Origin of the sequence: Leptospirillum ferrooxidans C2-3 (assembly GCF_000284315.1) — a bacterium.
GTDB lineage: Bacteria > Nitrospirota > Leptospirillia > Leptospirillales > Leptospirillaceae > Leptospirillum > Leptospirillum ferrooxidans.
This window is the reverse complement of the sequence record NC_017094.1, coordinates 1,612,631-1,727,973: the sequence shown is the minus strand read 5'-3', so window position 1 is coordinate 1,727,973 and position 115,343 is coordinate 1,612,631. Positions and strand designations below refer to the sequence as shown.

General features: G+C 47.1%; 101 protein-coding genes, 2 tRNA genes and 1 pseudogene (1 of these 104 cut by a window edge). 65 read left to right on the top strand and 39 right to left on the bottom strand.

The window, feature by feature from the left end; translation table 11 throughout:
* The 19 genes from secA to LFE_RS08685 form a co-directional block, all read left to right on the top strand.
* Positions 1-1,632, top strand: partial view of a preprotein translocase subunit SecA gene (gene secA / locus LFE_RS08775; RefSeq protein ID WP_014449866.1) — the 3' portion only. 1,104 nt of this gene lie to the left of the window's left edge; the window shows 1,632 of its 2,736 coding nt (coding positions 1,105-2,736); its start codon lies beyond the left edge, outside the window; it ends in the stop codon at positions 1,630-1,632.
* 278 nt (positions 1,633-1,910) lie between these two features.
* The gene (locus tag LFE_RS08770) at positions 1,911-2,282 is read left to right on the top strand and encodes an NADH-quinone oxidoreductase subunit A (protein ID WP_014449865.1); all 372 of its coding nucleotides are present in this window, start codon (positions 1,911-1,913) and stop codon (positions 2,280-2,282) included.
* Entirely contained in the window at positions 2,273-2,806 is a 534-nt protein-coding gene (locus tag LFE_RS08765) for an NADH-quinone oxidoreductase subunit B (protein WP_014449864.1), read from the top strand. The genes LFE_RS08770 and LFE_RS08765 overlap by 10 nt, the downstream gene beginning before the upstream one ends.
* A 3-nt stretch (positions 2,807-2,809) precedes the next feature.
* On the top strand, positions 2,810-3,343 hold the full coding sequence (locus LFE_RS08760; RefSeq protein WP_014449863.1) for an NADH-quinone oxidoreductase subunit C: 534 nt from the start codon (positions 2,810-2,812) through the stop codon (positions 3,341-3,343).
* A 204-nt stretch (positions 3,344-3,547) separates the two neighbouring features.
* On the top strand, positions 3,548-4,717 hold the full coding sequence (gene nuoD / locus LFE_RS08755) for an NADH dehydrogenase (quinone) subunit D (protein ID WP_407081009.1): 1,170 nt from the start codon (positions 3,548-3,550) through the stop codon (positions 4,715-4,717).
* A gap of 142 nt (positions 4,718-4,859) precedes the next feature.
* Positions 4,860-5,366 (top strand): NADH-quinone oxidoreductase subunit NuoE, encoded by a 507-nt coding sequence (nuoE, locus tag LFE_RS08750; protein WP_014449861.1) that lies wholly within the window; start codon positions 4,860-4,862, stop codon positions 5,364-5,366.
* Positions 5,367-5,497: 131 nt separating this feature from the next.
* Positions 5,498-7,351, top strand: coding sequence for an NADH-quinone oxidoreductase subunit NuoF (locus LFE_RS08745; protein WP_014449860.1), 1,854 nt, complete (start codon positions 5,498-5,500; stop codon positions 7,349-7,351).
* A gap of 31 nt (positions 7,352-7,382) precedes the next feature.
* Complete coding sequence (locus LFE_RS08740; protein ID WP_158310264.1) at positions 7,383-10,028, top strand: molybdopterin-dependent oxidoreductase; 2,646 nt, start codon at positions 7,383-7,385, stop codon at positions 10,026-10,028.
* A 73-nt stretch (positions 10,029-10,101) separates the two neighbouring features.
* Positions 10,102-11,115: an NADH-quinone oxidoreductase subunit NuoH gene (gene nuoH / locus LFE_RS08735; protein WP_014449858.1), complete on the top strand. Its 1,014-nt coding sequence runs from the start codon at positions 10,102-10,104 to the stop codon at positions 11,113-11,115.
* Between the two features lie 29 nt (positions 11,116-11,144).
* The gene (gene nuoI, locus LFE_RS08730; RefSeq protein WP_014449857.1) at positions 11,145-11,705 is read left to right on the top strand and encodes an NADH-quinone oxidoreductase subunit NuoI; all 561 of its coding nucleotides are present in this window, start codon (positions 11,145-11,147) and stop codon (positions 11,703-11,705) included.
* A gap of 8 nt (positions 11,706-11,713) precedes the next feature.
* The gene (locus LFE_RS08725; RefSeq protein WP_014449856.1) at positions 11,714-12,223 is read left to right on the top strand and encodes an NADH-quinone oxidoreductase subunit J family protein; all 510 of its coding nucleotides are present in this window, start codon (positions 11,714-11,716) and stop codon (positions 12,221-12,223) included.
* 82 nt (positions 12,224-12,305) lie between these two features.
* Positions 12,306-12,608: an NADH-quinone oxidoreductase subunit NuoK gene (gene nuoK / locus LFE_RS08720; RefSeq protein WP_014449855.1), complete on the top strand. Its 303-nt coding sequence runs from the start codon at positions 12,306-12,308 to the stop codon at positions 12,606-12,608.
* A gap of 16 nt (positions 12,609-12,624) precedes the next feature.
* A complete protein-coding gene (gene nuoL / locus LFE_RS08715) occupies positions 12,625-14,556 on the top strand; it encodes an NADH-quinone oxidoreductase subunit L (protein ID WP_014449854.1) in 1,932 nt (643 codons plus the stop codon).
* A 29-nt stretch (positions 14,557-14,585) separates the two neighbouring features.
* The gene (locus LFE_RS08710; protein ID WP_014449853.1) at positions 14,586-16,100 is read left to right on the top strand and encodes an NADH-quinone oxidoreductase subunit M; all 1,515 of its coding nucleotides are present in this window, start codon (positions 14,586-14,588) and stop codon (positions 16,098-16,100) included.
* A gap of 57 nt (positions 16,101-16,157) precedes the next feature.
* Positions 16,158-17,603: an NADH-quinone oxidoreductase subunit N gene (locus LFE_RS08705; RefSeq protein WP_014449852.1), complete on the top strand. Its 1,446-nt coding sequence runs from the start codon at positions 16,158-16,160 to the stop codon at positions 17,601-17,603.
* A gap of 9 nt (positions 17,604-17,612) precedes the next feature.
* Positions 17,613-18,296: a transcriptional repressor LexA gene (gene lexA / locus LFE_RS08700; protein WP_014449851.1), complete on the top strand. Its 684-nt coding sequence runs from the start codon at positions 17,613-17,615 to the stop codon at positions 18,294-18,296.
* Entirely contained in the window at positions 18,296-18,757 is a 462-nt protein-coding gene (locus LFE_RS08695) for a hypothetical protein (protein ID WP_014449850.1), read from the top strand. The genes lexA and LFE_RS08695 overlap by 1 nt, the downstream gene beginning before the upstream one ends.
* 1,677 nt (positions 18,758-20,434) lie before the next feature.
* Entirely contained in the window at positions 20,435-22,156 is a 1,722-nt protein-coding gene (locus LFE_RS14150; protein ID WP_158310263.1) for a DEAD/DEAH box helicase, read from the top strand.
* 49 nt (positions 22,157-22,205) lie between these two features.
* A complete protein-coding gene (locus LFE_RS08685) occupies positions 22,206-23,015 on the top strand; it encodes a proline dehydrogenase family protein (RefSeq protein ID WP_014449848.1) in 810 nt (269 codons plus the stop codon).
* 62 nt (positions 23,016-23,077) lie between these two features.
* Here LFE_RS08685 and LFE_RS08680 read toward each other — a convergent pair whose 3' ends face one another.
* The 3 genes from LFE_RS08680 to LFE_RS08670 form a co-directional block, all read right to left on the bottom strand.
* Positions 23,078-23,317: a Fe(2+)-trafficking protein gene (locus LFE_RS08680; RefSeq protein WP_014449847.1), complete on the bottom strand. Its 240-nt coding sequence runs from the start codon at positions 23,315-23,317 to the stop codon at positions 23,078-23,080.
* Positions 23,318-23,759: 442 nt separating this feature from the next.
* On the bottom strand, positions 23,760-24,824 hold the full coding sequence (locus LFE_RS08675; protein WP_014449846.1) for a protein phosphatase CheZ: 1,065 nt from the start codon (positions 24,822-24,824) through the stop codon (positions 23,760-23,762).
* A gap of 219 nt (positions 24,825-25,043) precedes the next feature.
* Complete coding sequence (locus LFE_RS08670) at positions 25,044-26,459, bottom strand: multinuclear nonheme iron-dependent oxidase (protein ID WP_014449845.1); 1,416 nt, start codon at positions 26,457-26,459, stop codon at positions 25,044-25,046.
* Positions 26,460-26,672: 213 nt separating this feature from the next.
* Here LFE_RS08670 and LFE_RS13965 point away from each other — a divergent pair, with 213 nt between their 5' ends.
* Positions 26,673-27,023: a hypothetical protein gene (locus LFE_RS13965; RefSeq protein WP_148272604.1), complete on the top strand. Its 351-nt coding sequence runs from the start codon at positions 26,673-26,675 to the stop codon at positions 27,021-27,023.
* A 156-nt stretch (positions 27,024-27,179) separates the two neighbouring features.
* On the opposite strand, the gene LFE_RS08660 is transcribed toward LFE_RS13965, so the two are convergent.
* The 10 genes from LFE_RS08660 to gspC form a co-directional block, all read right to left on the bottom strand.
* Complete coding sequence (locus LFE_RS08660; protein ID WP_014449843.1) at positions 27,180-27,785, bottom strand: tetratricopeptide repeat protein; 606 nt, start codon at positions 27,783-27,785, stop codon at positions 27,180-27,182.
* 76 nt (positions 27,786-27,861) lie between these two features.
* Positions 27,862-28,878 (bottom strand): type II secretion system minor pseudopilin GspK, encoded by a 1,017-nt coding sequence (gene gspK / locus LFE_RS08655; protein ID WP_148272603.1) that lies wholly within the window; start codon positions 28,876-28,878, stop codon positions 27,862-27,864.
* The gene (gene gspM, locus LFE_RS08650; RefSeq protein ID WP_014449841.1) at positions 28,853-29,455 is read right to left on the bottom strand and encodes a type II secretion system protein GspM; all 603 of its coding nucleotides are present in this window, start codon (positions 29,453-29,455) and stop codon (positions 28,853-28,855) included. Before gspM ends, gspK begins: the two co-directional genes overlap by 26 nt.
* The gene (locus tag LFE_RS08645) at positions 29,448-30,782 is read right to left on the bottom strand and encodes a hypothetical protein (RefSeq protein WP_014449840.1); all 1,335 of its coding nucleotides are present in this window, start codon (positions 30,780-30,782) and stop codon (positions 29,448-29,450) included. Before LFE_RS08645 ends, gspM begins: the two co-directional genes overlap by 8 nt.
* Before the next feature lie 11 nt (positions 30,783-30,793).
* A complete protein-coding gene (gspN, locus tag LFE_RS08640) occupies positions 30,794-31,792 on the bottom strand; it encodes a type II secretion system protein GspN (RefSeq protein ID WP_014449839.1) in 999 nt (332 codons plus the stop codon).
* Complete coding sequence (gspG, locus tag LFE_RS08635) at positions 31,792-32,250, bottom strand: type II secretion system major pseudopilin GspG (RefSeq protein ID WP_014449838.1); 459 nt, start codon at positions 32,248-32,250, stop codon at positions 31,792-31,794. Before gspG ends, gspN begins: the two co-directional genes overlap by 1 nt.
* A gap of 41 nt (positions 32,251-32,291) precedes the next feature.
* Entirely contained in the window at positions 32,292-33,497 is a 1,206-nt protein-coding gene (locus LFE_RS08630; RefSeq protein ID WP_014449837.1) for a type II secretion system F family protein, read from the bottom strand.
* Between the two features lie 27 nt (positions 33,498-33,524).
* Positions 33,525-35,243 (bottom strand): type II secretion system ATPase GspE, encoded by a 1,719-nt coding sequence (gene gspE / locus LFE_RS08625; protein ID WP_014449836.1) that lies wholly within the window; start codon positions 35,241-35,243, stop codon positions 33,525-33,527.
* A gap of 6 nt (positions 35,244-35,249) precedes the next feature.
* Complete coding sequence (locus tag LFE_RS08620) at positions 35,250-36,923, bottom strand: type II secretion system protein GspD (protein WP_014449835.1); 1,674 nt, start codon at positions 36,921-36,923, stop codon at positions 35,250-35,252.
* Between the two features lie 33 nt (positions 36,924-36,956).
* A complete protein-coding gene (gene gspC, locus LFE_RS08615) occupies positions 36,957-37,943 on the bottom strand; it encodes a type II secretion system protein GspC (protein ID WP_014449834.1) in 987 nt (328 codons plus the stop codon).
* 128 nt (positions 37,944-38,071) lie between these two features.
* Here gspC and thiS point away from each other — a divergent pair, with 128 nt between their 5' ends.
* The 6 genes from thiS (at position 38,072) to LFE_RS08580 (ending at position 44,724) form a co-directional block, all read left to right on the top strand.
* Entirely contained in the window at positions 38,072-38,308 is a 237-nt protein-coding gene (gene thiS, locus LFE_RS08610) for a sulfur carrier protein ThiS (RefSeq protein ID WP_014449833.1), read from the top strand.
* A 75-nt stretch (positions 38,309-38,383) separates the two neighbouring features.
* A tRNA-Gly gene (locus LFE_RS08605) sits at positions 38,384-38,458 on the top strand.
* Positions 38,459-38,959: 501 nt separating this feature from the next.
* A complete protein-coding gene (locus tag LFE_RS08600) occupies positions 38,960-39,598 on the top strand; it encodes a hypothetical protein (protein ID WP_014449832.1) in 639 nt (212 codons plus the stop codon).
* A gap of 948 nt (positions 39,599-40,546) precedes the next feature.
* The gene (locus tag LFE_RS08595; RefSeq protein ID WP_014449831.1) at positions 40,547-40,852 is read left to right on the top strand and encodes an antibiotic biosynthesis monooxygenase family protein; all 306 of its coding nucleotides are present in this window, start codon (positions 40,547-40,549) and stop codon (positions 40,850-40,852) included.
* Between the two features lie 487 nt (positions 40,853-41,339).
* Positions 41,340-41,738, top strand: coding sequence for a nuclear transport factor 2 family protein (locus tag LFE_RS08590; protein WP_014449830.1), 399 nt, complete (start codon positions 41,340-41,342; stop codon positions 41,736-41,738).
* 784 nt (positions 41,739-42,522) lie between these two features.
* Complete coding sequence (locus tag LFE_RS08580) at positions 42,523-44,724, top strand: sensor domain-containing diguanylate cyclase (protein ID WP_041774277.1); 2,202 nt, start codon at positions 42,523-42,525, stop codon at positions 44,722-44,724.
* 37 nt (positions 44,725-44,761) lie between these two features.
* On the opposite strand, the gene argA is transcribed toward LFE_RS08580, so the two are convergent.
* Entirely contained in the window at positions 44,762-46,069 is a 1,308-nt protein-coding gene (gene argA / locus LFE_RS08575; protein WP_014449828.1) for an amino-acid N-acetyltransferase, read from the bottom strand.
* 356 nt (positions 46,070-46,425) lie between these two features.
* On the opposite strand from argA, the gene LFE_RS08570 reads away from it, so the two are divergent.
* Positions 46,426-46,971 carry a hypothetical protein gene (locus LFE_RS08570; protein ID WP_014449827.1) on the top strand — a complete coding sequence of 182 codons (546 nt, stop codon included), beginning with the start codon at positions 46,426-46,428 and terminating at the stop codon, positions 46,969-46,971.
* An 18-nt stretch (positions 46,972-46,989) separates the two neighbouring features.
* Here LFE_RS08570 and LFE_RS08565 read toward each other — a convergent pair whose 3' ends face one another.
* Positions 46,990-47,355 (bottom strand): cupredoxin domain-containing protein, encoded by a 366-nt coding sequence (locus LFE_RS08565; RefSeq protein WP_014449826.1) that lies wholly within the window; start codon positions 47,353-47,355, stop codon positions 46,990-46,992.
* Positions 47,356-47,367: 12 nt separating this feature from the next.
* Positions 47,368-48,198 (bottom strand): FTR1 family iron permease, encoded by an 831-nt coding sequence (locus LFE_RS08560; protein WP_014449825.1) that lies wholly within the window; start codon positions 48,196-48,198, stop codon positions 47,368-47,370.
* Positions 48,199-48,561: 363 nt separating this feature from the next.
* Here LFE_RS08560 and LFE_RS14735 point away from each other — a divergent pair.
* From LFE_RS14735 to LFE_RS08530, 6 genes and pseudogenes are all read left to right on the top strand, one after another.
* Positions 48,562-49,206 (top strand): annotated as a pseudogene (locus LFE_RS14735) (methyl-accepting chemotaxis protein); the annotation flags it as partial.
* A 12-nt stretch (positions 49,207-49,218) separates the two neighbouring features.
* The gene (locus LFE_RS14730; RefSeq protein WP_407081008.1) at positions 49,219-49,650 is read left to right on the top strand and encodes a CZB domain-containing protein; all 432 of its coding nucleotides are present in this window, start codon (positions 49,219-49,221) and stop codon (positions 49,648-49,650) included.
* A gap of 410 nt (positions 49,651-50,060) precedes the next feature.
* Positions 50,061-53,366 (top strand): exodeoxyribonuclease V subunit gamma, encoded by a 3,306-nt coding sequence (locus LFE_RS08545; protein WP_014449823.1) that lies wholly within the window; start codon positions 50,061-50,063, stop codon positions 53,364-53,366.
* Positions 53,332-57,045, top strand: coding sequence for a UvrD-helicase domain-containing protein (locus tag LFE_RS08540; RefSeq protein WP_081495400.1), 3,714 nt, complete (start codon positions 53,332-53,334; stop codon positions 57,043-57,045). The genes LFE_RS08545 and LFE_RS08540 overlap by 35 nt, the downstream gene beginning before the upstream one ends.
* A gap of 96 nt (positions 57,046-57,141) precedes the next feature.
* Positions 57,142-58,557, top strand: coding sequence for an MBL fold metallo-hydrolase RNA specificity domain-containing protein (locus tag LFE_RS08535; RefSeq protein WP_014449821.1), 1,416 nt, complete (start codon positions 57,142-57,144; stop codon positions 58,555-58,557).
* Positions 58,558-58,559: 2 nt separating this feature from the next.
* Complete coding sequence (locus LFE_RS08530; protein WP_158310262.1) at positions 58,560-61,247, top strand: AMP-binding protein; 2,688 nt, start codon at positions 58,560-58,562, stop codon at positions 61,245-61,247.
* A 13-nt stretch (positions 61,248-61,260) separates the two neighbouring features.
* Here LFE_RS08530 and LFE_RS08525 read toward each other — a convergent pair whose 3' ends face one another.
* Positions 61,261-61,833, bottom strand: coding sequence for a hypothetical protein (locus LFE_RS08525; RefSeq protein WP_014449819.1), 573 nt, complete (start codon positions 61,831-61,833; stop codon positions 61,261-61,263).
* A gap of 123 nt (positions 61,834-61,956) precedes the next feature.
* Between LFE_RS08525 and LFE_RS08520 the strand changes: the two genes are divergently transcribed.
* Positions 61,957-62,634: a Crp/Fnr family transcriptional regulator gene (locus LFE_RS08520; protein ID WP_014449818.1), complete on the top strand. Its 678-nt coding sequence runs from the start codon at positions 61,957-61,959 to the stop codon at positions 62,632-62,634.
* A 67-nt stretch (positions 62,635-62,701) separates the two neighbouring features.
* Entirely contained in the window at positions 62,702-63,187 is a 486-nt protein-coding gene (locus LFE_RS08515; RefSeq protein ID WP_014449817.1) for an RrF2 family transcriptional regulator, read from the top strand.
* Positions 63,188-63,210: 23 nt separating this feature from the next.
* Here the strand turns inward: LFE_RS08515 and LFE_RS08510 are convergent, their stop codons facing one another.
* The 4 genes from LFE_RS08510 to LFE_RS08495 form a co-directional block, all read right to left on the bottom strand.
* Complete coding sequence (locus tag LFE_RS08510) at positions 63,211-63,681, bottom strand: hypothetical protein (protein ID WP_014449816.1); 471 nt, start codon at positions 63,679-63,681, stop codon at positions 63,211-63,213.
* Between the two features lie 71 nt (positions 63,682-63,752).
* The gene (locus LFE_RS08505) at positions 63,753-65,174 is read right to left on the bottom strand and encodes a phosphomannomutase/phosphoglucomutase (protein ID WP_014449815.1); all 1,422 of its coding nucleotides are present in this window, start codon (positions 65,172-65,174) and stop codon (positions 63,753-63,755) included.
* Positions 65,168-66,640, bottom strand: coding sequence for a mannose-1-phosphate guanylyltransferase/mannose-6-phosphate isomerase (locus LFE_RS08500; protein WP_014449814.1), 1,473 nt, complete (start codon positions 66,638-66,640; stop codon positions 65,168-65,170). The genes LFE_RS08505 and LFE_RS08500 overlap by 7 nt, the downstream gene beginning before the upstream one ends.
* A gap of 97 nt (positions 66,641-66,737) precedes the next feature.
* A complete protein-coding gene (locus LFE_RS08495; protein ID WP_014449813.1) occupies positions 66,738-67,514 on the bottom strand; it encodes an SDR family NAD(P)-dependent oxidoreductase in 777 nt (258 codons plus the stop codon).
* Positions 67,515-67,776: 262 nt separating this feature from the next.
* Between LFE_RS08495 and era the strand changes: the two genes are divergently transcribed.
* Together era and recO are read left to right on the top strand one after the other, a co-directional pair.
* Entirely contained in the window at positions 67,777-68,730 is a 954-nt protein-coding gene (era, locus tag LFE_RS08490; protein ID WP_014449812.1) for a GTPase Era, read from the top strand.
* A 40-nt stretch (positions 68,731-68,770) separates the two neighbouring features.
* Entirely contained in the window at positions 68,771-69,577 is an 807-nt protein-coding gene (gene recO, locus LFE_RS13180) for a DNA repair protein RecO (protein WP_014449811.1), read from the top strand.
* Here the strand turns inward: recO and LFE_RS08480 are convergent.
* The gene (locus LFE_RS08480; protein ID WP_014449810.1) at positions 69,540-70,133 is read right to left on the bottom strand and encodes a hypothetical protein; all 594 of its coding nucleotides are present in this window, start codon (positions 70,131-70,133) and stop codon (positions 69,540-69,542) included. The genes recO and LFE_RS08480 overlap by 38 nt on opposite strands.
* 159 nt (positions 70,134-70,292) lie before the next feature.
* Between LFE_RS08480 and LFE_RS08475 the strand changes: the two genes are divergently transcribed.
* From LFE_RS08475 to LFE_RS08460, 4 genes are all read left to right on the top strand, one after another.
* Complete coding sequence (locus LFE_RS08475; protein WP_158310261.1) at positions 70,293-71,567, top strand: class I SAM-dependent rRNA methyltransferase; 1,275 nt, start codon at positions 70,293-70,295, stop codon at positions 71,565-71,567.
* Positions 71,568-71,764: 197 nt separating this feature from the next.
* On the top strand, positions 71,765-73,567 hold the full coding sequence (typA, locus tag LFE_RS08470; protein WP_014449808.1) for a translational GTPase TypA: 1,803 nt from the start codon (positions 71,765-71,767) through the stop codon (positions 73,565-73,567).
* Between the two features lie 125 nt (positions 73,568-73,692).
* Positions 73,693-74,247: a peptidylprolyl isomerase gene (locus LFE_RS08465; RefSeq protein WP_014449807.1), complete on the top strand. Its 555-nt coding sequence runs from the start codon at positions 73,693-73,695 to the stop codon at positions 74,245-74,247.
* Between the two features lie 34 nt (positions 74,248-74,281).
* Entirely contained in the window at positions 74,282-75,082 is an 801-nt protein-coding gene (locus tag LFE_RS08460; protein ID WP_014449806.1) for an MBL fold metallo-hydrolase, read from the top strand.
* On the opposite strand, the gene LFE_RS08455 is transcribed toward LFE_RS08460, so the two are convergent.
* The 5 genes from LFE_RS08455 to uvrC all read right to left on the bottom strand — a co-directional run bounded on the left by LFE_RS08455 (position 75,035) and on the right by uvrC (position 84,875).
* On the bottom strand, positions 75,035-77,521 hold the full coding sequence (locus LFE_RS08455) for a homocysteine S-methyltransferase family protein (RefSeq protein ID WP_014449805.1): 2,487 nt from the start codon (positions 77,519-77,521) through the stop codon (positions 75,035-75,037). The genes LFE_RS08460 and LFE_RS08455 overlap by 48 nt on opposite strands.
* The gene (locus LFE_RS08450) at positions 77,518-78,213 is read right to left on the bottom strand and encodes a vitamin B12 dependent-methionine synthase activation domain-containing protein (protein WP_014449804.1); all 696 of its coding nucleotides are present in this window, start codon (positions 78,211-78,213) and stop codon (positions 77,518-77,520) included. Before LFE_RS08450 ends, LFE_RS08455 begins: the two co-directional genes overlap by 4 nt.
* Before the next feature lie 126 nt (positions 78,214-78,339).
* Positions 78,340-79,734, bottom strand: a complete 1,395-nt coding sequence (gene thiC / locus LFE_RS08445) for a phosphomethylpyrimidine synthase ThiC (protein ID WP_014449803.1) — start codon at positions 79,732-79,734, stop codon at positions 78,340-78,342.
* A gap of 195 nt (positions 79,735-79,929) precedes the next feature.
* Positions 79,930-83,022: an AAA family ATPase gene (locus LFE_RS08440; protein WP_014449802.1), complete on the bottom strand. Its 3,093-nt coding sequence runs from the start codon at positions 83,020-83,022 to the stop codon at positions 79,930-79,932.
* A 2-nt stretch (positions 83,023-83,024) separates the two neighbouring features.
* Entirely contained in the window at positions 83,025-84,875 is a 1,851-nt protein-coding gene (gene uvrC / locus LFE_RS08435; RefSeq protein ID WP_014449801.1) for an excinuclease ABC subunit UvrC, read from the bottom strand.
* 112 nt (positions 84,876-84,987) lie between these two features.
* On the opposite strand from uvrC, the gene LFE_RS08430 reads away from it, so the two are divergent.
* Together LFE_RS08430 and aroE are read left to right on the top strand one after the other, a co-directional pair.
* On the top strand, positions 84,988-85,242 hold the full coding sequence (locus LFE_RS08430) for a hypothetical protein (protein WP_014449800.1): 255 nt from the start codon (positions 84,988-84,990) through the stop codon (positions 85,240-85,242).
* The gene (gene aroE / locus LFE_RS08425; protein ID WP_014449799.1) at positions 85,239-86,114 is read left to right on the top strand and encodes a shikimate dehydrogenase; all 876 of its coding nucleotides are present in this window, start codon (positions 85,239-85,241) and stop codon (positions 86,112-86,114) included. Before LFE_RS08430 ends, aroE begins: the two co-directional genes overlap by 4 nt.
* Here the strand turns inward: aroE and ftsY are convergent.
* The 8 genes from ftsY to LFE_RS08385 form a co-directional block, all read right to left on the bottom strand.
* Positions 86,099-87,016 carry a signal recognition particle-docking protein FtsY gene (gene ftsY, locus LFE_RS08420; RefSeq protein WP_041774944.1) on the bottom strand — a complete coding sequence of 306 codons (918 nt, stop codon included), beginning with the start codon at positions 87,014-87,016 and terminating at the stop codon, positions 86,099-86,101. The two genes, aroE and ftsY, sit on opposite strands and share 16 nt — an antisense overlap.
* Positions 87,017-87,068: 52 nt before the next feature.
* Positions 87,069-87,659 carry an rRNA maturation RNase YbeY gene (gene ybeY, locus LFE_RS08415; RefSeq protein ID WP_050989512.1) on the bottom strand — a complete coding sequence of 197 codons (591 nt, stop codon included), beginning with the start codon at positions 87,657-87,659 and terminating at the stop codon, positions 87,069-87,071.
* Positions 87,649-89,157 carry an HDIG domain-containing metalloprotein gene (locus LFE_RS13175; protein ID WP_158310260.1) on the bottom strand — a complete coding sequence of 503 codons (1,509 nt, stop codon included), beginning with the start codon at positions 89,155-89,157 and terminating at the stop codon, positions 87,649-87,651. Before LFE_RS13175 ends, ybeY begins: the two co-directional genes overlap by 11 nt.
* A gap of 52 nt (positions 89,158-89,209) precedes the next feature.
* Positions 89,210-90,199: a PhoH family protein gene (locus LFE_RS08405; RefSeq protein ID WP_014449795.1), complete on the bottom strand. Its 990-nt coding sequence runs from the start codon at positions 90,197-90,199 to the stop codon at positions 89,210-89,212.
* A complete protein-coding gene (locus tag LFE_RS08400; protein ID WP_014449794.1) occupies positions 90,199-90,738 on the bottom strand; it encodes a universal stress protein in 540 nt (179 codons plus the stop codon). The genes LFE_RS08405 and LFE_RS08400 overlap by 1 nt, the downstream gene beginning before the upstream one ends.
* 98 nt (positions 90,739-90,836) lie before the next feature.
* Positions 90,837-91,601: a prepilin peptidase gene (locus tag LFE_RS08395; RefSeq protein WP_014449793.1), complete on the bottom strand. Its 765-nt coding sequence runs from the start codon at positions 91,599-91,601 to the stop codon at positions 90,837-90,839.
* Positions 91,602-91,645: 44 nt separating this feature from the next.
* Positions 91,646-91,957, bottom strand: coding sequence for a hypothetical protein (locus LFE_RS08390; protein WP_014449792.1), 312 nt, complete (start codon positions 91,955-91,957; stop codon positions 91,646-91,648).
* 153 nt (positions 91,958-92,110) lie between these two features.
* Positions 92,111-92,974 carry a thioredoxin domain-containing protein gene (locus LFE_RS08385; protein ID WP_158310259.1) on the bottom strand — a complete coding sequence of 288 codons (864 nt, stop codon included), beginning with the start codon at positions 92,972-92,974 and terminating at the stop codon, positions 92,111-92,113.
* A 468-nt stretch (positions 92,975-93,442) separates the two neighbouring features.
* On the opposite strand from LFE_RS08385, the gene LFE_RS08380 reads away from it, so the two are divergent.
* Positions 93,443-93,518: transfer RNA gene (locus tag LFE_RS08380), tRNA-Thr, on the top strand.
* 617 nt (positions 93,519-94,135) lie between these two features.
* Here LFE_RS08380 and LFE_RS08375 read toward each other — a convergent pair.
* Positions 94,136-95,341, bottom strand: a complete 1,206-nt coding sequence (locus tag LFE_RS08375; RefSeq protein ID WP_014449790.1) for a YbfB/YjiJ family MFS transporter — start codon at positions 95,339-95,341, stop codon at positions 94,136-94,138.
* Positions 95,338-95,946: a TetR/AcrR family transcriptional regulator gene (locus LFE_RS08370; RefSeq protein ID WP_041774941.1), complete on the bottom strand. Its 609-nt coding sequence runs from the start codon at positions 95,944-95,946 to the stop codon at positions 95,338-95,340. The genes LFE_RS08375 and LFE_RS08370 overlap by 4 nt, the downstream gene beginning before the upstream one ends.
* Before the next feature lie 181 nt (positions 95,947-96,127).
* Here LFE_RS08370 and LFE_RS08365 point away from each other — a divergent pair, with 181 nt between their 5' ends.
* The 7 genes from LFE_RS08365 (at position 96,128) to LFE_RS08325 (ending at position 100,683) form a co-directional block, all read left to right on the top strand.
* Positions 96,128-96,562 carry an SRPBCC family protein gene (locus LFE_RS08365; protein WP_014449788.1) on the top strand — a complete coding sequence of 145 codons (435 nt, stop codon included), beginning with the start codon at positions 96,128-96,130 and terminating at the stop codon, positions 96,560-96,562.
* A complete protein-coding gene (locus LFE_RS08360) occupies positions 96,559-96,990 on the top strand; it encodes an EVE domain-containing protein (protein WP_041774264.1) in 432 nt (143 codons plus the stop codon). The genes LFE_RS08365 and LFE_RS08360 overlap by 4 nt, the downstream gene beginning before the upstream one ends.
* Complete coding sequence (locus LFE_RS08355; RefSeq protein WP_014449786.1) at positions 96,983-97,444, top strand: MarR family winged helix-turn-helix transcriptional regulator; 462 nt, start codon at positions 96,983-96,985, stop codon at positions 97,442-97,444. The genes LFE_RS08360 and LFE_RS08355 overlap by 8 nt, the downstream gene beginning before the upstream one ends.
* Before the next feature lie 85 nt (positions 97,445-97,529).
* On the top strand, positions 97,530-98,153 hold the full coding sequence (locus LFE_RS13735) for a TetR/AcrR family transcriptional regulator (RefSeq protein WP_081495394.1): 624 nt from the start codon (positions 97,530-97,532) through the stop codon (positions 98,151-98,153).
* Positions 98,153-99,139, top strand: a complete 987-nt coding sequence (locus tag LFE_RS13170; protein WP_014449784.1) for an alpha/beta fold hydrolase — start codon at positions 98,153-98,155, stop codon at positions 99,137-99,139. Before LFE_RS13735 ends, LFE_RS13170 begins: the two co-directional genes overlap by 1 nt.
* A 57-nt stretch (positions 99,140-99,196) precedes the next feature.
* Positions 99,197-99,640: an SRPBCC domain-containing protein gene (locus LFE_RS08335; RefSeq protein ID WP_014449783.1), complete on the top strand. Its 444-nt coding sequence runs from the start codon at positions 99,197-99,199 to the stop codon at positions 99,638-99,640.
* A gap of 332 nt (positions 99,641-99,972) precedes the next feature.
* Positions 99,973-100,683, top strand: a complete 711-nt coding sequence (locus LFE_RS08325) for an O-methyltransferase (protein WP_014449782.1) — start codon at positions 99,973-99,975, stop codon at positions 100,681-100,683.
* 118 nt (positions 100,684-100,801) lie between these two features.
* On the opposite strand, the gene LFE_RS08320 is transcribed toward LFE_RS08325, so the two are convergent.
* Positions 100,802-101,218, bottom strand: coding sequence for a cupin domain-containing protein (locus tag LFE_RS08320; RefSeq protein WP_014449781.1), 417 nt, complete (start codon positions 101,216-101,218; stop codon positions 100,802-100,804).
* Positions 101,219-101,318: 100 nt separating this feature from the next.
* Here LFE_RS08320 and LFE_RS08315 point away from each other — a divergent pair, with 100 nt between their 5' ends.
* From LFE_RS08315 to LFE_RS08290, 6 genes are all read left to right on the top strand, one after another.
* The gene (locus LFE_RS08315; RefSeq protein ID WP_014449780.1) at positions 101,319-102,005 is read left to right on the top strand and encodes a helix-turn-helix domain-containing protein; all 687 of its coding nucleotides are present in this window, start codon (positions 101,319-101,321) and stop codon (positions 102,003-102,005) included.
* A 181-nt stretch (positions 102,006-102,186) separates the two neighbouring features.
* Positions 102,187-102,804, top strand: coding sequence for an Rrf2 family transcriptional regulator (locus tag LFE_RS08310; protein ID WP_148272599.1), 618 nt, complete (start codon positions 102,187-102,189; stop codon positions 102,802-102,804).
* Positions 102,805-102,881: 77 nt separating this feature from the next.
* On the top strand, positions 102,882-104,087 hold the full coding sequence (locus tag LFE_RS08305) for an NAD(P)/FAD-dependent oxidoreductase (RefSeq protein WP_014449778.1): 1,206 nt from the start codon (positions 102,882-102,884) through the stop codon (positions 104,085-104,087).
* A 270-nt stretch (positions 104,088-104,357) separates the two neighbouring features.
* A complete protein-coding gene (locus LFE_RS08300; RefSeq protein ID WP_041774939.1) occupies positions 104,358-105,500 on the top strand; it encodes an acetylornithine transaminase in 1,143 nt (380 codons plus the stop codon).
* Between the two features lie 254 nt (positions 105,501-105,754).
* Positions 105,755-106,417 carry a flavin reductase family protein gene (locus LFE_RS08295; protein ID WP_041774257.1) on the top strand — a complete coding sequence of 221 codons (663 nt, stop codon included), beginning with the start codon at positions 105,755-105,757 and terminating at the stop codon, positions 106,415-106,417.
* A 33-nt stretch (positions 106,418-106,450) separates the two neighbouring features.
* Entirely contained in the window at positions 106,451-107,278 is an 828-nt protein-coding gene (locus LFE_RS08290) for a methylated-DNA--[protein]-cysteine S-methyltransferase (RefSeq protein ID WP_014449776.1), read from the top strand.
* A 67-nt stretch (positions 107,279-107,345) separates the two neighbouring features.
* On the opposite strand, the gene LFE_RS08285 is transcribed toward LFE_RS08290, so the two are convergent.
* Complete coding sequence (locus LFE_RS08285; protein WP_014449775.1) at positions 107,346-108,365, bottom strand: SDR family oxidoreductase; 1,020 nt, start codon at positions 108,363-108,365, stop codon at positions 107,346-107,348.
* A gap of 113 nt (positions 108,366-108,478) precedes the next feature.
* On the opposite strand from LFE_RS08285, the gene LFE_RS08280 reads away from it, so the two are divergent.
* The 8 genes from LFE_RS08280 to LFE_RS13730 all read left to right on the top strand — a co-directional run bounded on the left by LFE_RS08280 (position 108,479) and on the right by LFE_RS13730 (position 115,232).
* On the top strand, positions 108,479-109,099 hold the full coding sequence (locus LFE_RS08280; RefSeq protein ID WP_014449774.1) for a TetR/AcrR family transcriptional regulator: 621 nt from the start codon (positions 108,479-108,481) through the stop codon (positions 109,097-109,099).
* Between the two features lie 69 nt (positions 109,100-109,168).
* On the top strand, positions 109,169-109,924 hold the full coding sequence (locus LFE_RS13165; RefSeq protein WP_232502596.1) for a LuxR family transcriptional regulator: 756 nt from the start codon (positions 109,169-109,171) through the stop codon (positions 109,922-109,924).
* Between the two features lie 168 nt (positions 109,925-110,092).
* Entirely contained in the window at positions 110,093-110,473 is a 381-nt protein-coding gene (locus tag LFE_RS08270) for a cupin domain-containing protein (RefSeq protein WP_014449772.1), read from the top strand.
* 60 nt (positions 110,474-110,533) lie between these two features.
* Positions 110,534-110,959, top strand: coding sequence for a DUF3995 domain-containing protein (locus tag LFE_RS08265; protein WP_014449771.1), 426 nt, complete (start codon positions 110,534-110,536; stop codon positions 110,957-110,959).
* A gap of 370 nt (positions 110,960-111,329) precedes the next feature.
* Positions 111,330-111,710, top strand: a complete 381-nt coding sequence (locus LFE_RS08260) for an EthD domain-containing protein (protein ID WP_041774936.1) — start codon at positions 111,330-111,332, stop codon at positions 111,708-111,710.
* A 290-nt stretch (positions 111,711-112,000) separates the two neighbouring features.
* Positions 112,001-112,561: a YbhB/YbcL family Raf kinase inhibitor-like protein gene (locus LFE_RS08255; RefSeq protein ID WP_014449769.1), complete on the top strand. Its 561-nt coding sequence runs from the start codon at positions 112,001-112,003 to the stop codon at positions 112,559-112,561.
* 1,224 nt (positions 112,562-113,785) lie between these two features.
* Positions 113,786-114,175: a tautomerase family protein gene (locus tag LFE_RS08235; RefSeq protein WP_014449765.1), complete on the top strand. Its 390-nt coding sequence runs from the start codon at positions 113,786-113,788 to the stop codon at positions 114,173-114,175.
* A gap of 172 nt (positions 114,176-114,347) precedes the next feature.
* A complete protein-coding gene (locus LFE_RS13730) occupies positions 114,348-115,232 on the top strand; it encodes an SgcJ/EcaC family oxidoreductase (RefSeq protein ID WP_014449764.1) in 885 nt (294 codons plus the stop codon).
* Positions 115,233-115,343: the final 111 nt, after the last annotated feature.

Sequence of the window (115,343 nt, the reverse complement as noted above, 5' to 3'; positions counted from 1 at the left end):
CTTTCCGGTATGACAGGGACTGCGGATACCGAAGCAACTGAGTTTCATAAGATCTATGGACTTGATGTCGTTGTTGTTCCAACCAACAGAAAGATGATCCGACACGATCTTCCCGACCAGATTTATCGCACTAACCGTGAAAAAAATAATGCGATTGTTGAAGATATCTTAGCCAGACATAAAACAGGACAACCTATTCTTGTAGGAACGGTATCCATTGAGAAATCCGAGCATCTCGCTTCACTTCTAAGGGAAGCCAATATTCCCCATAATGTTCTGAATGCTAAATTTCACGAGCTGGAAGCTGAGATTGTTGCTCAGGCAGGCCGTCTTGGGATGGTAACGATTGCAACCAACATGGCGGGTCGAGGGACTGATATTTTATTGGGAGGGAATTCGGAGTTTTTGCTCAAAGCCCGTGTTTCAGATCTTGAAAAAGCTGGTAAGTCATTGTCGGAAGACGAGATGAATGCACTTCATGAAGCGCTTGATAAAGATCTTCACTCTGAAAAAGAAGCTGTGATGGCTGCTGGTGGGCTTCATATTATTGGGACTGAGCGCCACGAGAGTCGACGTATTGACAATCAGTTGAGAGGACGGTCCGGGAGGCAAGGAGATCCAGGCTCTTCTCGATTCTATTTGTCTCTTGAGGATGACCTTCTCAGAATTTTTGGAGCAGAGCGCATCAAAGGCCTTATGGAGCGGATGGGCGTCGAAGATGGTGTTCCTATTGAGCATGGTTTTGTGAGCAAAGCCATTGAGAATGCACAGAAAAAGGTAGAGAACTACCATTTCGATATACGCAAACAGCTTATTGAATATGATGATGTTATGAATCAGCAAAGACTGATTTTTTATGAGATGCGCAAAAAAACCTTGAAAGGAGAAGATCTTTCAGAGAGGTTATACGAGTGGGCTGAAACCATTATCGATAAACTGCTTATGATCTTTGCCCCGGAGGACCAATACCCGGAAACATGGGATTTGCCAGGGTTATGTGAAGGGGTTCAGGAAAAAACAGGGATGACTATCAATCCGGAATCTATTAGGGATTTGGGGATTGATGCTCTCAGGAATGAACTTCTGGAGAAGCACCAAGACTTTTTAAAAGAAAAGGAATCCCTGTTTGGAAGTGAAGCCTTTTGGTCGATTGTTCGCTACTTTGTCCTCCAAAACCTCGACTCGCTTTGGAAAGAGCATCTTTTGAACATGGATCATCTCAAAGAAGGTATCGGATTGAGAGGATATGGGCAGAAAGACCCTCTTGTGGAATATAGGCGGGAAGGTTTTGATCTCTTTGAGAGCTTTATCGCAAATGTGGAAGAGTCGGTGATTCTACTTGTTGGTAGTGCCAGCCGGATGGAAGAGGATGCAAGTCTTCCGGAATATCCTGAACTTGATAACTTGCAATACATCCACCCATTGGATGAGTCTCAAGCAGGTTACCCAGTTGCATCATCTTCCGATACCGTTTCATTCGGTATGCCTCCGCAAATGGAGGAGGGATTTCTCCCTTGGGGAGCTCCAATGGCTTCTCCGTCAGATGCAGAATTAAGAGATCCCAAAATAGGACGAAACGATTTATGTCCGTGTGGGAGTGGAAAAAAGTACAAGAAATGCCATGGACAGTGATCGGAGATCTTTTTTCGATCAGGTATGAATAATGAATAAACGAAAAAATTTATTCTGCAAAAGTTGGGATGGGGTATCTCTCGGATCCAATGTGTGGTACAAATCAACCTATACCTGATTTGTACCATCCCATCGTTCAATCGTAATGTTCGCCGAATCGGTCCGTCTAATATTGACAAGACTCGGTCTTGGTCAATACAATGAAGAACCTTTTCCCTAAAACCGGTGCCTTGTTCGTGGCACTACTCACTCCTTAAAGAAGCTATTGGAGAATTCGGATGTTTTCTGTTTCAAATCCGGAGCACTATATCCCTATCTTGCTCTTCCTACTAGTTGCTATCGGTTTTGGAGCTGTCTCCATCACTGTAGGGCGATTAATCAGACCCAAAAATCCTTATAAGGAAAAAGATTCTCCTTATGAGTGTGGTGTCCCCCCAATCAATGATGCTCGGGAGCGAATTTCCGTAAGGTATTATGTGATTGCTATGTTGTTTCTCGTCTTTGATGTGGAAGTCGTTTTCCTATATCCGTGGGCAGTAGACTTTAATCGACTCGGATTGTTCGGGTTGGTCGAAATGATGATCTTTATTTTTGTATTGTTGGTCGGATATGTCTATGCATGGCGCAAAGGAGCTTTGGAATGGGAATGAATCATGAGAAGGATGGAGAGCTATCAGTCGTTACGATGCGTTTGCAGGATGCAGTCAATGAGGTCATTAACTGGTCAAGAAAGTCAGCAATTTGGCCAATGACCTTTGGCTTGGCATGCTGCGCTATCGAGATGATCGGCGTTGTGGCTTCCCGATTTGATATAGACCGTTTTGGTGCAGGGGTTTTCAGAGCCTCCCCGAGACAATCGGATCTGATGATCGTAGCAGGTACATTAACCAGAAAAATGGCGCCTGTTGTTCGAAGAATCTATGATCAGATGCCGGAGCCCAGGTATGTGATCGCCATGGGGTCTTGCGCTACTTCCGGAAATATCTATGACAGCTATAGTGTTGTACAGGGCGTTGATAGGTTAATTCCTGTTGATGTGTATGTTCCGGGTTGTCCGCCCAGGCCTGAAGCGCTCCTTGATGGACTTTTCAAACTTCAGGAAAAGATCATGAAAGATCGTCCTGTATTTCCTGGAAACTTTCCTGTTGGTGCCACCAGGTCGGAAAGGGTTTAAGAGATGCATCTAGTCGCTGAAAGCATTTCTAGGGAGTGGCCTGATGTTTTTCTGGGCTCCCGTGAGGCCTTGGGAGATCTGACTGTATATCTGAAACCGGATGGTGCGCTTTCGGTATTTCAATCTCTCCATGATGATCCCCGATACGATTATGACTATATAGTGGATGTGGTTTCTGTCGACTACCCCAAGGAATCGGAGAGATTCGAGGTTGTTGTCATTCTGTATTCTATGTCGAGAAAACATCGGATCATGGTAAAACAAAGGGTATCTGAAACTTCTCCCGTTGTTGACTCGATTGTGGGAATATGGAAAGGTGCCGAATTTATGGAGCGGGAAGTCTACGACATGATGGGCATTCAGTTCCGAGGTCATCCCGATCTTAGGCGGATCTTGATGCCGGATGACTATGATGAAGGATATCCGCTCAGGAAAGATTTTCCCTTGATCGGCAAAGGTTGGCGAGAAGATATGTCTTTTGTTCCTAAAATGCAGCGTATCACAGTGGATCATAAAAAAATTACCGCTAAGGAATAAGTTGAATTGATGATATGGATCGGATCCAGGGGGTTTTCTGGAGATTTCCGTGTCTGGTTTTAACAAATATGGATAGGGGAGTATCGGCCCTTGGAGCAGGAAAAGGTAGTAGATAAGGTAGCTGATCGTATCGAAGAAACCAGGCGGAGAGAAGTGGTTTTGTCGTCTCTGCGCCAGACGGTTTTGAATGATCTGGACTCATCCATTCAGACAGATCAATTTCTTTTGAATATGGGTCCCCAGCATCCAAGTACGCACGGTGTTCTTCGTGTTCTCCTGGATCTTGACGGAGAAAGAATCAAACGTTCCATTCCCGATCTAGGATATTTGCACCGGGGAACCGAGAAGATCGCAGAGTATCGCACTTATAACCAAATTATTCCGATGACTGATCGCCTCGACTATGTTTCTGCTATGGCGAATAATTATGCGTTCGTCCGAGCAGTGGAGAAATTGCTCGAAATCAAGGTCCCGGAAAGAGCTGAATATATCCGGACTATAGTGGCAGAAGTCCAGAGAATTGTGAACCATCTCTTTTGGCTTGGTACTCAGGCATTGGATATTGGTGCGATGAGCGTTTTCTTTTATACGTTCAGGGAGAGAGAAGAGCTTCTTGACTTGTTTGAAATGATTTGTGGCGCAAGGCTTACATCCAACTACTATAGGGTCGGAGGAGTCGATGCAGATCTTCCCAAAGAATTTATTACACGACTTTATAAGTTTTTGGATGCTTTTGAGGGGAATATTAAAGAATATAATATTCTTCTTGAAACGAACAGGATTTGGCTTGCCCGCACTAAAAACATTGCTGTTATTACAGGTGAGGATGCAATCAATTTTGGTGTATCCGGTCCGAGCCTACGTGGCTCTGGGGTGGATTATGACTTGAGAAAATACGAGCCCTATGGGGTGTATGATCAAGTGGAGTGGAATGTCCCTGTTGGAACAAATGGGGATGTTTACGATCGTTACTGGATCAGAATTGAAGAAATGCGGGAAAGTTCGAAAATCATCCGGCAATGTCTGGATAAGTTACCGCCCGGCAGGATTCTGACAGATGATCATAAAATCACTTTCCCGGACAAAGGGAAGGTGATGCATAACATGGAAACCTTGATCCATCATTTTCTCTTGGTTGTACAAGGTTTCAAGGTTCCTCCGGGGGATACCTATTGCGGTACTGAAACACCTAAAGGCGAATTAGGATTTTATATTGTCAGTGATGGTTCTGGTAAGCCCTATCGGATGAAAATCCGAGCGCCTTCCTTTATCCATATTGGCGCACTGGATCATATGGCCAAGGGGTATATGGTGGCGGATATTGTTACGATATTTGGTACTCTTGATATTGTGATGGGTGAATGTGACCGTTAGATTTTGCCGAAATCGGATCGTCAGGGTCCGAGGTTATCAGGTTCTCTGATAATAATGTTGTTATATTCCTGACAAGCCCGGAAAGGTTTTGTTCCGGAAAATGAATTCGGGAGAGAGCATTCCCATAGTTGAGGGTTCGAACATGAGCCAGACAAAACATATAGAAGTTGATCAGGATTTTATTGAGAATTTGTGCGACGAATTCGGAAACAGGGAAGGGACCGTCGTTCAAATCTTACAAAGAATCCAGGAAAAATATGGATATGTTCCAGCTGATGCGCTGGATATGATAGGTGAGTATCTTGAGATTCCCAAAAGCAAGATGTATGGCGTATTGACTTTTTACTCCCAGTTTTATCGGGAGCCAAGAGGCAAATACGTTCTCAAGATATGTGTAGGGACGGCCTGTCATGTAAGAGGTGCAGGGCTTCTGGTTGATAAAGTCAAGGAAGAGTTAAAGATTGAGCCAGGAGAGAACACCGAAGATATGCTTTTTACCTTGGAACCAGTTTCCTGTTTGGGGTCTTGTGCTTTGGCGCCTATGGCCATGGTAACGGATACCGCGTATGGAAAACTTTCTCCAGATAAAATGCTTGGCTTGATTAAGGATCTTGAGTCAGAGCATTTGTCTGCGTCAGAATCGGCTTAACAAGGAGATTCTTTTTTTCCTTGAGTCGATAATATGGAATTTGTGCTCAAAGAGAGAATGTCAACCGAAGATTCAAAAAATATATTTTAAATCTGGACCCTGAATGTTTCAGGGAGAGAGGGTAGGATGTCATGTTAACCGAGGTGCTTGAAGATTCTTCTCTACATTTAGAAGAGCAGTCTTCCCTGCCAGTCATTCATATAGGAATGGCTACATGTGGCTTGGCATCAGGGGCGAAGGCTTTACATGAATTAATTCTCAAAGAGGTAGCTTCCAGAAATTTGGCAGTGAAGGTTGTGCCCACCGGGTGTATTGGTATGTGCCACAATGAGCCGCTGGTTGACATTACAATGCCAGGTAAAAACAGGGTCTCTTATCGTAATGTCAAGCCAAATACCCTGACTCAAATTCTTGATGCACATTTCAACAAAAATGAGTTTGCAAAAAAATATGCTGTTTGCCAGATTTCCATACCTGGGGCAGAAGCTTTTGCTGGTCTTCCCATGATGCAGGAAATTCCTTTTTTCAAGGGGCAGGTCAAGATCGTTTCGAAACGATGCGGAATGATCGATCCGTTGAGCATTGACGATTATATCGCAATGGATGGGTACAAGGCCTTGAAGAAAGTCCTTTCATCAATGACCCCGGAACAGGTTATTGATGAGGTTACGAAGTCAGGATTGCGTGGGCGGGGCGGCGGCGGTTTCCCTACAGGAATGAAGTGGAACCTGACGCGTAAATCTCCCGGTCCAGAAAAATACGTAGTTTGTAATGCTGATGAAGGTGATCCTGGTGCTTTTATGGATCGCTCCGTTCTGGAGGGTGACCCTCATTCCGTGATAGAAGGTATGATCCTTGCTTCCTTTGCCGTTGGACATGCCAAAAAAGGATATATATATTGTCGCGCTGAATATCCGCTTGCGATCAAGCGTTTGCAGAAAGCGATCAATGATGCCAGAGAAAGAAACTTTCTTGGGGAAAATATTCTGGGATCAGATTTGTCTTTTGACCTCGAAATCAAGGAGGGAGCGGGCGCTTATGTTTGTGGTGAGGAAACGGCTCTCTTAGCCTCTTTAATGGGAGAGCGTGGAATGCCTTGGCCAAAACCTCCATTTCCAGCCCAAAAAGGAGTTTGGGGGAAGCCTTCCGTTATCAATAATGTTGAGACATTGGCAAATATTGGCCATATTATTCTTGGCGGTGGCGATTGGTATGCCTCATACGGTAGTGAGAAGACCAAGGGGACGAAGACTTTTGCTCTGACCGGTTCAATTAAAAACACCGGTTTGATCGAAGTTCCTGCAGGAACCCCGCTGAGAGAAATTGTTTTCTCCATTGGTGGCGGAATGGTTGAAAAGAAAATTCCGTTCAAGGCGGCCCAGTTAGGAGGGCCTTCAGGTGGTTGTATTCCCACAAGTGGCCTTGACACTCCTGTTGATTTTGAAAATGTTGTTTCTGCTGGTGCCATTATGGGATCGGGCGGAATTGTGATTATGGACGAAGCGGCCTGTATCGTGGATACAGCCAAATTCTTCCTAAAGTTCACTCAGGATGAATCATGTGGTGAATGTACTCCCTGCAGGGTTGGTTCAAAGATCATGCTCGACATCCTGACCAGAATTACTGAGGGAAAAGGCCAGGAAGGGGATCTTGATGAACTTGTTCGCCTTTCCATGTATATCAAGTCCAATTCCCTATGTGGACTTGGAGGAGCTGCGCCTAATCCGGTTCTTTCGACCATCAGATATTTCCGTGACGAGTACGAGGCGCATATTCGAGATAAGCGTTGCCCCGGAACAGTATGCAATGATCTCATCAAATATGTGGTCATTGAAGAAGATTGTACGACCTGTGGACTTTGTGAACCAGTGTGTCCATCCGGATCGGTGACATGGGAAAAAGGTGAGGTTGCTCATATCGATCTCACTACATGCATTCGCTGCAAGGCTTGTGTTGATGCCTGCAAATTCAGGGCTATTATTTAGGGCGAAAAGCCTTCCGGGGGAGTTCTCAGTGATGGTTAAAGTATTTGTAAATGGGGTTGAGGTTGAGGTTGATGCAACCTCAACAATATTGAAGGCTGCGGAAAAAGCGGGTATTTCCATTCCCACTTTTTGTTACCATCCGAGGATGGATCCTGCCGGTTCGTGCCGAATTTGCGCAGTGGAACTAGAGGATTCCAAGCGGGTTGTCATGTCCTGTGTGACGCCCGTTTCTGATGGGATGCGCATTCTGACCGAGTCAGCGAAGGTTGCTGATGCCAGAAAAACAAATCTTGAGCTACTGTTGCTCCATCATCCGCTGGATTGCCCTGTTTGTGACTGCGGAGGAGAATGCCCGCTTCAAAATATGTCATTTTCTTACGGAGCGAGTGATTCTCGTTTCGAATCGCATCGAAATGATGAAGTGGAAGATATTAAAAGTGATGTGCTTGTTTTTAACTCGAATCGCTGTATCCTCTGTGGAAAATGCGTAAGGATTTGTGATGAGGTTCAGGATGTACATGCCATTGGATTCATCAATCGTGGATTTGACACAGTTATAGGTCCTCCTCTCGGCAAAAAGCTGGATTGCGAATTTTGCGGGGATTGCTTGGAAGTGTGTCCAACAGGAGCCATTACCGATAAGTTTGTCCGGTATCAATATCGTCCATGGCAGCTCGAGAAAACAAAGACAACCTGTACTTATTGCGCATCAGGTTGCCAGATGAATGTAGAAACCGAGAAAGAAGCCATCATCAGAGTCACTTCTTCCGAAGGAGAGGGGCCGAATGAGGGCTCTCTCTGTGCAATTGGACGATTCGGTTTTTCTCATGTGCAGTCTACCGAACGACTAGACAAACCTTATGCAAGGTCTTTCTCTCGTTTGGTACCCACTGAATGGGATTCAGTCATTCCAGAACTGGCTGAAAAACTAAGCTCTATTGTTAGGGTAGGACCAGATCGAATCGCCACCCTGGTTTCCCCAAGAATCCCCATGGAAGATGCCTACTTGATCCAAGGGTTCTCCCGCCGAGTTTTGCGATCCAATTATATTGATTCGGGTGCTCGCTATGGATTCATGAATGCTGCTTATCCCATCGGAAAAGCAACTGGTACATTGAGGCCAATGGTTGATCATCAGGATCTATTGAAAGCAAAAGTCATTCTCGTGATCGGAGCTGACCCGACTTCAGAGTCAAATATTACTGGACTGTTTCTAAAGAGAGCTGTTAGGAAAGAAAAATCTCGAATGTATTATGTGGGCTCCGAGTCTGTTTCGATAACATCTAGAGCCAAAGACCACATTCGAGTGTTGCCTGGTGGCGAAGGCTTATTTGCTTGGATTTTGTCTGAGGAGATTTCTTCTCAAGAGGCACATAGGCATCCTGATTTTCTTTCCAGAAAAGAAGAGCTCTTCAAGTCATTTAATGTTGATCCTCAGGCTTATACCCGCTTAGTTCAGGATCTGAGAGAAGCTCAGACAGGAATCATTATCACTGGGAGAGTATTCCATCGAATTCAGTCTGCCTATGCAGCGATGGAGAATTTGCTCCGGATGGTTCAATCTTTGGGTTGGGTCGAGAAAGAAGGTTGTGGAATTCTTCCTCTGCCAGAAGTTGGGAACGATCTAGGTGTTCTTATGATGGGAGCGACATATGAATGGCTTCCGGGCTTGTTGGATTCACAAGACTCCGAATGTAAGAAGAAATGGGAATCAACCTGGGGCGATCACCTGTCTTATGGGAAAGGTGGCGGCTTAAAGGAGATTCTCGAGGGAATCAATGCAGGAAATATCAAGGGACTCATTTCTTTCGGGGAAAATCCCTTAACCCATTTTTCACCTCATTCTGGTGTTCATGAAATTCTGGCGAAACTGGAGTTAATTGTTTCAATAGATTTATTTCAGACAAGTCTCTCTGATCAAGCTCATTATCTTTTGCCGGCTGCTTCTTCATACGAACGAGCTGGACATGTTGTTAGTGTTGAAGGGTTCGTCCAATCTCTTAGCCCTGCCATGACTTATTGGGGCGAATCTCTGTCTGATGGTGAAATCGTTTCTCGACTTTCCGAGAGTATGGGCCATCCATTATCGAATGGATCAACCAGCGAAATTTCAAAAGAAATTTTCACATTGATGCCTGATCTTTCTCCTTCGACACGCAATGGGGAACATTTTATGGGCCCAACGGGAAATCTGATCCTACCCACACAGACCCCTCAGCCTCCTCATAAGGCAGACAGAAATACTGTTTCCCAAAAAATGCATTCCAATCACAAAGAAGCTTCGTCAGCCCATTCACCAATTCTTCCTGAGAATATTTCAGGAGAGGGAGAATTTGTATTGGCACTTAACAAGTCTCTTTTTCATTCCGGAAAGATGACTCTTCTTGATCCAAGCCTCATGAAAATGAAGTCTGCAGCTTCTCTCCGAATCAATCGTCAGACTGCCAAAAAACTGAAGATCAAAAAGAATGAGTTAGTGCTTATTGAAAACAAATATGGCACTTGTACCATTCCGGTCGAACTGACTTCAGGTGTGACTGAAAATGAGTTGCAGGTACCATACCATTTTGTTTCTCCTGATTTGTTATCACTGTTCCCTGGTGAAATGAACTACTCAGGCCCTTGTCATACGGTAACAATGTTGCGGACCAGGGTAACCTTGAAAAAAATTGAGTAATCTGGCCTCTTCTTAATGTAGTTGAAATGTTTTTTCATACTCTCCGTTTCGTTTTTCTTGGAAAGGAAGTCCTTTGCTGAATGATATTTTAGCTGCTGTTGTCGTTATTGCCGGGTTATTGTTTGTGGTTTTGACGATGGTTGCATATTTGACCTATCTGGAAAGAAAGGTTTTAAGTTTTATGCAGGACAGGCTTGGACCGATGGAAGTGGGTCCATGGGGCTTACTCCAGCCTTTGGCTGATGGAATCAAATTGGTTTCGAAAGAAGACATTATTCCTCAGGAAGCCAATAAGGCCATTTTTAAAATTGCACCAATTATATCCCTTGTCCCGGCTATTTTATCATTCGCAGTGATTCCTTTTGGTAGAGACTCATTTCACTTTGGCGGAATTACAACTCATCCTTACCTTACGGATATCAATATCGGAATGATTTATATCCTTGCTCTTTCATCTATTGGTGCTTACGGGATCCTTCTTGGTGGTTGGGCTTCCAATAGCAAGTATTCCATCATGGGAGCACTGAGGTCAGCGGCGCAGGTCATCAGTTATGAGTTGAATGCGGGAATGAGCATTATTGGTGTATTGATCTTGGGAGGATCCCTTTCACTTGTTCAGATTGAAAAAGCACAACAAGGAGGTTTTTGGCATTGGTACATTTTTCCTCAGATTATAGCCTTTGTCATTTACCTGATCTCAGGTATTGCAGAAACAAACCGAACTCCTTTTGATCTGCCTGAAGCAGAATCAGAACTTGTTGCCGGCTTTTTTACGGAATATTCTGGAATGCGTTTTTCCTTATATTATTTAGCTGAATATGCCAATATGATTGTGGTGTCGTGTGTTGCCACAGTTTTATTCCTGGGCGGATGGGGATCTCCATTACCAATGCTTGATTTTGTCCCACCTGTTATCTGGTTCATGTTAAAAATCTACTTTTTTCTCTTCTTCTTCTTTTGGATCCGGGCAACATTGCCTCGATTGCGATATGATCAGCTTATGAAGTTTGGGTGGAAAATCATGCTTCCGCTCTCGTTTGCGAATGTTATCGTCACTGCTTTTGTCGTTTACGCGATCCGTCATTGATATCTGGTCGAGAGACCGTAGGAGTTCATATGGGAATTAAAAATTTTCTGAATACGATCATGTTTGGGGAAATTATGTCTGGCCTCAAACTGACATTTCGGCATATGTTCAAAAAAGCGGTTACATTACAATATCCGCATGAAAAATTAACTCTCCCCGATGGGTATAGGGGATTCATTGTCCAGCGACGCTATGAAAATGAACAAGAAAGATGCGTGGGATGTGATTTATGTGAAGCTATCTGTCCAGCCAAAGCGATCTCAGTAGTCGGTGATATTCACCCAGAATTTCCAGACAGACGTTACGCAAAAGAATATACGTTGGACTTTACGCGATGTATATTTTGTGGTTTTTGTGTGGTGGCCTGTCCAGTGAACGCATTGGCAATGACTAAGGAGTATGCTCATTCTTCTTTCACAAGGGAAGGATTAATCTACTCCAAAGAACAGTTATTGACCCTTGGTGATAAATGCGAGCAAGATTCTGTTGAATATTTAAAGTTTAAAAACATGTGGGAAGCCGAAAATTCCGGAAAAGAAGAGGGAAGATATCACTTCCCACCGATTCCATCAGTCAAATCAGGAGGTTGATTCAAAGCATGGAAATATTGTCTTTTGTTTATTTTGGAGGAGCCATCCTGCTTTCAGCCCTGATGGTAGTTATTTTTAAAAACCCTTTGTACTCTGCAATGTCTTTGTTATCCATGTTTGCCCACGTAGCAGGGCTTTATATCATCCTTGAGGCTGAGTTTCTTGCCGGGGTACAGTTGTTGGTCTACGCAGGCGCCATTCTGGTTCTCTACATTTTTGTTGTCATGTTATTAAACGTCCAGACTCAGGGACGTGTTTTGCAAAAGCAGTCGCCTATTGTTTTTGGCGCTGCTGTTGTCGCCGCAATAGAAGTCGCTTTCCTCATTTCCCGGACCCATTTCTATCCCGAACTTCCTCCTGTTCCACAGCCAGGTGTTCAGCCTCTTGGTAATACGGAGATGATTGGTATGGTTCTATACACTAAATACCTGTTTCCGTTTGAGATTGCCTCCCTTGTCCTTCTTATTGCCCTTGTGGGAGCAATCGTCATGGCTAAGGGGAAGCTGAAGTTCCGGTGATATTCATGTATAGTAGCTGCCGAAAGAATCCTTAATGAATCAAGGGTAGTGCTTTATTCCTGTAATAGGGGGAGTTTGTCAAATGGTTCCTTTGTCATGGTATGTAGGATTGAGTTCTGCTCTTTTTCTAATAGGTCTTATTGGTGTACTTGTCAGACGGAATACTTTGGTCGTACTTCTTTGTATTGAAATCATGCTCAATGCTGTCAACGTGAACTTTGTAGCATTTAGTAAATATCAACATGTTATTGATGCCCAAATCCTTGTCTTTTTTGTGATCACAGTCGCGGCTGCAGAAGTGGCTATTGGATTAGGAATTATTATCTCCTTATTCCGTCTTAAAGGCAGCGTTAACATCGATGACTTCAATATATTGAAGTTGTAGTCCGAAGGGAGAGTTGATGAGTTTTTATGTTTTGATCCCCCTGCTTCCTTTGGTCGGTTTCTTGATCACAGGAATCTTTTGGCCTTACTTCAAAGGCAAGGGGCATATTGTCACAGTTCCCCTCATGGTTGTCTCCTGGGTTCTATCACTGAAGGCTTTTTCAGAAACCATGTCTGCTCCGCCAGTACATATTAAGTTATTTGACTGGATTGACTCCGGCAGCCTGCATGTCGCCATATCTTTGATGGTTGACCATCTCACAGCCATTATGCTTGTTATGGTGACCACCGTTTCCACATTGGTTCATATATACACAGTGGGATACATGAAGGATGATTCAGGCTATGACCGTTTTTTTGCATATATCTCTTTATTCACCTTTTCTATGATCATGTTGCTGATGTCAGACAATCTTCTCGAACTGTTCGTATTCTGGGAAGCTGTCGGATTCTGTTCATATATTCTTATTGTTCATTGGTATGAAAGAAAGCCATCTTGGGTTGCAGCCAACAAAGCTTTCATAATGAATCGAATTGGTGACTTTGGATTCATGCTTGGAATTTTATTGGTATATGTCATTTTTGGTACGTTGAATTACTCCGAAATTTTTCAAAAACTTCCTGCTCATTTACATGACACAATCAATCTTTGGAGTGCTTTTAACGGGACAACTCAATATTCAGTGATTACCGTCATTGCTTTGTTGTTATTCGTGGGAGCTGTCGGTAAGTCAGCCCAGTTACCTCTTCACCCCTGGTTACCGGACGCGATGGAAGGTCCAACACCGATTTCTGCTTTAATCCACGCTGCAACAATGGTTACAGCCGGTATTTTTATGATTGTGCGTCTTAATCCCATTTACAATGCTTCTCCTGTTGCCATGTCCGTTGTCGCATGGACTGGAGCTTTAACTGCGATTGTGGCTGCCACAATCGCTTTAACTCAGCGCGACATCAAAAAAATTGTCGCTTATTCAACTATGAGTCAACTCGGATACATGGTTATGGCATGTGGCATCGGGGCATATGGTGCTGGAATCTTTCATTTGTTAACCCACGGCTTTTTCAAAGCATTGCTCTTTTTAGGAGCCGGCTCCGTTATCCATTCAATGTCCGGAGAACAGGACATCTTCCGGATGGGGGGCTTATCCCGAGCAATGAAAATTACATTTGCGACTATGCTCATTGGTTCTCTTGCATTATCCGGATTGCCCCCGTTTGCTGGGTTCTACTCCAAAGACCTCATATTGTCGGATGCATTTCAGTCGGGACCGTCCGGTCATGTGTTTTGGATGATAGGCGTATTTACGGCCATGCTAACAGCATTTTATACTTTTCGATTGGTTTTTGTGGTGTTTTTGGGCAAGGAGAAGTTTTCGGAAGGAGAACATCATCATGGGCATGAAGGACATGCGCCCCATGAAAGTCCCTTTGTCATGACCTTCCCTCTGCTTTTTCTTGCTGTAATGGCTCTTGTCGCAGGATGGGGAGGTATTCATTACGATATTATCGGATTCCTCTCCCAATCGATGCCGATCCCTCATCCCTTTGGGCGACCGGAATTGTCGGATGATACGTTGAAATCAATCTCGGTTATTGTTGCGCTCTTGGGTATTTTATTGGCTTATCTCCTGTATGGAAAACCTTCGACCATACCACAAAAAATAGCACAACAATTCAAGTGGTTATATTCTATATCACTCAATAAATGGTTTTTTGATGAGTTCTATGACCTCGTCTTTGTGAAGCCAACAATATTTCTGTCATTCCTTTTGTGGAAAGAAGTCGACAAGGGAGTTATTGACGGAATTGTTAATGGTGTCGCGGAGTTCTGCCAAACTAGTGCTGCAACGATTCGCAGGGTCCAGACAGGTCAGTTGCAGAACTATGCTTTGGTAATGGCTATTGGTCTTTTTGGCATGGTGAGTTTGTTTCTTTTTGTCCGATAATTGATTGGCTTAACCCTGAACCGAGGAACATGATGACTTTTCTCTCGATCCCGATTCTAACCTTCTTGATTTTTTTCCCTATTATTGGCGGAATTTTTCTTCTTCCTTTCATGAAAATGAAAGATTCCGATACGACAGTAAAATGGGTAGCGGTTGGCATCACTGTAGTTGAGTTTATTGCTTCATTGTCTCTTTTGATTGGTGGCAATCCCGGAACCTTTCAAATGCAATTTGGCGAGGACCACCTTTGGATTCCATTTGCCAATATTCATTATACCCTCGGTATCGATGGAATTAGTCTGGTCCTGATCATCATGACAACTCTTCTCATGCCAATGTGCATCTTTACCAGTTGGGTTGGAATCAAAAAACGCGTCACTGAGTTCATGATTGCAATCTTGATTCTTGAAGGCGCTATGATAGGTGTTTTTGCTGCACTAGATTTCATTCTTTTTTATGTTTTCTGGGAAGCAATGCTGATTCCGATGTTCCTGATCATTGGTGTATGGGGAGGACCAAATCGAATCTATGCCACTATAAAATTCTTTTTGTATACCCTTGCAGGATCTCTCTTTTTGCTCCTGGCGATCATTTCTCTCTATTTTGAGGGTGGGCATACTTTTAATATTGTGGCTTTGATGGGCCAACATTACTCTCCCATCTTCCAAGACTTTGCCTTTGTCGCCCTGTTTCTTGCATTTGCGGTTAAGGTCCCAATGTTTCCATTTCATACTTGGTTACCTGATGCACATGTGGAAGCACCTACAGCAGGATCCGTTATCCTTGCTTCTGTCATGTTGAAAATGGGGGCATATGGTTTTATACGCTTCTCTCTTCCCATGTTTCCTAAAGCATCCATGTTTTTTACAGGGTTGATTTTTGCACTGTCTCTCATTGGAATTATTTGGGGAGCCCTGATGGCTCTTGCCCAAGAAGACATGAAAAAATTGATCGCATACTCTTCCGTAAGCCATATGGGTTTTGTCACCTTGGGAATATTCGTTTTCAATGTACAGGGTGTGGAGGGAGCAATCCTTCAAATGATTAACCATGGCGTAACAACTGGTGCTCTCTTCCTTTGTGTTGGTGTCCTCTACGATAGAACCCATTCCAGGCTTCTTTCGGATTACGGAGGCATTGCAAAGGTAATGCCTGTGTTTTCAACCATGCTGGTTATTTTTTCCCTTTCTTCGCTTGGCCTTCCAGGATTGAACTCTTTTGTTGGAGAGTTCCTTGTTCTTCTTGGAACCTTCAGAGCCAATGCTGCAGTCGGCGTCATCGCAGCAATCGGTATTATTCTGGCTGCATTGTATATGCTTTATCTGCTTTCCAAAGTTGTTTGGGGGAAATATGAACCCCGATCCTGGTCATTGCCTGACATGAATCGTTATGAGTGGGCTTCCTTGCTTCCACTATTGGTGATTGTCGTATGGCTCGGAGTACAGCCAAATGCTCTGTTATCAATGTTACATGTTAGCGTTAATCATCTCATTGGACAGGTCAACACGACTTCCCCGCTTGCAAGTCTAAAGAGCGGATTCTAGACACGTTGATTGCTATTATTCTGGGGTTGATGCAAAGAAATTGATTGAGGGGGTCTAATGTCTTTTTCTCTGGTAAATATACTTGGGACGATGCCAGAAATTTATCTGACGTTTTTTGGGTGCGTGATCTTAATTCTTGATACAATGATCCCCAACGAAAAACGCTCATGGCTCGCCTACTTTACAATCGCATCCCTTATATTTGCCATGATTGCCTCTTATGGTCTTAATGGCAAAGGCCTTCCTCTGTACCAAGGCCTTTATATAATCGACCCTTTTTCTAATTTTTTTAAAATGATTATTTATGTTGCAGCAATTATCACCATCCTTTTTTCATTGCCCTATCTTGACCGTGAAGACATTCACATAGGGGAATACTACGCATTTATTCTGTTTTCGACTGTTGGAATGATGGTGATGGTCTCCGCTGGCGATCTGATCACACTATTCCTCGGGATCGAACTCATGAGCCTCTGTTTTTATGTCATGGTAGGACTTAAAAGGGGATCGCACCGGTCCGTTGAGGCATCGTTCAAATATTTCCTTCTTGGTGCCTTTTCTGCGGCAATTTTCCTTTTCGGTATTTCTTTTCTTTACGGAGCCACCGGCACTGAAACAATCTCAGGTATCGCAGCCTTTGTCGCGAATCCTGGATCCTTAAAACCTATGGTTCTTCTAGGAATCGTTTTGACTCTTGTAGGATTTGCATTCAAGATTTCTGCAGCTCCTTTTCATATGTGGACACCAGATGTTTATGAAGGTGCACCAACAGTTGTGACTGGATTTATGGCTACAGCATCCAAAATAGCAGCTTTTGGCGTTTTTCTGAGAGTATTTTGGGTATCATTTTCCGCAGATAAAATGGACTGGAATTTATTAATTATCATCCTTTCCATTTTGTCCATGCTTGTTGGAAATTTGGTTGCTCTACGACAAACCAATATCAAGCGCATGTTGGCATATTCTTCTATCGGACATGCTGGATATGCTTCCATGGCACTTCTACAACCCAATAGAGAGTCTTTATTCGCATTAATGTTTTATGTGTTTGTCTACATGTTCATGACTCTCGGCGCTTTCGGAATTGTTTTGATGCTCAGAAAGTCCGGGGAAGAAGGGGAAGAGATATCCGATTTTGTCGGTCTCTATAAAAGACATCCAATCGCAGCGTTTACAATGCTGGTATTTATGTTCTCTTTGGCAGGGATTCCCCCTTTTGGAGGATTCTTGGCAAAGTTCTATATATTCTTTGCTGTCATTCATGCAGGGTATGCTTGGTTAGCTGTTGTTGGTATTATTTTTGCCGCGATAGGAGCTTTTTACTATCTCAGATTAGTGATGTTAATGTATATGAAAGATCCAGAGGCTTCAGTTGAATTCACGTCATCTTCAATGGGAAGAATCGGGCTTTTATTGACTGCTGGAATGACAGTATTCCTCGGAGTATATCCAACTCCATTTGTTGAATATATAAAGTCTTCTCTTGCTATCTTTATCCCCTAAGGGGAAACAATGTCATTGGATGGCGGTACCACCAGAAAAGTGAAACCTTTAACCGAACGCCAAGAAGAAGTGCTTCGTTTTATCCTTTCTTGGATGCAGGCAAATTCATCACCTCCCACAATTACAGAAATTGCTAATCATCTGGGCATCCCGTACCCTAAAAGTGCGGGAACCCATCTTGAAGCCCTCGAAAAAAAAGGTTATATCCAAAGAATTCCCGGAAAAGCGAGAGGGATCCGTCTAACTGCAAAATCTTCTAGTTTCCAGGATGAAACCATTTCTTCCGAATGGCTTACCGTTCCTCGAGTTGGCAGAGTCAGAGCTGGCGTTGCGACAGGTTCTGATCATCTATCCGATGGTCAAATTACCATTCCATCGTCTTTTCTTTCCGAAAGACCTGATTTTGTATTAACTGTTATAGGCGATAGCATGATTGGTGCAGGAATTTACGACGGAGACCTTGCATTTATTAAAAAAGGTGGCAACGTTTCTAATGGAGATATCATTGTTGCCCAAATTCAAGGCGAGATGACTTTAAAAACCTATCTTCACCATAATGGAAGACTACTTTTACGGGCGGCCAACCCCTCTTATCCTGATAGGATTATATTACCGGACGATGAGGCTGATCTTGTCCAAGGACGCTTGATTGGAATTTTCCGATCATTGAGTCGAAACGGAGGACGAAATTGATGGAACCAGATAAAAATCACCCATCCGATCCAGAGAATTCGGAAATACCAACTTCTTTGGATGATTTGGGTCCCGACTCGAAACGTTACTGTCCCGGCATTAGGAATCTGAATGCAAAAGGCCGAGCGCTGCGAGGTTTTGTGGCGTTCTTTGGGTTTGTTGCTGTGATTGTCTATAATGAGCGTTGGCCTTCTGTTCTTGACCACCCGCTTTTGTTCACCATAGGGCTGATGATTTTATCTTTTATCACGGCAATTACTTTTCTTCAGAGTTTTCTTTCCTTTTGTGTTGTCGATGCTTTTTTAGGAAGGACCAATATTTCGGGGCGCTTTGAAAAAGTTTCTCAACATGCGCACGAGCTTGATAAAAAAAGAGCTTTTCTGATCATAGGAGGGGCATTGGTTCTAGGGATCCTTTTTTCGGCACTCCTTCTAATAAAAGAAATCGGCAGTACCGTTTAGACTTGCCCCTCTTAAGATATCCGCTGTAGCCACCATTGAGTATCAATATCCCTTATTTTATTGCTGCGTTTTCTAACAGAAAATCAAAATGAACTCTATTTTTCTTGGGTGGCAATGAAGTCGACTTGGCCTAAAACGCTTGCTGAATTGCGGAACCAAGTGGGAGCACTTCTTTTTTCAAGTGCGGTCTCATTTCAAAAAACGGCAATTCTCGATGAGGTAAAAACTTCAAGTTACCCTTTATCTGTCAAGTTCTTATACCATACACAAGACGCCTCTCCTGTTTTGGTACACCTTGGTGATAAAAACTCCTACCAGGAAATATCCTGCTCCGTCTGTTCTCCAGAATACTATTCCGGTTTTTCTGGTGCCTGTTCCCATGTCATATCGGCGATTGCATATTGTTTGGAGAATGATCAATGTCCGTTTCCACCAGGAAAAACCCCGATAACGGACAGTATCAAACAAACTGAAATAGCGTTTCGGAAAAAAAAGGATTTTCCATCAAGTCCTTCAGTCGTAGAACCTGCGAGTCCAAAGCCTGACAGACTGTTATGGCATGAGCAGCAAGGTGAGAAGGGGTTTATTGTTGCTGATCGCTACCGAGTTCCAATTGATTCGGAAACGATAAAGGGAGTTCGTCTTCGAAGTCATTTGCCAGGATATTCCCATCGTCCGGAAAACCGATTTTTTTTGGAGATGGAGTCTTATTTTCAAATTTCAAAGCTTATCAGTCTTGGAGGTCGGCAGGTTAACCTTTTTATACCAAAGTCCATCAACGTCTTAAAAAGGCTGATCAATGAAAGTCCGTTCATTATAGAGAAGTGTGTTGATGGCAATTGGTTCACACTACCGTTCGCTATTGCCTCTTTTCATTGGATAGGAATTTGGGTTCCGAACATTCAAAACCGAACCATTCACCTTGATTCTTCATGGGTGATTATGGGGAAAAAACATCCATCATCGTTTGTTCAGTTTTTCTGCTTGGGTGAAGTTACTTGTATTTTATTGTCTGAAAAAAGTTTATTTTTTATTGACGGGAAACTTTCTGAGAGGGTGATTTCTTTTCTTCAAGCGACTTTTTTTCTTCAACCTGCAGATCTATTGTATCAATCCAGTTTTTTAACATCAGAAGATTCCCTGAGTTTTCATTTGAAAGATTTCCCGTACCCTCCAAAACTTTTACAAGGAGAAAAATGGAATCCCGTTGTCGATATTCGAGATTTCCATCGAAAAGGGGTCAGTCTTTTTATCTACCTATTCTCAGTGGGAATAAAGTTTCCTTTGTTCGGACCTCAAAGACTCAATATCGGGGACGTATTATGGTGTGACGATCGACGCTATCCAGATCATCTATGCTTGATTCATCGGGATCGGCAGAAAGAACTTTTTTACAGAAATATCGTTGAAAAAAATCTTGGACGCGGTTCAACGGATCAATGGATCTCCTTTTCCAATGAAAATCGAAGTGTTGTCTACCAAAAAGTTTTGCCCTCTCTTGAAAAAGCTGGCTTTGCGAGAGGGGAGCTTGAGTCTTCAGAAAATCTATTATATTCAGGGGAGGTAGACCTTTTCGTCAAGCTTTCATCCAAATCCTTGTCTTCTGAAAGGAATGATTTATTCAATCACAAGATTTTGAGTCATTGTATTTTAAAGTGGAAAGACCATGTTTGGAGTATGCCTGTCTCAAGAGAGGATGCGGGTGATCCTGTCTTGCACCTGTCCGAAGGTTTTGCTGTTTTGATGGATCAGGAGTTTCAGCAAAAAATGCATGATCTGGTTCTTTTGCTCGAGCCTGATAAAGATGGACGATCCATCATCAGTCAGTATTACGCTTCTATTCTCCTCCGAAGTCGACCCGATCTGCCGTTTTTACCGGATGAAGAACTCGTTGACCGCTTATTTCCATTTAAAGTGTCCTCCTTGTCCGCAAAGCAATCTTCCTTCCTTGAAGGAGCTGTTAAGATTCCCCTAAGGGAGTACCAGATCGATGGTGTTGCCTGGATACACTCTCTCAGGTTATCAGGCTTGGGAGGTATTCTTGCGGATGAAATGGGACTTGGAAAAACCTTGACAGTCCTTTCAGAACTTGTACTTGAAGCGGAGCGTGCAAAAACTCATTCCGAAACTCTCCCTCCAACCTTGATCGTTCTTCCAGCAACATTGCTGTTTAATTGGGAAAAAGAAATTTCAAAATATGCGGCAACCCTTACGGTAGCGATTCACCATGGAGCTGGAAGATGGGAGCGATGGAACCAGGCACTTCTTCAAAACGTTATCCTTTCAACCTATGGTACAGTCCGAAATGATCTTGAGGAGATGGTAAAGGTCCGATTCCATGGCATTATTCTGGACGAGGCCCAAGTCATAAAAAATCCTGCTTCGGGAATTGCCTCTGCCCTCTTTTCCCTGAAGTCTTCCTTCAAACTCGCCTTGTCCGGAACGCCTATCGAGAACCATCTTATGGATCTTTGGTCGATATTTGCATTTGTCATGCCTGGTCTTTTGGGAAGCAGACGTCGATTTGAGAGGATATTCGTCGAAGAGGGAGGATTTGGAAAATGGGATTCCGATCGGATCGCCCTTCTTCGATCTTTGATCGCTCCTTTGATTCTCAGAAGAACAAAGGAGAATGTCTTAAAAGACCTTCCTCCAAAGATTATGATCGACTATTGGATAGATCCGACCCCTGAAGAGAGACAAGAGTACAAGAAGCTTAAGGAGAATGGACGCCATAGTCTGAAAGGGATCAGCGGAGGAGCTTATCGTCTGGGTGTTTTTTCTCTTTTGATGACTCTCCGGAGGTTCTGTTGCCATCCTGATCTGGTGAAGCGTGATCCACCTCTTGATTTTGAAAATCCCGCTAAGTTTCAAATAGTTAAAGAAAAAATCTCAGAAGCACTGGAGGATGGCCATGGAGTGATTCTTTTTTCTCAGTTTGTTGGAGTTCTTGATCGTTTTGAGGAGTACTTCAGGGCAGAACGGATTCCCGTTTTGCGTCTTGACGGGGGGACATCACTTGTTGATCGTCAAAGGATGGTGGAGATTTTCCAAAATAATGACGAACTGTCTCCAAGGTTGTTTTTGTCAAGTCTGAAGGCTGGTGGTGTTGGTTTAACATTGACGAATGCCGACTATGTTTTTCATTATGATCCATGGTGGAATCCTCAAGTTGAAAATCAGGCAACAGACCGTGCTCATCGTATGGGGCAGGATAAAACAGTCTTCGTTTACCGTTTTCTGACAAGAGGAACTGTTGAGGAGCATGTTGCGAGGTTAAAAGAAAAAAAGGTGGCCCTGTTTGCCAAAGTGATGGCAGATGAGACATTTGAGCTGTCGGAGGGACTTGATCTGACAGAAATCGAATCACTTCTTTCAAGTGATGGTGAATTCCTTTAGTATCGTAATAGTCTGAAATCAATAGGGTGATTCAATATGGAGAAAAAATATGTCCGACAGTTTGTTTTCGAAAAATATAGAAATGCTTTACTTGGCAGGGGAGACAAGACAAGAGGCACTTGACCGAGCAAAACTTTTGAACAAAGAAGGAATTGGTACAATCCTTTGGCCAATCCTTTCGGAAGAGAACGATTCTGATGGGGAACTTTTTCTGAAGGAGATTCGGGAGCTTTCCCATCAAATGGGTTTGACGATGATTCGGGGAGGAATTTCTTTTTCCTTGTCACAGTCGGGATACCCTTCGTCCAATGGCTCGATGGATCACCTTCGTTCTGCTATAGCAGCTGCGGAAGACTATTCGATCGGATGCTGGATCGATATGGAAGAAGGTGAGAGAGTTTCTGAGACCATGGAAACTTTTCTGGAACTGAGAAAAAAGTTTGCTCACCTGTCGATCACTCTTCAAGCCAGACTTGATCGAACAGAGAAGGATCTTGAGACCATCCTCAACAAAAGAGCGAGAGTCCGACTCGTCAAGGGACAATATCCCGTATCTCTTGAGTCAGGATCAAATGATCCGGATCAGATTCGAAGGAAATATTTAAGCTATATGGAGTGGCTATTTTCCGAAGGGGCGATGTTTGCTGTCGCAACTCATGATGAGGAGATTCTTCAAGGGGCATCGAGACTCCAGAATGCCCATCCCAGAATGATGGAGTTCCAGATGTGGCTGGGAATGCGGGAGGATAGAATCCGGTCCCTTCTTTTTGAAGGAGGCTTTCCTGTTACACTTGTCCTCCCATATGGGCCAGGAGCCAGGAAGCATCTAAAAGCCTTGCAGGAGATAGGAAAAATCTGAAATCAAAAAGCCGGTCTTCTGAACCGGCTTTTTGTTATGCGTTCTTCAGGATCTTTCTGAAATCATTCCGGTTTTTTGAGTCCCAGGAAGTCCCTTGTAATATTGACGAGCATGGTTCTGTGCTCTGGTGTCCCCAGATTCAGTCGATATTCGTTGATCACTTTTACGCGCATATCTTCCCATGCAGTCCAGCACGTTTTACAGACTGAATCCTGTACCTCTTTTCCAAAGCCTGAAGGGAAAGGAGGTTGTTCGAGACCCTCAGCATCAGCCCCACACCTTGTACAATGAACGATTGCCATTCTAACTCCTCATCATATTCTTAAACATTGACTTACTTAATTTTAATGACCATCTCCCATCGCGTAAGCTTACCACAAGCGAAGAATTTTTCTTCCCAAAGCGCATTGCTGTTTCCGAAGGGGGATTACGGTTTTCCGAGCGTACGTTCCCGTTTCTAAGGCACATACGAGAAAAAGATTGTTTTTCCCATCTTATCTGCCTATTCCCGGGCATTTTCCCTAGGCCACTACGGTCCCTGAGTCCTCCATCGGAGATTTTGGCGTCGCAGACGCCACAGAGACCACGTTGTATTCTCTGTCATAGTATGGAAACGATAACAGAAAAATCGGTCGTTCGCTAACCCCATCATGCCCTGCCGGGCCAAGAAGGGATTAGGTGGTCACTTATTGTTCAAATGGCTCCCCATGGGATCCTAATGACGATCCTGTGATGTTTCGGAGGCTAAAACCCAAATTCGGAAAGCAGTTTATCAACATCTGTCTGATTGACATCGGTCGGATGACCCGTTCCCTTGAGATCAAGAGCTTCTATCGGAGCAGAGGATCCTTTATCTTCAGGTGCTTCATGTTTGGATTGTGGAGAAAGTTCGACAAGGATCGTAAGGAGTTTGTTTTGGAGGTCATTTAATGTCCCGGTCATTTTCCGGATATTTTGTCCAACCAGATCCTGAAAGACCATCGCTTCAAATCCATGAAGGATTCGTTCTTCTTCTTCGGAAAGGAGTGTTTCAACGGATTGCAGCTCTGCCTGAAGTGTCTTGGGGCTTTCTTTCATTCTTTGTACAGCTTCTCGAAGCTCCCTGTTGGTCTCCAGTGATTTTTCGAACCCCTCAAGGAGCTTGTGTGCTGCCTCTTCCGTCATTTTGGATACGGCCTCAAGCCCTGTGGATGTTTGGGGAAGATGAGTCTCCATCATTTTCATCGTATCCATCATCGAGTCTGACATGGAGAGGATCTTCTGGATTTCTCTTGCAGTCTTTCCAACCTGATTCAATAAATCGGCACTGGCATCATCTTGTTTGGGCAGACCCCGAGATTCATCGTTTGTCATTTGAGTTTTTTCTTTCTCTGATTGTACGAATGAGGATAACACTGGAAGTCCCATATGCTGTTCAAAGGAATGGACATCAAAAACGTAAACAGGTATGGAGTCAATGGTGTCAGAATAGCTTAAGAATGGGAGACCCAATTTTTCCAGTGTTTTTCGTTCGTTGGGAGTCTTTTCCCTGATCACTTTTCCGATTTTGGTCGTGGCGATGCCAAAGCGAGCGCCATTTGAAAAAGCGATGACTAAGAGTCTGGCGGGAAGCGATTGGCTGTCCTCTTTTTCGAAAGCTCGTTTGAAATCAAAAACTGGAGTCTGGTGTCCATTTTCATGAATGGTTCCGGTTTGAAGACCTCCCGGTGATTCAAAAGTCAGCTGTTCCCCTTTGAGAATTTTAAGGATATCGTCAAGTCTGACACCAACAAGAATGTCCTTTGTTAATGGAAAGGTAAATAGCTGCAAGATAGCCTCTTTCTTCGGAAGGGTCGCCCCGGCGTATGGCTTCCGGGTGTTTAGGACTTCACAACAGCTTGGTACATTGGTGAATCTTTTTATCGATTGTAATCGATATATAAGGTCGGGCGATCGGATTCTATCAAAACAGAATGATTAGACCTAGTCCCCTTGATTCCCGGATATCTTTAATCGGTTCATCAAAACGTCAGAGTATGTTGAATTTTGTCACGCCAGCTCATCCCCATTAATCAATGCCTGGTCATCCAGAGCTCTTCTTCCTTCCCGACGGGATGTCTGGATTGCAATGTCTTGGACGTCGACAGGGAATATTCCCTCTGAAGCGAGTTTGCCAATCCATTCCTGGAACTTCAGGACCTTGACCACCAGAAAATCAAAGGGAAATATTTCCGAAAGAAGATCCTGATGAAAGTATTCGACAAAAGATTGTTGGGGGTCTTTTAGAAAAAAGCGTATGACGTTCATTGTGTCAGGAAAGATGGCTTCGATTTCTCCACCAAAAGACCATATTTCATAAGGGTAGATGGAATCTCTGTAAATATTGGGGAAGCCTTGAATGAATTGGGAGGTGTTTGATGTTTGCCTGGAAAGATATGCGGACAAATCTTGATACTCCAATTCCAGGGCATCAGGATCCAAAGAGTAAAGGTTCAAAGGCGTAATGGCTTGGCGTTCCCTGTTTGAAAGTGACAGGGATTCAAGCGGAATGGCTGAATCTTGTATCAGTCGATAAAACTTCTGGAATTCCGGGAGAATGGTTGCAATCTCTTTATTGTCGACTTCAATCGCCAGCCCCTTGAGATTCTTCATTGGGCAATAACGGCAGACAGCCTCGAGGGATTCCCATAATAGTTGGGGAATGGGAGCAGTGTGGTCATCCTGGTGAAGCGTTATTTCCGAATTTTTAAATAAGGAGAGCCCTCCCATATGGATTTCCATGACATGTTCGATGGGGAGGTAATGATTGATCCATGAGGTGATGGCCTCGGGTTGGGGTTTGATTCCGAGAGCTTCGAGCATTGTGATCAAGTGACCTATATCGAGTCCCAGTCCAATAGATGTTTCCTTGAGGATCGAATGGAAAAATTCTCCAGGATGCATGGATCCCGCCAGAAAAAACGGAAAGGGTGGAATTTCGACAATCAACTGTCGTCCTTCCATTTGCTCCATGAGCCACAAGGTGTTTTCCCTGATCTGGTGGGCCGACTCTCTTGAGAAAAGTGGCGGGAGGTATGTTCCAAAGGTTCTTCCCCCAAACGATTTATGTGCACACTCGTGAATCATCCATTCGGATTCGAGTGCGTCCATATGGGCATTCGCCCGTATGATTTCCTGTCTTGTTGCAGGTTGTTCCCTGAAATTCGTCTGGGTGTACCAAAGGGCATCTCCGTGATAGGTGAGGGGAATCCTTTTGGGAATCGTTTCTTCCCGGGTTTTTTTCATGTCAACCGTTCGGCCGCGAAAAATCTCTATATAGTCAGGCAGATTTTCTGATGGATGAGTCTCACCGACGCCGGTGAGTGAGTGGTAGAGGGCATCGATGGGGGGGAAATAGAGGTCTGTAGAGATTCCGATTTTATACGGATGGCTCAATGGAAGTTTGGGGAGATCCGTTTTGGGCATTGATCAGTATCCTTGACTGTGATGGATGGAGCCCTCTGTGGACGTATTTCTCAACTTTATCATTATCGGATTTTAGCGGATTGGATTTCAAAAATCCGGAGGTCTTTCCTTTTGATTGTCTCGTTCAAATGATTCATCGGAAGATTGGATCATGTCTGGTCTTGTGAGTGAAAAAGTGGATCCGATGGGTATTTGTTAGGGATTCTTGATCGGATGAGTGCTGGAGGTGTGTGGTGGTTCGAGTGGAAAAAAAAGGGGGGAAATCCCCCCTTCATGTTCGGGTTGAATATTACCCGTTGTGGTGATGCTTCTTGTGGTGATGTCTCATGTGATGATGGTGTTTGGCATAATGGTGATGCTTTGGATAGCAACGATGATGACGGCGATAATACTTGCTGTGATGGTTGCAACCATGACGTGCATGTCGCTTTTTCATGTGCTTCTTGGCATGATGTGCGGCAGGAGCTGCGGGAGCTGCTGGTGCACTGGCGGCAGGAGCTGCGGGTGCTGTTGCATCTGCGGCAAAAGAAACTGGCGCTGCGGTCAGGGAGATTGCTCCCATAAACGCAAACGCGACGAACAGGGAAGAGATCTTTCTGATCAGCATTTGGGCTCCTTTGGTGTAAGGCCATAAAGTCAACGATGTCCGGGCACCACTTGCCCGATTCCCCCACAGTTTAAAGAAAGAACTGGGAGATTTCAACATGGAGCGGGATGGAGTCAGTTATTGGTGGCCTTTTGCATGGATAATCTTTCAAGGAGTTCAATCCTGTCAGTATCATAAGGATCAAGTTCAAGGGCTTTCCTGACACATTCAATCGCTTTTTCCCTATTTCCAAGATCTTTGTATATTCCGGCTAATCCATCCCATATTCCTGGATCCCGATCATTGATTTCATGAGCCTTTGTAAGGACTTCTAATGCTTTTTCCTGAAGGGTGCGATCTTTTCCCATAGCTCCGATATCGGCCATGCACCAGGCCAGATCGACAAGGTATGTAATATTCCCCGGAGAACGATCAACGGCCTTTCGATAAATAAGAAGGGCATCATTCATTCTTCCTCTTCCCCTTAGCGCCCCGGCAAGGGTGTGATACTGGGACGGTTCTTCAGGGTCAAGTCGTATGGCATCTTCCAACGCAGAAATTGCTTCCTGGGGGACACCCTTTTCAATCAGACACTCTGCCAGACGGCGAAGCACCATAGGTGCATTGGGAATTCTGATCAGAATCTGACGGTAAAGCGCGATGGCATCGATCAGCTTTCCTGTCAGCCGAAATGTTTCGGCTTCATCAAAAAGCTCTCCGATTCCTTTGTTTTCTTCCATTCGGGATCCTCCGGATTGATAAGGCTGAGGTCTTATTCTTGCACAGTCACTCCTCAGGATCGATAGGTCTTTTTGACTAAGGGGAAGGAATGGAAAGATTGGTGGTTTGTGAAGATTGTGGCGCACTTTCGATCAAGGATTCAATCTGTCCAAGAAGTCGGTTCCCTCCAACACGAAAGGATAAGTATTGAGCCTGACTTCCATTGACCGTCAGGTAGGCCCTTGCCGCCTGTCTGGTATTTCCGGTAATGCCGACTGCGGATATGGAGAATGTTTGGGAGACGATGGTAATGTCGCCCTGGATATTTGCAAGGACGGCCGGTGGAACGACCTGTGAGACGGCCTGCATTGTTCGAAAAGGTCTGGACTGGGTGATGGAAGCCGCGATTTGAGGAGTCATGGACGGATCGAGGGACTCTATGACCGTTTCGGATGCGGTATTCAGGTTCACCACCCCATCAGATTCAGCTGTGATGTAGGGTTCTAGCGCCTGAAATTGCGATTCGGTCATTCCCATCACCTGGTGGAGCTCTGAGAGGACATCCATGGGGGCTCCATGGGGCCTGTAGGGAGGAATTTGGGAAGCATATGCTCCTGCAGGGGGCGGCTGGCTGGTTCCTGTCCCGGAAACCCAGACTTCAATGGCCGGAATCACCGATATGGGAAGACCCAGTAGTGTGAACAGCTTTTCGAGTTGTCCAACTCTATGAAGATTGGGGATTCCATTGGTGGAGATCTGATTCAGATTGATCTTTGAGTCTTCATCGGTGACGATGCCAGAAAGAAACATGTTTGATGCAACGGGAAAATTGATCAGGGGCGTCGCCCATGGCTGATCAAGGCCGGTGTAGTTCTGTCCACTTTTTACAGCTGCGAGGGAGCTTCCGATAATTTCGAGCTTGCCCGCCTCGATCCCTGATCGGGCGAGATAATAGGCTTGTGTGTTGTCATGGAAAATTTCTGATTCCCTCAGGAAGGATTCTGCTCGATCGATGATCCGAAAGACCAGAAGTGTCAGTAGAACAACCATGAACAGCACCATGACTAGGGCGAACCCTTCGTCTGATTTATGAGGGCTGGATGGTTTGTACATCGATTCGCACGTCAAGAAGGTCATGCTGGTCGAATCTGCGCTCAAGGGAAATGTGCGTGATCCGGAGAAGGTGAGGGGCCCGCTGGATTCGGGCTATAAAGATGAGGACATGGGCCAGGTCAACCTTTTCAAGGTGCAGGCTGACCATCACCGAAGGATAGCCACCTTCGGAAGGAAGGTTTCTGGGAGTCATTTGGGAGACTGATGTTGAGATTTGAGAATGCCTCGCTTCCTGCTCCAGATAGGAAATCAGGGAAAACCCGGCGTTATCCGAGCTTAACAGATGGGAGCGTTCATTGATGGAGGACTGTATTTGCCGAAGATGGGATGAGATCTGGCTGGCTTTTTGGACCTCTTCCTTAAGGGCTGTCTCATCGGAAAGGGCTTCTTCATAGGGATCAAGAAAAAGGGATGTCAAAAGAGTTGAGATGAGATAGAGGGCGAGAAGGGACAGCATGATGGCCAGGAGGCTTCTCTCTCTTGCGGTCAATTTTTCCCAACGCTCTCGGAGAGGGATGGAGTACTTTCTGATAGGAGCAAAAATGGGAGAGAGAATGGACAGATATCTTTCAGTCATGAGTTCCTCCCATCCTGAAAGTCACTGTTCTATGGTCAATGCCCAGTCTGGCACTTTGCACGGACAATTTTTTGATGTGCGGGTTTTTCAGAAGTTCAGTCCTGATGGTTTCCACATGCTCAAAACTATCGGTTTTTCCCGATAGGTTGAGACTTTTTGCTCCTATGGAGAGTGAAACCAGCTCAAAAGTCATGTTGTTGGGAGGTGCGATGGAAATGGCCCTCAAGAGCTCAATAATATCCGTTCCTCTTGACAGCATCCGGCTTTGTTTTTTGAGATTCTTTTCTTTTTGCTCCATCTGGGCAATAGGGTCGACAATCTGCGATGTGTCCAATGCTTTTGATGCAATCGATCTGATCAAGTTTTTTTCCGCCAATACATGGGACTTGATGGCTTCATAATGGACCCATCCATCGAAACCCATTGCCAGAATGAAAAGGGTCGTCAGGAGAACAAATGGACGGAGCTGTTTGATGAGGAATTTTTTCTCATGTTCGGAGGCTAGTGTTCCAGTCCGGAAATCAGGAAGATCCCGTCTGAGACTTCCGTCCGGAAAAAGATATTTCAGACCGGTCATGATCGCAGCGTCTTCATTGGCCCCTTTGGATGGGAGCTTTTGGAGCGGGGTAGCCCCATTTCCTATTCGTAACAACTGGCCTTCCATGGAAAATGCAAAGAAGATATTTTCAAGCTGTCGGATCCGTTCTTCCGGGGATGGATCTCTGATCACCAGCTCTTTGACTGGAAAATCTCCATCAAGAACGAGGATCAGCATTCGGGTTATCTGCTCCTGGCAGAGAAGCGTGAACTCTTTCTGGTTTTTTTCTGAAAGGCTCTCTTTTGGCTGGGTTTCTGCAAGAAGCAGGGATTCCGGAAAAATATGCTTGGGTTCGAGGTGGTGGTCGGCAAGCTTCCTTATGGCTGTTTCCATTGGAGCTTTCGGAGTTGTCAGGGCGAAAACCCGGTAGGAATTGATCTCCCTTGTCGTTCTGATGGCTGTTTGGCATTGTTCGATCGGCCAAGGTATCAGTGCGTCCATTTCATTTTCACAAGCAGGAAGCAATTCCTGCTTCAAAAGGGATGGGAGCATGAAAGATTCGGAAATGGAGAGTTCGGGGGGCCAAAAAAGAATGGAAATGACATTTTTTCCAGCAAGCAGGTCGTCAAGTTCTGGAATCTTCAGCGGTTTTTCCGGGTCCAGAAAATCTTTTGGAGAGATCGGCCAACGGAAGTGATTTTGGATTTCCCAGGATGACCGATCCCTCCGGGCAATATAGGCTTCGAGGTCGTCATCTGAAAATCGGGTCAGTAAATATGTATCTGCCATGAGACTTCTCGCTAGCGGGGAAGAACGATGCCGTTAAGGGATACCTGAGGCGAGCCCAGTGCTCCTGACAGGTGAAGATGTATGGCCGCGCCGTTTTTTCCCGTGATGGAGGGAAGAGGGATCTTTGCGAGCTCTCCCCGGAGAGAGATGTCAAAATCAAGGTTGACAATGGATCGAGGATAAGGATTGGCAAGGGCGATATCGCCTTTTCCGGTCAAGTGAGCCATTGGACCATCCGCATTCAGTGTCTCGATATGGCCAAGTCCATTTTTCATCCTGATCATCCCATGAACATGAGTAAACGAAATGGGGGGAAGAGGGAATCCGTTCATGTTGAGGGAGCGGACCACCAGCTTGGCAATGGAAAGGGAGAGAATCCCATGCCCCTTGTCTTCCATGCCTGTTTTCCAGGTATAGTCGGTTTGAAGGTCCATCAGCCCAGACAGATCCTGATGAGTCAGTTTTCGGGTTGTGGACAGGTCAATCGGATGGATAGTGGTCCCTTTCAAATGGCTGACTTTTCCCCGGTAAAATCGTCTGAGTCTGCCCTTGAACTCTCCTCCATACATCTTTACATCAAAATTGTATCTCGGTTTTCCTGAAACGAGGGTGACAAGGTCTATATTTCCCCTGGCCCTGTCGAAGTCCAAGGAAATCGGGCCATCATTGGTTGGTGCCGTGATGGTCATATCCCGATAGGAGACTCCAAGAGGAGGGTGGTAGATGGCCGATTCAGCACGCATCTGGATTTCTGGCGAGGGGAGTGTCAGCAAAAAGTTGGCCAAGTCGTCAGAGGGGAATCCTTTTGCCAGGAAAACGAAAAAAGTGATTGTTCCCCAGAGTACGAGAGCAGACGGGCGCATAAAAAAGCTCTCTCTTTTCGGAAGGGGAGGCTGCTTTTCAAACGCTTTTGAAAGATGCTCAAAATTGTCCCGAATGGCAGGGGAAATGCTCGCCAGACTGGCTTTGATTGCATTTTTTTTCTTGAGAAAACGAGGAAGTTGGGACATCAGTTTTCAAGGGCCCAGGATTCGATATCGGCGTTGTTGCCCTTGCCTCCCTTGGCACCGTCGGCTCCGTAGGAATAGAGGTCAAAGTCTCCATGATTTCCCGGGGAGAGGTAGATATAGGGACGACCCCAGGGATCCTTCGGTATCTTTGAGATATATCCTCCCGCTTTATAGTTTGTCGGTATGGGCGGTGTCGATGGCTTTTTGATCAGTGCATCAAGCGTCTGTTCTGTTGAAGGGTATGTCCCGTTGTCCAGATGGTAAAGGCTCAGGGCGTTTTCGATTTCCCTGATCTGTGCCTTTGCCGCCACCCTTTTGGCTTCCTCGGTACGGCCGATGATTTTGGGAACAACAAGCGCAGCGAGAAGGGCAATGATGAAGATAACCACCATGATCTCGATCAGCGTAAACCCTGAGTCCGAATAAAGGTTTCTTTTCTTGATGGTAAGGACAGACATGTTTTTTCCTCGTGTCGATCTTGTGTTTTGTTCGTTGTTTATTACTGGACAGCCTGACTCATTTCAAAAATGGGGAGCAAAACTGAAAGAACCATGAAAAGGACCATCGATCCGATTAATAATATCATGACAGGCTCAACGATTGAAGTAATGGTTGCGACGATTTGTCCAACCTCGGACTCATAGCCCTGGGCTGTTTTCAGAAGGAGTTCTTCGAGTTGCCCGGATCGTTCCCCTGTCTGGATCATTGCAACCGCAAGCCTGGGAAAATAAGGGGATTGGCGGAGGCTTCCCCCGAGGGATTCTCCGTTCCTGACAAGCTCTCTTGCCCGGGAAACAGCCTCTTTCAAAATTTGGTTGGTCACGACTGTCTCCGCAATTTCAAGGGCTCTTTGGAGTGAGACCCCTCCTTTCAGGAGAACCGACATAGTTCTTGCAAAGCGGGCAACCTGGTCTGAAGTGATCAACGGACCAACTCGAGGTATTTTTAAAAGAATTTCGTCCAATTGCCGTTTTTGCGTCTTTGCTAGACGGATTCCGGCGAGTATCAGAAATATGGTTGCTCCGAGAAAGATCAGTGCATGGTTCCTGAGAGTACCGGAAACAGCCAGAAGAATCCGGGTGGGAAGGGGCAGTGTCGCTTTCAGTCCCTCAAAAATGCTGGTGATTCTGGGCATGACGACGGTGAGGAGAAACAGAACCATCAAAATGCCGACACACATGAGAATGATGGGATAAAAAAGGCTTCCAAGAACTTTTCTTCTCGTTTCCTGGCTTTTTTCCTGAAAATCCGCAATGCGGTCAAGCATGATTTCAAGGGTTCCGGACTCTTCTCCTGCTCGGATCATGTTTATGAAAATCGGGGAAAAGATTTTTTGATATTTTTCAAGAGCGCCATTTAGTGAACGGCCTCCTTTCACATCTTCCCTGACGGAAGCGATGATCTCCTGAAAATGACCCTCCATCCCCTGGTCAAGAATGGCAGCAAGAGAGTCCACGATTGGTATCCCCGCACCGATGAGTGTTGCCAGCTGCCTTGTAAATGCGGTCAGCTCTTTTGCCTTGACTCTGCCACTGCTGGTTCCTGTATCGGTCGAGGACTTCCCTGCGTCCTGTGTATCGATCCTGAGCGCGGTTATTCCCTGGGCACGGAGCTTCTGTCGGGCATGGCGGGAACTGTCGGCATCAATCAGCCCTGTGGATCGTTTGCCGGACGGGCTAATTCCTTCATAAACAAAAATAGGCATGTTTTATTGCCTGACCATGTTCATCGTTTATTGCTCAACGGAGACTTCAGACAGTGCGACTCTCAGAACCTCTTCAGTCGTCGTGATGCCCAGAAGGATTTTTCGTTTTCCATCCTCAAGAAGCGTGGTCATTCCTTTTTCTTTTGCTCGGTTCCTGATTGTGGCAGTGTCTGTTTTAAGATTGATCAGCTGGGCAATTTCTGGGTCGATGATCAGTAGCTCGTAAATCCCCTGCCTGCCGCGATAACCGGTATTCATGCAGCGAACACATCCTTTTCCCCTAAAGAGTCCTTCCGGAGGCAGCTGGTCCTGTGTGATGCCTATTCGATAAAGTTCTATACCTTCAGGAATGTAGCTTTCCCGACAGTCCGGGCAGATTTTCCTCACGAGTCTCTGTGCTATGACAGCCTTGACACTTGTTGAAATCAGAAAAGGTTCAGTACCCATGTCTATCAGTCGGGTAATGGCAGAGGGGGCGTCATTGGTGTGGAGTGTTGAGAAAACGAGATGGCCGGTCAAAGAGGCCTGAATGGCGATTTCGGCGGTTTCTCCATCCCGGATCTCTCCAATCAGGATGACGTCGGGATCCTGACGGAGAATGGATCGGAGACCTGTTGCAAAAGTGAGCTGAATTTTGGGGTTGACCTGGATTTGTCCTATTCCCTGAAGCTGATATTCGACGGGGTCTTCAATCGTGATGATGTTTTTATCAGGGCTGTTGATCGTGTTTAAGATGGCGTACAGAGTGGTTGTTTTTCCCGCCCCCGTGGGCCCTGTTACCAAAATGATTCCGTGTGTCAGGCGAATGAGCCCTGCCAGTGTTGAAAGATCGTGGTCATCAAATCCGATTGATGAAAGTGGCAGAAGTAATGTGCCCTGTTCCAGAATACGAAGGACAACACGTTCTCCATGTCTGACCGGGAGCGTAGAAACTCTTATGTCAATATCCCGTCCACCGGTCTTGATCCTGATTCTTCCATCCTGGGGAAGTCTTTTTTCTGCAATGTTCAAATTGGCCATCAACTTGAATCTTGAAACCAGCCCGGACTGAATCTTTTGCGGTATGGAAAGCACGTTGAAGAGGACTCCGTCGACTCGATACCGAACCATGAGATCCTTCTCAAAGGGTTCGATGTGGATATCAGAGGCCTTTTGGCGAATGGATTGGGCCAGAATGGAGTTGGCCAACCGGATCATTGGTGCATCATCCTTGGCGTCAAGAAGGTCGATGGTCTCCTGAATGGACGAAAGATCCTTCATTTCTTCCGTTTCAGTGGAGACTCCTGATAAAACCTCCGATGTCTGGCTTTGTGTATATCGTTCGTAGGCGTTGTTGATCAATGTCAGAAGTTTTGATGGTGACATGAGTGCAAAATCAAAGCGTATATCCGGATCCTGTTCTCTCAGGATGGTTTTCACCGGCTCAATAGCAAAAAAACTCTTGGGTGAGCCAAGAATGAGTTGGATTGTCCGTTTCTGTTCGATGTGATGAGTTGGCAAGAGGAGATGTTGCTTGAGAAATCCGATGGGGAGATTCGCCAATAGTTCTGGCTCCATGGAGTCCAGGCTAAACTCTGTGAGGTATGGATAGTTTTGGATGTTTGCCCATTTTTTCCACAACTCATCCTGATTTTCTCCCTGGGGGCCCAGCCATTCGGCCAAGGAGAGCTGGTTTTTCAAGTTTGAGCCATCGATTGAAGGAACCATCAATGAGAGGATCTGCTCCTTCAGGTTATCTCCAGCCATGGTTCATCACTCCGGAGTTCCTTTTTCCCCTGGAAGATTGACCGTTTCCAGAAAAGTATCGTCGGATACCGTTCCAGGTTTAATCTTGGGGGTTAATGTTTCGATCAGATGCTGGTGGCGGGAGTATCTCTTCAGGATGGACGGTGCGCCCAGATCGATCTTGGCATAGGAATAATTGGACTTGATGACATAGGGAGTGAGAAAGATCAGGAGATCATCCCGTTGCTTTTCATTGGTGGTGTTTGAAAACAGGTACCCCAGGACGGGAATGTCTCCAAGCCACGGGATCGTGGACTTGTTTTTGGTGACGACAGACGAGATCAGTCCACCGATCACAATCGTTTGGCCGGAAGCAATCGTCAGTGTTGTCGTAGTGGCCCGTTTGGTTGTGGTCGGACCAACGGCGATTGTTCCGATCAGCTGGGAGGCATTTGTAAGGGCCGATATCGTTTGCTTGAGTTGAAGGCGAACTCTGTTGTGGGCAAGGATATGTGGGGTGATTTCAAGGGTTATACCCACATTCTGGCGCTGGATCATTGTCATGACGTTTCCGCCAACCGTCTGGCTTTGTCCGGTAATAAAAGGAACGTCCTCACCAACTGTAATCTTGGCCTTTTGCGAGTCTGTGGCCAGAATTTCCGGAGTGGAAAGGGTCCTGACGTCTGTATCTGTTTGAAGAGCATTGAGCAGTGATCCAATGGACGGGTAGCTCACTCCCCCATAGGTAAACGTTCCACCGGTCAGCACTCCCGCAACAAGTCCGGTGAGTCCCGAGAGGTAGGATGCTGCTCCGGCAGCACCGCTGGCAGTCGTTGTTCCTGTGGTTCCTGTCAGACTGTTTCCGACCGCTCCGTTGACCGTTCCACCCACCATCCCGTAGTTTGTGCCTCCCACTACGCCTGATCCATTGGCTCCGGTAACAGCTCCCAAAAGATTGACCTGGATATTCTGAAGTTTGTCTGTTGAGATCTCGATCAGGGAAGCCTTGACGTAAACCTCTCCGGGAGGATGGTCCAGATTGCGCAAAAGAGCCTTGATCAGGTGATAGTCGTGGGGTGTGGCTGAAATGATCAGGCTATTGGATGGACTGTCCGGAACAATCTGGACCATTCCGATCAGTCCTCCGGAAGAGACCGCTCCAACAGGCGGAGGCTGGAAGCCTTTAGAAAGGATGCTGTTGATGGTTTTTGCGATGGATTTGGCACTGGTGTTCTCGAGGGTGAAAAGAAAGAGTTCCCTGTCTTGCGGGGCTTGATTGGCAGGAACAATAAAAATCATGCCTTTTTTGGTAACGGCCTCGAAGCCTTTCATCCGCAGGGATTGCTTGAAGATCTGGAATGCCCGGTCAATGCTGATCCTGTTAGGGGAGAGAATGGAGATTTTCCCCTTGACCCGCTCGTCCATGACAATGTTCTTATTCATGAGATTGCTCATGAATCGAACGAGGACAGATATATCTACGTTTCGGAAGTTCAGGGAAACGGAGTTTTCCATGTCAAGCGGAGTAGGGGCAGAGGGTTTGATGATCAAAGGGTCTTTGGGAGGTTTTGTCTTTTCCTGTGTCGCCAGGTTCAGTGGATTGGTGGAGGCTTGCAGACGGCTTCCGTCTGAAAGAAAAAGAATCAGCAAAAGGAGTGATGCGAGTTTTGATCGTTTTATTTCCGGGATGAGAAAATGCATCTTTATTTATTCCTTATCACAATGAAAAAAGGATCATTCCGACTGTATCTGATAGTCAAAAGTCTGGGGAGCCCCATTTCGCAATAGATTGATCTGGACATTGGTTGCACTTTGAAGAGTCGACAGTGCTTTCATGAAGTTCTGTGGATCATTCATCGAGAGACCGTTGATAGAACGTATGACATCTCCCTGTGCGAGACCAAGCTCCTGAAAAAGGCTCCCTGACTGTATGTTGACCATCCGGAACCCATCGGGATGGCCACCTGTAAAATCCGGTACGGCTCTGGCCTGCAAGAGAAGGGAACTCAGGTTTTTTGTCGCAAACTGTATGGCTCTTGCTTCGACAAGCCAGTGGTGGTCATCGATCTTGTGAATGCCATGGGCACTGACAGAGGCCGTTCCCTTGTCCGGAAGGACCTGACCGGCATCGTCCTCCTGATCGTAATGGGCTTTCAGAATTCCATACCCTTTTCCGACCTGCAAGACGACATACTCTTTTCTTACAGCGACGAGCGATATTTTCCCGGGAATAATAACGTCATGGATTCGGTAAAACTTTTGTTTTTCCGGATCCAGTGAATCGATAACGGCGCCTGATGTTGCCTTTCCTGCCAGAACGGTGCCGACAAGTCTTAGCTTGATCATCTTTGGTTCAAGAATGGGAACCTTACCGTTCATCCAGTTTCCGAGAGCGACAACTTCAGCATCCCTGGGGGCAGAGTCCGATCCTCTTCCCGCTTGGGGGTAGAGATCGGCAAGGATGTTGGCATAGCTTTTTCCCCTCAGGTCAGGGCTGAATGGATTCCTTGAGGCAATAAGGCCCAGCTCGGAGGCTGTTGGTGCATGGAACGTTTCAATGTTGGCAGATTGGTTATTGTCCTTGATGGTCATGGGTGGAAGGATGCTGTTTTTGACTGCTTGATCCACACTGTCAGCCAAAAGATAAGAAACACCCGTGACAAACATTAACTTTGCCGCAAAAAGCACTCTTGGGAGATGGGAGAAGAATAGATGCTTCATTTTAATCCTTTGACCCTAAGACAGGAATTCCGCTACCATCCATTGTAACGGATTGGGTCAACAAAATCTTTCAATCTCTTGTGATCGCTCCATGTGTCACTTTCGAATTCTCAGGAGGCAAATTTTTGATGAGCGATGATGAACATATCTATGTCAACGGGGATCCCTACGTTTTTTCCAGAGGAAAAACGGTTACGGTGCTTTTGGAAGAGCTCGGTTTTGCCGATCGTCAGGTGGTGGTCGAACTGAATTTGCTGATCCTTCAAAAGGAGGAGTGGCATCAAACCGGGCTGAATCCCGGCGACCGGGTGGAAATTATTGGTTTTGTTGGAGGAGGGTCGTTATTGTTTCCAACATGTCTCTAGTCAGTCGATTGTAGGATTGTCACCCCCTGTTTGCAATTGGGATCAACTCGTGATAAATATTTCTGAGCATCCTAAGCGGGATTAACTCAGCGGTAGAGTGTCAGCTTCCCAAGCTGAAGGTCGTGGGTTCGAATCCCATATCCCGCTCCAAATATCAGAGCCATTCTCAGCAAAAATATCGAATTGAAAGTGCTTTTTCTATAAATACCCTTTGGTTGGGTTGTTTTTTTCTTGCGAAGCTAATCTCCTGCCAACAATTCCCGATGCGATCCTTCCTGATGTCAGCCATAGATACTCCGCATAGCTCACACTCCAATGTAATATCTTTAACCGTTAATGTTAAAGAAGATAATGGGTTGGTTCGATTGAATCCAGATTGGCCATGGAGATGTTCGTCACCCGAAGAAACTGAGACAAGACCCTGCCAGAGATTCGGAAATGAGACGCCTGTGAGTTCCTTTCCCCCCACTCTGTTCCAAAAGATTTGGCAAAAGGTGCGAGTTCAGGGTAAGGTTCAGTTCAGTCATCGAATTCCCCGGGTTAAAATAAGTTGTGTCGGAAACGCCCTTTCTCGAGAAGATCGATGGGCTTTTCAATTTTTAGTCGCTACTGATTTACAGCATTTTATCGACTCAACCTAAGGAGGGATGAGTGACAAGCAGAAGCGTTTCTTTTCTAATGGCATTTTGTGTTGCACTTGTCTTCTCTAACAGATCCCTTTCGTTTGGGGAAACCCTGACTAACGCACAAACTGTCCAGGGAGATCCGCAATCTCAAAAAAATGGACAACAGATTGGGCAGAATCCATCAAACCTTAGCGGTGATCTCTATCTCAATAACGGGAAAGTAGGACTAGGGCTTAGCTGGATGCCTGCCAACGACGCTATTTATTCCGGTTTTGTTGACATTAGATATTGGGTTAACCGATGGTTTGGGATGGAAGGCGGAGTTGGTCTCATCCATTCTTCTTTTCCGGGTGGGCAAAATCTTCAGGACGCTGTCCAAAATACCTATCAGTTAACGACATTTCAGGTTCAAGGGATGATTCCAATAGTGGAAAGGAAGCATTTTGTTTTTTATGGAGATTTGGATATTGTTCCAGAGATAGGTGGGCCAAAGTTCGGTTATGCTCTACTTCCGGGTTTTGGGTTGGAGTACGCATTGCCGGAATACCCTGAACTGTCAACTTATCTTCAGATTAATCCAGCCCCGATGGGAGCTACAGTCGGTAACACCCCATATACCCTTATTTCTCTTCCTGTCTCACTTGGTTTCCACCTTTATTTTTAAAGGATGTTAAAAGTGAATAAAGGCTATCTTTATTTTGAACATCTGCCGTTGTTTCATTTTTTGTTGTTTTTTCCCTTATCACGAGCGGATGTGCAACGGAATCGGATTATAAAAAGGGCGTACAGGCATGGATCGGGAAAGGTAACAGGGAATTTTTACTGTGTGGGACTATCCAGACAAGCAAATAACTACCCCAGGTGGGATACTGTATAGATCTACCATAAATTGTGCACTCTGGTTTTCAGCCAGACATATGCAAATTACTCCGACTGCTATAACTCTTAGGGAACATATACGAATACTCAGATCGAGAAGCTTTCCTGTACAACATGTTTTGATGTAAACCAAAAAACATCACTCATCAAACAGGTTGTTTTTAAAGGGAATCTTTGTATGGCAGGAGGAATTGGAAGTGATCATCCACCTAAAGTTCCATTAAAAAAATAAGTTGAGTCGAGCCTCTTGCAAAACTCGTGCGGTCGAGAGATTTTCCTGTTCATCCTTAGGTATACATGCTATGCAGTTTATCAATGCGCCACACCCATCACTAAAGAGGCTTGATGAAATTCAACCCGTTCTGAAGTCACACTCCGCAGGTTTTGTCTCTCCGTCTTGAACGCATCTTTGCGGAAGTCCTGACGGGGGGAGCAAGAAGATATTATCGAAATTCTTGAGGTGTCTGCATTGGGGGAAGTAATCGCCAGAACGAGTTGTGAGTACAACCATAAAATGGCGTTAACGGCACATTATGGTTGTTTTTTGCCATCCGCACTTTATGGGTGTCGAAATTCCGGCAAGAAAAATCAATCCACCCCCGCCATCATTTATGATCTGATCCAGATTCTGCCAGACATTTTGCCAGTATCGGACCGAAACCAGCGGTTGAGTTTATCCGAGTGAGGTGTTACTTCCGTTATTCCTTCGCTTTTGTGAAAGGGAGATTGAAAAATGATTCTTGAAATTGCGATGCTCAATATTCGTAATGGAGAGCATGTGGCTTTTGAACAGGCGTTTGAGACGGCGCAGGACATTATTTCATCTACTCCTGGATATATTTCTCATCAGTTGCAACGGAGTCTTGAAGCGCCGGACAAATATGTTCTGCTCGTCAACTGGAACCGGCTTGAAGACCACACAAAAGGCTTTCGGCAGTCTATTCAATATCAGGAATGGAAACAATTGCTTCATCATTTTTATGACCCATTTCCCACAGTTGAGCACTTTGAAATAGTGTTTGAAGGTGCCATACCATGAGAGGCTTATTTTCATTCAAATACTGTTTGGTGAATAAAAACCATTTTCGTATCGGTCATGTTATGGTTCCTATTTCCGTTCAATATATGGTAATACCCACACATTTTTATGGGTACAAAGCAAAAAACTGGCTGAATAGAGTTTTACAGGTTTACCAGGTTTCAGTGCCAATGTCGATCATAAATTGCCAATAACTTGAGGTGGTGAGAAAATCGACCAACCTTATACGAGTGCGTCCCTTGAAAAAGCTTTCAGAAGGTGTTCTTGAGCTCCTTGTGATCGTCAGAGACGATTGGGGCGACTCAAGAAAGTTCCCGTCGCTTCAGGAGCTTTCACTTTCACTGACTCCGAGAGCCAGCTTCATGGTTTTTCCCTATGCCTTGGCGGTTATATTGGTGACTATCAACGCCGCCATGGGAGATAATACCCCGTCCTTCTGGAGGTATTTTCTTCTTTGCCTTCTGCCCCAATCTCAGAAAGGAAGAACATGCAAAATCTCGATATTGTCAGAAATCTGTATGGAGCATTTGCCGCTCGTGATCGCAAAGCCATTCTGGAAATCTTCGATCCCAATATTATCTGGATGCAGAACGAGGGATTTCCCGGAGGAGGCATTTATATTGGTGCAGAAACAGTCATAAAAGATGTGTTCGAGCCTTTTCGGATCGAATGGAATTCGTGGGAGGCGATTGTTTCACATTATCTCGATGCGGGAGATGCAATTGTTGCTATCGGGGAGTATTGTGGAATCAACAAAACCACGGGAAAGTCTATGAAAGCAGCCTTTGCCCATGTCTACTGGGTGCGTGATTTCCGGATCATCCGCTTTCAGCAATACACGGATACACTGATGGTGGTACAGGCTATGAGACATGATCCTGTTTAACGAGAATGAATAAACATAAAGAACGTCTAGTGTCGCATCAGAAGACAGGACGGCAATTGTTGATGCAGCCCCTCAGGACTCATCCCATAAATTCAAGATAAGTTAATTCAGGAGTGGTTCCGCAATGAATTTTTGAGTTCACGTTTAAAAACTCCCTGAAGATTTCCAATGTTGCTCCCCAAGTTTCACTAAATATTTAACCCAGTCCAGATCCTTTGAATAATCACTTTTATTAGGTTCTGATTGGGTTTTTATGAAAATGTTTATTGCAAACCCCAATTGCAGTGTCTTGTTCTCACATCCATTTCTGAGGGACTGTGGATAAGGCTGTGGATATTGATCTTTTCGTAACATGAAACAAGCCTGTCGGCCTCTATGTCCAAAATCCGGACATTTTTGGGGGAGGAAAAAAAATGGTGTCAACCGAACATGCCTTCTCTTTTTTGAATGATTTCAAGCTGAAATCTCCTTAGAGATGTTTTCCCAGTTTGTTCCAAAAAATAATAAAACTTTTATTTTCATCAATGCGACAAAAATGTTTTTGAATCCATCCCTCCCTTTTTCCGGAACATATTGTTCTTGGAAATTAGAAAATGGTTGTTGTCATGGGGGTGTTTTCTGGTAATGTTGGAGCAAGGAGCTGTTCTTGGTTGAAATAAAAGGTTGAAGTCTTTAATCGATAGGAAAATGATGGTTATCTTGCCGGGTTCAGATGAAAGAGACTGACACAACAAGCCAATTTCCTCTCGCAATCTCACCAAAGACATTCCTGTATGGAAATTTTTTGGTCCTGTTCTCATATCTCCTTCTTGTTTTTTCTGTCGGATTGCTTTTTCCCCATTTTTCTCCTTTTTGGCCTCCTGCTGCCGTTGCTGTATTTGCTATCCTCATTTACGGATTCGCGATGGCTCCCGGAGTCTTTTTGGGAGCTTTTCTGGGCAATGCGTTTTTTCTCCACTGGTCTATTCCCCAAGCACTCCTGATCGCACTGGGGAATACCATGGGACCATTATTGGGAGCAGGATTCCTTCACCGTGGAAAGAGTCCCTGGAAAGATTTCACGACAGCCCGGGATGTATACCGATTTCTTGGGGGAATGGGTGTTTTGGGCAGTGGTGTGACATCCATTGTGGGATCTCTGGTAATGGTTAAGCTTTCTTCTGAAAACACTGGTATGTCATTCGTTGAATCATGGCTTGCCTGGTGGACCAGCGATTCCTGCAGCATCCTCATGTTGTCTCCAGCTATTTTTACATGGTTTTTTCCTGAGAATTCCAGAATTCATCCCTCCTTTTCCAAAAGATCCGATCTTCTCATGGGGGGTGCGATTCTCGCCTTGCTGCTTGTTGGTTGGGCCGTCTATTTTTTCCCGGGTCTCCCGGAAATGACAAGCCTTGGTTTGACAGGCATGTTTCTTCCGTTTCTGGTATGGGTAGCCATGACAATGTCCCAGAGGAAGGTCTTTTCTTTTCTGGGGATCATTCTTTTCCTTCAATTCGGGGCAACGGCCATGGGCTATGGCCCTTTTGCCCATCTCGTGAAAAACCCCCAAGATGCAATGATCGGTATGGAGCTTCTTGGAATGATGACCGGCTTTGCCGTTATTCTGGTCAATGTGTTGACCCTTGAACGAAGGTCGGTGATGGAGCAGCTCGAGCATATTAATCGTACCCTTGAGTCCAGGGTGGAGGAGAGAACAAGGGATCTGGACCAAAAGACCAGGGAGTTAAGCGGTCAGCTTCTTTTTCTACAGCTTCTTCTCGATTCTCTGCCTGTTCCGGTCTTTATTGTCGATCCAAAAGGATATTTTGCTCTATCCAATCAGAAATTGGGTGAATTATTAGGAGTTGCTCCACCGGATTTGATCGGGAGATCTGTGGATGAGTTTTTTGATTCTGGGTGCTTTAACCTGTTTTCAGAGGATGGGGCTTCCTTTTCGGAGGATTCGGAACTGAGGAGAGAGGATATTACTTTTTGTGCAAATGGACAGAAAAGGACTCTTATTGCAAACAGGGTTTCTATCCAGAACCCCATCTCGGGAATGATCGTTTCCCTTCAGGATATTTCCGAAAGGGTTTTTCTGGAGCAGAGGATACAGGAGAGGGAACAGCTTTTCCGGTTAATCGTTGAGACTCTGCCCCTTCCGATGATCATTTCAAGAAAAAGCGACTCAGTTCTTCTATATGCAAATCCTTCGGTGGGAACACTGTTTCAACTCGATATTCAGCCATGGATAGGGAGGCCTCTCCTTTCTTTTTGGGCAGATCCAAATGACCGGGACTTGTTTCTCGATGAGGTGACCCAAAAAGGGGTTGTTCTGGACAGGGAGTCAGAATTAAGGATGCCTTCTGGAGAGAAAATATGGATGTCTATATCAGGAGGTTTTTCTCATATTTCAGATGAGGATGTTCTGATTGTTGCTTTCCGGGATATTCATGAGGTCAGGGAACGTCAGATGATTTTGCATCAGGAGGTTCGGACGGATTTCCTGACTGGGCTGGGAAATCGCAAGGACCTGCAAGAAGCGCTTCCTCTGTCCATTGAACGGGCAAGGGAGGGGGCAACTCCTCTTGTCGTCTGTATCCTGGACCTCGATGACTTCAAGGCGGTGAATGATCTTTTTGGTCATGCTGCCGGAGATATCCTGCTTCGGGAAATGGCGCTGCGGATGAAAGCTTCTCTCCGAGCTGAAGACTATATTGCCCGGCTCGGGGGGGATGAATTTGTCCTGATTCTGGAAAACCTCGAACCGAATGAAGATTTGATCGGTTTTCTTGACAGATTCAGGGAGCTGATCGAAATGCCTGTAGCTCTGCCAACAGGGGAAAACGTATCAATCGGATTGAGTCTTGGTCTAACGATATACACTGAAGGGGAGACTGATCCGGACCTTTTGATGAGACAGGCGGATGAGGCTCTTTATCGGGCAAAGGCTGAAAAGGGATCCAGAAGTTCATGGTGGAAAATTTACTCGATGGCACCCTGACCAGAATATCCTTATGGCTTGAAACTTCTGATTTTGACTATAGATTTTTTTTGAGGATCAGGCTTTTTCGCTGATGGTTGTAGCTGGCCCTTCTGGAAGGGGGAATATCCTCTAGCCGACAGGGGGAAAATCCCCGTTCCGAGAACCAGTGGCCTGTTTGTGTTGACAGGACAAAAATGGATTCCAGTCCATTTTCCCTGGCTTTCTTTTCAAACCATGAGAGAAGGTTTCCCGCTCGTCCGCATCTTCTATAGTCTGGATGGACGGCAAGACAGGCCAGCTCCCCCATCTTCTGGTCGAAAAACGGATAAAGCGCTCCGCAGCCGATAATGTTTCTATCTCGCCTTGTAACAGAAAATAGGGAAATATCCGTTTCGATCGTTTCCCGGTTGCGACCTTTCAGAATGCCGGATGCTTCAAGTGGGCGGATGATTTCAAGAATTCCGGGGATGTCTTCAAGAGTTGCCTGCATGATGGATTCGAATGGATCGGCAGAGATCAGTGTTCCGCACCCATCTCTTGTAAACAGTTCCAGCAACAGAGCTCCATCTTGAAGCCGATTGACAAGATGAACCCTGTCGACCCCTGCCGAGACCGTATCGATCGCCCGGCCAAGATGGTCTTTTTGGTTGGGTGAAAGCGTTTCCCGGAGAAGGAGGGCCTTCGCTTCCTTTGAGGTCAGCTCTCTGGTCGATTGTCCCTTCCGTTCGGGAATTCCTTCTTCATTCAAGAGAAACAAAAGTTTTTGGGCCCTGATCTCTTCCGCAACCGCTTGGGCAACATCCCGGCTGTCAAGAAAAAAAAGTTCCCCGGACAGGGAGACTCCCAGTGGAGAAATCAGGACAACTTCTCCCGAAGCGATGTGGGACTTGATGAAATCGGCCCGGATATGTCTGGGCTTCCCTGTAAAATAATGGTCTACCCCATTGATGACACCCATGGGTCTCGCGATCACATAGTTTCCACTGACGACTTTCAGCTGTGCGCCACTCATGGAAGAGTTGTCTCCACCGCTTGAGAGTGCGGACTCAATCTCGAAACGGACACTTCCGACAGCTTCCCTGATGACCCCGAGAATGTTTTCTGTTGTGACCTGACCGGATGGTGTGGTTTCTACATGCAGCCTGTTTTTTTCAAGAAGATATTTGATCCTTGAGAAGGCTCCAAAAACGAGAATGATGCCGATCCCGAGGCTTCTTAAAAGAGCGACATCACTTGCGATGGAGGAAAGTGTTCCGTCGGAAAGAGATTCATCTTCCAGACTGATGACAAATGTCTGTCCCCGAAATCGGTGAATGTAGGGAGATGATTCTCTAAAGCCACGAATAAACTGTTCTGGGTCCATCTTTCTGATCTGCCTTTTAAAATAGGTTTTTTTATCACCTTCAATTTGGTCGAGTCTACCAGAATCAGGGATGTTTTATCACCCGATTCTCTGTATTGACCGGATTCTGGTCGGTGGGAAGAGTGCTGGGCCTTTTTGAGCAAGCAATTGTCTTGCAAAAGATGAACTCTAAAGACAGAATGGAGAAGGAGCTTTGCTAGCAGGGCTCCAAAGGACTTGAACTTTGGGTGAGTGGAGAATGTGTTATGGGGGATGCTTCGTTGATAAAGATAGGTCGTTTGGTTCATATCGGAGTTTTGGTTTCACTTTTGTCAGGGTGTACTTCTTTTCAAGGGGGCTCTCCCAATAAGAATCTCTTGCTTGATCAAAAATCGACTCAGTTTTACGTCATTCAAGTCCCACCGCCTGTTCCTCCGGACCATTTGATTCTGGTCGGTTATTCGGCTTTTACCACGGATCACCGGATCAGTTTTACGGAGTTTCTCCGGTTATCGATCCCACCCCATTCTCCCGGTCATTATTATCTGACGAACTATTCCCGGACGGTTGAGTATGCTCCAGGCGGTCAGACTGGCCCGGGGTGGGTTCATCCCTTCTTTGGACACCCGTACCGATATCGCTATCAGGGAGACCTGGTGATGATTGCTTCGCAATGGGCCAAGATTCAGAAAAAAAGGGAGAAAAAACTTGCCAGGGAAGAAAAGGCCGAGAAAAAGGCCGCTGAGATGTCCCCTGAAAAACAGGTTCATGGTCCTGATGGGGGGGAAGTGATACAGGCAGATGAGCATTCGCTCACAGAGGTTTTGCCTTCAGGTGCGTATATTGTTCATCCCAAACGGGAACTTGTCAGGCGGGGGCTTTACTGGAATGGCAAAGGTTGGGTTCCTGTCATTGCCCACTGAGAGGATTTTGTCCGAATCTTAGGGGGAAGAGTCTCCGACGGAGACCACCCCCTTGGCCGTCTTGGGGTGGAAATCCCCGAAGAAAGCGTAAGTTCCCTTTGGTAATGGGCGAACGGGAACCCGGATGGTTTTGTGGGGAAGGACGAGAATCTCAAACTCAAGATCGTAGCTTTCAAACTCTTCCGGATGATTGTCCTTGTTCTCAAGGACAATGACAAAACGTTTATTGGGTAAAACCGAAATTTTTTCCGGAATGAACTGATGGTGTTGTAACGTCAGCGGAACGTCGTCGGTGTTTTGGGCGGTTAGAGCGGATGGAACTATCAAGACGAGGCCGATGGCAAATAGGGTGCAACGAGCAATGATTGTCTTAGGTCTGGACATTTTTCTCCCGGGTCAATGGGCCGGTTTTTTTCCGGACTGTTCCGCCCGTCGCAACAACAGAAACATTCCTGTCAGATAGACGGATACTGTGAGGATCATGATGAGGGGCGGTTTTGACCTGTAACCCAGAAAGTCCGCAAGCATCCCTCCAAAATAAGAGTGTTCGTTCAGGATCCTGCTTGTATCCCATGTCTGGAAGATAATCGGAGGAAGAATTCCCATGGCGACAAGTCGCCCTGTTCCGGCTGCAAGCATTCCTCCGGCCATGACGATCAGGAGTATCGACGAGATTCTGAGAAATGTCGAAATGGGGATATGTGCGGTTGATTTGAATAGGATGAGGACAAGAAGGATAGCCGTTGCGGATCCGGCAAGGCCAGCAGCCATTGGAGCGGCTATGGATTCTCCTGGAGCGGACTGAAGGGAGATCCCCCATAGAAAAAGGACCGTTTCAAGACCCTCCCTGAAGACACCCATGAAAGCCAGTAAAAATAAAATCCATACATTCTCCGTCTTGATCGCGGCAGTAGCCTTTTCCTTGAGGGCTCCTCCCTGTTCCCGCCCGTTTTTCGCCATCCATATCACCATGTAGGAAAGGAATATCGTTGGCAGGAAAAAAACACATACATCAAGAATATTTTTGGCATTCCCGGAGAGAAATGATTCGAGATGATCCGCAAGAACCCCCAGAACGAGGCAACACGCGACCGCTACACCGGTACCCATCAGGACAAATCTCTGTCCCTTCCGGTCTCCCAGTCTTTTCAGTGTGGACAGAAGGATGCCAACAAGAAGTGATGCTTCGAGTGTTTCCCGGACGAGGATCAAATATGTCTCAATCAAGACCTTCTTCTCCCCTACAAGTGAGATTCATTATCATGTTCATATTTTATCTTGCGGCCGGGAAGGCTGTCAAATTCAAGAGGTTTTTTAAGGAAATCTCCTGAAAGGGTACCTTTGATATCAGAACCTGTCGCCCGTCAAAAGAGTCTTCTTAAAAGAAAGAATTTCATATCACGGAGCAAGGATCATCGGATAAGTCGAACCCGAAAGTTCTTCCATAAAGGGGACAGCGATTCCTTTCGCACTTAAAGACGATACGAAAGTATCCATTCCCGGGCGTTAAGGAAAGTCTATGATGACCCGAAGAGATGCTATGCATGGATAAGCATTTCTGGCATTCTGATCATGGTTTTTTGATCTTTGATGAAAGTGGTATCTCAATTTTTTCGGCTATTTCAATCTATGGAAACACAAGGAGAAGCTCTGATGGCATTGGACGAGGAAACCAGTCGGATCTTGAAAGAAAACGAGTCTCTTAAGAATGAACTCTCTTCTGTTCGTGACCTTTTTGAAAAAATGGGGGTGTTCGGGCAGTCCCTGACGGAAATTCAGGCTTCTTTCAAGGTATTTTCCGAATCTATGGCCAAGGAACGTGAACGTATTGCCCTTTCGGCATCACTTGTGGAAAAAGCCGAGTCAATGGTCTCGAATCTTTCGAAAAGCATCCTTCAGATTTCCATCGATACCCGAAAAAATTCAAAAAATGTCGATCAACTGAATGAACGAACCGGTCAGATCAGTGGAATTGTCCAGTTGATCAAGGATGTTTCTGGGCAAACGAACCTTCTGGCTTTGAACGCGGCTATTGAAGCGGCTCGGGCCGGAGAGCAGGGGAGGGGGTTTGCTGTTGTTGCTGACGAAGTCAGAAAACTTGCAGAACGTACGAGAAGTGCCACCAATGAAATTGCGACACTCGTTTCCACCATTCAGGCGGAAACGTTGCAGACAAAATCCCAGATGGAGTCCTGGTCAAAGGATTCTGAAAATCTGAACCGGGAGGGTGAGACCGTTTCGGGAGAGATGATGTCTATTCGCGGATTGTCGAGAGAGATTGAACAAACGGTCTCCGCCGCATCTGTGAGAAGCTTCCTTGAGTTGACCAAGCTGGATCACCTGATTTTCAAGTTCGATGTCTACCGATTTGTTTTTGGTATGTCGACGAAAAAAGTCGAAGATTTTGCAAGCCATACATCCTGCCGTCTGGGACGATGGTATTACGAAGGGGAAGGAAGAAAAATGTTCATTTCCTATCCAGAATTCCAGTCCATTGAACGACCCCATGAGGCGGTTCATTCAGAGGCCAAGAGGGCTATTGAAGCAACGGTAAGGGAGAATGTTTCGGAAACACTCATGGCCATGGACCGGATGGAGAGTGAAAGCCTAAAGGTGATTTCAGCTCTTGATGCACTCGCCAGGAAAGCGGAAACAGAAGTGTCCACAGCCAAAGTTTAGTGTTGGCAGTTCTTTGTTGGACCATCCGGTCAAGTGGATTCCCGACAGCTTGCCGACAGGTGATTATGAGGCTCTTCCGGGGGGGGGCTCCTGATGGTGCTTTCCCCAGAAGAAGGTTGGCATTCGGAAGTCATCCGGTTCCATTTCTGATTGTGAACCTGATTTTCAGTAGACATTTTTTCCGGAACAGCTCCAAAAGGGAAGAGAAGCCCGAATCGTTTTTCCTCAAAAGTGTTGAATGTTTCCGAATGGGATCTGCCCGCTTGATGAAGTTTTCCTGTCTGTCATAATCGCCTTCCTTCAATATTATTATGCAAGAGTTTCTTTTTTATTTAATGTTCCCTATCCTTTTAGGGTATCAGGAGATCCCCGGTTGTTTAATCAAAGGTCAATAAACTGGAGTCTATGGGATGTTGTGGGTTGTTTCGGGAAACGATCCTGAAAGGCTGGGAAAAGAGTTAGCCCGGAAAATCAAACGCCTGCGCTCTCCATTTGAGTCTGAAAAAATTCTTGTAGATACCTCATTGAAGTCTTTTCATCTCCAAACTCTCCTGGCAAAAGAACTGGGTATTTTTAGTGGGATCACAATCACTCCCCCCGGAAATTTTCTCTGGAGCGTTCTCTCCGAATGCTTTCCTGACGCACCTCCCAATAATCCATTGTCGAAAATATCCATGTCGTTTTCTCTGATGGAGCTTTTTTCGAAAAGAGAAGAATCCGGCAACGCGATTCGCTTGCCAGATGGAATCCCTCTTCCTGGGGACATTCCGTCCCAATGGGAACTGGCCATAACACTGGCAGAGATTTTTGACCGGATATTGATCTACAGGCCTGACTGGATCCTTATTTGGGAAAAAGACCAACATCATCAAGATCCCTGGTCCGATCTTTGGAGAAGCCTGATCCAGAAAACTCCACTTCACAGGGTTTCTCTCCTCGAACGATTTTCAAGGCTTGTGAGAGCATCACCGGAGTCTCTTAAGGGGAAGTCTTTTTTGAAAACCCCGGTACATGTCATAGGGCACTCTCTCCTCCCACCTTCTTTTCTGGATTTTCTGAAAGATCTCTCCATCCTGACAGATGTTGTTCTCTATCAATGGCAGGCCACACCCATTTTTCTTTTGCCAGGATTCTCTGATCAGCTTCCGGGAGATGCCCAGGGAGCTGCAGTCAATCCATTGACTAGGGCACTAGGTGCCCAATTTGTCAGGATGAGGGATCTCTGTCTTTCCAGGTCCGGTCAGACTGAAGAGTTTTTTTCCATTCCCGATAGGGAAACCATCCTTTCAAAGATACAGTCTGAAATCATCAATGACCGGTCCGGGCTTGATTTTTCAGATGCTCCCTTGGATCACTCTCTGAGAATTGTTGTATCAAGAACTCCCATGGGGGAGGTTCAGGCGCTTTATCATGAGATTGTTTTGTCTTTTAGACGGGACAGTTCCCTGATGTCGTCGGATGTTTTGGTGATGGTGTCTGATATTGAACTTTTTGCTCCCTTCATTGATGCGGTTTTTCAGAAAAAAATCGGGGAGGTTGGAGAGATTCCCTATCGGATTGTCGGAAAAAGGGGGGGTGGGGAAAGTTTCAAATACCTTGAAAATTGTGCCAGAGTGGCCCGGGGAAAATGTTCCGCTTCTGAGGTGATGGCACTTCTTGATCACCCCTATTCGAGAGAGCGTTTTGGGCTGGATCAAGAGGAAGTCGAGAGGATTGAGCGTTGGATTTCCCGGCTTCCTGTCTGGTGGGGAATTTCTCCGGAGACGAGAGAAGCATTCGGCTCGCCCGAGCCTGCCCTCAATACCTTTTTTTGGGGTGTGGAGCGCCTTCTGTTATCGTTTCCTTTTGCCCAGTCCGCTCCTGTGGAAGATATGATGCCCTTTGACGGAGGGGACCTTTGGGAAGTGGCCCCTGTTCTTGAAAAGTTTCAGGTTTTCATAAAGCTTGTTCTGGATCTGGCCCATCGTCTGCCGGATGAAGAAAGCGGATTCTTTTGGGGAGAAACGGCATCCTGGATGGCTATGAATCTCTTCACTGATGATTTTGGAATCAAAGAGCCCGAGATTTATACTGCCCTGATATCCTTTTCCAGAATGTTATCTCCTGTCGATGATGAAAATGAAGCAAGCCGAATGGCTTCTCTGAAAATTCCATATGACGGTTTTCTCCGAATGCTTGAACATCAGATGAAAATGGCTAAAGGAGACTCTCCCGGGAAAATGGGGCATGGCGTGACCTTTGCTCCCATCGTGTCATCAAGAGGAATCTCATCCCGATTCCTGGCTCTTCTCGGGATGAATTCAGAGCTTTTTACCCTGAAAGACAGAATGGTCTCATTTGATCCTTTGATGAATGCGCCAAGATCAGGTGATCATTCGAGAAGGGAGGATGATCAGGGGATGTTTCTGGAGTCTGTCCTGTCTGCGAAAGATTCTCTTTTCATCAGTTACTCTGGGACAGGACAGGAGCCCTTCGACGAGATCCTTCCATCGGTTCCTCTTGGACATCTGATCGATTGGATCAGGGCAATGAAACCTGAATGCGAAAATTTGGTAAAAAGATGGTCTTTGGTAGAAGGGTTTTCCCAGAAAAAAGAGTCTGTCCAAAACACCGGATTCCCTTCCATACCTCTCCCCGATGATCTGAGTGAAGATATTCCCGCATGTTGCCCGATGGAAATCGAATTGGATGATCTGAAAGGGTTTTTCAGGAATCCTGCCCGATTTTTCTGGTCATCCTGGGGAGGGGGTGCCCTCAAGAATACCCTTTCCTCTCTTGCTTCAAACGATCCATTTGTACCGGGACTGATGGAATCGAGGTTCCTGGGAAAGACGATCTTTTCCTATTTGAATGAACACGACGGAGAGATCCCTCCCAAAAGTTTTTTAACCCCTTTTGGTTTTTTGCCGCATGGAAGCGCCTCCGGGAGTGTTTTTGAAAGCCTTTCCTCTTCTGTTTTTAGGTTATGGAAGGAGAAGGATTTTCTCTTTTCTCAATATCCGGGCTCGGAAATTCCTCTTCATGAGTTGTCTCTTTCGAGCATTCCGGAGATGATCGGCCAGACGTTCCGTTTTCATGGAAGCCTTGATGGGCAGGTGTTCCTAAAAGGGGATGATGTTCATCATGTTATGTTTTTCCCCTATTATCATTCCAAAAGAGATATCTTGTCCTTATGGGTGGACCATTTGTTGCTGAGTCTCTGTTTTCAGGACAAGATCGTTGTTTCAACGATCTATTCTCTCTCCGGTTCCGGGAGCGAGTCCTATTGTGTTAAAGGGGGTGCAAAAAGAGCTCTTCAGGATCTTTTTGCCATTTTCTGTTATGGAGAAATTTTTCCTGTTCCAATCTTTTTGAAAAGTTCTTGGGAGTATGCAGACTGTTGGAAAAAGTTCAGAAAAAAAGAAGCCAAGCCAAAGTCGGGGAAAGTGAGTTCGGATTTCTCTTTTGATCCGAGATTTCCATGGGGTGATCCCAACGGGGCCGATCGTCGAAAGGCATTGGAAAAAGCTGAAAAAATTTGGATCTCTCAACAAAAAACACCGGATATTTCTCCCGAGGAAATGATTTTATATGCAAAAGCCTCTCCTTGGACAAGACTACCTGGTTCTGACCCTGAGCAACTTCTGCCTTCAGAGAAAATGGCATTGAGAGTCTTTTCCCCCATCTTGGGATCTGTCGTGGATGAAAAAAAGAAAAAGACGATCAATGCCGATTGATCCAGTGATAAATGATCCCTTCGGGATTGAAGAAGGCGGGCTTCACTTGGTGGAGGCAAGTGCTGGTACTGGAAAAACCACTCTACTTTCGGTCCTGTTTCTCAAGGCGATTATCGTCTGGAACCACCCGGTGGACAAGATAGCCGTGATTACCTTTACCAGGGCCGCGACTCAGGAGCTTCTGAAAAGAATCAGAAAAGAGCTCCTTGGCCTGAGATCCTATCTCTCACGACGGGGCGCTTCGACTGGTTCAGAGGTTTTTCCTCAACCCATTCCACCTCTTCTTGATCTTCTGGAGAATGTTTCTCCTGAAGAGGCTTCCTCCAGAATCGAACGAGCCATACTGGATTTTGACCGCGTGGTGATCCGGACGATCCATTCCTTCTACCAGGGGCTGCTCTCTGAGATCATGCATCTTGCGGGTATAACAGAAGAAAGGGAGGTTGTCACCCGGACGGAACCGTATGTTTTTGAGGCAACCGCCCGCTTTTTGAGAGATGACCTTGAGCGGATCCATCCGGCACTCAGAAGGTACTGGTTTCAAAAGGGGATCACAACACTTGCCTTCTACAATGGGGATTTCCTTGAAAATCCGAAGCCTGACCCTTCCCGCTTGACCTCACGAGTCATTTCTCTTGCCCAGGGAGGGTGGCCGGTATCGGATCCGGAGCTATTGTCCGGGCCGGGAATAGACCTTCTTGAAGAAGCCTTTGCTCAGGTTTTTGAGAAGAAACAGATTGTGAATGAATTATCTGTTGAGGATCATTCGTCCGAGCGGACCAAGCTCTTGTCAGATGCGGACTTTCCGTTCAACATCCTCTGCGCAAAGAGCGACCAGTCCCTCAAGATAAAGGGGGCTCTTGATGCTCAAAAAACCCAGAATCCCGTGCTCAAAAAAGCCCTTGTGGAGCTTTCCGCTTCGATGGATTTTCTGCGTGAAAGATGGGAGGAAGCATCGAAAGCCTTTGTCCGGCGAATGATGGACCATGTCGGCAAAATCCTCGAAGAGAATAAGAAAGCCGCTCAAATCCGTTTCCAGGATGATGCTCTTTTGCTCCTTCTCGGAATTCTTGAGAAGGAGGAGAAAGAAAATCCTGACTCCCCGGATTCCAGGCTCATCCTTGCGGCAATCCGGTCCAAATTTAAGGTTTTTCTGGTCGATGAATTTCAGGATACTGATCCCAGTCAGATTTCCCTTCTGTTGAAAATTGGAAAAAACGATTCGGGAGATTCCCTCTTGCCCACACCATCAATGGTTTTTGTGGGTGATCCAAAGCAATCCATTTATCACTTCAGGGGGGCAGATCTTCAAAGCTACATTCGATTCAGAGAGAAAATGGGGGGGCATGTATACGGTCTTTTGTCCTCGTATCGACAATCCTCTTCCCTCCTTTCAGCCCTGAATTTTCTTTATTCCAATCATCCATCTCCCTTTTCGAATCCACATGTTCTGGCTCCAGAGGTCTACTGTGCTTCATCTCGAAACAGCTTTCTGGAGGTCTCCGGAAAGCGGATAGCCCCCATGCGGATTCTGGTCAAGGAGTCTTTACCCCGAAAGGGAGGGTCCCATCCGGAGGCCGACGACACACTCCGAAGTCCGGAGGACGTTCTCGTTGCCAGATCCACAGCTCGGGAAATTCACCGTATCCTTTGCCCGGAGTCAAACTCCAGGATGGGAGAAAAACCTGTTTTGCCCTCGGAAATTGCCGTTCTGGTCCGGAAAACAAGGGAAGCGCATGAGATTGAAAAAGAATTGTCCCTCCTTGGTATTCCCTCTCTTGTGGAGAAAGATGGTTCTGTCCTGGATTCATCTGAAGCCAGGGAGCTTGAGTGGATTCTCTTGGCTATCCTTGGCCAGGGAGGTTTTTCCGGTATTCTTGCCGCGTTGACAAGCGAACTCGTGGGTGAGGACTATCAGTCTCTTAAGAATTTGAGCTCGGACCTCCCATCCAGAGAGGAGAAACTCAGGAGCTTTTCCCTTCTCAGAAAGGAATGGGAGTCATCGGGGATCTATCGAATGGGGATATCCATGATTTCCGCCCTGTCGATTGAGAACAATCTTGCAGGACGCATTGATGGAAAAAGAAAATGGATCAACCTGAATCATCTTCTTGAGCTCTTGAATCTGTGGGAGTCCCAGGAGAATCTCCTTCCGGAGCGGCTTCTTGCGCGTTTTTCCCGAGCCATTCGCAGATCGGACGAACTTCCTGCCGGTGAGGAAGAGATCTTAAGGGCGGAAGGAGCAGCCAATGCTGTCCGGATCATGACCGTTCACAAAGCCAAGGGGCTTGAGTTTGATATGGTTTTTTGTCCTTTTGTTCTGAAACCCGGAAAGATTTCTTTTCCATTAAAGAAAAGGGAGCCGTCGATTTCTTCTGTCTCACTTCCCTCTCTTTGGTTTGAGGATGAAATGGACCCTGAGACAATGGAAGAATCGAGGAAAGACTCTTTTTCAGAGGAACTCAGAATCCTTTATGTTGCACTGACCAGGGCACGATACCATGTCAGCATTGTTTTAAATGATCAGTCTAAAAAGGGAGGTTTTCTTCCTGTTTCCGAACCATCACCTTTTTTGTGGCTGCTTTTGGGTATGATGAAAACGTTTTCTCCTGAGAACCCCGAAAAGGTTCTGGAAGATAAGCTTTCTGGAGATCACCCTCTGACGCCCTGGATCCTGGCAAAAATGGCGGAGGATCTTTCGGGCGGGACAATTGTTGCAGAACCCCTTGAGATGTTCGAGGGGCTCTCGGAACCGTTTTTGCAGGAGACGATTCTAAAAGACCAGACTGTTTTGACTGGGCCTGCGTTTGAAAAAGGATTTTTTCCGGATCGAAGAGGCTGGATTCATGAGAGTTTTACTTCAATGGCGCATTTTTTCGAGGATCAGTCTTTTGCCGAAGATCCTTTTCCGGAGCGTGATGTGTTTTTCGAGAAACAGTCTCCACGGGGAGGTTTGGCGAGGGGGGCCAGGACGGGAACATTGATCCATGAACTTTTGGAAAATGCCGATATGGATACTGAGGGTGAAAAATGGATCGGGTTCGTCCGGTCTCGGCTTGAGCTTCGTGGATTTTTGGAAAAGGATGATCTGAAAAACGCTTTGGAGATGGTCGCTGCCTGCAGAACAACTCCGATCGATGGGGCTTCATTGAAAATAGGGGAGATTCCAAGGGAAAAAAAGGTCACGGAACTGGCATTTTCTTTTCCGATGGAGCAATACAACCTTTCACGATTTTACGCGTTGTTAAGAAATCTTTCGGTCCCTTTGCCGGAGAAATGGGGCTTGGAATCGAGTGCTTATGCCGATTTGAACGGAATGCTATCAGGAGCGGTCGATCTTTTTTTCTTTCATGAAGGACGGGTTGCCTTTGTGGATTACAAGACAAATGACCTTGGACCAAACCCGATGGACTATTCACAAGAAAGCCTTCGTGATGCCCTCACTTCGGGTGGGTACTTTCTTCAGGCTCTTCTTTATACGGTAGCACTTCATCGCCATATGAAGGCATGTATCGGAGCGAGCTATTCCTATGAGAGGGATTTTGGTGGAGGCACTTTTCTCTTTCTCAGGGGGCTTCTCCCGCCCCGCCTGACGAAGGATCAGGGAGTGTTCAAAATCATCTTTCCCTTCGACACGATCAGAGCGGTGGAAGCTTTTTTTGATGGAAGACATCCCTGATCAACTGAGTGATTTTGGAGGGTTTTTGTTGTTTTGCCAGAATGAACTGGAAAAAGACCCCCTATCATTGCCGATTCTCGGCAGAAAGGAAGATTAATGAAAATTTCTTTTCATGGCGCGGCATCTTGTGTAACCGGTTCCTGTCACCTCCTTGAAATGGACGGGTTTCGACTTCTTGTGGACTGTGGTCTTTTTCAGGGGGCGGATGAGCTTTTTGGTGGCGAGTCGGATCCTTTTGGATTTGATCCTCGTGAAATTGATGCGGTTCTGCTGACTCATGCCCATCTTGACCATTGTGGAAGGCTTCCACTCCTTTTCCGGCAAGGGTTTCGTGGACCGATCTACTCCACCCAACCCACACGGCTTCTCTCAGGAATTGTTCTCCAGGATGCTGCACATCTTCATGAGGAAGCGAGAGACAGGCGGCATAACCATGCAAAAGGAATCATCCACAAGAGAGATGACGCTTCCTATAATATTTCCGATGTGATCGAGACGATGGCTCTGTTTCAGACGGTTGCCCTCAAAACGCCTGTGAAGCTCCATCCTGATGTAACGGCAACCTTTCATGATGCCGGCCATATTCTCGGCTCAGCGTCTATCCAGGTTTCGGTTCGGGAGAAAGGGGCGACAACCAGAATCCTGTTTTCAGGAGATATCGGTCCGAAAAATGTTTCGTTGGTCAAGCCATGGTCTCCTCCATTGGATTCTGATTATGTTCTGGTTGAGACGACCTATGGTGATCGACTCCATCGATCCAGAGAGGGCTCGATTGAGGAGCTGGCCCGTGTTTTGGCCCAAACATTGGCTGGTGGTGGCAATGTCCTGATTCCGACATTTGCATTGGAAAGGGCTCAGGAACTTCTGTGGGTGTTCGGACAGTTTTTCCGGGAAGAAAGAGTCCCGCCGGGGACTTTCTTTTTTCTGGATTCGCCGATGGCCCTGTCAGCGACGGAGGTCTTCGAACGCTTTCGCAGTGAACTTTCTCCCGAGCTGGAGTCTTTTATTTCCCAGGGGATTGACCCGTTTTCTTTCCCGGGACTTGTGACAGCACGTTCCATTCACGACTCCCAGGAGATCAACGCTGTCAGGCGGGATGCTGTCATTATGGCGGGCTCGGGAATGATTTCCGGAGGAAGGATTGTTTATCATCTTGAGCGACATATTGATAATCCCTTATCATCTTTGATATTTGTTGGTTATCAGGCGGAAGGGACCCTTGGCCGGGCGATTGTGGATGGAGAAAAGAAAGTCCGTCTTCTTGGGGAGATGCGCGATGTCCGGATCCAGACGCACATGATCAATGGGTTTTCGGCCCATGCCGACCAGGGGGACCTGCTTGCCTGGTGCTCAAGTATGCAGGTCCCGGATCAGGTTTTTCTGGTTCATGGAGAGAAACGATCCATGACCGGATTTTCCGAAAAGCTTCCATCCATCGGGTGGAACAATATGGCGATGCCAAAACTTCATGAAACAATTGAATTAGCTCCAGCAAAAGGAAAGAGGTTATGACCATGGATCGTCCTCAAACCCTGTTCGAAGGTTTTTTTCGCAGGATAAAGGAAGAGCCCGGAGACGTTTTGGGAGTGGACGTTGTCCAGAAAGACGGGCAACTGTTTCCAGTGGCTTATGATGGACGGATGGCCTCTGCCAGGGTGGGGCAACTGATGGATCAGATCAGGGTTGACCCGGGTATGGTCGTGGGGTTGACGGGGCCACCCGGAATGACCTGGATCCTTGCGGCCATGGCGATCCTTGGACGGGGTGCGACTGTCATGGCGATCGACCATCTGATGCCTCCTGCCGAAATGGGCTTTCACCTCAAGAACTTTGAGGCTGATCGCATGGTGGTGATCTCGCAAGCCGTCTCATCTCTAACGGGTGTGTGGGGGGGCGAAGTTGTCAGTGTGTCCACTGAGTCTCCCCTGTCTTCCGGTGAAGGAGATGCGGCTATCAATGCTCTCGGGAAAAGGTGTGTACAGGGAAAGACGGATGATGTGGCATTTCTTTTGATGACATCCGGAACGACCGGGAATGCAAAGGGAGTCCCTCTGACACACAAAAACATTCTGTCCGATGTTTTCTCTTTCGAGAAGCTTCATGTTTACCGAAAAGGGGACAAAGTTCTCGGAATGTTGCCTCTTCATCACGCCTATCCGGCGATGGGACTTTTTCATCTTCCGATTCTGCTGGGAGCTGTTCCTGTTTTTGTTCCGGACAACCACCCGAAAACGATTGCATGGTGTCTTTCCAATCAGAATATCGCCCTATTTCCGGGAGTGCCGGCGATTTGGGAGGGTTTTCACCAAAAACTGATGGAAGGAGTCCGTCAAAAGGGGACCATCAAGGAGTTTGTGGCAAAAAAGATTTTGGCTCCAATGGTGAGAAATCTCTCCAGGACGGGATTCCCTTCCATCGGGAAAATGGCTTTTCCTGCGGTTCATGCCCGATTCGGGCAGTCATTGAGGGCACTATCATCTGGTGGAGCCCCTCTTGATCGGGCCATCATTGAAGATTTTATGGGGTTTGGTCTTATGCTTTTGGAGGGATATGGCTTGACCGAAACCTCCCCGGTCGTTTCTTTCAATATTCCGGAAGCCTTTCGGATCGGATCTGTCGGCAGGCCTCTTGATGGTGTTTCCGTAAGGATATCCGAAGCCGGGGAGGTACAGGTCAAGGGAGAGAATGTGGCAACATCCTATTGGCTTGACCGGTATAGGCGCGAATCCCTGGTCGATCAGGATGGATGGTTCTCTACCGGGGACAGGGGAGATTTGTCCGATGGTTACCTGACCCTGACCGGACGTTTGAAAGAGCTTCTGGTTCTTCCAAACGGGAAAAAAATCCAGCCTGAAGCGATCGAGTCTCGCTGGATATCGGACCCGTTGGTTTCAGAAATCGCTGTAACCCTTCGAAAGGGAGTCCCATGGTTGCTTGTTCGTCCCGATATTGAAAGTTTTCAGCGCTCCGGGCGAACCAATATTGTTCCCATCGTCACGGATATGTTTAACCTGATGCAGCAGTCCCTGCCTTCTCACAGCAGATTGGGTGGCTTTTCGATTGTCAGGGACCCATTGCCAAGAACGAGATTGATGAAGCTCAAGCGGTATCTTCTCCCTGAAATCGTTGAGGAGCTGGAGTCTGAGAAGCAAAATGAGGGAAAGGAACCCCTTCCGAAGGATGTGGATCCGATAGAACAGAAAACCTTTACCATCCTGAATGAGGTTTTGACAATCAAGCGCCCAGTCAGAATGGAAGACCACCTGGAAATCGATCTGGGACTTGATTCTCTTGGAAGACTTGAGCTGGTTTCGGCTCTGGAAGAAGGATTCGGAGCAAGAATTCCAGAGGATGCCCTCTTGAACAATCTTTTGACGGTCAAGGATCTGATGGTTGCCGTATCTCTTTGGGCAAATGGTCTTAAGGTGGCAGAAAAAAAGACGCTTGAAGGTCATTATTGGGAGACACCCCTGACTGAAAAGGAATTGGCAGAGGTGCCTCATCGCCCACTTTCTCCAGACGGGCAAAGCCTATCTTCCGGTCTCAAGGCGTTCCATCTTTTTTTGCGGGGGACCTCTTCGATTTTTTTTCGAGCCAATCTTCCCCGGTTCGAAAAGACGGATAAAGGTTGGATCTACGAGACATTTAACGGTGAAAAAGCCATTTGGCCGGATGGTCCGTTTGTCATTGTCGCCAATCATGGAAGCTATCTGGATGGCTTCCTGATTTCAGCGGCTCTGCCGGATGAAATCCTTTCGAGAACGGTGCTTTTGGGGTTTTCCCCCATTTTTGATCATCCCAGGATCCATCCCTTGAAGGATCCCTTTGGAGTGATATCCATTGATCCGGACAAGGCTTCGTCCGCTCTCAGGGTCTCTTATCGAATGCTGGAAGAAGGGAAGGGGATTCTTGTATTTCCCGAAGGCGACCGCTCCCATGATGGGAAGATCAAGATGTTCCGGCCAGGAACAGCCCATCTTTTGGGGGCCTTCCCCTGTCCCGTCATACCGGTTGGGATCATTGGAAGTTTCGAGGCTTACCCCAGGAACAAGCGCTTCCCGGTGCCCCGGAAAATCACCCTTCGTTTTGGTTTTCCGGTTTCTCCGGAGGATCTTTCCAGAGAATCCACATCCAGGTTGAATCTTGAACTTTTTTCCCTGGTCAATAACCTTTTGCCGGAAAACATGCAATCCGAAGGGTGAAAGGGAAGCGGCGTTATATTTTGGAAAAGAGCCGGTCGATCATGTTTTGGACTTCACTTTTGGATACGGCAAAAGAATTCCCTCCATCGGGTTGGGAAGCGATCAATTCGGAAACACCCTTGTGGAATCTCTCTCGCACTTTCTCCTTGACCGTCGGGGAGATGATGTGTCTTTCCTCGAAGGTTGCCATGACTGATTTGAGAATAGTTTCGTTATGCTCTATCCAGTCTGGCAGGTGTTCCGGATGGGGTTTTGTATCGATTGGTGCGTAGCGTCCCAATCGATAGGCTTTATCCAATAGATCCCTCTCAGATAATGGGATTTTCTGGACGACTTTTCTTTCCTCAAGAGTGTCGCCGACAGCTTTTGCAGCTCTGAAGAGGAGAACCAGAAAAATTGCCGAAAAACCCTGCATGATAACGGTCCATAGGGCGAGACCCGTAACAGTGGCCCCAGATGAAGGCTTGGCCCAGAAAATCAGGGCTATTCCCAAAATGCAGAAAGGACAAATGGCCGCAGCCTGTCTGACTTGGGAAAGAGTTCTGACAGGAGGGGCACCGGGTATGTTTTCAGGTGAAGTTTCCATATTAGCCTCCTTATTATCCAAATATGAAACACCTGTATTCTGTCATTCTCCCCAGTCCGTTTCCCGGGGAGTATGATAGACGTCATATCGACAGAGATCCCTTTGCGTTTTTGGAGGATGGGTTTGGAAGACATTTCCGTTATGGACTGGTTTAATCAGAATTCGCCGGACAGACGCGTGGTTCTCAGAAAAGATGGTATTCTTTTTCATCAGGGGGATTCTGCCGATTACCTCTATCTTGTTCGACAGGGATGTATCGTGATGCTGAAAGAAAGTCCCTTCGGTAACCCTTTTATTACAGAGAGACTGGAAGCAGGTGAATTTTTGGGAGGTTTTGCTGTTTTGGGCGAGTTTCCTTATCCCGCCACGGCCCGAGCGGAGAGGCCCGCTATTCTGGAAGCGTTTAGCGGAGAGAAGGTTCGTAACGCCCTGGTTTTGGACCGATCGTTTCGGAGAGGGTTTTTCAGGGAAATTGGAATTCGTATTCAGGAGCTTCAGTCGCGTCTTTTGATTTCCCCCGAACCGGTCAAGATTCGGCTTGCCAGGGTCATCGTATCGTTATGCAAGAAAAATCGCGAGATAGACCCAATTTTGAAAGGCCATGGCCCGGTTGAGCTTCAAGTCACCCGAAAAAGCCTGTCGTTGATGGCAGGAACGAGTGTGGAAAGCACTATTCGCCTGACCAGGCTGTGGGAAAAGGAAGGGATTCTCGATTTATCTGAACGGGGGAGAGTTCTGGTCCTCTCTCCAGATTATTTTATGAAGATGACGTTTGAAACTTGGGAAAACGAAAAGGACTAGGGTATCCTGTCGTTTCACAGAAACAGGTTGGTCTGGATCCCTTAAGTAAGGCAATCAGGAGTGGCACATGCAATTGACGCAATATACCGATTATTCCCTTCGTGTTCTTTTATACCTGTCTGCAAACCCCGGAAGACGCTCAAACATCTCCGAGATCGCCAGAAGTTATGGAATATCGAAAAACCACTTGATGAAAGTCGTCCAGAATCTTGCTGCAAAGGGGCTTGTACACTCCATCAGAGGTCGACAGGGAGGTCTGTATCATAATGAGGCAACAGACAAGATTACGCTTGGCGAAGTTGTCCGAATGTGCGAGCCGGATTTTTATCTTGTCGAATGTCTCGATGGCGTTCCCGGGAAGTGCCCGATCGATTCGGCCTGCTACCTGAAAGGGGTTTTGTCCAATGCGATGAAGAAGTTTATGGAAGAGCTCGACTCTTATACCATCGGGGAAGTGTCGAAGAACCATGTCCAGTTGCAACCACTTTTAAATATCAAGCCCGATGTTCCCAAGCGGTCCACGGCCTTGAAGTCACTTCCAGCCGGTGGATAAGGTCTTCCTGGAGCTGTTGCACCTTACTGGACAAGAACGGTAAGGGTTTGGAGAGCGGACTTGTCGACGTTCTTCCCTTTGGTCTTTTGATTTCCGCCACCCATATCTCCCATATCCTCATCGCTCATATCCATTCCAGCCATATCATTATCCATTTCTTTGTGTGTCATTGGATTGGCCTGAACAAAGGAAATCACATCTTTTCCCTTTGGAAGGTGGTGCAATGTGATCACCTTTTTGGGTGAATTGATCGTGATCATGGTTGCCATTCGTCCATTGACGTAGGCATGGAGGTGTATGGGGTGGTGGTGATCGGGAGAGGGTGATGGCATGAGAACTAGCCGGATGGTATTTCCATGAATCTTGTCGTGGTCATGGTGGTTTAAAATCCTGAGGGAAAGAGGTTCGGGTGATTTTGCCTGAAGGAGTGATGGTCCTGTTAACAAAATAAAAAATGCAGCCAGAAGAGAGAGTCTTTTTTTCATGATCGTCACCGCACACTCCCTTCTGTCTGGGGGTGCGCACTCCTTTCCACGTTGTATTTGCCCGTGTTATTTTTTCCGGATCAAAATGTATTTATGGCCGGATTCTCTCCCACCATGAGCTCTTTTGCTTTTTGAAGCATGGATTCGATGTTGTTTCGGATTTCATCTCTTCTTTCGACGGTTGGTCCCTCGAATCTTAACACGAGTGCGGGTTGGGTGTTACTCGCCCTGACCAGTCCCCAGCCATCGGGGTATTCAACCCTGACTCCATCAATATCCACAAAAGAAGAGCCTGAATCCCTCAACAGAGATTTCAAGGTATCGACCAGCTTGAACTTCAGTGCGTCCGGACAATCCATCCGAAGTTCAGGAGTGTTTGCTGTCTTGGGAATCCCGGACAGAAGCTCGCTTAGTGATTTCTGCTTCTCCACCATGAACTGAAGAATCCGGACACCGGCGTACAAGGCATCGTCAAAGCCAAAGTAGCCATCCTTGAAGAAAATATGTCCGCTCATCTCTCCCGCGAGTGGAGCTCCTTCTTCCTTCATTTTGGCCTTGATCACGGAGTGTCCCGCTTTCCACATGAGCGGCTTTCCTCCCATTCGGGCGATCTCATCATAAAGGACCTTCGATGCCTTGACTTCCGAGATGATCATCGCTCCAGGGTTGCGTTTGAGGACTTGTTCGGAGAAAAGGACCATCAACTGGTCACCGTAGAGAATCTCCCCTTTTCCGGTAACGACCCCGATACGATCGGAATCCCCGTCAAAAGCAATGCCTATATCCGCTTTTTGTTTGATGACCTCCGCTATCAGGGTTTCAAGATTTTCCGGAACGCTTGGATCGGGATGATGGTTGGGGAAGTTTCCGTCGGGCCGTTCAAAAAGGAGCTCTGTCCTGACACCAAGAGCGTTGTACAGATCTCTTGCAACAAGTCCTCCCGTTCCATTTCCGCAGTCGATAACGGCGCGAATAGGTCTTCCCATGAAGGCCGGCAAGGGGGATGTCCTTTCACGGATTTCACTGATATAGCTATTTCTGACAGGTACCGGGCGGATGAGACCTTTCTTTTCGACGGAAGGTGGTGCTGATGGGCGTTCTATTCTCTCCCTGATTTCCATGATGCGAGATCCATGAATCGTCTCCTGGCCGATGGCAAGCTTCAGGCCGTTATCCTGTGGAGGGTTGTGGCTTGCCGTGATCATGACGCCTCCATCAACCGGAAGATGGAAAAGGGAAAAATAGAGAAGCGGGGTCGGGACGATGCCAATGTCGAGGATATGAATTCCCAGTCGGGTAATGGCCTCTGAAAAGCTTTTCAGGATCCTTTCGGAGCTTACCCTGACGTCACGACCGATGGAGATTGTTTTCCCCCCGCACTCAAGGACCATCTGCCCATAGGCCGTTCCGATCGCGTCGATGATTTCGTCTGTCAATTCGGTTTCTGCCACACCTCGGATATCGTATTCCCGGAAGATGCGGGATGGAAGGTTTTTCAGCATGACTCTCCCTGGGGGTTGACCGACTTGATTCGGTTGTAGTCGTCCTGAAAGCGGATGATATCGTCTTCTTCCAGATACTCTCCGTTCTGGACTTCAATGATGACCAGAGGAACCTTGCCGGGGTTGTAAATCCTGTGTCTGGCGGTTTTGGGAATATCAATGCTCTGGTTCACGTGGAGATAGACCTCCTGGTCGTCAAGGGTGACCCGGGCAGTTCCCGAAGTCACAACCCAGTGCTCGGAGCGATGAAGGTGCATCTGGAGTGAAAGCCTGGCATCCGGATTGACCGTGACCCTCTTGATTTTGTAGTGGGGGCCCTGATCAATGATGGTGTAGTGGCCCCAGGGGCGATGTGTGGTCCTGTGCTCTAGTGCCTCGACGCGCTTTTTCCCCTTGAGTTCGGAAACAACTTCCCGGACTTTCTGCAGGTCGTCCTTTGTGGATATGAGGGTGGCATCGTCGGTATCCACGATCACGAGATTTTTAATGCCAATGGTCGCGATGACCCGCTTGTCTCCGAAAATGATGGAATCCTCGCTATCGATCGCGATGACGTTTCCCCTGAGCACATTGCCTTTTTCGTCATGATCAGAAATTTCGTCCAGGGCATTGAAACTGCCGACATCTTTCCAGTCAATTTCGCTGGCCATTGTCCAGACGCAGGTTGAGTGTTCCATGATCCCATAGTCGACGGAGATGTTGGGGGCCTGTGTATAGAAGTCCCTGATCGCCTGCTCTTCGGAGGGTGTTCCGATGGTCACCTCGAGTGCCTCGACGAGGGAATGGAGTTTGGGCTGGTATTTCCGGATCTCTTCGAGAAAAACGGTGGCCCTGAACACAAACATGCCACTGTTCCAGAGGTGGGTTTTATCCTTGAAAAACGCTTCGGCGACAGGCCTGGACGGTTTCTCGACAAACTTGGTGACATGAAAACAAGGGGCCTGCCCGAATTTTCCGGTGTCTACGGGGGATCCTTTTTCGATATACCCGAAGCCTGTTTCCGGGCGTTTGGGAGGAATCCCAAACGTCAGGATGACGTCATTTTGTTCGACAGTCAGGCATGCCTGCTTCATGAGGGCAAGAAACTTTTCTTCAGGGGAAATCAGATGATCGCTTGCCATTACGCACAAGACTCCCTCGGGATCCATCTTTTTTATAAAAGCAGAGGCAAGGGCGAGAGGGGGGAGAGTGTTTTTGGATTGGGGTTCCACAAATATCCGGGGAGAGAGCTGTCCTGAAGAGCCTTTGGGAAGACTTGAGAGTGTCCGCTTGGTTTCGGATTCGTGTTTTGTTCCGACCATGATCCAGACCTGTTCCTGGGGGAACAGGGGAAGGAGGCGGTTGACCGTGCCATGGAGAAGGCTTTTTTCGCCGACGAGGGAGAGGAACTGCTTAGGATAAAGTTCACGGCTTAAAGGCCAAAAGCGTGTTCCCGAGCCGCCCGCCATAATGATGCCATGCCACATGTGTCTGGTCTCCTGAGAATGTTAGTGAGAGGAAAAGAGCTTCCAATTTTTATCATTATGCCATTTGAAGGGCAAGTGGATTATTTTGATTGGACTTTCAATGAGATGCTCGACGGTAGTGGTGGCGTGTCTGTTTTCTGTTTAAAATCCTTTCTTGAAAAGGGGACGGAAGCATGTTCAACAAGGTAATGGCGGCAGATAGTGCAAAGGGAAAGCGAATTTCTTTCCTGGTTCCTTTTTTGGAATGAATCTCCCGGAAAATGATTTCGGCCGCTCTGGATGCACTCATAATGAACGGCATCGGGTAAGGGTTGTCTCTTGTCATCTCCGTCTGGATGAACCCGGGAGAAACAATGGTCAAAAAAACACCCAAAGGCGAGAGATGGAATCTTTCGGAGCCGGCCCATCGGTCAATGGCCGCCTTGGATGCGCAGTATGTTCCCGAGCCCGGCAGAGACAGTTTTGAGGCGAGACTGGATATGACAAGAATATGGCCTTGTCCTCTTTCGACCATGGCAGGGATAAACGGCAGTATGGTATTGATGGTTCCGAAATAATTGGTCTCCATTGCCAAATCATTTGACCCGGGAAAGTCTTGTGATGTCCCCCGGACCCCGGCATTGGCAATCAACAGATCCGGTGCTCCTTGGATGGATATGAAGTCTTTCGCGATCCTTTCGATTTGGGATTTGTCCGTTACATCAGCTTCTGCCCGAAAAACAGCCGCTCCCTTTTCGTCCAGAAGCTTGGAAAGAATGTCGAGCCTCTCCCGTCGTCGACCGATGATTCCGATCGGAAGTCCTTCTTTGACGGCTTCAATGGCCAACGCCCATCCCAGCCCGGATGTTGCTCCTGTGATGAATATCCCTGCCATTCTATCCTCATTTATCGGTTGGAAAATGGTTCTTCAAGAAATTCCCGCAAGAATGCCCTTGGAATCTGTTTGCGGGATCATTTATGTCCGGAAATAATTCCAGACTGGAAAGTCTGTTTTTAACAGAATCCGTGCCAGGATGGAATGTCTGTTTTTGATACAGTCCCGATACATGGTAGAATGGATTGCTTCGTATGGTTCGTCCCTGTGGGCAGTCCACAGATGTGATGGATCGTGACTAACTGTTTCCTGGAGGTCTAGTGTGAGAGAAATCGATATTGATGATCTGGGTTCGGATGGAGGTTCTTCCGACCCCTATAAATGTGGTCTGGTGGCAATGGTTGGATTGCCGAATGCCGGCAAGTCTACACTTGTCAATGCGCTCGTTGGTGAAAAGGTGTCGGCCATCTCCCCGATTCCCCAGACGACCCGCACGCTGATTCGGGGAATCCTGACCGAGCCGAGAGGGCAGATCGTTTTTCTGGACACCCCGGGGATTCATCGGCTTTCCCATGCCTTCAACCATCTCATGATTGACATGTCCAGAGAAGCTCTTCTCGGGGCGCATGTGATCGTATGGGTGATCAGCCTTGACCCGATGCCATCGCGAGATGATATTGCGAGAATGAGGGATCTGCTTCTGCCGATCCTTGATGGTCGTCCCCTCCTGATTGCGGCAACCAAAATGGACAAGACAGGAGGTCATGGGATGATTCCCAAACTCCTTGAGATTGAATCATGGGGACTTCCCGCAGAAATCATTCCTGTGTCCGGCGCTAAAAGCAAGAACCTTGACCGCTTTCTGGACGTTGTGTTCCGCCATCTTCCTGAAGGGGAAAACCTTTTTGATCCTGAACTCTATACGAACCAGACAGTCAGGCAGCTTGTTCGCGAGCTGATTCAGGAAAAGATTTTCTGGAGTCTCAGGGAGGAGGTTCCTCATCAAAGTGCCGTGATGATCGAGGAGTATATCGAACCGGAAGGCCCCAGGGGAATTACGACGATCCGGGGTGTGATCATTGTCGAGAGGGACTCCCAAAAGGCCATCATGATCGGAAGTGGTGGTGAGAGAATCCGGGAGGTGAGTGAAAAGGCACGGCTTGAGATCGAGCGTCTTGTCGGTGGAAAAGTTTTTTTAAGGATGCTTGTCAAGGTTGAACCGGCTTGGCGGGACAACCCCAGAATCCTGAGGGAACTTGGTTATATCGGGGAGTAAATTTTTTTGATCACCTTTTTCCGGGGGATGGAGGGGGTTCTTGGCGTTTGAACGATATGCTCTCATCCTTCGGTCTGTCCGTTATGGCGATGACGACAGGGTCGTGACCTTTTTTTCTCTGGAAGAAGGCCTCCTCACCGGTTTTGCGAGAGGTGCAAACGCAACGGGGAACCGGTTCGGCTCTGCGTTGTCTCCTCTGACCTTTTCTGCCCTATTGGGGAGGCATCATACCCCCGACAGCCTTTTTCGCCTTCATAAAGCCAATGTGATCGATCCATTTTCAGGTATTCGCAATGATTACGACAAACTTCTTTGGGCAGGTTTGCCGGTTCGGGCGATTCTTTCCCTTCTGCCCCCTCATGTTCAGGAACCTGCCCTTTTTGAGCTTTTCCTCCATTATCTGTGTCTTCTGGATAAGGAGCGGGAGCGGCATGCTTTGCTTTGGATTCGCTTTTCCGCAAGGATGCTCAGGGTGTTGGGTTTCGGACCATTGGCTCCTGTCTGTCATGGTTGTGGTTTGGATATTTTGCTTGGAAAAGTGCGGTTTGATCCTGAAAGCGGACGGGTGAGGTGTCGTGACTGCAGCAGGATGGATGGTGAAAAAAGCCGGGAACCTGTCTGTCAGGCAGACATACTGAGAATCCTGGAGAGATTTTCAGGCGAAGACCTGCAAGGTTCAGAACGGGTGGTGCTCTCAGATCATCAGGAGGGACATCTATTGGAACTGGTCGATCAGTTGATTTCCTGGCATGTGCACCATTGGACCTTTTCTCAAACTCTCCCCTTTTTGGGGAAAGCTCCATTATCGGTCAAAATTGGAAGAAATGAACACCTATCGATGTTGTGAAAAGAAGCAGTGGCCCTGAAGGAGAGTTTGGGATCGATCCAAAGGCATTCAGCATGGATTCTGCCCGCTCTTCGATGAAAAACTCTTTTGTTCCGAATCCCAATCCTCCGTCCACAAATGGTTCTGGTGCCGAGTGTCCGACGCCAAAATTGTATTCGAGTGCGCCTCCACCATCGAGAACACCGTAAAAGTCATATTTTTTTCTGACGAAGCGAGCGAAAATATGTTGGACACCAACTGTTACCGGAATAATTGAAACCATTCCCCCTGAAGTTGGGGCATAGGTCATCGGATTCACTCCTCCTGGAGTTGATGTCGGGAAAAAATAGGCACTACCGGTCAGGGTTATATTCCAGTCCGGAGCATATTCCCAAGCAAGCCGGACAGTTCCTCCACCTGCGATGGCGGTCTGGTTGTCGAGAGGACTTTTGACTGCGGCGGTCATGTCCCCCATAAGCTGAAGATCGAATGCAGAGGCGTTCTTTTGAAAATAAAAGAATAATGCAATGACAACCATGATCAAGTTGATTGTTATCAGTCGGAATTGCGTTCTCATGGAATCCTTTTTTGTTAACGTGTGAAAAATGGGTTGAAATGCATTTCGACAACCCTATGGACAATACCCGAGATTTCCTCCAAGTGGAAGAGGGCTCTTGATCTGAGGAAGTTTTTTGAATGGATCTACTTTGTTTTGTGAGTTTTGTGAAAAATGGTAATGGCTTGTACAATGCTATTTTCTGTTTTTCTGGACAATCTGCATATGGGGAGCAATATCGCTATGGATTCTGTTGTTATCAAGGATCGGGGAGAGCATGAGGGGCGCCTGATCCTTAAAAAGGGTGAAGAAAGAAGACTTCTATCCGGCCATTTATGGGTCTTCTCAAACGAGGTCGCAATCTTGGAGAAGCGTTCTCAGGAGATTCCGTTGTTTGTTTCGGTCGAATCTCAGCAGGGAAGGTTTCTGGGCCGGGCGATCTATAATCCACAGACACTGATTGCGGCTCGCCTTCTTGACCCCTTTTGCCAGGAATGGAATGGATTCCCATCTTATCTGGAAAAGACGATTGATCAGGCCATTTCTCTGCGGAATCAACTTTGTCAGGGGACACTGTATCGAGTTGTTCATTCCGAAGGAGACTTCCTGCCGGGGCTGATTGTAGACCGGTATGATGATTTTCTGGTTGTGCAGGTAACCACTCTGGCAATGGAAGCCTACTTGCCGGAAATCCTCGCAGTTCTCCAGAATCGATTCTCTCCGCGAGGAATCAGGGTGGACCGCTCTGTTCATTCAAGATCCATTGAGGGTCTTCCGATCGGGGATGATCTGATCGAAGGAGAGATCCCCCTGGTGCTGTCTGTTCGTATAAGGGATATGGCTGTGAGGTTTCCTTTTAGGGAAGGACAGAAGACAGGTCTTTTTCTGGATCAGCGGCGCAATATCGATTCCATCTCCCATTTTTTTAGACACAGTGATGTTCTTGATGCCTTTTGCCATGTTGGCTCCTGGTCGATGGCGGCCGCCTCCCAGGGAGCGGATCATGTGACCGGTGTGGATACTTCTTTCTCGGCACTCGAATGTTACCGTGAAAATCTGTCCGCCTTTTCGAATGTGAGCAGTACCGTGATCAAACAGGATTTTTTTGAATGGGCTGAAGAGTCCATCAGATCCGGGAAAAAATACGATGCAGTGGTTATGGACCCTCCAGCCTTCATCAAGAGTCGCAAAAAAAAGGAAGAGGGTGTAAGAGGGTATTACGCAGCGAACCAGCTAGCCATAGATCTTGTTCGCCCGGGCGGAATTCTGGTGACGTGTTCCTGTTCGGCCCTTTTGGAAGGAGATGAACTGCTGGGGATTGTACGAAGCCTGTTAAAGAAAAAGAGACGCTCGGGGAAACTTGTTTACAAAGGAGGATCTGGTCCGGATCACCCGATTGTGCCCGCAATGGGAGAGCTGGAATATCTGAAATGTCTGGCATTTGTGATTTCCTAGAAGATGGATGTCATGATTTAAAAAATATTGTTTCATAAGGAATTGATTTAATAGACGTTGACTTCAGTCTTCTTTTTGTCTAGAATAAAGCGATTTGAAACGATTAAACTGACTTAAAAATTGCGAGGATCTTCTCCATTATGGAAACCCCATCATCTCTTTCGTCATCGGTACCATCAGCCTCACCAGAAAATCTCTTGCACTCAAGGAATATCGCGATTATCGCCCATGTTGACCATGGAAAAACGACTCTTGTGGACAAACTTCTCCAGCAAGGGCATGTTTTTCGGGAGAACGAGGTTGTTGAAGAGCGAGTAATGGATTCAAACGCCCTTGAAAAAGAGCGGGGAATCACTATTCTTGCAAAGAACACATCCGTTCACTATGGCGACTATAAGATTAACATTGTCGATACTCCTGGCCATGCGGACTTCTCCGGTGAAGTGGAACGGACAATGACAATGGTGGACGGGGTTCTCCTTGTGGTTGACGCATACGATGGCCCCATGCCACAGACGAGATTCGTGCTGAACAAGGCCCTTTCAATGGGGTTGAAGCCGATTGTAGTCCTGAACAAGATCGACCGCCCGGACGCGAGACCTGTTGAAGCATTGAATGATGTCTTTAGTCTTTTTGTCGAGCTCGGTGCCACCGATGAGCAGATGGACTTTCCGGTAGTCTATGCATCGGCCAAGAAGGGCTATGCGACGATGGATCTTTCCACTCCATCCGAGAATCTGATTCCCCTTTTTGAGACCATCATCAATTTCACACCTCCTCCTGCTGTTGATGTCAACGGACCGTTTCTGATGCAGGTGACCAGCCTTGAGTATGACTCCTATATCGGACAGTGTGCTCTTGGACGCGTCATCCGTGGAAAAGTCACAAATGCTGAAACAATCGGTCGCGTTGTGAATGGTGAAATCATCGAGCGCGGTAAGGTCAAGAAGATCATGTCCTTTGAGGGATTGAAAAAAGTTGAGGTTCCTTCTGCAAGGGCCGGAGATATCATTCTGGTTGCGGCTTTCCCGGATCTGCGGATTGGCGATATCCTCTCTGACTTGACCACAGTTGGTGAGCTCCCCCCCATCGAGATTGGCGAGCCGACCATTTCCATGGAATTTTTGGTGAACAATTCTCCTCTTGCCGGTCAGGAAGGGAAGTTTGTGACCTCCCGAAATCTCAGGGACCGTCTTTTCAAGGAGATCCGGTCGAATGTGGCGCTTCGGGTGGAAGAGACAGACAGCCCCGATTCCTTCAAGGTATCCGGTCGCGGTGAGCTTCACCTTGGGATCCTGATCGAAACCATGAGACGGGAAGGCTACGAGTTCCAGGTCTCCAGGCCAAAAGTTCTTTTCAAGGGCGAAGGAGCATCAAAGCAAGAGCCCTACGAGTATCTCGTCATTGATGTTGCGGAAGAATATGTCGGAACCGTCATGGAAAAGCTCGGCCCACGGAAAGGGGAGATGCTGAACATGGCCCCCCAGAGAGGTGGTCACGTTCGCCTTGAATTCCTGATCCCCGCAAGAGGACTCCTCGGGTACAGAAGTGAGTTCCTTTCCGATACCAGGGGAACTGGCCTTTTGACACATACATTTCATGGCTATGGTGACTTCAAGGGAGAGATTCCCGGCCGGGTTAACGGAGCACTGATTTCCATGGAACAAGGGGAGACCGTAGCCTACGCCATGGTCAATGTTCAGGAACGTGGTGTATTGTTCCTGAATCCCGGAGTGAAGGTTTATGAAGGGATGGTTATTGGTGCGCATTCCCGTCCGACGGATCTTGCTGTGAATCCCTGCAAGAAGAAACACCTCAACAATATTCGGTCTTCGAATGCGGAGGAAGCCATTGTTTTAACGCCACCGCGTCTGATGAGCCTTGAGCAGACACTCGAGTTTCTTGAAGAGGATGAGATTCTGGAAGTTACACCGGAAAATCTCAGAATTCGGAAGAAGCTACTTTCTGAAAACGATCGGAAAAGGGCAGGAAAAAAATGAATGGATCAAATCTGACAAGCCGGGGAGTGTTCTCTGAAGTGGCAAGTTCGTTTTTATCATGGAGCAGACTCGGATCCTGGGGCTTGATTTTATTAACGGGGATTTTATTCATGACTGGAGCTGGAATGGAAAATGCACAGGCATCAGGATCATCATTGGCTCCTGGTGAATATGCCGAATTTGATACGTCGATGGGGAAAATAACCTGTTTGTTGCTGAAGCAGTCTGCTCCCCATGCGGTTGAAAACTTTGTTGGTCTGGCAACCGGGAAAAAAGAGTTTCTTGATCCGCAATCCAGGGAAATGGTCAAGCGCAATTTCTATGATGGTTTGATTTTTCACCGTGTGATCAAGAATTTCATGATTCAGGGTGGAGACCCCCTGGGGAATGGAATGGGTGGTCCAGGTTATCAGTTCAATGATGAAATTGATCCGACTAGGGATTTTACCAAAAAAGGCGTCCTTGCGATGGCGAATGCCGGACCGAATACAAACGGTAGCCAGTTCTTCATTACTGTGGCTCCCGCTCCTTGGTTGGCCGGAAATTATACGATCTTTGGAGAGGTGGTTTCCGGACAAGATGTTGCTGATGCCATTTCTCTTGTTCCGACCGATCGAAGAGATCGCCCGGTAACGCCTGTGGTCATCAACCATGTCCGCATCTTTACCGTCGTTCCCTGATTCACAAAAGTCCTCCCTTCCCTCCGGGTCTGAGATGAGTGATCATATCTTTCCCGGAGCGGATGCTGTGGATGTTCTTTTTTTGGGTACGGGAGCTTCTTCGGGTGTTCCTGTTATCGGTTGTTCCTGTCCTGTCTGCCTTTCTTCCAATAAAAAAAATCACCGGACACGATCTTCCATCATTGTGCATCATTCCGGAAAAAACCTCCTGATCGACACTGCTCCTGACCTCCGGTATCAATCCCTGAAAAATGGAATCGTTGCCATTGACGGAGTCATCTTTACTCATCCTCATGCTGACCATGTTCTGGGATTGGATGAGTTAAGAGTGTTCAATTACATCCAGAAGAGAGAGATCCCTGTCTATGCGGATGCTTACACACTCTCTCGCGTACAGATGATGTTTCCTTATGCTTTTTCCGAGGCAAACAGGGGAGGGCTGTCAAGGCCAAAACTGATTCCTCATGAAATCTCCGGTCCGATCGATATTCTGGGAATGAAGGTCATCTCATTTCCGGTTTATCATGGACCCGTGATGAATCATGCCGTAAGGATCAACGATCTGGTCTACCTGACCGATTGCAAGGGAATACCGGATGAATCATGGGAAGCATTGTATGGAGTTGAAACATTGATTGTCGGTGCGGTGAAGTATGAACCTCATGAATCCCATTTTGGAATTCATGAGGCACTTGAACTGGTCGATCGTTTAAAGCCGCGCAGAGCCTATATTACACATCTCTCCCACTCAATCGAGCATGATGAGTTATCGAAAATGCTGCCACCATCAGTTTTTGCGGCCTACGATGGCCTCAGAATCACTACCGGAGCCTGATGAGGCGACGGGAACATCCAGTCCGGAAAAGGCACTGATCAGTTTTTCTGCCAATGGAACGACATCCCCGACATCTTTTCCATAACCGTCCGCTTTGATTTCTGTTGAAAACTTGGGCGTGACGACCGCTCCACCGACCATGACCTTGTAGGGAAGATTTTTCTCCCGAATGGTTTCAATAGCGGTTTTCATCTGCATCATGGTGGTGGTCATCAATGCACTCAGTGCAATGATTTGCGCCTGATGTTTTTCAGCCGCAGCGAGGATATCGTCAAGGGGAACATTCCGGCCAAGGTCAATGACAGAGAACCCGAAGTTTCTAAGCATCAGGATACAGATGTTTTTTCCGATATCGTGAATGTCTCCCTTGACTGTTGCAAACACCACACAACCCTTGGGTTCGACCGGACCATCCGCTTCCAGATGTGGCTGGAGGACTTCAACGCCTTTTTTCATGGCGTCTGCTCCAGCGATCAGATGCGGTATGAATTTGACTCTTTGACCAAAAAGATCTCCGAGGTGGCGTATTGCTGGGGTCATGATGTCCAGAAAGATTGTAAAAGCCGAAAGACCTTCGTCAAGCCCTTTTTGACAAAGAGCCGCGATCCCATCTCTTTCTCCTTCGAGAATAGCCTGTCGAATCGCTTCAGATGTCGTTTTGGGCGCAGCCTCCTTTGACGCGGGATGGTTACCCTGGGCAGGTGTCCAGGCGGCTGCCTTGTTCAGGTAGATCCGGCAGTCGGGATCGCGCCTTGCGAAGAGCGATGATGCGGCAATGGTCTGATGAAGTACCTGGTCGTACGGGTCACAAATCGCTGCATCTAGACCCGCGCCGATCGCCATGGAGAGAAAATTGTTATGGACAATCTTTCTGGCTGGAAGACCAAAGGAGACGTTGGAAAGGCCCAATATGGTCGGAAGTCGAAGTTCCTTCTTGATAAGGGTAATCGTATCAAGTGTTTGTTTTGCGGCCTCCTGGACTGCACTGACAGTTAATGCGAGTGTGTCAAAGATCAGATCCCGGGGTTTGAGTCCTAGTTCTTCCGCTCTCCGAAGGATCTTTTCAGCATTTTTCATGCGTTCGGCCGCTGTTTCAGGGATATTGTCTCCAGAGACGAGGGCAATAACGGCTGCTCCGTATTTCCGGATCAGGGGCAAAACTTCTTCAAGTCTTTCATCCTCTGCATTAACGGAGTTGACCAGAGCCCTTCCGGGGTAAAGTTTCAGGCCGGATTCAAGGGCAGATGCATACGATGAGTCAATGACCAGTGGTAAAGAGACGACATTCTGAATGGCGGTGATGGCTTTTGCCATCATCTCCGCTTCATTGACGAGCGGTACCCCAACATTGACGTCAAGTGCCCCGGCTCCTGCCTCGGCCTCTTTTCTGGCTTCCGCAACGATCAGGTCGACTTGACCATTTGCGATGGCCTCTGAAAAGATCTTTTTACCGGTGGGGTTGATTTTTTCTCCAACAATGAGAAAGGGAACCCCATCTCCGATCAGGGTCATGCTGGTTCTGGAAGAGATCTTGAGAAGGGAGGGCGTTGGTCTAGAGATGGGAGAGGCTCCCTTGACCGTTTTGGCCAGGATCCTTATGTATTCTGGCGTTGTCCCACAGCAACCGCCAATGATATTGGCACCGGCTTCGACAAATGAGGGAGCAAATTTGGCAACTTCTTCAGCTCCGGTCAGATAGAGTGTTTCTCCGTTCCGGTGTACAGGAAGTCCCGCATTGGGTTCAACGGCGATGAAGGTGTCGGTCGTTTGTCCAAGCCTTGAGACAACGGGAACCATGGCTTCAGGACCAACGGAGCAGTTTAGACCCATGATGTCGACGCCAAAGCCTTCCAGAACACTGGCGGCTGTTTCTGGGTCAGAGCCGGAGTCGGTAATTCCGTCCATATTGAATGTCATGAGGGCCATGAGGGGAATTCGACCATTGGTTGCTTCCCGAACACCGATAAGGGCTGCTCTCATTTCCTGAATGTCAAACATTGTCTCTATGGCGATGAGATCGGCGCCCGCTTCCAGAAGGAGCTTTGCCTGCTCGTAAAAGATCGCTATGGCATCATCAAAAGGAAGATCTCCAAAGGGAGCAATGGTCGTCCCGGATGGTCCGATGTCTCCGGCAACGTAGGCTTTTCCTCTTGAGGCCCTTTGGGCCAGATCGACCGCCTGAAAATTGATCTCCCTGATGCGATCCTGTGCGTTGTACTCAGAAAGCCTGAGTCTTGAGGCTCCAAAGGTATTGGTCAAAATGATGTCTGAGCCGGCATTGACGTATTCGGTGTGGACGGCCTGAATCTCTTGGGGCTTTTCAATGTTCCAGAGATCGGGCGCGTATCCTGCGGGAAGTCCCCGGGATTGGAGGAGAGCTCCCATGGATCCATCCAGGAGCAGAACTTCATATTTCAAGCGTTCAAGCAGGGGCTTCACTGTTCTTCGTTCTCGCTTTCCGGCTCATTGGCCAGTTTTTGTCCCTCAATGATTCTTTCCCATCCAATAACTGCCGAAACGGAAAGTCGGGGTGACATGATGAAGGATTCGTTCAGGGAAATTCCGATTTTATTGGCTTGGGTCAGTTCCATGACCTCAGTCTGGGTGGAAAGTGGCCAATCTCCATAACCAACGCCAAAGCGGAATGTTTTCTTGTATCCGAACCGAATAATTTCTTTTTCAATGGCGTGATCAATGATGATTCCCATGTAATCGGCCATCCATGCGCCCACCCGCTCCAAAAAGTAGGAATAAGCCGGTTCGCTGGAGGCAAGTTCATCGACCCGATTTTCAACCTGGGGGCCGATCGTTGCGACAAGAAGCGTTGCATAGTCGCAGTTTTTAAGCAGTTTAACCATCTTTTCGCCAACAAACAATGTGCTTGTTTCCCGGGCAAGAACTTTTTTATCTTCGATTCCGGTCAGGGAAAGCGTCCTGAAAACTCCCATTCCGTGGATCAGTCGGTATCCTTCATCGATTGCCTTTTTGATTTGGGCTGCCAGTCCCGGCTCATCGAGATCCTTGAGGAAAGACTTTTTGGGTATTCTCATTTCCCGGAGGATCTGGCGTTCCTCAATCTGAAAAGGAATATTGTTGAAAAATACCGGAGCCCCAAGCCTCATGCTTGGCATCTTTTTGCCTCCAAAAAATGAAAACCGGCTCCTCCTGCTGAAAAGACGAACAGAAAGGAGCCGGTCAAGACCAAATTGTGATTCCCTTCACTTCCGAGATCTTGGTTCGATCAGAAATGATATCTTTTATCGTTCAGCGTTTGCCACTTCCATGGTGATCGTTGCAGAAGGGGCTGTCCGGGGATCCAGAAGCGTTGATGCCCCAGCCTCTTTTCTCAATTCTTCGTTGATGTGCATTGAACAGAATTTTGGTCCGCACATCGAACAGAACTCAGCCGTCTTGAAGACTTCATGCGGAAGTGTTTCATCGTGCATGCTTCTGGCCCTGTCAGGATCCAGCGAAAGTTCAAATTGGGTATTCCAGTCGAATGCGTAACGTGCTTTGGAGAGAGAGTCGTCGCGATCCCTGGCCCCCGGACGATGGCGTGCGATATCCGATGCGTGTGCCGCGATCTTGTAGGCAATGATACCGTTTCTGACATCCTCAAGGTCAGGAAGACCCAGATGCTCTTTGGGGGTGACGTAGCAAAGAAGTGCCGCGCCAGCTGTTCCGGCGGCAGTCGCTCCGATGGCGGAGGTAATATGGTCGTACCCTGGTGCAATATCGGTTACAAGAGGTCCAAGCACATAAAACGGTGCTTCATGACAAAGTACCTGCTGCTTTTCCACGTTCATTGCGATCTGGTCAAAAGGAACATGTCCCGGCCCTTCGATCATGACCTGAACATCTGCTTCCCATGCACGCTTGGTCAATTCTCCAAGAACCTTGAGTTCGGCAAACTGGGCTTCATCCGATGCATCGGCCAGACAGCCAGGTCTCAGGCCATCGCCAAGAGACAGGGATACGTCATACTTGCGGCAAATTTCGAGGAGTTCATCAAAATGGGTATAGAGAGGGTTTTCTCTTTTATGATGGTTCATCCATTGGGCCATCAAAGCTCCACCCCGGCTGACAATCCCGGTGATCCTTTTGGTGGTCAGGGGAATGAACTCCCGGAGGATCCCGCAATGGACTGTCATGTAGTCCACTCCCTGTTCTGCCTGGGAGCGAATCACATCCAAGAGGTCTTCGGGCGACAGGTCAAGAGGGTCTCCAACGTTCTGGATGGCTTCGTATATCGGCACTGTTCCGATAGGAATGGGGGATCTACGGATGATTGCCTCGCGGATCTCCGGAATCTTGGGGCCGGTAGAAAGGTCCATGGCGGTGTCCGCGCCGTATTTGATACAGACTTTCAGCTTGTCGAGTTCATTTTGTATGTCGGGAACAACTGCGGAGTTTCCAATGTTCGCATTGATCTTGCATGAAGCTGCGATGCCAACTGCCATCGGTACAAGTTCCGGATGTTTTATATTGGCGGGGATGATCATTCTTCCTCTGGCCACTTCAGATCGTATCAGTTCCGGGGCAAGCTTTTCGACTTCTGCAACGTAGGCCATCTCTTCTGTGATAACCCCTTTGCGAGCATAATGCATCTGGGTTACGACCCCCGAGCGATTTTTTATCCAATCGTGTCTCATGTTTCTCTGCCTCCCGTTTCCGACTATTTAAAGGTTACGTATAGAAACAGCCTGCCAAGAAAAGCTTCATGCTGTTTTTCTTGCGTTTCATTCTTTTGAGGGACAGTTCAGATTTAAACATGCGACCGTTCCGGTGTCAATGAAATCAGGCATCTCTGGAAAGAAATGGGTGAAAATGATGGCTGCAAGTGGTGTCTATCCAGCGCTTAGAGGTTCGGGAATGGATTGTACATGGGTGTTGGAGATCATGTCGATCTTGGTGCCGTTCCAATACAGGACGATTTCTTCGGGGGGACCATTTGAGGCTATTTTCCCCTCCAGTTTGTGGAGTATGGGGAGCATGAGGTTTTGTGTCATGGTTCTGGCTTTTGAAAAATCCGGATGCTTTTGTTCCACCAGAGTGAATATGCCGTCTACAAGCCCCATATCGGTCGAAATCGTAATGTTTCCTGATTTCCCTTCAAGGAAGGATCTCAGAATACGATTGATCTCATACTCAATGGCGTTTCTGAGATCCTTTTCGGAATAGGGGACAAAGGGAACGATTCTGTCTACCAGAGAGAGAAACGGTGTCTGGAAAACCGGGAGATATGCAAGACGCCTGTCATTCTTTTGGACAATCCTTGCCAGTTCACTTGCTCTGTCTTCCACATCAAGAGCCGCAATTTCCTGAGGGGAAAAGAGTGTTGTCGACATGACAATCGTCATGTTTGCCAGTGAAAGTTCCTGTTTTTGCCAGTGCAGGGCACCGGTCCTGAGCAGATCTTCCACGGACGACCAGACCGATGGATGGGCTCGTTCAATATTGTCGAGGTAGAGCAACTGGTCGGGATTTTCTTTCAGAATGTCCCACAAACCCTCCGGTACATTGACGGGGGATCGCTCAAGCACAGGTTTGCGAATGAACTGTTCTGAGTAATAGAGCTCTTCGTAAAGACTCATGTCCCGATAAATCAAGCTTTTTGGTTTTTTGTAGAGAAATTCAGAGATGGCTTGGGCCATCGTTTTCTTTCCCGTCTGATTGGGTCCAATAAAGAAGAAGCTTCCAAGCAGTTTTGAACCACCTGTGCGGATCTTCAACTTGGAGCTGTCGAGGACGGAGAGAATCTCTTCCTGGACTTCATCTCTTCCAAAATAGCCAGGGATCAATGTTGTCGGAAGCTCGGGAAGATTAAGCTGAATGTTGGGATGTTTCTGGAGTGGCTCGAGCGGCTCCTTCATCTCTTGCGGATGGTTTTCTGTTGGTATAATGGGTTCTTTTAGAAACTGGCTGAGATCGACTTGTTCCAACGGAACTCCATCGAGGATCTGTGCCAGGGCATGTTCTTCGATTTGCCCGATGAGTTCCCTTTGCAGTTCATTGATATCGATCACCTTTGTCAGCTTTCTGAGAATCATTGGGTCGATACTGGAGATTTGCGGATTGCTTCCGACAAACCAGTATTGTTTGTCCTGAAGGACCTGGGTCAGCTCAATGACTTTCTGATTGTAAATTTCACCATGGTACCCAAAGTTTGAGAGCTGCACCCGGGGGAATAGCAGCTCGATAGGATCAATGTAGAGGATAGCCGGGCGTTTTTTCCTGGACTGGATGATGAAGTTTCTCATCGCAGCAAGACTGTTCCTGGAAAGCTCCTTCTGGAGAAGGGCATTGAAACTGAAAAGCTCCCTTTCTGCCAGAAGCTGAATGATCTGCATTCTGAGAATAGGGTCCGGCCCAACGATGATGATCGGCTCCCTTGACCTTCTTTTGTTCTGGAGTGCCACCTCAACGGCTTTTTCAATCAGCGTCAACCGGATCTTTTCCGGGGTCAGCAATGCACGAATGGCTTCCATCGGTCCAATTGTCGGGTCCTTGATACCCTGCTTCTTTTTGCGGATCGACACATCGAGATCGAGTTGCCTAAGTGCCCGTTTCAGTTCTCGTGCAGTATTGAGAGCGTTTTGGACGACCTCCTCGATGACTTCAATGCTGAAGCCGTCCATCATTTCTCCAAGCTTTTTGAGATCGTACCCGTTCACCATTTCTTCTGATATTAACGAGATATCTCCAGCCAGTGCCTCTTTTTTCTTGGCCTCAATTTGTAAAATCCTTTTTAAAAGACTTGATCTGCTTGATGGGTCAGGTAAAGGCACTTCTATAACCCAATGCATCAGAGGAGATGTTTTAAAATCATCCGGTATCCCTGTAAGGGATGGAACTGTTGCGACGACCAATGTATTTTTCAAGCGAAGAAGTTCTTCGAGGAGATCCCTGATCGCATCGAAGGGTGGGGGAAGAGCTCCGTCAGCTGTCCCGAGTATTTCGTCATAGTCTGTTATATGGAGAACGGCTGGTTGCAGTGGCTTGATCTTTCTGAAGAATCTTTGTAACTGTTCTTTGAGGATATGCTTTTCGAGGAGGTTGAACCCTGATAGTTTGAGTTCTAAAAAAGCTCTGCCTGATTCTCCTGCAAATGACCGGACAATGGTGTTTCTGCCAGCCGGAGTTCCCCCCCATAGAAGAATACCGTTGTGTTCTGCGCTGAATAGACCCTGATGGTTGATAAAGTCAGAATAGGCTTTCATCATGGAGAGCTTGAATTCCTGATTCCCTTGAAATGTCGTGAAATTTTCTTCAGGAACAAGTTTTTTATTATTCCCGCCCTGTACGATCGTTATTCCTCCCAGGAGAATTCCTGTGAGAATGGCGAAGGTCAAGGCAGAAATGCACCATCCGGTTCCGACACCAAATGAGGCAATTGAGGCAACCGTTGCGTAGGGCTTCAGAACGGCACCCATCACAAGGAAAAATACACCGGTAAAAATGGAGGTTGTCCAGAATGCAAAGGCTCCAGGAGGAAGATGCAGGATGTTTTGCTGGGTTCCGACTTCTCCTCCGGGAAGCTGTTGGGGGATTGTTGAGGGAATCATCAGGAAAAACAGGCAGGAAATGAAAATTGTTCCGCTTGTTATCCAGAGTCCCCATGCGAGGGTTGACTGAGAACTTGAAAAATGAATCCCTATCATGGTCATGATTGAGGCAATGATTCCCCATTCCAGAAAAAATGAGATGGGCGGAGGGGGAGTGTCTCCGGGTCTTTTCTTTTTCGAACGAACGGGCAAAGGCTTTGCGTAGTTTGTGCTGGTGATCATGATCGCTGTGATAAAGGTCAGTATGACGAGTCCTAGCGCAAGAGTCGCAAGAAGCGGGTAGTCGTCAAAAAGAGGGTCAACGTATTTTCTCAGGATGGTGCCAAGACTGACAATGAGCAGTCCTGACCCGACAAGAAGAAGTTTTGTAAACATGTTCAGTCTTTCCCCATATCAAGGATCGCTTGGGCCACCTTTTGGGAGACTCCGGCAACGCGCATGATCTCTTCGACGGGAGCGGCCATGATCGCGTTGAACGAGCGGAACTCTTTCAGCAACTTTTTTTCACGCTCGGGTCCGATTCCGGGAATTTTGAGAAGTCTTGACTCTCTCAGGATGTTTTCCCTGAGGGATCGATGGTAGGTAATGGCAAATCGATGGGCCTCGTCTCTCATGTGGACCAGAATATGGGTTGCTTTACTGTGTGGAGGGAGAATGACCGGGTTTTCCATTCCCGGGATGAAAATGCGTTCAAGCTTTCCTGTTCTGAAGCGTTCTTTTGCAATGGAGACAACGCCCCGGGAGACAGGAAGAACCGACATTTCCTGGAGCCTTTCAACACAGGCACCAAGCTGTCCCGGTCCACCATCGATGACCAAGAGATCCGGAAGCGGGTTTTCCTTGAATTGGCGTTCCATCACATGTGCGAGCATTTTGAAGTCATCCTGTCCTTTTTCAAGCTGGATCCTGAATTTCCTATAGCCGGACCTTTCTGGTTTGCCATCCCGGAAAGTAACGTACGATGCGACGGGAAAAGCATCCCCTATATTGGATATGTCAACACAAGCCATCAGGGATGGAGGAGCTTCGAGCCCCAGAATTTCTGCAAGTTCAATAAGTGCTTCCTTGAAAGCCCCTTTTTGTTTTTTCTGTTCAATAAGTGCTTCCTGACCATTTTTGATGGAAAGATCCAGAAGGATTTTTCTGTCTCCACGAAGTGGATGGTGGATTCTTACTTTCCCACCTTTCTTTTCGGTGAGCCAGCTGAGACTCATGAGCTCTTCTTCAGACAGGGGACTTCCAATGAGAATCTCGTCCGGTATGGTCGAGAGGTCCTTGCCATAATATTGATCGAAAAAAGCTCCAAGAAGTTCAGAATCGGTGGCTTCTTCACCATTTTTTAAATCAATCTCCCGTTTTCCACTCACCGATCCTCCCCGAAGCTGAAGAACCTCTATGAGAACAAAAGGGACGTCCCGAACGATTGCCACGACATCCACAGAATGTTGAATGTCGAAGGAAATGCCTTGTTTTTCCTGAATCATTGAAACGTTTAGGAATCTGTCCCGTATTTTTGCAGCCTCTTCAAATCGCAGATCTTTTGCAAGTGTTGTCATTTCCTGATGAAGGGCCCTGAGCAGGTCATCATTTTTTCCCTCGAGAAATAGCCGGACCTCATTGGCGACTTTCCGGTAGTCCGGAATGGAAACAAGGCCGGCGCATGGTCCGAGACATCTCTGTATCTGGTACTCGACACAAGGTCTTTCGGTCGATCCGTCCAGCGGGATTTCGCAGGAAGCCAGGGGAAATGTTCGGGTTACGAGCCTTAATGTATCCTTGAGAGCTCCAGGGGAAACAAATGGACCAAAGTAAAGTGCGCCATCATTCTGGATTTTTCTGACGACAGAAAGTCTTGGGAAGGATTCTTGCCATGTAAACCTTAAGAGAGGATAGGTTTTATCATCCCTCAGCAAGACATTGTATTTTGGGCGGTATTTTTTGATGAGGCTGTTTTCGAGAATGAGTGCATCGACTTCGGTTTGCGTTACGATGGTATCAATATTCCGGATTTTCGTGACCATCATGGCGATCCGGTTCCCACGACCGGTTCGGGTGGTAAAGTAGGATCTTATTCGGTCTCTAAGGTTCCGTGATTTTCCTACGTAAAGGACATGCCCATCGGCGTCTTTCATGATATAGACGCCTGGTTCGCATGGAGCCATCCGGATTCTTTCCAGAATCTCGGGAGAAAAAACATTTTCCGTCCCGGTGTTTATGATCTCAGCCATTTCATCCATCCATGTTGGATTGTTCCTGCCTGCTCCTAGCACTATAATACAAATCGGGGGCTGAGTGCCGTTGATGCCAAAGGTTTTGCAAACAGGAAATGAGGGGGACGTGATGGAGGATCCAAAAACAAAAGAGGGCGATGTTCCTCATGAGAGAGAGGATCCCGGGGATCCTGTCCCCACAGGGATGAGCCGGTCTGACTGGTTTCAGGTCATCCAATACTTCTTCGGAGTCCTTTTTTTTATCGGAGTTTTTATTTACATGATTGCATCTGGGCCCAAGGGAGCCTTGATCGGGGGTGTTTCCCTTCTCGCCGGTGTTCTTCTTTGGGTAATCTTCCGCTACGTTTTAAAAGAGATTGCATGAAAGCCTTTTTCGGGATTATCGGCCACCCTGTGGAGCATTCTCTCTCTCCCTGTTTCCAGCAGGCCGCGTTTGATGCCTGTGGGATAGATGCTGCCTATGTCCCCATGAACCTTGACCCACTTCGGGCGGAAGATACGATTTTTTGCCTGAAGGAGCTGGGGGTGTCCGGTTTTAATGTGACTCTTCCGTTTAAAGAACTGGCCTACAGGAAGGTCGATCAGGTGTTGGGGATTGCGTCCAAAATACGCTCGGTGAATACGGTCTTTTTAAAAGATGGAAAATGGGAAGGGTACAATACGGATGTTTCAGGATTCGTGAAGTCCTATTCCGTTTTTTTGGAGAAATCCTCTGAGCCGGCGGACCATTTCATTGTTTTGGGAGCAGGTGGGTCAGCTCGGGCGGTTCTTGAAGGCTTAGCATCGATGGGGGTGTCGAGTGTCAGTGTGTTCAACCGTTCGTTGGAAAGGGTCCAATCACTTTTGAAAGAATTTTCAAGTGAAAAATATATAACATTGAATGAGTTGTCCAAAATAAAGGCGTCTCTTGACGGAAAAAGATGGCATATTATCAACACACTTTCTCGAAACGCATTTCCTGTCCAGGGGGCCTTTCCTCCACTGGAGACGATAGAGAAGTCTTCTGTTGCGTCTGTTTTCGATCTTTCTTATGGGAGGGAAGGGGAGACTGAGTGTGTGGCTTGGGCAAAAAAACGTGGAGTTCCCTTTTCGGACGGTTTGCCCATGCTTTTGTTTCAGGGAGCATTGTCCTTTGAAATATGGACAGGAATCCCCGCTCCTGTAAAAGAAATGGCGAAAGCCATGGCGAAGGCTCTTCCCTATAGAAAAGATCTGATGGATCAGCTATCTGTTTGAAGGATGGACCGGGCAAAAAGGGACGGATCAAATGGCAAAAGATCGGAGCTTTGTTCGCCCACCCCAATAAATCGGACTGGAAGACTGAACTCCTTTGCTAGGCCCACCGCAATTCCTCCCTTTGAGGTTCCATCCATCTTTGAAAGAATCATACCTGTCAATGGAACGGATTCTCCAAAATGCTTGACCTGTGAAACGGCGTTCTGCCCAATGGTGGCGTCAAGAACAATGAGCGTTTCAATGGGGTTGTTCCCCACTTCCCTGATGACAAGGCGATGGATCTTTGAAAGTTCACTCATCAGGTTGTTTTTGGTTTGAAGTCTTCCTGCCGTATCAATGATGGCGACATCAATTTTTCTTGAAATGGCAGCTTTGACTGTGTCAAAGGCGACAGACGCCGGGTCTGCTCCTTCTTTTTGATGGACAACCGGAATGGAGAGCTTTTCTCCCCAAAGTTCAAGCTGTTTGATGGCGGCTGCCCTGAAAGTATCTCCCGCACCAAGAATCACGGATTTCCCCTCGCTTTTGAATAGGGCCGCAAGTTTTGCAACGGTTGTCGTTTTTCCGGCTCCATTGACCCCCACGACAAGAATGACCAATGGTGAGGATCGTTCGGGATTCTCCCAGATGGGAGTGGTGTCGGGAAAAAGTTTTTCGATACGATCGATCATAAAACTTCTGGCATCAGGGAACTGGTCCGTTCCGGGGGACTTCTCCCATTCTTTCAGGTCTGTAATAAGACTGGACACCACCTTTGGACCCATATCAGATGTGAGAAGGATTGTCTCAAGCTCCTGATGAAAGTTTGAAGAGCGATCTTTCTTGAAAAGAGAGTCAATCTTTTCTGTCAGGTTGGCTCTCGTTTTCTTGAGTCCGTCCGTAAATTTTTGAAAAAGGTTCATTTCAAAGCGCAAAAGATCCCGCTCACCTGTTCATCTTGTACAGTGGGGGAGATCAGCTGCTATGCTCCTTTCCTTTATTGGTTTTCAATGATTTCTTCGTGGGTTGAAGGAAGTCATCAGGGATTTTCCCTTGAAATGATGGAGACGATTCCTGAAGCATTGTATTGGAAAGATTTTTTGGTTGTGTGTTGAGCCACTGGTGATAGCCTTGATCGATGAATCTGGCGGTTTTCCTTTCCACTTTCTTCATAAGGGAAGCTTCCTGCTCGCCGATCTCGTGATCGTACCCTTTCAAGTGACAGAGTCCATGAATGATGAGGTTAACGATTTCATCAAAAAATGGAATCCCTGCGCGATCTGCCTGACGTTTTGCCTGTTGTAATGAAATCACAACTTCCCCATCAGGAGATCCCAGTCCTTTTAGGAATCGTTCCTTTTGATAGGAAAAAGAGAGAACATCGGTTGTTTTCCTTTTTCCCCTGAATGTTTTATTCAAGTGCCGCATCCGATGATCATTGACAAATATCAGGACAACTTGATTCTTCGATTGCTTCAGGGAGGACAGTCCGAGTTCAGCAATCTTTCCAAAACAGAAATGGTCTATTGGGAACTTTCTCTGGAGATTGATTATTTCAACTGGCATCTTTGGGTTTCCATGAGGGTGCGATGCCAGTTGTTTTTGCTCCGGGATAGGCTATTCGCTTGTGTTGTGTCTGCAACAGTGTCCGGACAAAGACCTCTTTCAGTGTGGCAATTTCGGAAATGGTCAAGGGGCATTCATCCAGCTGACCATCCTTTTGTATTTCCATAAGTGTTTCATCAATGACGGAAATGGCTCTCGCGGGGGAGGCATCCTGGATTTTGACTGCCCTGCCGGTCGCTTCAATGGCATCGGCCATCATGAGGATTGCTGTAATTTTGTTTTGTGGTTTTGGTCCCGGATAACGAAAATCTGATTCTGATGGAAAATCTGCCGGGCTATTGGCTCCGTCCCGGGATTTTCGAAGAAAATATTGCATGACTCTTGTTCCGTGATGTTCGGGAATGGCACTGATTATGATTTCCGGGAGATCATATTTTTTACCGATTTCAATGCCTTTTCTGACATGGTCTATGAGGATCAGGGAACTCATTCTTGGGGTCAGGAGCTCATGTCTATTGAATGTTGACTGATTTTCAATGAAGTACTGGGGTTTGTCCATTTTGCCTATATCATGGAAATAGGCTGAAACGCGTGCGAGCTTCGTGTTTTCCCCGATAGAAAGAGCTGCCGCTTCAGCAATTTGGGCGACCGCAAGGCTATGAAAAAAGGATCCTGGAGCTTTTTTTGAAAATTCACGCAGAAGAGGGTGATTCAGGTCCAGAAGTTCTGTGAGGGAAGCCTCTGATAAAAGTCCGAGGCTTTTTTCCAACAAAGGCATTGCAACGTTTTCGAGCATGGGAAATAAAAGCGTTGTTGCAATAACGGCGATGGCTTCTGTCTGTAAGGTAAAAACTGTTGGATCTTTGACCGAGAGTTCCATTCCCAAAAAGAGCAGTCCTGTGATTAAGCCCGAAAGGAGACCAGATTTCAGGGAGCCAATTCGACCCGGGAGGATGAGTGCCAAGCTGCTGGATATCGGCCCTGCAATAAGTGGCAGTACAATCATTTCATAGCGGGAAGTTGGCAAGAGGGCAATGATCATGCTGGAGATCAGGAAAAAAAGTGTAGCCGATTTTTTCCCAAGAAGGAGTGTGATGATATTTCCGATAAGGATAATTGCGATCAGTTCGATATTCTGTGTGATCAAAAAATGATGTTCGGACAAGATGCTTGCGGTACTTCCCTGTCCGATCAATATCGACAGAGTGCTGAGAATGATGAGAAAGAGAAGGATGCTTCCCAGAAGGATCTGCAGAAAATGCGTCTGATTGATTCGTTCAAACTCATTGGGAGGATCCATGAAGGTTCTATAGGTAACCATTATGGATACAATCGCCAGAAAGACCAGCAGGGATGTTCCCAAAAAGACATGGATGGAATCCATAGGAACTCCGGTCAGTGGCAAGGATTGGTTTTTCAGTGATTCAGGGGAGAGCGTTGGAGGAAAAAGTCCGAGATTGATTCTCACAAGTGCCAGAACAAGGCTAATCCCTGCCAAAAGCCATATATCCCAACGTCTTTTATTTTTAGGAATGGATATTTGTGGGGTTCTATTTATTGGAAGAAGGTCTGCCAGTACCTTCCTCCGGGGCATGTTTTTCATAGGCTTTGATGATTTCCTGTACGAGACGATGTCTGACGACATCCACCTCGCTAAAGTGAAGAAATTTGATCCCATCGATATTTTTTAATATCTTGGTCGCTTCCACCAATCCGCTGGATCGGTCACTTGGCAGATCAACCTGTGTCACATCTCCGGTGATGACGGCTTTGGAGTTGAACCCTATTCTGGTGAGAAACATTTTCATTTGTTCACGTGTTGCGTTTTGGGCTTCATCGAGAATAATAAAGGCATCGTTCAGGGTTCTGCCTCTCATGAAAGCCAGTGGTGCAATTTCTATCTCCTGTTTTTCCATCATTTTTTGAACTTTGTCTGCATCAATCATATCAAAAAGTGCATCATAAAGAGGGCGCAAGTAAGGGTTGATCTTTTCTGCAATATCACCAGGGAGAAATCCGAGCTTTTCTCCGGCTTCAACTGCAGGCCGGACAAGAATGATCTTTCTGCAGGAATGCTTCAGCAGATGGTAGGCTGCCATCGCCATGGCGAGATATGTTTTTCCTGTTCCAGCTGGCCCGATTCCAAAGACAATGTCATTTTTCTTGATGGCCTGTATGTACTCGAGCTGATGGGCGGATTTGGGAAATATAACGCGTTTTCTGCTATTGATGGGGATATATTCTGTGAGCAGATTCTTTAGCGTAATCCCCGGGTCGTTTCTGGTCAGGGCAATTGCCTGACGAATTTCATCTTCCCTGATTGCATACCCGCTTGCCATCAGGGCTGCCAGATCCAGAATGACCTTTTCCCCCTGCAGGATATTGTCTTTTTGACCTGTGGCGGTAATTCGGTGCCCGGATGTTGCGAGATGAATGGAAAAAGCCTCTTCGAATAAATGGAGATGGGAATCCATTTCCCCCAAAAAGACTTTGGGATCAAGATTTTCCGGGAGGTGGAAATCTTTCTGGATTCTATCCATCAATGGAGGGGTGTTGATGGCCCAGACGTCGGAGCGCTGGGTGAAAAAATATTTTGGGGCATTGGGATGTTTTGATAGGATTCTTTTGCCGAGAGAAGAATGTCTTTTGCTTTTAAGAGGAGGACCGGCAAAGGGCTGTGGTGAATGATTGATGTTGAGGTCGATCCTAGGAAAATGCGACCCAAAGCTCCTTTACCCCGGGATACAAGAATGATCAGATCCTTTTCTCCGGATGAAGCCAGAGAGAGAGTGATCGTATCTGCTTCACCGCGATAAAGAGCAATGCTGACAGGAACCCCCCGGTCAAGAAAACCCTGAGCAATTTTTTCGAGCTGCTGGGACGCGAGAAGCCCAATCTGCTCATAGATTTGAAGCGGAACCGGAAAGCCCATGGGAAGATCTGAAAAGGTTGAAAGAGCATGGTACAGATGAAGACCGGCACCATAATCCTTGCACGCTCTTACCACTTGATCCATGACAAGGTCATCAAGAGGAAGAAGATCAACTGGAAATAGGACTTTCTCTTCATTTTTTCCCATGGACAAATCCTAGCACAAGAAGGCTGGACAATCAAAATGGTCCGGTTGTTTCAATTGTTTTGCGGACCTGTCTTATGGGAATCGAGCCCGCAAGACATTCAGATCAGAAATTGAGGAAAGGGGAGTAAAATCGCGGTCAAACCACCGATGGATAGAAAAGGTCCAAAAGGGATCCGTAGAGTTTTGATAGATGCTTTCCTGCCGTTGGACACTTCCCATACACTCCATGCGAGGCTTGCAAGAATGGCTGTTCCGGAGGCAAAAATCAGCGCTACCAGAATTCCCTGAAAGCTGGTGAAGCTGCCAATGGCACCAAAGAAAATGGCGTCGCCCATTCCCAATGCGTTTGGCTTTAGATAAGCAATGGGAACAAGAAATGCCAGAGCTGAAAGTGATGCTTCAATGCTTGTTTTGAAAGAGCCACCTGGATCAAGAAAAGAGAGGAGAATGCCAGAAATCATGGCGGTTATGGTTAACTTATGGGGTAACCTGTAGTGGCGCAGATCGATAAGGGATAATGGGATCGCAAATGATCCGAAAACAAATGGCTTGAGGACGTTCCCACCATTGAGGTGAATGATCCCCAAAAGGATGAAGAAACCGGCAGTTAAAAGTTCCGAGTAAAGTGTTTGCTTGTCTATCGGGGATTGGCAGACGCGACATCGACCCTTCCCGATAATCCATGCATAAAGAGGTAACAGGTCAAGGAGAGTGAGCCTCCTGTTACAGTGATTACAGTGGGAAGGAGGGAAAAGGATGGATTCATTCCTGGGAATCCTGTCTGCAAGAACTCCCAGAAAGCTTCCCCAAACGGTCCCCAGGAAAAAAAGTGACGCCAGTAATCCGAAATCCGTCCAGATCAAGTTTGACTCAGTTCTTTTGTTTGGGAGATCTTCCAGTCAGACTGTTATGACGGATTGGGTGTCAGGGACTCTTTTGACTCTTGATCCGATGCCACTGGCTGCTTCTCGGGATCTTTGAACCGGATTTCAAACCCAAGTCTCAGAAGAATGTTAATGCGTTCCTTTGTCATCCGATCACGTTTTTCTTTTGTCGTTTTTTTCTTTTCAAGAAGGTTCAGGGAGTTTTTGATCGTACTGACGGCATCCTTGATTGCGGCCTTGGTTTCCTCGGTAGAGAGTGACTCAGCCTGTTTGGTCAATTCTTCCATATCAATTTCAGTCCATCTGTCAATATCCACCCACTTGATGAGTGCCATGCTTGCTTTCTCCTTAGTTTTCAAGACAAACGAATTTAGTGACGACTCCATAAGGCCGGTCAGTTTTTGGGTAGACACGTAGACAGGCAGATTTTAATCTGTCTTGAGTGGACCTTTCAAGTCAGCATGAATGTGTTTCCCCAGAAGGGATTCTCAAGGAGACTTCTTTGCGCTTCCCGCCGCGGGCAATGGCGCTTTGGGGGCAAACAGCTTCTTGATATTTTCCAGGGACTGATATCCTGTCACAACATGTCCATCTGCGACAAAAGTTGGTACGTTGGGTATTCCTGTATGGGAGAGTAGCGTGTCATCCGCTCCCTGAATTTCTGCCAGGGGACCTTGTGTTTTTGTACAGGCATTCATCTTGGCGGCCGGAAGATTTTTGGTTGCAATGATCCCTTTGAAAGCGGAATCCATTTGGTCTTTGGACAAGGTTCCCAGTTCAATCCGATTGTTCAGCAGATCGTGGACATCCCAAAAACTTCCTGGAAGGGTTTGCTCGGCGCACATTTCAAAAATGGCTGCATCAAGTGCATTTGGGTGAAGAACCACGATCGGATACGGGATATAGACAAAGTGAATATTTTTTTCATTGCGGATCAAAGGCAGCACTTCCCTGTTCCACTTTCGACAGGTGTGGCATTGGTCATCCGCAAACTCGATGAGGGTATTCTGTGCGTTAATGGAACCAATGGATGGGAAGTGAGTCAGAGGAAAGAGGCTTGGAGATAGGGATAAGTCTATAGGCATCGGTGGAGATATGTCTGGAACAGGTCGAAAGCTATCTTTTGTATCGAGAATCGGTGTCGTTACAAAATACTGGTTATCAATCAGATAGACAGTTGAGAAGATACGGTTGTTTCCTATATCGATCGAAAAAGGAAAAGCCTTGATACTTTTTGAGATTTGTTTGGGTGCCATCCATGTGAGGCTTTTGGCTGGTACTCTTTGCAAAGCCATGGATTGTTCGAGCACCTTTTGAAATTTTGCTTGCATTGCCCGATCGGCATCGGTCATCCCGACTTCTTTTGGTTCTTTTTTGGTGTCAGGCTGTTTGGTATTCGTATCTGCTTTTGCGGGAGTCAGAGAGAGAGTAGGGAACATGATTGAAACAGCAATCAAGCAAAAAAGAAGACAGGATAGTCTTTTCAAATTATTGACCTTCTCATTCTATGTCTGACCAAATTGGATCTTGACGTTACAATTTGAAGTGTGGAATCTGAATGGGTTGCTTCAGCCCTTTAACTTCAATCCTCCGGGAAAAGGATCCCTGATATTGTTTGCAGCGCATACTTATGGAGCGTAACCCAAAGAATGATAATGGGTCAAGGGAAATGGGCTTTAATTATCGAGCCTCCGCTTAAAAAATAACGTTTTTATATGGGTTTTCTGATTGGGGGGAATTGTGTTTGGATCCTGTCTCCAAATGAGTATTGCGTTTTTTTTCTTCTCCAAATAGAATACATTGGTTTTTGCCTCCCTGCCGCTCCTGTAGCTCAATTGGCAGAGCACCCGCCTTGTAAGCGGAAGGTTTCCAGTTCGATTCTGGACAGGAGCTCCAATATTGCCTGATGTTTATTGTTTGTGCCCCATTTATTTTATTAGTTGATTCCTATCGATAATCTTGGGGTAAGGTTTTCGAAAATCCTAGCGCCATTTCAATGCTTATCAATCGCTGAACGTTTCTGTAATATATTGAAATTTCGATAGAAGGGCTTTCCTTTTCTTTTTGGACCTACACCTCCAATTCCGAAGCCGAAACTTCGGTCCAGAATGCTTGAGTGAATGATGTATTCGGTGTTTTTTAACTTTTCTGAAGATGTGTCCTTGAATTTGTATGAGACGATATCTTTTCAATAACCCCAAGCATTGTCCGAGACACTCAAGAGAATGCCGCCATCCTGACCCCTTCAAGCTGAACCAAATTGTCACGGTGAGCGATACAATTGTCTTTTAGCGTATGGTGCAATGACATAGTTGGTGTGCCTTTGCATTCCATCATTTCAAATATCTTTAATCCAGTTCCGGCACGCGTTGAACTGCGGGTGAAGTACTACCAGTTGCAGCGAATTGAGGAATAACTTGACACGGCGTTTAGTTTCACGAGTTAAGGAGTCCTTCTTGGTGGTAAGATTTTAATACAGCCTTGAGGGAATTCCTATCACATAAATTATCCAGTTAAAGGGTTTTCATATCTGTCGCCTCCCCCTGCCGCTGCTGAATCTCCTGTTGGAAAACGGCGACAGATGCCCCCGCAAACAGGCTGATAAAAGAAAACATCAGGCCTGCGGAAAGTATTCCCTCCCGATCGGCGATCCACCCTCCAACAACTGGACCAATAATCTGACCCAGAGAGAAAATCAAGGTGAAAAATGCGATCGAGCTTCCCCAATGCGACTGAGGAAGGGATCTTTGCAGAAAGGTCGTCATCGTTGCCGGGACGTTGAGGAAGGCAAGACCGAAAAATATAGCCGAAACGATCATTGAAAAAAAGGAGGTCGAAAAAAGAGGAATCAGACTTCCCAATGCCGTTATGCCTATAGCTACTCCCATCGGCCTGCCCCCCCTCCAACCGCTCAGAACTCTTTTCCATATGGGCGGAGATACGATGACTGCCACACCCAGGAGTGCCCAGAAAAAGGAAACTTCTTCTACCGAACGTCCACTTTCCCGGACCCAGGCGATAATGTAGGTCATATAAATGATGTAACCGGCCCCAAATAGGAAATATCCGGTTAAAAGCGGAACAAAGGAGCCGATTTTCCAGGAGGACTTTCCTTGATGAACGGCTCCTTGCAGTTGTGATCTGTGGGCACTGGACCAAGAAAAAACGGTGAATAAAAAGCTCGCGACTCCTAACCCTATCCAAATCCACGGCCAGCAATTATCGTCGCAGCGGGATAGGGCCATTGGGATTGTCAGTCCGGACAGCAGGATCCCGAGACCTCCTCCCGCCATGTAAATTGAAATCGAGACGGCCGTCCGCCCTGCATTCCCCGGAAACAAGCCCGCGGCCAAAACGCCCCCGCAGATAAAGGAGAGCGCTCCGAAGACTCCGGCCAGAACCCGGAGAAGAAGAAGTGGGATGTAGGCATGGAAAAGCCCTGTTGTCAGAACAGCACTTGAAGTCAGGATCAATCCGAAACGGAAAATCATCCGAACTCCAAAGTGCCCGATCAGCGGTTTCGCTACGATAGATCCCAAGAGATACCCGATCGCATTGCTTGTATTCAACCATCCGGCTTCAGTGAAGTTTAGAGCAAGATCTCTTTTCATGGAAGGAAGAATGAGAGCGTAATCGAATCGGGAAAACCCGAGAGCGACGGCCGTTCCGAGCCCCAGAAGCCCGGACGGGAGAAAGTCTGTGAAGGAGGTAGGTTTCATGAATCTTCCTGTTTTTCCCGAAGGCTCGCTGCAATCAGTTTTCTGGCGGCATCCACTGCAAAAGAAACGATTTCCGGATCCTGATGAATGTAGGACTGTGTGATCGCACCGTCCCAAAGGATCATCAATTGCCGGGCTAGAAGGTCCGGATTGTCTGCTCCCGCTTCCTTTGCCAGTTTGAGAAAGATTTCCTGAATCATTCTCTTGTGTTTGGCAACCCTTGCGTGGATGGGATCTTCCTGTTTTGCCCTTTCTATTGCCGCGTTGATAAATGCGCATCCCCGGAAGGTCTCTTCATGGACGGTTTCCTTCAGGATCAGGAATATAGCCATAAGCCGGGTCTCCGGGGTGTGGTATCCGGAAAGGGCGTTCCCGATTATCTCGGCCCTTTGGGCAGAGATATGGTCGAGCACAGCCAGAATAAGATCGTCCTTGGAAGAATAGTGATGGTAGAGGGACATTCTGGCTACACCGGCTTTTCCGATGACCTCATTAATCCCGACATTGGAGATCCCATGAAGATAAAAAAGATTGGCGGCCGTTTCGAGAATACGGGTCCGGACAACATTTGAGGGAGTCTTTCCTGGATGAATGGGCTTTTTCATGAGTGCAATCATAATAGATAGACCGGTCTATATTCAATAGGTAAAAAAACGATTGTGACCAAGGGGGATTTGCTTCCAAGAAAGATTTTCTCCTGGCCCAATGATCTCCTGTTGAAACAAAGGTCCCACTGAGATATAGTAATCATATATATAATATATGTAATTACTACTGGAGGATCAGATGCTGACATGGAGGTATGAAGAAACGATTCCGACTACAGCTAATGCAGAACAGGTTTGGGCACTCTGGTCCCGACCCCACGAGTGGAATCATTGGGACGAAGGATTGGAATGGGTCACTCTGGATGGGCCGTTTGAGGCAGGAAGCAGGGGGCAATTGAAACCAGTTGGTGAGCCCATGGTGAATTTTGTCATGCTGGAGGTCCAAAAAAAACGGGGTTTCACGAACCGCTCCTTTCTGCCCCTGACCTGTATGGATTTTATACACACCTATTCGCCCGAAGACTCTCCGGGGAAGGGTGGGAAAATCAGCGTTCGTATCGAGATGCATGGGTGGTTAAGTCCTTTGTTTGCCCTACTGATTGGACGTGGTATCCAAAAAACATTGAAGGAGACCCTTGAGAAATGTTCAAGCCTTGCCGGGCAGCTTGAATGAGGGTGCGATACTGGATCGGGGTGGCATCTTGGTCTCACGTGAAATGGGGAAGGGCGGAGGGATTTGCTCAGTTGTGCCACGGCAAGGCCGCTCCGCTTCATCGGATGAGGGTGGGTGACTGGCTTGTCTATTATTCCCCGAAAACGGAGACCAATGAAAGGGAACCTCTGCAAATGTTCACCGCTATAGGCAGAATCATAGGGGAGAATATTTACCAATATCCCATGTCTCACGACTTTCTTCCCTTTCGGCGCGATGTCGAGTATTTAAAATGCAGGCCTGTCCATATTCATTCCCTGATAGCGAATCTGTCTTTTATCCGGGACACCGAGCATTGGGGGTATCCTTTCCGCACTGGGCACATCGAAATGACTGAAGAGGATTTTCTGCTGATTGCAAAAGCCATGGAGGTTAAACTGGATGGGTAGTACAAAAGCAGAGTGGCCGTTTTCTGAAAAAGAAGCCAATGACAGTACAGGTTTTCTGATCTGGCAGATTACGACGCTATGGCAACGAGCCATCGCTAGGCAATTGAAACCGTATGGGCTCACTCAGGTCCAGTTTGTCTTGCTGGCGGGCCTTCTATGGCTTTCTGCCAGAGAGAAGCATGTCACGCAGGTCATGCTTGCCCACCATTCGAAACTGGACGTCATGATGACCTCTCAGGTTTTGCGTGCACTGGAAGTGCGCGGGCTCCTCCTTCGCCGTTCTCATCCGACCGATACGCGTGCCAAAATATTGGAATTGACTCAAACCGGGCGGGATGTGACGGTAGCTGCCCTCCCGGTCGTTGAAGATGTTGATGACACATTTTTTGGTGAGAAAGGAGAGGGGCGCAAGGCTTTAAACAGGGAATTGCTCCGTTTGATTACAAAAGCCTGAGCCGTTCTTTCAATAATGAGCCGATGCGGTTGTGATTGTTAACCGCTCTCTTGTTCTTTGAGTTAGCATCTGATAACCTAACGACATGGTCACAGAATACTCCCTTATACCTCTCGCATCGCCCGATGATCCGCCTTCAAGACAGGCCATCTTGCTGGAGGCTTTGCGCCTGTTTGTCCGGGATGGTCTCTGCGAGACCAGTCTCAGGGATATTGCGGCAGCTACGGGTTATAGCAATACCGTGCTCTATAAGTTCTTCGAGAGCAAGAACACCCTGGCGATCCACCTTTTCGAACGCTGCTACGGAACGCTGGTCATGAGCGTACAGGAATCCATGGATCCTCAACAAACTTTCCATGAAGACCTTAACGCTCTGGTGGACCGCTACATTCGGTTTTTGGACCAGAACCTTGATGCCGTGATCTATGTTCATGAGAACCTGCGTCTTTTCTGGCCGCAGGCCAGCTCGAAAACGCGGCTCAATCCCCTTCTCGGATTGCTGAGACAATGGATCGAGAAGGGGAAGGCAGAAGGGACTGTCGATCCGGAGGAGAGTACCGATCTTCTGGCTTCTCTGACGATTGGTCTTCTGAGCCAGTTTGCCCGCATGCTGTATTTTCAGGAATGCGAACCCCCTGCGCTCAAATGGAGGGAATCTATAAAAGATCTTCTTGAACGGGCCCTCAGCCAAAAAGAAGGGAGATTCTAATGACTGGAGCCGAGCATTCTGTCCGTCTATTCGAGCGAGTGCGTTTGGGAGACGATGATCAGTGGATCCTTGTGCGGGGAAAGGAGCCGAGTCTCCCGGTTCTCCTGATCATTCAGGCCGGCCCGGGATTCCCTGTAATCCATGAAGCCGATGCTTTGGAAGAGCGGTTGAAATGGGAAGAGTCATTCCGGGTTGTCTACTGGGATCTGCGGGGGTGCGGGAAATCGTTCCACCGGGATGTCTCTTTCGGGTCTCAGCCCCTGGATCGTCTTGTCCTCGATGTAGAGGAGATGGTTGTTGTGCTTCGAAAGCGTCTGGAAGTCGAGTCTGTCTATCTGCTCGGATTTTCTCTGGGGGCAAGTCTTGCCGCCCTTGCAGCGTATCGGGCTCCGGAAGGGATCCGTGCCCTGATCGGGGTAGGTATGGATGTCCGGATCGAGGAAAGCGATGCGATGGCCCATGACTTTGTCTGGCAACAGGCGAGTGTGAGAAAGAACCGGAAAGCTTTGCAAGCGCTGGAACGTATTGGCCCCCCTCCTTACATGGAGAGCAAGGATTTCATGGAACGAGCGAAATGGATGACCGAGTTCGGGGGCATTCACCGTCGTGAACACTTTTCTTCGCTCCTCAGGAAAAATCTCTGGCGTCTTTTTTCTTCTCCGAACTATACATGGCGCGAGGCTTTGCAGGCACTCAGTGGGATCTCCCTTACCCAGGATTCTCTTCTTCCATCGATGAAAGACCTGGACCTTTTCCGTCAGGTTCCTTCTCTGGATGTTCCCGTATTTTTCTGTCAGGGACGACGTGATGCTGTTGCCCCTCCGGTTATTTTGCAGCGCTACCATGCTTTATTGAAAGCACCTCTCGGAAAGGAACTCTTCTGGTTCGAATCGTCCGCTCACCTGCCACATGATGAGGAGCCAGAGCGGTTTGCGGTTATTCTTAGGGAAATCAAGGCTCGCATGGAAAGGCCGAAAATTTTTTGACCTGAAAGTTATCAATTGCTTACCAATCAACTTTTAAAAGATGTAAGGAGATCCTGCATGGCACGAGACATTGAGACAATGATCGACATCCACGCTCCTGTCGCTGATATCTGGCGGATATTGATTGATCTTCCCCGGTACCCAGAGTGGAATCCCCTGGTAGTACGGGTATCTGGCTCTCTTACGGTCGGGAAACGATTGGACGTCGCTGTGCGTTTGCCTGGACGCCGGCCGATGTCTTTCTCTCCTATTCTCATCGCGATGACACCCGAACGGGAATTCCGGTGGGTTGGAACCTTTGGTATTTCTGCTCTCTTCGCTGGAGAGCACTCATTCCGGCTGATTCCAGAGAGCAATGGAGCGATCCGGTTCGAGCATTCCGAGCGCTTTACAGGTTTTTTGCCCCTATTCATGGGACTTCATTGGTACGAGCGTGTTCGTCAAGGCTTCGAATCCATGAACCATGCACTGAAAAAACGTGCAGAAACACTTGAAAAATAATGGATCCGGGAAAAGAGCGAAATTTTGGAAAAGCGAAGGCAAAGCCAATTTGTCTTTATCTTTTGAGCAATGGGTCTGTTTGTATCAACGGTAATCGACTCTCCAGAAATCCAGGAGATGGAATGGGCATATCTCCCGTTTGTGAAAGAAGTTCCGGACTTTTGGGGGGTGTGAAGGGGTGTAATCGGATGTCTTTACCCGAAAACTTCATCGTCTGATTTTATGCAACTGATTCTTTTTCTATCAAAAAAGCGGGACTTTGGAAGAGAACTGGATTCCCGAGTCGAAACTTTATTGAAATATTCTATAGTTTTATTTTTTAGGGAGGAAAAATGAATCTTTTAAAAAAAAATAAAGGGTTGAGTGATTGCCTGTCATCCCTGCATAAGAAGAGTGATGATGAAATCCATGGCAAGGCGCGTGCTCAGTTTAAGGGTTCGGACAAGGCATTTTCCGAACTTGTAAAACAATACGGGACTCTTGCGCCTTTTGAAAAAGGGTTGTTTCTCAAGACTCATGGCATCTTGGTTCAGGATTCTGCTCTGTCGCTTGCCATCTCTCCGGAGATGGGAGAGTTTCTGTTCAATCTGACTCTGGTAAAAAGACCGGAGGCCATTCTGGAACTTGGGAGTTCAAGAGGCGTTTCGACATTGTATTTCGCCGAGGCGCTCAGGGTACTGGGAAAAGGCAAAGTGGTCGCAACGGAAATGGACGATAGCAAGTGCGACACTCTTTGGGAGAACGTTCAATCCATGGGGCTAGCCTCTTATGTCGATTTGTTTCGGGGCGACGTGTTTTCAACGGTGGCTAGCATGAATGAATCATTCGATATGGTCTTCATCGATATCTGGGCAAGTGGATATCTCGATGTATTCCAGAAAGTTGAAAAACTGCTGAAGCCTGGAGCGATCATCCTGGCCGACAACATGTATACGTCATCCGATGAGGTTTTGCCATTTAAAAACCTTCTGGACAACCATCCTGGCATCAGCAACATGACTCTTGATTTTGAGTCTGGCGTCGAATTCGGGGTTATCCTGTAAATGAGTTTTCTTGCATCATAATAGTGACCCGAATCAGGATGACTGTTTTCCATCACTGGTTCGGGCCCATTTTCCGGTAAAGTTCTTTTTCTCATGCAGGGAGAATGCTGATCTCTCTTCAATCGCCCTGTTTGCAATCTTCCACACGAAATTCGGTCACCCGGTCTGCTTCTCCTGCATAGATGACCAGAGCGATTGTTTCCCGTGACAGGATGGCGCTATGGGGAAGACCCTTGGGGTGAAGAAGATAGTCTCCGGGGAAGCGGATTTGTTTGCCGATCCCATCATCGTGCCCCCCTTCCAGAACATAGACGTGTTCATCGGATTCGGCGATGGCTTTGATCCGGATCCGTTTCCCGGGCGGGGGGGCAAACCTTGTGATTTCGGCAACGCCTCCGCCTTGATCCCTTCGATCGCTCAGGATCTTGAGAAAAATAACATCCTGTCCTTCTACCAATAATTTTTCGCCAAAAAGAACGCTTCCCGGGATCCAGGGCATTTCATTTGTTTTTTGAAAAATGGCAGATAATGTCATAGTGTTCTCCTTTTTTGAAGGGTTGTGGTTGCCTTTGAGTGACAACCTGAAACTACCCTAACATCCTTTATGATGTGAATGATTCGGGAGTGGACGAAATATGGATGAAGTTCTGAAACTGTCACAGGTGGCCCAAATGATTTCCTCACCGGCACGTGCTGCGATGCTTCTGGCCCTTGCGGATGGCCGGGCACTTCCTGCAAGTGAGCTGGCTTGCCGGGCAGGGATATCGAATCAGACCGCCAGCGAACATCTGACATTGATGAAGAAGATGGGGGTTTTATGCGTCGAACAGTGTGGACGACACCGCTATTACAGGGTCATCAATGCACGGATGATGGAAGCACTCGAAGATTACCTTGCCGCTTCATCTGAAATCAGAGTTGGCGAAAGGTCGGATATTTCCCGCATTCTTCCACTTAGACAGGCCCGGATGTGTTACGACCATTTGGCAGGGAGACTTGGAGTCGTCTTGGCGGAGAAAATGCAGGAAAAAAAATGGGTTTTTCTGGAAGAAAGAGATTTTCAAATCACGGACAGTGGTCGTTATCATTTGGAAGTCTTAGGGATCGAATGGACAGCACTTGGACATTCCCGTCGACTTTTTGCCAGGCGCTGTATTGACTGGAGTGAGAGGAAACCTCACATAGGCGGGGCTTTTGGGGCAGCCATGGCGAACCGTTTTATGGAACTCAACTGGATTCGTCGTGGTCAGGAAATCCGGGCTGTTTATCTTACCAATGATGGTAGGCGAAATCTTACGGAAATATTTGAAGTTAACCTATGATGTAATGAAAATTTTGATTGTGAAAGGATACTGGAAAATTTGAATTGGTGTTTTTGAAATGAATCAGAATGATTCTGTTTTTAGGTCACACTTCTATCTTTTTTTATCAGCTTAAGATTTTTCCAAAGAATAATCTTTTAAGAATCACTTGCGCTCGAATGAGAAACTCTGGTGAGTCCTATTGCCTTTTCCCTGTGCGGTAAGCAACAGCTTGGTTTTAAGTCGGAGAGTTGATTTAATTGCGACTTTACATATCCGAATTGTTCGGTTTAGAATATCTCTTATGGCCTATCTCGGAAAAAGTATTGAATACGCATTGCATAGTCTTCTTTCTCTGATCAACACGCCAGAGGACTCCCCCTTGGGCGTTAGCGATATTGCGGAGTTTCAGGGGGTATCCCCAACTTATCTTGCAAAGATTTTTACCCGTTTGAAAAAGGCCGGGATTCTCCGGTCTTCCATTGGGGTTAATGGGGGATATGAACTTGCAAAACCACCCGATCAAATCACGTTCTGGGATGTCGTCGTTGCAGTGGAAGGAGAGTTCCGTCTTTTTGAATGCCGGAATATCCGTGAGAAAATCGCAATTTACAAAGAGAGCTGCCAAAATCCGGACTGGGAAAGCCGGGGTCCCTGCACGATTCACAAAGTCATGATGGATGTGGAAACTCAGATCGCAAATTCACTTAAAGAAAAAAACATCGCTTGGTTAAGTAAGGTTGTAGGCCAGAAACTCTCCCAGAAAGAAAAGAATGCGGCCATTCAATGGTTTATTCAATCTGTGGATGATCGGAAATGAGTCTTTTTTTATTTCTTAATTAAGACAAATAGTATCTAAATTATCTTTTTTTAAAACTCTAATTTAAGGGAGGAGTCATGAAAAATCTCGTGGTCATTGGAGGGGGTTTCGCTGGGTTCTGGAGCGCAATGAGTGCAGTCAGGCAAGCAAGGTTTTTACGTAAGGATAGCGCTCTTAAAATTATGATGATCTCTTTGGACGAATATCTTTCAATTCGTCCAAGATTTTATGAAAACAAATTCAAAGACATGAGGGTTCCCCTGAAAAAATATCTTGATCCTCTGGGTATTGTTCTTCATGTTGCTAAAGTAGAAAGGATTGATCACAAAAAGAGAAATATTTTTATGGTAAGGTCGAATGGTCAGGAAGAAGTCCTTTCTTTTGATGGGTTAATTCTTGCGGCTGGAAGTCAGCTCAATCGCCCTCCTCTTCCCGGATTCGAACATGCGTTTAACGTAGATACATTTAGAGAATCGGTCCAGCTGGAGGATCACCTTAAAGAATTATCGGCTTCCCGTTTTCTTTCAGCATCTTCACGGACATTCGTTGTCGTGGGGGCGAGCTTTACCGGTCTTGAAGTCATTACAGGACTTCCGGAGCGTTTACGATCGTTTGATCTACCAGATATCCATTACGATTTCATTTTGACCGACCGGAGCTTCTCAATCGCCCCAGAGTATTCTTCTGAAGGGCGGGGGATTATTTCCCGGCAAATTGGGAAAGAGGGCATCCAGTTTTTTGCAGGGGAAGAAGTGGATTCCATAAGTCCTGAGCATATCCGCTTCAAATCAGGAAAGTGCATTGAAACTAGAACCATTATCTGGTGTGGAGGATTGAAGGCGAACCCGCTAACCTCTATGTTTCCAATCGATCGGGATTGTCAGGGACGACTTAAGGTCGATCAATTTTTGAGAATAGATGGCCAAAAGACCATTTTTGCTGCGGGTGACGTGGCTCAGGCGTGTGTTGATGATGAAGGTCATACTTCTGTCATGTCATGTCAGCATGCGATACCACAGGGCAAGTTTGCGGGGAACAATGCCGTTAATGCTCTTTTTGATTGTGATTTGATTCCCTATTCCCAACCGAGATATGTCACATGCCTTGACTTGGGGTCCGAACAAGCCCTCTTGACATCCGGGTGGGGGCGATTTCCGAAAATGACAGGAATTTCTGCAAAAGAATTGAAAATAGAAATTATGTCAAAATGGATCATTCCTGAGAAAGACGTGGAAGAGACAGTAAAAATGTCTGTTCCCGTTATCCTTCATAACGAGGGGTGACCGAATGCATCATGCCTCAGGTGGCTAATGAGAGGTTGATGAACCGGAGGGAGCGGACTCCGCGGAGTGAAGCCATTTTCTTCGGAGTCTTTTTGATGGATGATTTAATGTACGGGAATCTTTGTGTATGGTAAAGATAGTGGACGGAATGGTGAGGCAGCTCTTCAGAGAGAGCTCTCCTTAAAAGTCTGCTTCTTGGGCAGGATTATACTTGTTGAAGATCTTTTTGGAGAGAATTCATTGAAAGAGAACGTCCTTGGTCAATCCTTGATGAAAATAACGGAGCGGCCACCTGTAGTTTTTGTGCGGGGGGAAGGGTCGTGGTTGATCGATCAGGAAAGAGACCGTTATCTGGACTTTATTCAGGGATGGGCGGTGAATTGTCTCGGCCATTGCCCTCCGGAAATTGTTGGAGCGATCACATCTCAGGCGAAGACGCTTATTAATGCCAGCCCGGCTTTCTACACCGACAGAATACTGGAGCTGGCTGACAAAATTGTGGAGTGCTCCTGTATCGACCGGGTATTTTTTGCCAACAGTGGGGCCGAGGCCAATGAAGGAGCGATCAAGCTCGCCAGAAAATGGGGCTCTCTTTATCGGGATGGAGCTTTTGAGATCATAACGACGGAAAATGCATTTCATGGCAGGACGCTCGCCACGATGTCCGCTTCAGGCAAACCTCAGTGGGAACCCCTGTTCGAACCGAAAGGTTCGGGGTTCGTCAAGGTTCCCTTCAATGATTTTGGAATGATCGAGCGGGCGATAACTTCCCGGACGGTGGCAATCATGCTGGAGCCGATCCAGGGGGAGGCCGGGGTCGTTCCCGCAAGCCGGGATTTCCTGACGGGGGTGAGAGAGCTTTCGCAACGGAAGGGGATTCTTTTGATTCTTGACGAGATCCAGACGGGGATCGGACGGACGGGAAAAGCCTTCGGCTACGAACATGCCGGGATCGAACCCGATATTCTCACGTTGGGGAAGGGATTGGGGGGAGGGGTGCCTCTGGCGGCTCTTGGGGCAAAGGAGTCTGTTTGCTGCTTCGGTCCAGGCGAACAGGGCGGAACCTTCAATGGGAATGCGCTTATGACTGCCGTGGGCTCTGCTGTTCTCGATACGGTCATGCGCCCCTCCTTTCTCGATGAGGTTCGGAGAAAGGGAGAATTTCTCAAAGGTCGTCTCTCGGAGCTTTCTCTCTCTTTGGGTGAGGGGGAAGTTCGGGGGGAAGGACTGCTGATTGGCTGGGTATTAACCCGTGCCAATGCTGGTCAGATCGTTCAGGACGCTTTCAGGCGAGGTCTTCTGCTGAATGCTCCGAGGCCGAATATTCTCCGGTTCATGCCGGCACTCAATGTGAGCATGAATGAAATCGAACAGATGCTCTCGATTCTGGAAGAGGTGATGTCGGAGGGGTGAACGGAGCTGTTCAAGAATTCTTGATGATTTTTGGACACATCCGCTTCCCGTTTTATCATTAGCCTGTCAAAATCCGGTTATCCAAACAATCTGTGGTGTTTGAGATAGTTCGTGTGCGTGAAGTGTCCTTTGCAAGTTCCTCCCCCCTGATTCCAAGCTCAAATCAGTTATTACAGCAAGATCCGGGTTGTGGGTGTGTTCTCAACCATCGATAATGTTCTCTGTATTGTCGAGAAGATTATTGAGGAGGAGTCATGCACAAAATATGTGAGCCTTCGATTTTGTATTTTGGAACACCCGTTGTTCTGATCAGTACGCTAAATGAAGATGGAAGCCATAACCTTGCACCCATGTCGTCAGTGTTCTGGTTGGGATGGCACTGTCTGCTCGGATTGGGTGCGAACTCGAAAACCTCACAAAATCTTATCCGTACGGGTGAATGTGTTATCAATCTCCCGTCCATTCAAGAGGTCTCTGCAGTTGATCGGCTTGCGCTTACGACTGGCTCCAGCCCTGTTCCGGAGAGAAAAAGACTCAGGGGGTACAGATTTGAACCCGATAAGTTCGGGACGGCAAAATTGACTCCAGTGGCTTCCTTGGCAGTTGGTTCTCAGCGAGCTCTGGAATGTCCTGTCCAGCTCGAAGCAATCGTTGAATCGTTTCGTGACATAGCGGAAAAGAATCCGGGAGATCGTGGAAAATTTATTTGTTTCGATATGCGGATTCGACTTGTACATGTCGAAGAATCGATCCTGGTGAATGGAGAACCCAATCAAATCGACCCTGACAAGTGGCGGCCGCTCATCATGAGTTTTCAGAAGTTCTATGGTCTCGGAGGTCAAGTGTCTTCGTCCAGACTCTCGCAAATTCCGGAATCCATGTACCGGAGTCCGGACGAAGCAAGTGAAGTGTTGTAGGGAAATGACACAAAGTGTCTGCAGGAGATTGAAATGTCAGACTATGAACGCATAGCTGAAGCCATTTCCTTTATTGTCGACCGAGTCAATCGTCAGCCTCATCTGGCAGAAATCGCAGACCATCTGCATTTGAGTCCCTTTCATTTTCAGAGACTATTCTGCCGTTGGACGGGAGTCACTCCCAAAAGATTTTTACAGGTGCTCACGGTGGAGCGAGCCAAAGTATTACTCGATAGATGCAAGCCTTTGCTTGAAGTATCAGATTCTCTGGGATTGAGTAGCGGTTCGCGTTTGTATGACCATTTCGTTTGTTTGGAAGCCGTCACCCCAGGCGAGTACAAGATGGCGGGAAAGGGACTTACGATTGAATATGCTGTGCAGGATTCCCCTTTTGGAAAAGTTTTTATTGCCACCACGGATAGAGGGATTTCTAACTTTTCTTTCCTGGAAGCAGCAAATATAGATGAGCCTCTGACCAATTTATATAAAAGGTGGCCATATGCGATGGTGATTGAAAACAAGAAGCGGGCGCAATCGATCGTCGAGGCCATTTTCGGGAAAGAAAAAGCATTGGACCGCCCATTGTCTTTGTATGTCTCCGGGACAAATTTTCAAATCAATGTATGGAAAGCGCTATTGCAAATCTCTCCGGGAATGGTTGCAAGCTATTCTCATGTGGCAAAGTCTGTTGGTCACCCAGCCGCTGCCCGGGCCGTGGGACAGGCTGTGGGTGCGAACCCGGTTGCTTTCCTTATTCCTTGCCATCGAGTCATTCGGGAGTCCGGTGAGCTTGGGGGATATCGTTGGGGAGCCGTCCGGAAACATGCCATTCATGCATGGGAAGCGGCAAGGGGTGAATAGTTGAAGAGGAAGATCTCTTGCCCTTGTTCCATGTTTTCTCTCGCTGATCACGATCTTTGACACCGCTTCAGGCCAGATATCCGTTTTCCCGAAACCAGCCAAGTTCATCAGCAAGGGTCTCCTCGACAGATCGAAACGTCAGATCAAATTCCCGGCGAACCTTTTCCGACGAAAACTGACGCCCGTAGTCACTCCTCATAACCCTCACCGCCGCCAGACTGAGTAGAACAGGTTTTCCTGTGATGCGTGAATAGACTTCCTGAACGCCAGCGATTCCGAGGAGGAGCCAGGAAGGGAGGGTTCGAACAGGGGCTTTTTTCCCGGAGACCCGCTCCATTGCCTGAAATAGATCTCTCATCTTTATGGGGTGAGGTGCCGCGAGGTAGCGTTGTCCACTTTTTCCCCGTTCTGCCGCCGCAAGTGCGACTTGGGCGACGTCTCTGGCATCGACAAACGATAGCGCCGCATCCGGCACGCCTGGGAGCTTATTATTCATATAATCGAGGACGAATTGTCCGGCAGTTGTAAGCCCACGATCACCCGGTCCATGAATCCAGCCGGGCAATACCAATGTGATTTTCATGTCGTGGTGCGATTTTAGAAATTGGTAAACACTGGCTTCGGTTTCGATCTTGCTCCGGTAGTACTCATCTACCCTCCCGGGATTCTTCTGAAGATGTTCCTCTGTGACAAGACCATTCGGATTCTCACCGAGAACTGCAACGGAGCTGATGTGAACCATGTTCCGTATGCCGGCTTTATAGGATGTTGCCATAAGCCGCTCGGTGCCGAGAACATTGGTTTCATACAGCTCTTTCCAGTGTTTGCCACCTTTATAACTGTCTCCGGAAAGTGCTGCTGTGTGAAAAAGAATGTCTGTCCCTTCCAACTCCTCCTGGAATATCTCCGAATTTTTGATATTTCCAGTAACGATTTGAAGGCGGTCAGACGGAAGACCACTAAACTGTGCAAGTGCTTTTTCGGTATCGCGGACCAGCGCACGAACGTGATAACCTCTGTCGACCAAGAGACGAACCAGATTGTTTCCCAACAGGCCAGTGGCACCTGTGACGAAGACGGTCTTCATGTGATACTCCTGGGCAAGATGGTAGAGGAAGGTTTTTAAATACTATTTAGTATTTTAAAACCTATCGGTATGTAAATGTCAAGAAAAGTCCATCCACCAGCTGTGAGATAACGATGGTCCGATTAGGCAGGGCAGAAATGCGGGCAAGAACGAGGGAGCTTCTCCTAGTCTCGGCCCGCCAAGAGTGTGTCAGGTTGGGCATCAATGCTGCTTCAATTGATGTCATTGCCGAGAATGCCGGTTTTTCCAAGGGTGGGTTTTATTCGAACTTCAAGTCGAAAGAGGACATATTTCTTGCGCTACTTGAAGAACATCTGAATGCGGAAGTCGCAGCACTTTCCCGGCTGATCAGCGAAAGTGTTTCAGTCGACGATTTGCTTGCTAAAATCGACGAACTGTATACGAATCTTTTCACCGATCCAACGATGTGTGTGCTTTCGGTGGAATTTCAGTTGCTCGCAATGCGTAACGAAATCGTGCGCAAACGTTACCAGGAATTGTCGACACATCATCGAGCGACTCTGATCGAATTACTCCAAAACGCCATGATCCGCTTCCATACATCTCTTCGTTCAGATCCTGCTGAAGTGATCGATATCCTTACAGCCCTTGCGCATGGCCTCGTTCTTCAAAAGTCTGCAGGGACAGTTTTGGGAAAAAAGACCGATATTTCCGGGACAATGACTCAATATCTCCGGATGATGATCCAGAGTGATCAGTCGTATTGCTCTTGAAAAATTTTCTGTTGGGATGGAAAACGGACAACCCAATGATTTGATTGTCGAAAGGGATACACATTGAAAGTGCTCACGAATCTTTCCGACCTCTCAAAATCCGATCTGGTATCCCTTTCGGAGATTGTTTACCTAAGCACTTCCGTTCGAAAAAAGGAGGAATTGGGCGATCTTCTCCGTGTGGTCACTCATCTCATCCCAACGACCGGCGTTGTGGCCGGACTCCCGTCAAAAGATCCCCGGCACGATTCTATCATTGAAACCGAACGCTATATGAATGTGAGTTATTCCATTTCCTGGCTCACTTTGTACCAGGAGCGCAAATTTCATCTTGTTGACCCCATTTTTCAAAATCACTTCGAATATTTCGGAAGACAAGTCTGGTCAGAAACCTATAAAAGAGTTTCCACTATGGCCGAAAGGAAGTTTATTGAAACTTCCCTGGATTTCGATCTGGACGATGGGGTAACACTTGGGCAGAGATCCTATTCCGGCAAAGGTGGGAGCACGTTCTCCTTCGCCGGAAACGAAATTTCCAGACATTCCCGCCATCTGACCATACTCGATCTTCTTTCACCCCATCTTCACGCGGCTCTGTCGAATATCTTCCTCCAGAGCTCATCCGCTGCCGTTTCCCTGACAAATCGGGAGAAAGAGGTTTTGATCTGGATAAAAGAGGGAAAGACAAACTGGGAGATTTCCCAGATCCTTAAGGTCAGTGAGAGAACGATCGTTTTTCACATGCAAAACGCTATGCGGAAGCTGGGGGCCAGAAATCGTGTTCAGGCGATGGCAACAGCGCTTTCTCTTCGCCTGATTGAATGAAGGAGAATCACCGGATTGGGTACTACACTCCGGCTCGCAGCTGTCAATTCTGACAGCTTGTTCCCTCAGTGGGAAGAAGTTATTCTTTTTCCATAAAAAAGCTTGGCAAAATAAGGTGTCAACCATGCCATTTCAGGATTATTTGTCTTGATAACACTGGAGGAATCCATGTCCAAATCAACGAAGACATATTGGAACCCCATGAGCGTTGAAAGCTCGGGACAGTGGCGACCCGTCAAAGAATTGGAAGGAATGGTCGAAGAGCTGACATTGAGTATCGATCCTGTTACCGGGGAGTATACCCGACTGACCCGCTTTCTCCCGGGAGCCGATACAAAAGCGTTTGGAGGGAAAGCGCATCCATATCCCGAGGAAGTCTTCATTGTCAGTGGTCGGCTTCATGATCAGTCTTTTGATTTTTGGCTGGAAGCCGGCCATTATGCCAGCCGCCCGCCAGGTGAGCTTCATGGGCCTTTCAGTACAGATGTTGGTTGTGTTGTTTTCGAGGTATCCTTTCCGAATCGTGTCTCTGATGGTGGGACCACCTGAGATTTCGGGCGATGGATCTGTACTCAAAGCTGGGATCTCCTCAATTTGACTGGAGTCATCATGGCCGTTCTTTCGGTCACTCTTTGCATCATATTCATTACGCTTGGTCTTTGGCACTTCTATTGGGCAATTGGTGGTTCCCTTGGGAGGAATGCAGCGATCTCAGAGATCAACGGTCGACCGGCTTTCACTCCAAAAGCTCTGGCAACAGCGCTTATTGGTACAGCCCTTCTCTTTTCAGCCGGTCTGGTTGGGGCTTCCTCCAGACTGTTCGTAAGCCATGTTCCAGGCGACATTCTGGTTCGGTTCTGCTATGCCTTGGCTATTATCTTGTTTTTGAGGGCCGTTGGCGATTTTCGACTTGTCGGGTTTTTCAAGAGGGTGCGTGGCAGTTCCTTTGCACGACTCGACACACTGCTATATTCACCTCTTTGTTTCGCATTATCCGTCGGTGTTTTCCTTGTTGGCAGGGGATATGACTTTTGAGTGTCGGACAAACGCAACGCCTAAGAAGCCGAGAATCAATACCTGTCATTTTTCACAGCTTGTCCTTTCAATCGTAGGTCATTAGTCTGTCGGAAGCATCATCTTGGGGTATCCACTTGATTGCTTTGAGAAAATCACCGATCACCACTGCTCTGGAGGATAGGAAGGATCAATTTGGAGTGTTCGCACAGCATCTACGATGAGTTTGATTTGGAATGCTTGGCGTAATGGGGTTCATTCTCACCCTGCCAATGACTCGCACGGACATTGTCAATCTCGATCCAACTTTTGTGGGGGGGGTGGGAAGGAGGCAAGGCAATTGGTGCGACTGGTTTTGCGTCGGTACCTCACTGTTGGAAGGACTCTCTCAATGATCAAACTGGTTATGTGCGTTCGTCGTCGCCCAGATCTTTCCCGAGCCGAATTCCAAGACTACTGGTTCAATCATCACGGCCCTCTTTTCCGGAAATTTGCCGAGACTTATAAGGCCATTCGGTATATTCAGAGTCACACGATCAATACGCCATTCAACGACAAGGTAAGGAAGGTCAGAGGAATGTCAGAAGAAGAATATGATGGCATCGCCGAAATTTGGTGGAAGTCCGAAAAAGATTTTATTGAAGCGATTTCTTCTTCCGAAGGAGAAAAGCTTCGAACGGTCTTTCTTGAAGATGAAGCAAAATTTCTGGACTTCACCCGATCGACCGCCTTTTTTACCGAGGAGCATGTTCTTGTTCCTGTAGGGGATTGATTTCACATTTTGATATTCTCCAAGGCTATTATCGGATCCATATAGATTTCACTCTAACCTTTCGATCTGTCGCTGAAGAGACAGCTTTCGGAATCACCAACGTTTCGACAGACCAAGTTTTTCTTGTTTGCCAGGAAGTTGGGAATCGATTTGCAGGACAATGATCTCCTCAGAATCGGACCCTGGTCTATGACCCAGCATGCGGCGAAGCGGGAATCCTTTCCGGTTTTATGGAAGGGACGCTACGAATGGATGACAACTGAAAAATCGGCTTTGGCGACAGGGGGGATATGCTGGGGAGATTGTTAAGGCGCATACGTGCTGGCGATAGAAAGCTTGCCCTGTATCATGGAGAATTTTCTAACGTTCCGGAAACCATTCTGGTGACGAGTAAAAGTTTTTTAGACAAGGCTCAGATACCAGATCGCTTTACTCAATCCGGAGACAGTCTATCGCCGAATCTCGAATGGAAACAGTTGCCGTCCGGGACCCGGGATATTGTCGTGATCGTCGAGGATCCCGACGCTCCGCTGCCAAACCCGTTCGTTCACGCCATCATTTACAACCTGTATCCCCCGATGGCTGAAATCCCGGAAGGCGCGATTCCAAATACGTCCAGCATTCAAGAGCGTGAGCCCCCTCTCCATGTGGGCAAGAATACTTTTGGGCAGACGGTGTATCTGGGTCCAGCCCCAATCCCCGGCCACGGACCACACCATTACTATTTTCAGGTCTTTGCACTTGATTCTGTACTGACTTTTCGCCAGCCCCCGAATCGTAAGGATATTATTCTCGAGATGGGCGGTCATGTCCTGTCAAAGGGATTCTTGGTGGGAACGTACGAAAGATAGCCGGATCGAAGAGGCTGCGGAGGGGGAGAAATTGGGGATGTGGGGAGGGAGACGGCAATCCGCCCGTTTCATTCAGCTCTAATCGACTTGAGGGAGGAGCCGGTCGACGGATCAACTTCAGAGAGAAGCAGGAGAGAAGATGCAAAATGAGATTTTGATCAGGCTTGAGGCAGGTCCCGAACGGCAATATATTCTCGATCCTTTCTATGCTGAAGGACTGAACCCTACGATTTCGGAATCGACTCGTTGGAAGAGGCCCGAAAATAGGTTTTTTCCTTCACAGGGTGGTACAACGAAGAGCACCGCCTCAGTGCCATCAAGTTTGTGACACCTTCACAAAGACATAGTGGGAAAGATCTAGAGATTCTGAATCGAAGAGAGCGGATTGACCAGGAAGCACAAAAGAAAAATCCTGAACGATGGCTTGGGAAAACTCGAGACTGGACTCCTATCGGAAAAGTGACTTTGAATCCTCAAAAAGAGGTGGCCAGTAACGACCCAAGTTTGAAAGAGGAAAAGTCCAAAAAAATGCGACAGATTGCTTGACAATTACCGCGCGAGTGCAACAAGTTCTGGAACGCCTTCTGCCGGTAAGCTTGCGCTTCAGAGGGATGCGGTTCGACATTCAGACTGCTGCCACGCCTGAGTCTTGCCAGATCAAGACGATTGCCTGTCCGGTCTTAACAATCAGCGCCGAAGACGACAGGTTCGGCACGGCCAGTCGGGCAAAGCATATCGCCACGAGCGTGCTCGACGGCAGGGCTGTCATATTTCCGACCGGCGGTCATGCACTGGTCGGTCACTCTGCCGACGCTCTGCGCGAGATCACATCCTTTCTTCAAGTTGGCGCTCCATACATCCCACCCGTTGGTTGAAGGAAATAACAGGAGGTCAGATGTCCCGCTGGGGTTTTTGAACAAGGTGTCTCTCTGAAAAACTGGAATCCTGTCAACGAGTGAAAGCGTTCTCGCTTGTCCGACTCCTAGGTATTGTTTCTCGTATCGATACGTTGTTGCGATCCAAATTGGACGGCGGTCTCAGTGGGTGGTGCAGTGATTGTCCTGATCTGTGTATTTGTTGCCAGTAGATTCTCGCTATACTGTCTGACTGGGCTGTTTTTCACATTCAATTGATCCAGTGTGCGTTGTTGTTTGACAAGGGGGTTCACCAAATCGTGCTTATTGAAAATCCAATGATAACTGATCAAAAAAGGAGGCATGACCAATGGCTCAAATAAAGATCTACGGGATCAAGGAACATCTGATTCCTCTTCGGGGTGTTTTGTCGAAAGTGATACACGAATGTGTGATGGAGGCACTCCATTTCCCTCCTGACAAGAGAGCACATCGCTTTTTTCCCATGGATAAGGAAAATATGCTCTATCCGGAAGGTCGCAGCGACGCCTATACCATCATAGAAATTTCAATGATTGAAGGTCGGACCGTTGAAACGAAAAAGAAATTGATCAGGTTGCTCTTTGACAAGATTATGGATCGGGTTGGCATCGGATATCAGGATATTGAAATTTGTATTCATGAGAGTTCTGCTTGTAACTGGGGTTTTCGCGGGATGCACGGAGATGAAGTTCAGTTGAGTTACAACATAAACGTTTAGGCCAGTCCGAACAGGGGCGAATGTTTTTTTTGAAAGCCTCCGGTGTTCGGATCAGGGTGTTCTTTAGTTGTGTTTTCCCCTGTTTTAGCGGGTATTTTTTGCGGTTATGGCATACTCGGTGGGCTGTTTTTTCATCTCCCCGGAACCCCCCCGAATGAATAAGGATGTTTTCATGAAAACGAATGCTCAAGAGTTACAGCAGTTGATCGAGTCTGCTGACGATGCAATCAATCGGAAAGATTTCGACGAGCTGATGAAGTTCTATTCTGATGATGCGACATTGGTTGTCATGCCCGGAAAAGAGGTAAGCGGAAAGGATTCTATCCGAAGGTCGTTTGTCTCTATCTCCGAGTATTTCAATCACAGTCTGGTGGTGACGCAAGAAAAAATGGCTGTCATCGAGGCGGGTGACACGGCACTTGTCCTTGCCAATACGCGGCTCAAGGCAGATAACAAAACGGATTCTCCCTTTTCCGTGAATCGAAATGCCACTTACGTATTCAAGAAGTGGAATGATGACTGGCGTTGTGTGATCGACAACTCCTACGGTACTGAGTTGATTTGCAGCCCAAGTCCCCCAACTCTGCATTTGATTTGTGGAAAAATGGCCTCTGGAAAATCAACACTGGCAGGTAGACTTGCCTCTGAGCCCAACACGGTTCTGATCAGTGAAGATGAATGGCTGAGTCGGCTTTATCCGGGTGAGATAACCACTCTGACGGACTATGTGAGATTTACGGCCAGACTTCGGGATGTGATGGGCATTCATGTTGAAACGTTGCTTCGTGCGGGGAACTCTGTCGTGCTGGATTTTCCGGCAAATACCCTTGATAGCCGGCAATGGATGAGTGACATATACAGAAATGCCGGTGTGGTGCATTGTCTGCACTATCTTGATGTTTCTGACGAAGAATGCAAGACACGGCTGAGTCGTCGTAATGAAGACGGCTCTCATCGATTCAATACAAGCGAAGCTGAGTCCAATACGATTGCCAGTGATTTCGTAGCTCCATCTTCTGACGAGGGGTTTCATGTCATTCGATATGATGGGCACTGAGTCCGGATAAAAAGAGAAATCTCTCTCGCTTTTTATCCCAAGGGAACGATTGGATAGGGTGGCAAGATGTCATGTGAAATCAGGGGAGACCGCGTCAATCTCTCGGGAAAT

What these genes read in the sequence shown, in the direction of transcription:
- gspM (WP_014449841.1), bottom strand. Translation starts at nt 29,455, where the DNA reads ATGACTGAAAGATATCTGTCCATTCTCTCTCCCATTTTTGCTCCTATC.
- nuoE (WP_014449861.1), top strand. Translation starts at nt 4,860, where the DNA reads ATGAGCCAGACAAAACATATAGAAGTTGATCAGGATTTTATTGAGAAT.
- LFE_RS08465 (WP_014449807.1), top strand. Translation starts at nt 73,693, where the DNA reads ATGGAAAATGCACAGGCATCAGGATCATCATTGGCTCCTGGTGAATAT.
- LFE_RS08270 (WP_014449772.1), top strand. Translation starts at nt 110,093, where the DNA reads ATGTCCAAATCAACGAAGACATATTGGAACCCCATGAGCGTTGAAAGC.
- LFE_RS08295 (WP_041774257.1), top strand. Translation starts at nt 105,755, where the DNA reads ATGCACAAAATATGTGAGCCTTCGATTTTGTATTTTGGAACACCCGTT.
- thiC (WP_014449803.1), bottom strand. Translation starts at nt 79,734, where the DNA reads ATGAGACACGATTGGATAAAAAATCGCTCGGGGGTCGTAACCCAGATG.
- LFE_RS08375 (WP_014449790.1), bottom strand. Translation starts at nt 95,341, where the DNA reads ATGAAACCTACCTCCTTCACAGACTTTCTCCCGTCCGGGCTTCTGGGG.
- LFE_RS08535 (WP_014449821.1), top strand. Translation starts at nt 57,142, where the DNA reads ATGAAAATTTCTTTTCATGGCGCGGCATCTTGTGTAACCGGTTCCTGT.
- LFE_RS08370 (WP_041774941.1), bottom strand. Translation starts at nt 95,946, where the DNA reads ATGAAAAAGCCCATTCATCCAGGAAAGACTCCCTCAAATGTTGTCCGG.
- LFE_RS08545 (WP_014449823.1), top strand. Translation starts at nt 50,061, where the DNA reads ATGTTGTGGGTTGTTTCGGGAAACGATCCTGAAAGGCTGGGAAAAGAG.
- LFE_RS08390 (WP_014449792.1), bottom strand. Translation starts at nt 91,957, where the DNA reads ATGGCACTCATCAAGTGGGTGGATATTGACAGATGGACTGAAATTGAT.
- LFE_RS08590 (WP_014449830.1), top strand. Translation starts at nt 41,340, where the DNA reads ATGCAAAATCTCGATATTGTCAGAAATCTGTATGGAGCATTTGCCGCT.
- LFE_RS08260 (WP_041774936.1), top strand. Translation starts at nt 111,330, where the DNA reads ATGATCAAACTGGTTATGTGCGTTCGTCGTCGCCCAGATCTTTCCCGA.
- LFE_RS13965 (WP_148272604.1), top strand. Translation starts at nt 26,673, where the DNA reads ATGAGTGCTGGAGGTGTGTGGTGGTTCGAGTGGAAAAAAAAGGGGGGA.
- LFE_RS08685 (WP_014449848.1), top strand. Translation starts at nt 22,206, where the DNA reads ATGTCCGACAGTTTGTTTTCGAAAAATATAGAAATGCTTTACTTGGCA.
- LFE_RS08320 (WP_014449781.1), bottom strand. Translation starts at nt 101,218, where the DNA reads ATGACATTATCTGCCATTTTTCAAAAAACAAATGAAATGCCCTGGATC.
- LFE_RS08540 (WP_081495400.1), top strand. Translation starts at nt 53,332, where the DNA reads ATGAAAAAAAGAAAAAGACGATCAATGCCGATTGATCCAGTGATAAAT.
- uvrC (WP_014449801.1), bottom strand. Translation starts at nt 84,875, where the DNA reads ATGGCTGAGATCATAAACACCGGGACGGAAAATGTTTTTTCTCCCGAG.
- gspN (WP_014449839.1), bottom strand. Translation starts at nt 31,792, where the DNA reads ATGTCCCAACTTCCTCGTTTTCTCAAGAAAAAAAATGCAATCAAAGCC.
- LFE_RS08480 (WP_014449810.1), bottom strand. Translation starts at nt 70,133, where the DNA reads ATGAGAACGCAATTCCGACTGATAACAATCAACTTGATCATGGTTGTC.
- LFE_RS08500 (WP_014449814.1), bottom strand. Translation starts at nt 66,640, where the DNA reads ATGTGGCATGGCATCATTATGGCGGGCGGCTCGGGAACACGCTTTTGG.
- LFE_RS08475 (WP_158310261.1), top strand. Translation starts at nt 70,293, where the DNA reads ATGGCTTGTACAATGCTATTTTCTGTTTTTCTGGACAATCTGCATATG.
- LFE_RS08760 (WP_014449863.1), top strand. Translation starts at nt 2,810, where the DNA reads ATGCATCTAGTCGCTGAAAGCATTTCTAGGGAGTGGCCTGATGTTTTT.
- LFE_RS14150 (WP_158310263.1), top strand. Translation starts at nt 20,435, where the DNA reads ATGCCTGTCTCAAGAGAGGATGCGGGTGATCCTGTCTTGCACCTGTCC.
- LFE_RS13730 (WP_014449764.1), top strand. Translation starts at nt 114,348, where the DNA reads ATGAAAACGAATGCTCAAGAGTTACAGCAGTTGATCGAGTCTGCTGAC.
- gspC (WP_014449834.1), bottom strand. Translation starts at nt 37,943, where the DNA reads ATGAAGCATCTATTCTTCTCCCATCTCCCAAGAGTGCTTTTTGCGGCA.
- LFE_RS08645 (WP_014449840.1), bottom strand. Translation starts at nt 30,782, where the DNA reads ATGGCAGATACATATTTACTGACCCGATTTTCAGATGACGACCTCGAA.
- argA (WP_014449828.1), bottom strand. Translation starts at nt 46,069, where the DNA reads ATGGACCCAGAACAGTTTATTCGTGGCTTTAGAGAATCATCTCCCTAC.
- LFE_RS08255 (WP_014449769.1), top strand. Translation starts at nt 112,001, where the DNA reads ATGCTGGGGAGATTGTTAAGGCGCATACGTGCTGGCGATAGAAAGCTT.
- LFE_RS08335 (WP_014449783.1), top strand. Translation starts at nt 99,197, where the DNA reads ATGGCACGAGACATTGAGACAATGATCGACATCCACGCTCCTGTCGCT.
- lexA (WP_014449851.1), top strand. Translation starts at nt 17,613, where the DNA reads ATGTCATTGGATGGCGGTACCACCAGAAAAGTGAAACCTTTAACCGAA.
- LFE_RS08725 (WP_014449856.1), top strand. Translation starts at nt 11,714, where the DNA reads ATGGAAATATTGTCTTTTGTTTATTTTGGAGGAGCCATCCTGCTTTCA.
- nuoK (WP_014449855.1), top strand. Translation starts at nt 12,306, where the DNA reads ATGGTTCCTTTGTCATGGTATGTAGGATTGAGTTCTGCTCTTTTTCTA.
- gspE (WP_014449836.1), bottom strand. Translation starts at nt 35,243, where the DNA reads ATGGCTGGAGATAACCTGAAGGAGCAGATCCTCTCATTGATGGTTCCT.
- gspG (WP_014449838.1), bottom strand. Translation starts at nt 32,250, where the DNA reads ATGTCTGTCCTTACCATCAAGAAAAGAAACCTTTATTCGGACTCAGGG.
- LFE_RS08705 (WP_014449852.1), top strand. Translation starts at nt 16,158, where the DNA reads ATGTCTTTTTCTCTGGTAAATATACTTGGGACGATGCCAGAAATTTAT.
- LFE_RS08530 (WP_158310262.1), top strand. Translation starts at nt 58,560, where the DNA reads ATGGATCGTCCTCAAACCCTGTTCGAAGGTTTTTTTCGCAGGATAAAG.
- LFE_RS08325 (WP_014449782.1), top strand. Translation starts at nt 99,973, where the DNA reads ATGAATCTTTTAAAAAAAAATAAAGGGTTGAGTGATTGCCTGTCATCC.
- LFE_RS08400 (WP_014449794.1), bottom strand. Translation starts at nt 90,738, where the DNA reads ATGGGAAAAAATGAAGAGAAAGTCCTATTTCCAGTTGATCTTCTTCCT.
- ybeY (WP_050989512.1), bottom strand. Translation starts at nt 87,659, where the DNA reads ATGCCAGTTGAAATAATCAATCTCCAGAGAAAGTTCCCAATAGACCAT.
- aroE (WP_014449799.1), top strand. Translation starts at nt 85,239, where the DNA reads ATGAAAGCCTTTTTCGGGATTATCGGCCACCCTGTGGAGCATTCTCTC.
- thiS (WP_014449833.1), top strand. Translation starts at nt 38,072, where the DNA reads ATGAGCGATGATGAACATATCTATGTCAACGGGGATCCCTACGTTTTT.
- LFE_RS08595 (WP_014449831.1), top strand. Translation starts at nt 40,547, where the DNA reads ATGATTCTTGAAATTGCGATGCTCAATATTCGTAATGGAGAGCATGTG.
- LFE_RS08620 (WP_014449835.1), bottom strand. Translation starts at nt 36,923, where the DNA reads ATGCATTTTCTCATCCCGGAAATAAAACGATCAAAACTCGCATCACTC.
- LFE_RS08280 (WP_014449774.1), top strand. Translation starts at nt 108,479, where the DNA reads ATGGTCCGATTAGGCAGGGCAGAAATGCGGGCAAGAACGAGGGAGCTT.
- nuoL (WP_014449854.1), top strand. Translation starts at nt 12,625, where the DNA reads ATGAGTTTTTATGTTTTGATCCCCCTGCTTCCTTTGGTCGGTTTCTTG.
- LFE_RS08695 (WP_014449850.1), top strand. Translation starts at nt 18,296, where the DNA reads ATGGAACCAGATAAAAATCACCCATCCGATCCAGAGAATTCGGAAATA.
- LFE_RS08740 (WP_158310264.1), top strand. Translation starts at nt 7,383, where the DNA reads ATGGTTAAAGTATTTGTAAATGGGGTTGAGGTTGAGGTTGATGCAACC.
- LFE_RS08680 (WP_014449847.1), bottom strand. Translation starts at nt 23,317, where the DNA reads ATGGCAATCGTTCATTGTACAAGGTGTGGGGCTGATGCTGAGGGTCTC.
- LFE_RS08565 (WP_014449826.1), bottom strand. Translation starts at nt 47,355, where the DNA reads ATGTCCAGACCTAAGACAATCATTGCTCGTTGCACCCTATTTGCCATC.
- LFE_RS08495 (WP_014449813.1), bottom strand. Translation starts at nt 67,514, where the DNA reads ATGGCAGGGATATTCATCACAGGAGCAACATCCGGGCTGGGATGGGCG.
- LFE_RS08440 (WP_014449802.1), bottom strand. Translation starts at nt 83,022, where the DNA reads ATGTTTACAAAACTTCTTCTTGTCGGGTCAGGACTGCTCATTGTCAGT.
- LFE_RS08660 (WP_014449843.1), bottom strand. Translation starts at nt 27,785, where the DNA reads ATGGAAGAAAACAAAGGAATCGGAGAGCTTTTTGATGAAGCCGAAACA.
- LFE_RS08770 (WP_014449865.1), top strand. Translation starts at nt 1,911, where the DNA reads ATGTTTTCTGTTTCAAATCCGGAGCACTATATCCCTATCTTGCTCTTC.
- LFE_RS08285 (WP_014449775.1), bottom strand. Translation starts at nt 108,365, where the DNA reads ATGAAGACCGTCTTCGTCACAGGTGCCACTGGCCTGTTGGGAAACAAT.
- LFE_RS08305 (WP_014449778.1), top strand. Translation starts at nt 102,882, where the DNA reads ATGAAAAATCTCGTGGTCATTGGAGGGGGTTTCGCTGGGTTCTGGAGC.
- LFE_RS08765 (WP_014449864.1), top strand. Translation starts at nt 2,273, where the DNA reads ATGGGAATGAATCATGAGAAGGATGGAGAGCTATCAGTCGTTACGATG.
- LFE_RS08355 (WP_014449786.1), top strand. Translation starts at nt 96,983, where the DNA reads ATGGGTAGTACAAAAGCAGAGTGGCCGTTTTCTGAAAAAGAAGCCAAT.
- LFE_RS08360 (WP_041774264.1), top strand. Translation starts at nt 96,559, where the DNA reads ATGAGGGTGCGATACTGGATCGGGGTGGCATCTTGGTCTCACGTGAAA.
- LFE_RS08505 (WP_014449815.1), bottom strand. Translation starts at nt 65,174, where the DNA reads ATGCTGAAAAACCTTCCATCCCGCATCTTCCGGGAATACGATATCCGA.
- LFE_RS08630 (WP_014449837.1), bottom strand. Translation starts at nt 33,497, where the DNA reads ATGCCTATTTTTGTTTATGAAGGAATTAGCCCGTCCGGCAAACGATCC.
- ftsY (WP_041774944.1), bottom strand. Translation starts at nt 87,016, where the DNA reads ATGAACCTTTTTCAAAAATTTACGGACGGACTCAAGAAAACGAGAGCC.
- LFE_RS08460 (WP_014449806.1), top strand. Translation starts at nt 74,282, where the DNA reads ATGAGTGATCATATCTTTCCCGGAGCGGATGCTGTGGATGTTCTTTTT.
- LFE_RS08265 (WP_014449771.1), top strand. Translation starts at nt 110,534, where the DNA reads ATGGCCGTTCTTTCGGTCACTCTTTGCATCATATTCATTACGCTTGGT.
- LFE_RS08300 (WP_041774939.1), top strand. Translation starts at nt 104,358, where the DNA reads ATGAAAATAACGGAGCGGCCACCTGTAGTTTTTGTGCGGGGGGAAGGG.
- LFE_RS08385 (WP_158310259.1), bottom strand. Translation starts at nt 92,974, where the DNA reads ATGACCGATGCCGATCGGGCAATGCAAGCAAAATTTCAAAAGGTGCTC.
- LFE_RS13735 (WP_081495394.1), top strand. Translation starts at nt 97,530, where the DNA reads ATGGTCACAGAATACTCCCTTATACCTCTCGCATCGCCCGATGATCCG.
- LFE_RS08430 (WP_014449800.1), top strand. Translation starts at nt 84,988, where the DNA reads ATGGAGGATCCAAAAACAAAAGAGGGCGATGTTCCTCATGAGAGAGAG.
- LFE_RS08290 (WP_014449776.1), top strand. Translation starts at nt 106,451, where the DNA reads ATGTCAGACTATGAACGCATAGCTGAAGCCATTTCCTTTATTGTCGAC.
- nuoI (WP_014449857.1), top strand. Translation starts at nt 11,145, where the DNA reads ATGGGAATTAAAAATTTTCTGAATACGATCATGTTTGGGGAAATTATG.
- LFE_RS08405 (WP_014449795.1), bottom strand. Translation starts at nt 90,199, where the DNA reads ATGGATAGAATCCAGAAAGATTTCCACCTCCCGGAAAATCTTGATCCC.
- LFE_RS08745 (WP_014449860.1), top strand. Translation starts at nt 5,498, where the DNA reads ATGTTAACCGAGGTGCTTGAAGATTCTTCTCTACATTTAGAAGAGCAG.
- LFE_RS08515 (WP_014449817.1), top strand. Translation starts at nt 62,702, where the DNA reads ATGCAATTGACGCAATATACCGATTATTCCCTTCGTGTTCTTTTATAC.
- LFE_RS08235 (WP_014449765.1), top strand. Translation starts at nt 113,786, where the DNA reads ATGGCTCAAATAAAGATCTACGGGATCAAGGAACATCTGATTCCTCTT.
- LFE_RS13170 (WP_014449784.1), top strand. Translation starts at nt 98,153, where the DNA reads ATGACTGGAGCCGAGCATTCTGTCCGTCTATTCGAGCGAGTGCGTTTG.
- gspK (WP_148272603.1), bottom strand. Translation starts at nt 28,878, where the DNA reads ATGTACAAACCATCCAGCCCTCATAAATCAGACGAAGGGTTCGCCCTA.
- LFE_RS08710 (WP_014449853.1), top strand. Translation starts at nt 14,586, where the DNA reads ATGATGACTTTTCTCTCGATCCCGATTCTAACCTTCTTGATTTTTTTC.
- LFE_RS08315 (WP_014449780.1), top strand. Translation starts at nt 101,319, where the DNA reads ATGGATGAAGTTCTGAAACTGTCACAGGTGGCCCAAATGATTTCCTCA.
- LFE_RS08365 (WP_014449788.1), top strand. Translation starts at nt 96,128, where the DNA reads ATGCTGACATGGAGGTATGAAGAAACGATTCCGACTACAGCTAATGCA.
- LFE_RS08450 (WP_014449804.1), bottom strand. Translation starts at nt 78,213, where the DNA reads ATGCCAAGCATGAGGCTTGGGGCTCCGGTATTTTTCAACAATATTCCT.
- LFE_RS08525 (WP_014449819.1), bottom strand. Translation starts at nt 61,833, where the DNA reads ATGGAAACTTCACCTGAAAACATACCCGGTGCCCCTCCTGTCAGAACT.
- LFE_RS14730 (WP_407081008.1), top strand. Translation starts at nt 49,219, where the DNA reads ATGATGTCTATTCGCGGATTGTCGAGAGAGATTGAACAAACGGTCTCC.
- LFE_RS08670 (WP_014449845.1), bottom strand. Translation starts at nt 26,459, where the DNA reads ATGCCCAAAACGGATCTCCCCAAACTTCCATTGAGCCATCCGTATAAA.